We start from the raw sequence: 114,740 nt of genomic DNA on the forward strand, positions 1-114,740 counted from the left end.
ACGACGATCGAGGGTCAGTTCGGTGGCGAGATTGTCCGGCAGTGGCACCCCGAAGGTCTTGTGATTCGCCCGATCGTTCCGAAGCAGAGACTACAATAGGCCGAAAAGCTCACCTTGGCGAGTTGCCGGATCACTCGGGCGTGCACCCTGCAAAGATCGCATAATGCATCGACTGGCACTGACTGGCTCTTTTTAAACTAAGCGATGGCCGTTGGGCCGTTGGCGATCAGTATGGTGGTATGGTGGGCCGGCAGGAATTGAACCTGCACGGCCCGGATGCTGCGGGATATTTACGAACTTAACAAACTTGACGAACTTCTGCATCTTGCCTAAATTGTAGCGCAGGAGGCTGAAGACCATGCCCACTACGAAAACTGTTGCCAACGAGCCCCGAACCGGTTCTTCCAACATTGCGCTCTCGATGAAGCTACCCCGGAAGGCAGATTTCGAGAAGGCGTTGATCAGGCAATACGCCAAGGCGATTAAGCTGAGCCGAAAGGCCGGCCATCAGGTCAGTTTCCGTGTCGTCGTGGATCCGCTGGCTGGAGCGCAGACGATTTCAGTTGTTGAAGAAGAACCGCAGTCTCATCAGGATGCTTTTCCGGTAGAAGAGGTGCCAGAGCCGGATGACGAGCTCCAGGCAGCGTTGACTGCTGCACGGGAGCGCGGCCGGCGTCGGGTGGCGGAGATTCTCGCGGAGAATGATATGCTGAGCGCCGAAACGTTCGCGGACCTGCTCGGCGTTTCGCGTGTCACGGTCAATACAAAGCGCCAGAACGGGCAGGTTCTTGGTCTCGACGGAGCCAAGCGGGGCTTCCGTTTTCCGTCATGGCAACTCGACCGGGACGGTCGGCCCTATGCCGTACTTCCGAAACTGCACGAGATCCTCGGCGGTGCATGGGCGGTTTATCGCTTCCTTGTGACGCCGCATGGCGCTTTGGATAGCCGGAAGGCTCTCGATGCGCTGAAACGCGGTCAGGACGATGAAGTGGTTGCAGCGGCTGAGAGTGTCGCCCGCGGTGATTTTCTCTGAATGACCGCGATAAAGCCGCCTTCGGGTTTCGAGAATTCCCTTCTCGACATCGAAACCATTCCTGCCGGTCGTCGATTTGGACGTATCTATGCGAGCGTCTTTCCCGACGCGTTAGGATATGGAAAGACGCCGAGCCGGTTCAGTGATCCCCGCCGGCGTGACCCGGGAAGGCGGTTTGGCGTCGTCTATTTGGGCGACACACTCAAGGTCTGCTTCCTGGAAGCGGTCGTTTGACTCCCGCGTCGAGTCCCGCGACGACCGAAACCAGCGCAATTGCCGTAATCCCGGTAATGAGGAGAACCTTCATCGTATCTGTCACCGGAACTCCTTAGACTAGAGGAAGTTAAAGCCGGCCAGCGCCTGTTCGGCGCCGAAGCCGAGCGAGGTCGCCAGGCCGAAAAGTGTCGCGAAGACGGCCATGATGTCGATGATGTGGCCGATCCAACCACGTACGCGTTCGCCGAAAATCGGGTAAAAGGCGGAGCGCACCGACATAGGTATGCCCTTGTTGTAGGCGGCCAAAGCCAGCGAGAGGCCGACGACTGCATAGATCGCCCACGGATGCAAGCCCCAGTGATAGATGGTGGCTGCCATGGCGGCTTCGCGCGCAGCCTCGACCGTTTCAGCATTCACCACGCCCACGAGCATCGGGCTGGCGATGCCCAGAGGCGGGTTGCTAAAGTGATACATCGGCTCGAGCACGCCGAAGAACATCGGTCCGATGCCCATGCCAGCGGCGAAAAGCATCGAGAACCAGCCGGCATACCCAAAGTCTGGCATGGCTTCGAGGACGTGGAAGAAGTTGAACGTGATTTTGCCCTCCGTCTCTCGGTAGGGAAGGATCCCTGCATTTATCCGTCTTTCAATCAGCACGAGGTCAATGCCGAGAATTTCGGCCGCTTCCTCCGGCGTGGACACCCGACGAGCGAATGCAGGCGGCGGGCGGTCCGTACCGAGCAGTCGTTTTCCATCCCCGAATTCGACCTCAAGGCGTTCGATCAAAGCACGCTCGTCATCCGTCAGATCGTCTTGCCAGATGAACGCCAGTTCGCCCGATACAGCGCCCATGCCGTCTCCCGATCGATGGGCCGAGCAGCATCCCTGTTCCAGCACAAGCTAGCAAGGCCGGGGAAGCCCGTGGGCACGATTTCCCCTGTCATGTCCCTAGTCCTTGCCGAGTTCTTCCGGTTTCACGCCAAGGGCGTCCGCAAGAGCTTCCTTCCCATCAGCAGGCATCAGGGCGAGGCCAGCCGCAAGCCCTTCCTGCCACGACGGCCCGCGATCCCATGCCTCCTGGTATGCGTCCGCCAGAGCGACGCCCTGCCGAGTTTGCAGCATGGCCTCGAAGAGCGTTGCCGCCTGCAAGAGGTCCTTTGCCCGCTTCGCCCTCCCGAGTGCGTCTGTGAGCCGCCTAGAGGCCACGATAAGCTTGTGGACCGCATACCTCTCGGGAGCCGGGACATTCACGCTCACGCCCTCCCTATGCAGCAGCACGGTCCTGACAGGCTCGTAGATCAGGTAGTCGAGGAACCGGAGGTTTTCCGCCGATGCGCCACCGAGGGCAGGCATGGGCGAGGGCCTGCCCGTGTATTCACCCGAACCCCGGTTGCTCGTCAGGAATTCCACCCGGTAGTTGTTCCGGTTGACGAACGCAGTCACCCGCGCCTTGTCGGCCTGATGTGGGACCGCCCGAAAGGACGGATCCACCCCGTGCAGGATGTCCAAGATTGGCGGCAGGCTGTCATCGACCTCCTGCGAAATCGCGAAATCCATTGCCAGGTCGGCATCACCAGTCTGCATCGCCGTCGTCGGCAGTCGCACGCCAAGGACGCCCGAATAGCAGCCATAGGCGACCGATCCGACGAGGACGCCACGCAGGCGAAAGAAACCCGCGTCAGCGAGCGCCTTTGTCACATCGCCAGCGAACCGATCAGGACCCGACATGCCACCCGATCGTATCAACGTCGAAACCAGTCGCCGCCGCTCCCGCATGTTGTCCTTGATGTCCCGGTGTCGTTGGACACGAGCCGCGATCTCGGAATCGGCAGCGGGCCCGACATAGCTCCGCTTGTCCTTTCCCTCGGGAGTAGGCATGTCGAAATAGAAGTAGTCCTTGCCCTTCACGGGGACCGTGACGAAGCGGCCCTCGAGCGGGAAGTCGGCGTGGAACTGCGCGTCGAGAGACTGTTGAGCCAACTCCGCGAACATTGTGCGGAATACAAGGTCCATTTCCCGCATCTTCAAATGCCTCGTTATAATGTCCCTGCGGAAACATTATAACCTCGCTTTTCATTGTCAAGCCGGGGCTTGGGCGGGGAAAATAAAACTCCGGTTTCCCGGGGTTAAGTGGATGTCGTTAAATTCAATTGATGACGGTTCTGCCTGCTCATCGGCCCCCCGCACAGCCAGGTCGATAACATGATGCACGAGGAAAGCATCTATGAGGTAGTCGGCAAACCCAGCGTCATCGGCAGCATCCCCTCCTTAAAAAAGTGGTTGTCGATGTAATCGACAGGGTCCCACAGCTTGCGGGTCAGGCTTCATTCTCAGGTTCGATCCGATCGACGACCTTTTCGAACGAGCGGTTGGCTATCTCCATGAGTGCGGCTCGTTCGTCTGCGGTTGCGGGCAGCGTTTCGATGACGGCATGGGAGTCCATGTCGAATATCCTTCGAGGACTTGGCGAGAACTTGTCATTAGCATTTTCGGTTCGCCGACCGATACTGGCTCTAGCTACGCGGCCTGTGTTCCATGACGCCAGGCGACCGCTTTATGCGCACATTGCGCGAGCGTAGGATATGGCGGATCATTGGAAACGCAAGCTCCCCGGCGATTTACCCACAGCGTCGCTCAAAACTGCGCTCTGTTATAATGTTTTTGTGAAAAAATTATAACTCCGGCGAGTTCCTGCAAACGTGGGCTTTCTTTACGGTTGTTTCACTTTGAATCCAATACCACCGAAGGCGTCTGGCAGGATGTGCTCATCGATGACGCGATTGATGTCGCGTAGGCTCACGCGTGAGACAAAGGCGGCCTCGCTCGCCTTCAGCATTTCCGCAATTGCGGGCATGTGAGCCTCCATATTAAATCTTCCGATGTGTCGGAATATATAACTCGCGAACGATGATATCAAGGCCTTGTCGAGGCGTTCCGAGCCTCCCTAAAGACGAGTGTCCAGCACCGCGGCGGTGCGTAGCGCCGCCCCCGCGGCCAATCGACGATCACATCCATGAGAATAGGCAGTTTGACATCGCGCCCGAGGGATGGGTAGATCTCCTGCCTGAAGTCGTCACGCGGTGTTGTCGACGGAAGGCTCGTTATCGCGTCGACCGTCCTGACCGATGGTGCAGTGCAGGACTGGTGGATGCCCAGATATGACCCCCGCGAATTGGCAGCCATCTAGACGGTGCTTGGCTGTAGCACCTTTCCGGGGTTGAGGAGCGCCGGTGCGTCGAGCGTGTCTTTGATCCGGTGCATCAGGGTGAGTTTCGCCGGGTTGGATAGAGCCGATAGCGGCACCACCCGCTTAGCGCCGATCCCATGTTCGGCAGAAAAGGACCCGCCCAGCGCTCCGATATCCCGGTAGATCGCCTTCTCGACAGCGCTCGCCTTGTCGGCCGAAATGTCGCTGCCGGTGCTGTTGAGAACGATGTGGAGGTTTCCGTCGGCAAGATGGCCGAAGACATAGGGATCGAAAGCGGCATCGATCGCCTTCAGATCGGCGAGGCACCGTTCGAGATAGGACGCTATCTGCGAGAGGGGAATGGAAACGTCATAAGATGGCGCGCCCGGATGCCGCCGATAGATGAGGTCCGTGTCCTCGCGAAGCCGCCAGAGATCTGCCTCCTGCGCGCCCGAAAACGCGATCACGGCCGAGGTGTCGGGCTGAAGGGCAATCATGTCCACATAGATGCGCGCGAGCTCTGACTGCAAGGCGGCGGCGTCCGCGCCGCCAAGCGTCATCAGGAGGTTGACTGGGTGGTCTGTGGCGTAGTCCGGGGCCGACCAACGATGGTGACTGGAGGTCAAGCGGAAATAGCTGCGCCAGGTGGCTTCGGCGGCGCGCAGATGGCCGTATTCGGCTTCGAGCCCTCGGCGAACCGTCTGGAGCGCTGTATCCACCGAGGCTAGGCCGAATAGGACTGTCGCGGTGGTCAAAGGCTGGGGTTCGAGTTTGACGGCAATCCGCGTTATCACGCCGAGCGTGCCTTCCGCACCGACAAACAGGTGCTTCAGATCATAGCCGGCGGCATTTTTCACGACCCGGGTCAGGTCTGTATAGACCGAACCGTCCGCGAGCACCGCCTCCAGTCCCAGAATCCGATGCCGCATGACACCGGATCGGAAGGCTGAAATCCCCCCGGCATTGGTCGAAGCCATGCCGCCGATGGTGGCCGAGCCGCGAGACGGCAGATCGATCCCCGGTTCAAGGCGATGGTTCGCGGCCGCCACTTGCAGCGCTTGCAGCGTCACGCCGGCTTCCACCACTGCAACACGCTCGACCGGGCACAGGTGCAGGATGCGATTGAGACGGGCGGTGGAGAGCACCAGTTCGCCCGGTTTCGATAGGCCGCCGCCTACGAGCCCGGTTCGCCCGCCATGTGTGACGAGGGGCACACTGTTGGCGCGGCAGCATTTGATAATGGCGGAAACCTCCTCGGTCGTGCCTGGAAGGACGACGGCGCCGGCGCCAAGATTTTCCGGCGCCACGCCGTAATCGATCATGGCGACGGCCTCGCCCACCCTGAAATTTCCGTCACCGACGATGGCCCGGATTTCGGCGGTGAATTCTGGTTTCAGACGGTGCATTGGACAATTCCTGTCGATGACATCGGGAAATAGGGAGAGGCTGATTGCAGGACGCTCAGGGCGTTTCGGCGTAAAGGGTGCCGTTTTTCTTCGCTGTCCAGGTGGCCAGGTAGTCCATCAAAGCGGAGTTGAGGCAGTCGTAAGTGGAACCCGCAGCCGCGTGCGAACGCCGTCCATCTGTGCCGGGTCATAGCCGCTCTCGATGATCGAAGAGGCAAAGGCCGCAAATCCCGGTTTCGCCCAGACGTGGTCTCGAAACGTTCCGGATGCACGAAGGACACGCCCTTGAACGGACGGTCACGTTCGACAGGGGCGTACATATTCCGTGCGGGCATGACGCTGGATGAGGGCAGCCGGATCGACGACCGTGACCTTGCCGCCGTTTTTGACGACCTGGACATTGTCTGTCGGCGAGGCGACGACAGAGAAGACGGCACCTTCGGGCTTCCAGCACTTGATGCAGCCGCACGCGTAGTTATGGGCGATGTCGCCTTTGATGCGGACCTTGACGGGTTGCTCGCGCAGTTGCAGACGAGCACGCCGCCGGAAAAGGCGGCATCCGTCGCTTTGAACCCGCTGTCGATGGATGGATGTATCGCGATGCTTGGCATGGGCTTCTCCTCCTTCATGGCCGGCGCGGTATGCGCAGCCGATAGGTTCGTCTTGCGGCTGAGGCAGGACGGGCAGGAGCGGCATTCCGGCGTATAGAGCGGAATGACATGGCCGCCCTTCTTGACCGAGGTGACGCCCGGGCCGACATCCACGACAAGGCCCGCACCCTTCATGGCCGAGAATGGCCGAAAGAGGCCTTCCGGATCGGCGTCGGAAAGCGTGAATTCGTCTGTGTGGCAGATCCCCGTCGCCTTCACCTCGACCAGCACCTCGCCGGCGGGCGGGCCTTCGACCTGCAAGGTCATGATTTCAAGCGGTTTTCCGGCCTGAACGGCTACGGCGGCGCGTACGTCCATGGTCTTTTCCTTTCAAGATTATCCGTCGTTTCAGAGATTTCGCTACCGCGGCAGGTAGCGCGTAAGACGGACTTCCAGCAGCCGGACGAGGGTAATCAGCACCAGATTGATCAGGAGGTAGAGCACGCCGGCGATGGCGAAGACCTCCAGGATCGCATAGGTCTGGCTCATCAGGCGTTTTGCATGGCCGGTGATTTCCAGGACGGTGATGGTCGACGCAAGGCTCGTTCCCTTGACGACGAGCACGAGTTCGTTGCCATAGGCCGGCAAGGCCTGCCTGATGGCGAGCGGAAAGGTGATCCGACGAAAACACAGGAGCCGCGACATGCCGCAAGCCTGCGCGGCCTCGACCAGGCCGCCCGGGATCGACATGAGGCCGCCGCGCAGGATTTCCGAGGTGTAGGCAGCGGTGTTGAGCGCCAGCGCCATCACGGCGCAATGGACGCCGTCGCCGATGATCCACCAGAGGGCAGGATTGTCGCGCACGACGGAAATCTGGCCGAGGCCGTAGTAGAAGAGGAAGAGCTGGACGAGCAGCGGCGTTCCCCGGAACACGGTGCTGTAGCCCTTGGCGAAACGACTGACGAACCTATTTTTCGAAAGTCGCATGACCGCGAGCGCGAGCCCGAGGTTGAAACCGACGGCAACTGAGGTGAGTGTCAGGAGAGCGGTCAGCCACAATCCCTTGGCAAGGGTCGGAACGGCGAGCCGGATGAGGTCGAGATCCATGGCCTATTTCCTCGTACGTGGACGTAGAAGGCGCTCGATCCGGTCGAAGCCACCCTGGCTTACCAGCGTGATGACGAGATAGACGACAGCCGCAATGAAGTAGAAAATGAAGGGATGGCGGGTGGAGCCGGCTCCGACGAAGGCGGCACGCATCAATTCCTGCAGGCCGACGACGGAGACGAGGGCGGTGTCCTTGATCGTCGTCTGCCAGACATTGCTCATGCCGGGCACCGCGATCCGCAGCATCTGCGGCGCGATGATCCGGCGGAATATACGCCTGCCGGGAATGCCGAGCGCCCGCGCTGCCTCGATATGGCCGCCGGGAATGGCGGCAAGCGCGCCGCGAACGACTTCCGTGGAGTAGGCGCCCGATATGGCTGCAATCGCGATGACGGCAATGATGAAGGCATAGCCGTTGCCGGCCAGCCCCTCATAGCCGAAGGCGGCGGCGATCTGCCCCACGAATTCGACGGAGGAAAAGAAGAGAAGATAGATGATCAGGAGTTCCGGCACGCCGCGCACGATCGACGTGTAGAAATCCACCGCCAGCGTCAGCGGAAAAAGCCGCGCCCATTTGGTCAGGCCGCAGGCAATGCCGATGACAATGCCGACGGCCATGCTCGCGACGCCGACGGCGATGGTGATCGCCGCACCGCGCAGGATCGCGGCGATCCAGCCGCCCTCCCATACCTGCCAAATTCCCAGTTCCATCGGTCCTGCCCAAACTCTTCATGCCTGTCGGATGCGGCGTTCCCGGCAGCATTGCCGGGAACGCCCGTTGGTTATTGCTGGCAGGGCCGAGAAATGTCCGACTTGAACCAGGTCTGGCTTGCCTTGCCGATGGAGCCATCGGCGACGAGTTCACAGAGCGCCCTGTCGATGCGAGCCTTCAGCTCGGTGTTTTCCTGGGCGATTCCAACGCCAATCCCTTCACCCAACGTCGGATCGGACGAACTGGGAACGTTGAGGTCGATCAACTGAAATTCTGTGCCTTCGGGCTTGTTCAGAAAATCGTCGAGCGCCGATCGATCTGCGAAGGCTGCGTCAATACGGCCGCTGGCAATATCGATCTGCATCTGGTCGAGCGTGTCGTAGGTTTTTAGATCGGCGTTTGGCACTTTTTTTTCGAGATAGTGCGCATGGGTCGTGCCAGCTTGCACACCGACCTTCTTTCCGTCCAGCGCTTTGATAAGGTCGTTAAGGTTGGTAATTCCGACGAGGGACGAGGTTCTTGGGACGACGAACATGTTGGCCAGTTCGGCATAGCCGATGGAGAAGTTGATCTCCTTCTTGCGGTCCTCGGTGATCGACATGCCCGAAATGATGATGTCGAAACGCTTGGCCTTCAGCGCCGGAATGAGGCCGTCAAAGGCCTGCACGACGAACTGGCACTTCATCTCCAGCTTGGCGCAGAGCAGGTTGCCGACATCGGCATCGAAGCCCGTGACGTTGCCGACGGCATCGGCCATGCTCCACGGCGGATAGGCGCCTTCCGTTCCAATCGATAATTCGCCCTCCGCGGCCTGCGCCGTCGTGAGGCCGGTGGCAAAGAGCGTTGCGAGCAACAGACTTTTCAGCTTCATGTTTTGGTTCCCCATGTTGAGCTTCGTTGTTGAGCGGGTAGGGCGGGGCTGTCAGAACGTCCGGGCCAGGAACTGGCGCATGCGTTCGGAGCGAGGGTTGGTGAAAACCTCCGCCGGGGCACCCTCTTCCTCCACCTTTCCCTGATGGAGGAAGAGGATCTTGTGCGAGACCTCGCGCGCGAACTGCATTTCGTGCGTCACGAGGATCATCTTGTTTCCTTCTTCGGCCAGGTGCCGGATCACCCGCAGCACCTCGCCGACCAGCTCGGGATCGAGCGCGGAGGTCGGTTCGTCGAGCAGGATGAGCTTGGGGCGCATGGCAAGCGTGCGGGCGATGGCGGCACGCTGCTGCTGGCCGCCCGAAAGCTGGCCGGGATATTGGGCGTGCTTGTCGGAGAGGCCGACTTTCTTCAGCAGCGCATGAGCGTGGTCGATGGCTGCCGCCCGCTCTTCTTTCAATACGTGCAGCGGCGCCTCGACGATGTTTTCGAGCACGGTCATGTGCGGCCAGAGATTGAAGTTCTGGAATACCATGCCGACCCGCGAGCGGATGCGTTCGACCTGCCGCATGTCCGCTGGAACGGCGTTGCCGTCCGCCGCCCTTCTCAATCGGATTTCCTCACCGTCGATGACAATGCGGCCGTCATTCGGCTGTTCCAGCAGGTTGAGGCAGCGCAGGAAGGTGCTCTTGCCGGAGCCGGAAGAGCCGATCATCGACACGACCTCTCCGGGCTGGGCCGTCAGGCTGACACCGTTGAGCACAGTGAGCGGGCCGAAACGCTTGCGGATGTCCTGCACTTCCAGCGCCGGCCGTTGGCTGGCACGCGGGGTTGCCGCTTCCGCGTCCCGCACGACTGAGACGGCGGAAGCAGCGGACAGGGATTTTTCCTCGCCGGCGCCGCCGACCGCCTTCAGGTCGGTAAAGGCGCGGTCGAAATGACGCAGCGCCGTCGCGAGGCAGGTGCCCTGCCAGTCGACATCCTCGGGGATGAAGGCGGCGACCAAGGCCTGCTTGATCTTTGCCCCCAGCGGCGAGTCGACCTTGCCGAACAGGTGAAGCCAGTTGTCCGCCTGCACCGCGTCTGAAACGGTGGCGCCGTCCAACGTACCGCATTCGACGACCAGCGGCAGGACGCGCGCCTTCGGCACGGCGGTTCTCACGGCGGCCGAAACATAGCCGGTCGCCGTCGCGGCGATTCCGGTATCCGTCTTGGCATTCGTGCCGGTCACAACGACGGAGAGCGCCGGGCCAAAAATCTGCCGTCCCCAGTCGAGCCCGTCATGCTCGCTTTCGGCGACCGACAGCAGGGCAGGAAAGCCATAGGGGCCGGCGCCGGTATGCAGGTCGAAGACGACGATCTGTTCGGCCTGCTGCGCGAAGGTCGAGAGGATCTCGTTGAGCGTGCGGTTGGACCAGACGGGGCCGTCGCCGCCATAGAAGAGGCCGTCCGGGAAATCGTACTGGCCGGCCTCGATGATCGGGGCGAGGCCGACATACCCGCCATGCTGCTGCTTGGCGCCCTTGAAGGCTTCTTGCGCCCGCTCTCGCTCCGGACCTTCCCAGGCGCGGCAGACCAGCGCATTGTGAAGGGCGGCATAACGCTCGTTTTTTGGCGTGCCTTTCTGCCAGTCGATAAAATTGCGGTTGAGATCGACATTGTCCTCGTTGACCCGGCGCTGCCAGGCCGTTCCCCAGGGATTGATGAGATGGATCGCAAGGACGGCGGTGTCGTCGGGAAGTTGCCACGGCGAATTTTGCGTCAGCCAGGCGGTTTGGCAGGCCGAGCCGAAGGCGCCTTCCACCCCATGCGTGCCCGAGATCAGGACAAGCAGCTTTTTCGCGTCGTTGCGCCCGAGATAGGCGACGTCGGTTGCCAGGCGCTCGCCACTCGGTCCGTGCAGTGGGTGCAGATATTCGACGAGATCGGCGCCTGCGTGCCGCGCGGCGGCCAGAAAGCGGGCGCGGAGCGCGGAAAAGTCACCGGCGAACAGGCTGGTTGGCGTCGAAGGGGACATGCGACAGTGCTCCCGGTTTGTCGTGTGCAGAATTGCGTTTCCGCTCATTGTTCGTTCCCGTGGGCCGTGGTCCGGTCCCTGTTTTGCTTGGTGAGGGGACGCCAGCCGGCGTCACCCCATGACGAAAGCGCGAAGCGCGTCGAGAAAACGGTCGTTGTCGGACGGCGTGCCGATCGTTACGCGGATGAAGCTTTCAAAGCCCTTTTCCTTCCAAGGCTTGACGACGATGCCCCGCGACAGGAAGTGATCCATCGCCGCCTGGCTGTCCCGGCGCACGTCGAGGAACAGGAAATTCGTCTGCGAGCGCGCTGCCGTCAGGCCCATTGCGGTAATGGCATCGGCCACGCGCATGCGCTCGGCCTTCAGCCGCGTCACAGAGGCCTTCATCCACGCCTCATCCTGAAGGGCGGCGACTGCCGCGACCTGTGCCGCGGCATTGACGTTGAACGGCGTCTTGGCGGCGGTCATGGCGCGCGCGAGCCGTGCATCCGAGGTCACGGCATAGCCGACCCGCAGCCCCGCCAGTCCATAGGACTTTGAGAAGGTGCGCAGCACCACGAAGGACAGGGCCGAGGTGGAGAGTACGGCGAGGCCATCCGGCAGGTCGTCATCGGTAAATTCGAAATATGCCTCGTCCAGCACCAGAAGCGTTTCCGGACGAACCGCCGCGACGATGCGGTCGAGGCTGTCGCGGTCGAGCGCCAGGCCGACCGGATTGGAGGGAGAGGACAGGAAGAAGATAGCCGGCGCCCGTTCGAGCACGGCGAGGATCGCCGGAATATCGAAATCGAGGTTCGCCCGCATCGCGACCTTCTCGATAACGGCGCCATTGGCGAGTGCCTCTATCTCGTGAAGGCCGAAGCCGGGACAGACGGTGGCGACGACGGCGCCGGGCCGCAGGACCGCCCGGCAGACGGCCGCGATCATTTCTTCCGAACCGTTGCCGACGACGATACGGTCCGTAGCCAGCCCGAGTTTCTCGCCGAGTGCAGCGCGCAATGCCGTGCAGGCGGGGTCGGAATACCGCGCCGGATTGAGGCCGGCGAGCGCCGCCGCGACTTTCGGAGAGCAGCCATCCGGGTTCTCGTTGCTGGCGAGCGCCGCGATATCCTCGAAGCCGCTGCGCTGCCTTGCTGCGGCGATATTCATCCCGGCATTGTAAGGCGGCAGACCGGCCACATGCGGATTTAGCGGGAGCTCGGTGTGAAGCGGATTTGTCATGAAGCCTCCTTGGATGAATGCGGGATCAGGCCGCTGCCTGGGTCAGAGATCGAGCACGACAGAGGATTTCGGGCGGGTACAGCACAGCAGCACCCGGTTGGCCGGCAGGTCGTCGAGCGGGGCCTCGAAATAGTCGACCTCGCCGGAGAAGAGGCCTTGCTCGCAGGTTCCGCACACGCCTGCCCGGCAGGAGAAGGCGGGCTCGATCCCCTGCGCTTCCAGGAAGGCGAGGATGGAATCGCTATTGCCGTCCCAGGCAAAGCTGCGCCCCGATTTTTTGAGGACGATCTGAACGCCGCGATCGTTGACCGCCACCGGCGCGGGCGGTGCCTTCAGAGCGGGCGTCTCGTCCTCCGCCGTTAGCAGGCTCGCCGGGCCGAAGAATTCATAGGCGATGCGTTCCCTGCGCACGCCAAGTTCGGTCAGGATGCCGTAAAGCGCCTGCATGAAGGGTGGCGGGCCGCACATGTAGACGTCGTAGTCGTCGAGCGGCAAAAGGCCCTGCAGCGTGGTGCGGGACAGGAAGCCAGTCGAATGGCAGCGCGCGCAGTTCTCGGTGAAGCGATAGCAAAAATGGGCGGTGATCCCGGTACGCAACGAGGCGAGCGTCTCTACCTCGCCGCGCAGGGCATGCACGTCGGCGCTGTCACAGGCATGGATGAACCAGACGGGCCGCTCGCTTTCCCGCGCCAGCACATTCAGCATCGAGACCGTCGGTGTGAGCCCGACGCCGCCGGACAGCAGGACCACGGGCCGTGTGCTGGCCGTATCGAGCTTGAAGCCACCGCGCGGCGTGTCGATCTCGATGACGGCGCCGGGCTCGACCACGTCATGCAGCCAGCAGGAACTAAGGCCCTGTGGCACCTCGTCGGACGGGGCTGCCTCGCGCTTCACCGTGATCCTGTAGATGCCTTCCTCGCGCGGCGAAGATGAGACGGTATAGTTGCGCAAAACATGGCCGCCCTGACCATCCGGAACGCGTAGCGTGAGGAACTGCCCGGCCTCGAAGGACCGCCAGTGGCTGCCATCGAGCGGCGCGAGATGGAAGGAGGTGATGGTGGCGCTTTCGCGCACCTTCGAGACGACCTCGAATGGGCGGAAGCGCGAAGCCGCGGCGTCGTTCATCCGGGGCAGTCCTTATTCTGCGGCGTCGGTGGCAGGAGCTTGCGCCTCGGCGGCGATCATCTGCGCCAGCTTGCGCCGGAAGCGCATCGGGCCAACATCGATCTTCAGGTCGAGGTTAGGCGTCTGTTTGTTGGCCATGCCGTGATGGACGGCCTCCAGCACCACACGGTCCTCCTCGAAGGCCCCACGCACGGATTTGGCGAAGCGCGCCGAGACTTCGGCATCATCGGGCGCGAAATTGCGCATCTGGAACCAATAGTACTTGGTCCGGTTCTTATCGACCGGCGTCATGAAGTTGTAGCTGTCCATGAGGAAGGTGTCTTCCGGTAGCGCGCGGCCTTCCCCGCCTGTATGAGCCGGTGCGAAGATGGCCTTGATGATCGCATTGCTGGGGTAGCGGACCTCATAATGCTGCTTACGGTCGGTATTGCCCTTGAATTGAAGGAAGGGCGCATAGAAGGGCGCCGGCTCGGAGTCTATCATCCAGCGCCAAACGGTCACGCCATCATCCTTCACGGTCGTCTCCAGCGGCGTTTCCTCGCAGGCCGAACTTGCGAAGGACGACTGATGGACCCAGGCGACATGGGACGGATCGAGCAGATTGTCCGTCATGTAGAGATAGTTGCAGTTGAGCGTCATCGACTCGCCGCGATTGATGCCCCAGGCGGGATCGTCAAAATGCTCCACCTCGAAAATATCCTTCGGGTCGGCCTTTGCGGCATCGCCCATCCAGACCCAGAGCAAGCCGTAGCGCTCATGAATCGGGTAGGAGCGCACCTTGGCGACGTGTGGGATACGCTCGGCGCCGGGCACGCGGGTGCAGGTGCCGGAACAGTCGAAGGTCAGGCCGTGATAGCCGCATTCGACATCGTCGCCCTTGATTCGACCCATCGAAAGCGGAAGCTTGCGATGGGGACAGGCATCTTCCAGCGCAGCCGGCTGACCATCCTGCAGGCGGTAAAGGACGATGTTCTCGCCGAGCATTGTGACCGGTTTCAACTCGCGGCCAACTTCATGATCCCAGGCTGCGACGTACCATGCATTCTTGAGAAACATCCTGCTCTCCTTGCGTTTTGCTAAGGCAATGTTCTCAGTTTTTTTGATGCCAACAAGTTGCCAGTACCTGCATTCTATTTTAGAAAATCTAAATTGGACGCCGAAGTGAGAGTGCGTGACGATGTCGAATCCATCCCTGCGGGGCCTGCAGGCTTTCGAAGCTATAGGCCGCTGCGGCACGGTTAGCGCGGCTGCGGAGGACCTCGGTGTGTCTCCTGGTGCGGTCAGCCAGCTCGTGCGCAATCTGGAGCAATGTCTTGGATTGACGCTACTGGAGCGCCGGGGGCGGCGGGTGGAACTGTCGACCTGGGGACGGCTTTATTACCGCGAGGTCGCGAAGGGGTTTCAGCAGCTCTCCCATGCTGCCAACGTTCTGACGCGTGCCAGGAACGAGAGCGCAATCGTGCTCAGCGCGCTGTCATCCGTTGCGAGCCGGTGGCTCAGCCGTAAAATCTTCGATTGGCAAGCCCTCTGTCCGGACTCAAACGTCCGAATTCTCGGCCAGGAGCAAGAACCGCGGCTCGGCATCGAAGAGGTGGATTTCCGTATCACTTACGGTCGACGTTCCCACGTGCATGAGCACGTCGCACATTTGTTCACCGACTGGGTCGTCCCCGCCTGTTCGCCTGCGCTGATCTCCAACCGTGTCCCCCAGCGCCCCCAGGACATCCTGACGTTTCCGCTCCTCAATGTGGAATGGGAGGCCGACTACAAGGCTTCGCCGCAATGGCAGGATTGGGCGAGGCTGATCTCCGCCGACGGCCATCAGACGTTCTCCGGTCTCTCCTTCACGCTATCGAGCAGCGCCATCGATGCGGCCGCAAACGGGAGAGGTTTCGTGCTTGCGCAGCTTTCGATGGTTCAGGAGGAGGTTGCCGCGGGCACGCTGATCGTCCCGTTCGACATCCGCATGCGCTTGCCCGAAAGCTATTATCTGGCTTGGGACAGGACCACCCTTGAAAAGCCGTTCGGGCAGAGATTTCACAAATGGTTGGTGGGTGTCGCGAAGCAACAGGACGCGAATTCTGCTCCAAGCTTGAGCCCCGGAGAGGCTGCGAGATCGAAACGCACGGACACAGTTCAAGCAGGGTTTCAGCAGGGTGGCGCTGGAAGGCAGTTGCCAAGCGGGGCAATCGAACCCTAACAACGTCCTCCTCTCTACCGTGACGATGAGGAGTTGCAGATTTCCTTCACCCCCGGCGACGTTGCATAACTTCAGGTTTGGTAGGGAGGCAATTTTTTCGCCCTGCTCAGCGCGTGGCAGAATGCTACCATCCTCCAGTAACGACGGGAACACGGTCGCAAGCGGGAACTCCGACGACCAATTCATAACCAGGCAGCTCAGGCAATAACCAGCCCCGCAAAGGCGGCGCGCGGAGTGCGGATCTATTGGGGGTCACGATGATATGGATGGTGCCATCCTTTATCTGCGGGAAGATGATCGGCTGCATGGCAGGGCACACCCCGCGATGATGCCAGCCTCGACGGACGTACTCATCCGCCTAAAGTCTCTCAGCAAGCGTTACGGCAGCCATACGGTTCTCGACGGCATCGATCTCGATGTGCGCTCAGGCGAAGTGCTCGCCATCATCGGGCCGAGCGGCTCCGGCAAGAGCACGCTGCTGCGATGCATCAACTATCTCGAACCGCCGGATGGCGGCACCATTACAATCGGATCGATGACGATCGACGCTGCCCGTCCGGTTGCGCGGGCGGAGCTTTCCGGTCTGCGTCGGCGGGTCGGCATGGTGTTTCAGTCCTTCAACCTCTTTCCGCACATGTCGGTTCTGCGCAATGTCAGCCTTGCGCAGGAACGCGTTCTTGGCCGCAGTCGCGCGGAAGCGGACGAGCGCTCCATGCAACTCCTCAAGCGGGTGGGGCTTGCTGACAAGGCGGCACAGTTTCCCGTCCGGTGTTCCGGTGGCCAGCAGCAGCGCATCGCCATAGCGCGCTCTCTCGCCCTCGATCCCGAGATCATGCTTTTCGACGAGCCGACCTCGGCGCTCGATCCCGAACTCGGTCTTGAGGTTCTCGCTGTCATGCGGGAACTGGCCGAAACCGGCATGACGATGATCGTCGTTACCCACGAGATGGGATTTGCAGAAAATGTTTCCGATACGGTCATGATCATGGCCGACGGGCATATAGTCGAGAAGGGACCGTCCAAGGAGGTCATGCGCAATCCGCAGCAGGAGCGGACGAAGCGTTTCCTTCGCGCGGTACATGACCGATGAACGCGGCGGACCTTCTGCCGATCCTGCGAGGCTTGACCTGGACGGTCGCGCTCACGGCTGGTGCATTCCTCATCGGCGCCGTGCTCGGCGTTCCGCTGCTTGCGGCGCGCCGAAGCCGCCTCCGGCCGCTCCGCTTCATTGCCATGACCGCTATTCAGATCGTGCGCGCCATCCCGCCGATCCTCTGGCTCTTCATCATCTTCTTCGGCCTTGGCATGGGCGTGATGCCGATAAGCCCCTTCAACGCCGCTCTAATGGGCCTCGGGCTGATCGCGGCCGCGAACATGGCGGAAATCTATCGCGGCGCCGTCGCTTCCATCCATTTCGGCCAGTGGGAGGCCGCGGCGGCGCTCGATCTCGGCCGCTGGTCTATCTTCCGCGATATCGTTGCGCCACAGGCCTTCCGCGTCGCGCTGCCGTCGGCGGCGAGCTATCTGATCGGCCTGATGAAAGAGACCGCGGTTGCCTCCACAATCGGCGTGGCGGAGCTTGCCTACCAGGGCAACCAGCTCTCCCAGCTGACGTTCCGCGGTCTTGAAGTCTTCGCGCTTGTCGGCCTGTTCTATGTGCTCCTGAGCCTGCCGATCGCCTGGCTCTCGCGCGTGGCCGACGGTTATCTCCGGGCAAAGGTGGCACGTTGATGTTTCCGACCCAAGACGAAATCGCCGCCTGGCTCCCGGACCTCCTTGGCGGCCTTTCAATCAGCCTCCAGGTAACGGCCCTCAGCCTGCTGATCGGTATTCCTTTCGGTCTCCTCCTGGCGCTGGGCGTTCTCGCCAAGAGCCGCTTGCTGAAAGGCATCAGCCTCTTTCTCGTCGAGGTCGGTCGCGGCGCGCCGGCACTGGTGCTTTTGCAGTTCATCTATTTCGGTCTGCCGACGACCGGGTTGACGCTCGGTTCCTTCTCGGCCGCGATCATCGCCCTTGCCTGGAACACCGGCGCCTATACCAGCGAGATCATCCGTGCCAGCCTGCAGTCCGTCGCGCATGGCCAGCGGGAGGCGGCCGAGGCACTTGGCCTCAACCGGTTCGACGAGCTGCGTTATGTACTTCTGCCACAGGGCCTTCGGGTGGCGCTTCCAGCGCTACTTGGTTTCTCCATCCTGATCTTCCAGGGCACTTCGCTCTGCTTCACCATCGCGCTCCCGGAGCTGGTGAGCCGCGCCTACGAGATCGGTTCGACGACCTTCCGGTATTTCCCCGCACTACTCGCCGCGGGTGTGCTCTACGCAGCCATTTCCATTCCCGCCGCGCTTCTCGTCAATTACGTCGAAAAGCGTGCCGGCCTCTACGCGCAACGTTGAAACCAAGCTCAAAGGATACCTGCATGCCTACAATAATCACCACCACGCAGTTCCTCCTTGCCGGTATTGCCGGCCTGGCCCTGTCGGTCGGGGTCGCATACGCCCAGGAGTGCACGCCGAAGCACCAGTTCACCACGGTCGAAGCAGGCACGCTGACCGTGGCGGTCACCACCTATGTTCCCCATTCCTTCGTCGACGACAGCGGCAATATGAAGGGTATCGACGGTGATATCGCCGAAGAATTCGCCAAGCGTGAATGCCTTAAGGTCAAGGCCGTCGCGGTCGATCCAGCGGCGGCCATCCAGTATGTCCTCTCCGGTCAGGCTGATATCACCACCGGCGACTGGTATCGCACGGCCGAACGCGCGAAGGTGATGAGCCTTTCTGCTCCGATTTACACCGACCAGATGGGCATCTATTCGAAGGAAGGCTTCAAGAACGTCTCCGATCTCGAAGGCAAGCAGGTCGGTACGGTTCAGGGCTATCTCTGGGTCGCCGACTTGAAGGCGATGCTCGGCGGCTCGCTAAAGCTCTATCCGAATTCCGTCAACATGCAGCAGGACCTGGCATCCGGCCGTATCGACGTCGCGGTCGATGGGTATTCGACCGGCGTCGTCGCTGCGCAGAAGGGGGCGCTTGGCGACGTGAAGGTCAATGTCGCTGCTCCGGACGAGCGTGTGAAGGCGACCAAGGAAGCCGCGCAGGCAGCTTTCCCCTATTCGCTGAAGGCCAAGGAGTTCGGCGTCGCGCTTGATGCCGCGATTGCCGAAATGCATGCGGACGGCACGATCGTCACCATCCTCAAGTCCTACGGCCTGGATGGCACGGCCGCCGATACGGGCGCGCCGCGCCTCGTTGAGTAACGAACTAAACAGGCGGGAGAGGGAACTCTGCCGCATTTCCCTGACATGGAAATCGGAGACAACAACGATGACTGTCTATACGGTCACACGAAAGACGCAGTCGTGGTATGGTGAGCAGATCGGCATCCTGATCCTCGATGCCGCCTATCCCTGCGTGCCCGGCAATGTCGGCAATGCGACGACCTATGATTATCCGGTGCGCTTCCAGGAGGTGCGAGGCGCCTCGATCGACCGCCTGCTCAACCAGCGCGATCCTGCCCTGAAGGAAGTCTTCATTGAGGCTGCCGTCGAACTGCAGAACAGGGGCGTCAAGGCAATCACGGGCGCTTGCGGCTTCATGGCCTATTTTCAGGAAGAGGTCGCGGCCGCTGTCGAAATTCCGGTTTTTCTTTCGAGCCTGATGCAGATTCCTTTCATGCATGCTTTGTGCGGCGGCAGGGTCGGCGTTATCACCGCCAACGCCACGCGATTGGCTGCGCGCCATTTTGCCGCCTGCAACGTCGCCGACTACATTCCTCTTGCCGTTGCCGGCATGGAGGGGCAGACGGAGTTTCGCGAGGCCATTCTGGAAGAGCGCGGAACGCTGGATTCCGCTGCGATCGAGCGGGAAGTGACGGAGGTGGCCCGGCGTCTCGTGGAGGACAATCCCGATGTCCGCTCTATTCTGCTTGAGTGCAGCGACCTGCCGCCCTATGCCCATGCCGTGCAGGCAGCGACCGGCCGCCCGGTCTTCGACTTCATCACCATGATCAACTACGTGCAGCAAAGCACCGCGCGCCGGCCCTATATGGGCGACATGTAGCGCGGGTGCTTCAGGCAGAATGCAGGACTGACGATGTCGCTCGAACATTACTACCTTCTGGGCCGCTCCGGATTGCGGGTAAGCCGCCTTGCGCTCGGCACGATGACCTTCGGCAATGCAGGTATTCGCGGTATTGGCGGTTCCTGGGGCAGTGACGAGGCGAGTGCCCGCGCGATCTTCAATCGCTATGTCGAAGCTGGTGGTAACTTCATCGACACGGCGAATTCTTATGCGGGGGGCATGAGCGAGAGCCTCGTCGGCAGTTTCGTTGCCGAAGCCGGGCTGCGCGACCAGGTGGTCATTGCGACGAAGTTCTCCAACAACCTTTCGCCCGGAAATCCCAATGCGGGCGGCAACGGGCGCAAGAACATCATGCGAGCGGTCGAGGCCTCGCTGCGGCGGCTGAAGACGGATTACATCGACCTCTACCTCCTCCACACCTGGGACCGTATGACCCCGGTGGAGGAGGTGATGCGCACGCTTGATGATCTCGTGCGCGCGGGCAAGATTCGGTATGCGGGCCTTTCCGATGTGCCCGGCTGGTATGCGGCGCGGGCACAGACCTGGGCGGAAGCCCACGCGCTGGCCACGCCGATCAGCCTGCAGCTTCCCTATTCGCTGGTCGAACGCAGCATCGAACACGAATTCGTTCCGCTTGCCGAAACGCTAGGGCTCGGCATCACCGCCTGGAGCCCGCTTGCCATGGGGCTTCTTTCCGGCAAGTACCGCTCCGGCGCACAGGCGGGACGCCTTGCGCTCGATGCCTCCGGCACCGGCCTCGGCCTGTTCAACGAACGCAATGCCCGCATCGTCGCCGCCCTTGAGGAAACGGCGGCGAAGGTTGGGCGCAGCATGGCGCAGGTGGCGCTGAATTGGGTCGTCAATCGCCCGGGTGTTGCCGCTGCAATCGTCGGTGCAAGCAGGCCCGATCAACTCGATGACAATCTGGCGTCACTCGATTTCGAGCTGGCCGCCGACCAACGCGCCGCGCTCGATGCGGCGAGCGCCACCGAGGCACCCTATCCCTACAGCCTGTTTGCCGACGATTATCAGGCGGGCATCCTGAACACCGGCAGTTCCGTCGGCGAGAAGCCGAAGACATATCGTTCCGACATCTTCCTGCCGAAGGTGGCAGACTATGTCTTCGGTCAGCCAAAGAAACAGAAATAACAAGGACCTGGAAGGACCGAGACAATGCTGAACGACCCACGCTCTCATGGGCTTTGGGAAAAGACGGCGCCGCCCGCTCCGGCAACGCAGCCTTTGGCGGGCGATCGGCGGGCAGACGTTGTGATCGTCGGCGGCGGGTTTACCGGTGTTTCAGCGGCTCTCCACCTGGCCGAGGCGGGCCGCCATGCGGTCGTGCTCGAAGGGGCGGAAATCGGGTTTGGCGGGGCCGGCCGCAATGTTGGGCTGATCAACGCCGGCATGTGGGTGATGCCGGACGACCTTCCCGGTGCACTCGGCGACATCCATGGCGAACGTCTGCTCGATATGCTGGGCAATGCGCCGCGGCTGGTCATGGACCTCATCGAGAAACACGGCATCGCTTGCGAGCTGGAGCGCAAGGGGACATTGCACTGCGCGGTGGGCGCCGCAGGGCTGAAGGAGATCACGGAACGGGCGAGCCAGTGGCAGCGGCGCGGTGCGCCCGTCATGCTTCTCGACGCGGCGCAGACGGCACGTCGTGTCGGAACCCGCGCCTATGCCGGCTCGCTGCTCGACATGCGGGCGGGTACGCTGCAGCCACTCGCCTACGTGCGCGGTCTAGCAAAGGCCGCAATCGCCGCCGGCGCTGTCATTCATACCGGTTCGCGCGTTGCCGCATTCGAACGTTTCGCGGATGGATGGAGGGTGCGCACCGACCGTGGTTCGATTACCGCCTCGTGGGTTATCGTCTCGACGGATGCCTACAGCACTGGCCCATGGAGCGGCGTCCGTCGTGAGCAGGTGCATCTACCCTATTTCAACCTGGCAACGAGGCCCCTGTCGCCGGATTTACTGTCGTCGATCCTGCCGGGGCGTGAAGGTGCCTGGGACACGAAGGAGATTTTGTCGTCCTTCCGCATGGATCAGGCTGGCAGGCTCATTTTTGGCAGTGTCGGTGCGTTGCGCAACACTGGTCGGGCTATCCATGTTGCGTGGGCGAAACGCGCGCTGAAAAGGCTCTTCCCGCAGCTTGGCCCCGTCGAATTCGAATGTGAATGGTTTGGTAAGATCGGGATGACGGACAATGCCCTGCCGCGCTTCCATCGCTTCGCCGAAAAGGTGGTCGGATTTTCCGGTTACAATGGTCGCGGCATCGCCCCGGGCACCGTGTTCGGGCGCACGCTGGCGCAGTTGGTCCTTGGCGATAAGACCGAAGCCGAGCTGCCCTTGCCGCTCAGCGATCCGAAAGAGCCGGTCCTGCGTCCGCTGAAGGAGCTCTATTACGAAGCGGGTGCCCAGGCCGCCCATTTTGCCGGCGAAAGGCTTTAGCCGGCGCCATCATATTCCGTTGGATTGCGGAACGCTCGCATCGGCGTCCTGCTCGATCAGCCAGTCGCGGAAGAGTTCCGTCCCGCGTTTCGGCGGTCGCTGTGCCGGCATGATGATGTGGATCGCGTGCCCCGACCGATAGGCTTCCTGCAGTGGGAAGACCAGCCGTCCCGCTTGTATATGGTCATGGACGAGGTGCTTCCAGCCAAGCGCGATGCCTTGGCCAAGCACCGCCGCCTCGATGGAGCCGAGCGCATCGGTGAAGACGAAATCCTGCTTCAGCCGGGCAACGGGAACCGCGTGGCGTTCCAGCCATTCGCGCCAGCCAAGACGGGTGCGGTGCCTTTCCTCGAAATTGAGCAGCGTATGCTGGAGGAGATCCGCCGGCTCGTGGATTGGCCCGTGGTCCCTCAGATATTCAGGGCTGCACACGGGCAGCACCTCTTCCGTCACAAAACGCCAGGAGTGAATGCCCGGCCACTTGCCGTTGCCGAGACGCGCGGAAAGATCGATATCCTCTTCCACCAGATCCTGATCGTCGCGGCTGCTTTCTTCGATGCGCAGCGACACATCAGGGTGCTTGGCCTTGAAGTCCTTCAGCCGTGGCAGCAGCCAGAGCTGCACGAAGGAGGCTGAGAACGAGACGCGCACCACGTCGTTGGAATGCTTCTGCTGCAGCGAGGAAATGACCATGTGCAGGTGGTCGAAGGCCTCCTGTGTTTCCTTGTAGAGCCGCTGGCCCTCCGCCGTCAGTTCCAGCCGCGTGTGGTCGCGGCGAAAGAGCTTCAGCCCGGTCGCTTCCTCCAGCAGGCGGATCGTCTTGCTGACGGCCGGCTGGCTGACGTTTAGCTCCTGCGCGGCCGCGGTGAAGCTGCGCCTGCGGGCAGCGGCCTCGAAGCAGAAAAGGTAGTTGGCGGACGGGACGAGGGAGCGGAGTCTGTGCATAATCTGAAGTTATGCCCCTCGACAATTTTTAGCAAGATTACAGGCCGAAAGGGCGTTTGTAGGTTGGTGAAAACCAATTCGAGGAAACCTTTCCATGCAAACTCATGCTCGCGCCGTCGTCATCGGCGGTGGTTGCGTCGGCGCCGCCATTCTCTACGGTCTCACCAAGCGCGGCTGGACGGATGTCGCGCTTCTGGAGCGCACGCAGCTTACCGCCGGGTCGACCTGGCACGCTGCCGGCCTCATCCCCTCCTACTCGCGCAGCATCAATATCGGCCGAATGATCGCGAAGACCATCGAGATCTATGAAGGCCTCGAGGCGGAGACCGGTCAGCATGTGGGATGGCACAAATGCGGCCAGCTGCGCATCGCCAACACGCGTGACCGCCTGGACGAATATAAGAGCTATATGAGCGTTGCCGCCGTTCAGGGAATCCGCGCCGAACTCGTGACGCCGCAGGAGGCGTGCGAGCTCTGGCCGCTGCTCGAAAACAACAAGGATATGTTGGCGGCACTCTACCATCCCGATGACGGCCACATCGCGCCCGCCGACGTAACGCAGGCCATGGCAAAGGGTGCGCGCGACCGCGGCGCGAAGATCTACCTCAACACTGAGGTGAAGGGGTTCGAGCGCCTTGCCAGTGGCGAGTGGAAGATCATCACCAACAATGGCGAGATCATCTGCGAGCACATTATCTCGGCGACCGGTAACTACGCCCGCCAGACGGGCGCCATGCTCGGCCTGGAAATCCCTGCGATCCCGATCCTTCACCAGTATTGGATTACCGATGCGGTGCCTGAGATCATCGAGCGCAAGCGCCAGGGCCTGCCGGAAATGCCGATTCTTCGCGACGAAGGTTTCGAGGGCTATCTGCGTGAAGAGGGCGACGGCCTGATGTTCGGTCCCTATGAGAAGACCGAGCACCTGAAGCTTTTTGCCGAAAACGGCGTTCCGGAGTGGTTTGGTGCCGATCTTGTGGAAGAAGATTTCGACGCGGTGGCCTGGAACTGGGAAGCGGCCATTGAAATGGTGCCTGCACTCGGCCGCGTCGGCATCAAGGCGAATGTCCGCGGCCCCTTCCAGATGACGGCGGACGAGCTGCCGCTCGTCGGCACGGCCTGGGGGCTCGAAAATGTCTGGATCGCCGAGGGCGTGCCCGGCGGCATCCTCTGGGGCGGTGCGATCGGCTACTATCTCTCCGAACGCATTGTCGAGGGTGCCAACAGTCTCGACACGTCAGAGCTCGATCCGCGTCGCTTCGGCACCTATGCCAACAAGGAATGGACGCGTCACAAGGTCAAGGAAAGCTGGGGTACTCACGCGGAGTTGCACTATCCCGGCCAAGACATGCCTGCTGCCCGCCCGCAGAAGACTGCGCCCTCCTACGATATCCTGTCGCAGCGCGGCGCTGTTTGGGGCGTGCTGAATGGCTGGGAAGTGCCTAACTGGTTTGCTCCGGACGGTGTGGAAGCCAAGGACCAGTATAGCTGGCGTTGGACGCAGAAGGGCCATTACGTGGCCGAAGAGGTGCGGGCGGTGCGCGAGGCGGTCGGTCTCGTCGAGATGACGCCGATGACGAAATTCGAAGTCTCCGGCCCTGGTGCCGAAGCCTGGCTCGACACGATTCTCGCCAATCGTCTGCCGAAAATCGGCCGCGTCAACCTCAGTCACCACCTAACGAAGAACGGCGGTGTGCAGGCGGAATATGTCGTGGCGCGCCTTGAAGACGGCAGCTTTTACCTGATCTCCACGCCGCGCGCTGAACGCTGGAATTTTGATGACCTGTCGAAGCTTTTGCCGAAGGACGGCAGCGTGCAGCTGCGCAACGTCACAAACGAGCGGGGTTGCTTCACGGTCGTTGGCCCCAAGGCGCGCGACGTGTTGCAGGCTCTTACCGAGATGGACCTTTCCAACGTTGCCTTCCCATGGTTCGGCGTCAAGTCCGGCACGGTCGGTCTTGCGACGGACGTACGCATGCTGCGCGTCAACTATGAGGGTGAGCTTGGCTGGGAACTTTATCATCCGCTCCCGTATCAGCGGCAGCTGCTGCAGGCGATCCTTGCGGCGGGCGAGCCGCACGGCCTGCGCCTCATCGGCTACCATGCGTTGGAATCGCTGCGTCTCGAAAAGTCCTACCGCGCCATGTACCGCGACATGAACCCGGAACTGACGGCATGGGAAAGCAGCCTCGACCGCTTCATCCGGCTCGACAAGGGCGATTTCATCGGCAGGGACGCGCTGATGCGCCAGCAGAAGGAAGGCGTGAAGGAGCGCTCCGTGACGATCGCCATCGACACGGAAGGTGCAAGCTCGCTCATCCATGAGGGCGTCTATCACGAGGGCAAGCTTGTCGGGCGCGTCACGTCCGGCAGCTACGCCTACACGGTCGGCCACGATATCGCCTTCGCACTGCTGCCTGTCGAACTCGGCACGCCCGGAACGGAACTGGAAGTGCCGATCCTCGGCGAACGCCGCAAGGCACGGGTGATCGCGGAATCGCCCTACGATCCCGAAGCCCTGCGCGGCCGCATGTAACGAATTGGTGAGGAAGGAAGCCATGAAGATCTTGGTCCCTGTTAAACGGGTCGTCGACTACAACGTCAAGATCCGGGTCAAAGCGGATGGAACGGGCGTCGAGCTTGCCAATGTGAAGATGTCGATGAACCCCTTCGACGAGATCTCGGTCGAAGAGGCGCTGCGGCTGAAGGAAGCCGGCAAGGCGAGTGAAGTGGTGGTCGTGTCGATCGGCCCGGCCAAGGCGGAAGAGACGCTCAGGACCGCGCTCGCCATGGGCGCCGACCGGGCGATCCTGGTCGAGACCGAGGACCAGGTCGAGCCGCTCGCTGTGGCCAAGATCGTCAGGCAAGTCGCCGAGGCCGAACAGCCGGGACTGATCATCGTCGGCAAGCAGGCGATCGACGACGATTCCAACCAGACCGGCCAGATGCTGTCGGCCTTGCTCGGCTGGGCCCAGGGTACCTTTGCCTCCAAGGTCGAGATCGGCGACGGCAAGATCAACGTCACCCGCGAGGTCGACGGCGGCCTGCAGACGGTCGAACTGAAGTTGCCGGCGGTCGTCACCACCGATCTGCGCCTCAACGAGCCGCGCTATGCCTCGCTGCCGAACATCATGAAGGCGAAGAAGAAGCCGCTCGACAAGAAGAGCCCGGCCGATTTCGGCGTCGACACCAGCCCGCGGCTGAAAGTCTTGAAGACCGAAGAGCCCTCCGGCCGCAAGGCCGGCGTCAAGGTGAAGACGGTCGCCGAGCTCGTCGAGAAGCTCAAGACCGAAGCCGGCGTGCTTTAAGTTCATGCGTCCGGAAAGCGGACACAGGCTTCCGGGCAAACGCATGAACCACTTCAGACTCATGAGCTCCGATCCGGAACGGATCGTTGAGCTCGATCGAAAGGGAGAATTCTACCATGGCCATTCTGCTTCTGGCTGACCACGACAACAGCCACCTTTCCGACCAGACGGCGAAGGCGCTGACGGCGGCAACGAAGATCGCCAGTGGGACCGGAACCGACGTGCATGTGCTGGTTGCCGGTCAGAACGTCAAAGGGATTGCCGAGCAAGCCTCCAAGCTTTCGGGCGTCGCCAGGGTGCTGGTTGCCGAGGACGCCTCGCTCGCCAACAATCTCGCCGAGCCGCTGGCCGCGCTGATCGTTTCGCTCGCCGGCAATTACGACACCGTCGTTGCCGCGGCCACCTCGGTCGGCAAGAACGTCATGCCACGGGTCGCAGCCCTTCTCGACGTCGCCCAGGTTTCGGAGATCATCGAGGTCGTCGCGCCCGATACCTTCAAACGGCCGATCTATGCCGGCAACGCCATCCAGACGGTGCAGACGAGCGAGCCGAAGAAGGTGATCACCGTGCGCACCGCCTCCTTTGCCGCTGCTCAAGACGGCGGCTCGGCCCCGGTCGAGACGGTTGCCGCCGCGGCAAATCCCGGCCTTTCCGCCCATGTTTCCGATGCGCTGTCGTCCTCCGACCGGCCGGAACTGACCTCGGCGAAGATCATCATCTCCGGCGGCCGGGCGCTCGGCTCCTCGGAGAAGTTCAAGGAAGTCATCCTCCCGGTTGCCGACAAGCTCGGCGCCGCCGTCGGCGCCTCACGCGCCGCCGTCGATGCCGGCTATGCGCCGAACGACTGGCAGGTCGGCCAGACCGGCAAGGTGGTCGCCCCCGACCTCTACATCGCCTGCGGCATTTCCGGTGCGATCCAGCACCTCGCCGGCATGAAGGACAGCAAGGTGATCGTCGCCATCAACAAGGACGAGGAAGCGCCGATCTTCCAGGTCGCCGACTACGGCCTCGTCGCCGATCTCTTCGACGTCCTGCCGGAACTACAGAAGACGATGTGACGGAGTCGTTCGCAGTGCGTCGCTCCTGCCTGATGTTTGAACAAAGGATTGCTATGACTTCCTATGTCCTGACCGTCACTTGCGAATCCACCCGCGGCATCGTCGCGGCAGTATCCGGATATCTTGCCGAAAAGGGCTGTAACATCGTCGACTCGTCGCAGTTCGACGACCTCGAAACGGGCCTGTTCTTCATGCGGCTGGCTTTCGTCAGCGAGCAAGGTGCGAAGGCGGAGGAGCTTCGCGAAGCGTTCGAACCGGTGGCAAAGCGTTTCGGCATGACGGCGGAAATCCGCGATACCGCAGAGCGGATGAAGGTGCTGCTCATGGTGTCGCGCTTCGGTCATTGCCTGAACGATCTTCTCTACCGCTGGAAGATCGGCGCCCTGCCGATCGACATCGTCGGGGTCGTCTCCAACCACTTCGACTACCAGAAGGTGGTCGTCAACCACGACATCCCCTTCCACTGCATCAAGGTGACGAAGGAGAACAAGCCCAAGGCCGAAGCCCAGCTGATGGACGTCGTCGAGCAGACCGGCGCCGAGCTGATCGTGCTGGCCCGCTACATGCAGGTGCTTTCCGATGCGCTCTGCAAGAAGATGTCGGGGAAGATCATCAACATCCACCACTCCTTCCTGCCGTCGTTCAAGGGGGCGAACCCCTACAAGCAGGCCTATGAGCGCGGCGTGAAGCTGATCGGCGCGACGGCACATTACGTCACCGCCGATCTCGACGAGGGACCGATCATCGAGCAGGATATCGCCCGCATCACCCATGCCCAGTCGGCCGAGGATTACGTCTCGATCGGCCGCGACGTCGAAAGCCAGGTGCTGGCCCGCGCCGTGCACGCCCATATCCACCACCGCTGCTTCATCAACGGCAACCGCGTCGTCGTCTTCCCGCCGAGCCCGGGTTCCTACGCGTCGGAACGGATGGGCTGATCCTTGGCGCAGTGTATCAATGGCAAGGCTGTTGCCGCTTCGGTCATCGAAACCATGAAATTCGCCACCAAGGCGCTGGAAAGCGAAGCGGGTGTGCGCGCGGGGCTCGCGGTGGTCATCGTTGGAGACGATCCGGCAGGGTAAGCTTCACGATATGAGATAAGCCTCCGGGGCATCCTGCGCCTTCGGCCTCAAGATAGGGGCGACGACGTGGCGCACTTACGCGGGGCGCATCCGCAAGCTGATTGCAGGCTATCCGACCCTGGAAGCGATCGCGACGGTACTATTTAAGGTGCTTGGTGTGATTGTGCATGAATTTGCAGGTTTTGAGCGCAAGCTGCGTGCCATCGCCCGCCAGGATGATAAACGCACAGCGGCTAATCACGACACTTGGCGTTGGTGTCCTGGTGGCGCTGACGTTTGTGGCGGCCGTCGATGCGCCGGAGCGGTTTCGCCACCCCCTGCGTATGGTCTCCGCAACATGGCAGCGCTAATTCTTAAATTCCGGATCCGTCGAGCTCTCGCTCGTCTTCGCCTTCCCAGGGTGAGGGCATCGAGGTGCGATCGAGATTGGCCGAGGGCATCGGCATCCAACACTTCAATTCCGGCTCGGCGTATTCGATGATGCGGCCAGGCGAGGAATCAGAGGCGCGCCAGCCATCTGCACCAAACTGATCGCCATTCGACCAATACACGAGGTCAACTTCTGCCGCCCCCTGCTCGGACGGGCGGATCGTAACCAGAATCCGACTGCCGTCTTTCGGCGCGCTTGCAATGTGGCGCCAGGGGCTTGGTTCGGCCATTATTTTTTCCTCCTGCCTTGCTGCAGGTCGCAAGTGTCGCCTCGCCATCTAGAACGGTCAACTCACACTTTGCACAGCCCATCGTCTATCACTGTTCGGCCAGGCTGGCGCTCCGAATTGAGGCGTACCATCGCTCCTCGGCGGTATTTCGTAGCGTGGATCCGCCAGCACATCAAATGCAATAGCGGCAAACCGGTCGACGTGCGCGAGCGAGGGGAACGCGGTTTAGCAGGGAAGATCTCAGTCGAGGGATCGGTCTCCGTATGTTCGGGTCTTGTGCCTTCAAGATCGGCAAATGTATCGTGTGGAATGCAGCGCAGTAGGCTAGCGCGGCATCCCGCTTCAGCTGCCGCAGGATCGTGTCGCCGCTGACCGGCATGCCCAGCCGTCGCACCCACGCTAGCCAGGAGTTCCGCCGGCGCTATGGCCGAGCAGACTAACAATCTCCGAGATCCTCCTTGTCCGGTGCGCATAAGGGGAAGCAATCGTCGGCGGTCGGTCGGTGAACGTTTGTCGGTCACAATTCTCATGTGTGCACCGCCAGCGCTCAATGCCAAGGGACGGTCGCATCGCAAGGTAAGATCGTCAACGGATTCTCGCCGTCGCAATTCTACCAGCCGAGCCCCTCGGATATCTTCCTTGCGGCGTTCTTCAGTAGGGCAATGTAACGCGAAATGTCGCTGTCCTGTGTCCGAAACGCTGGAGCGGCGATGTTCACGGCAGCGATGACCGAGCCGTCGAAGGCGAGCACTGGGACGGATACCGACACAAGCTGATCACTGACCTCGCCGCGGCTGACGCAATGACCGGCCTCGCGAACGCGTTTCAGCTCCGCCTCCAGCCTGGCGCGAGTCGTGATGGTCCGGGCGGTGAAGCGCTCGAGCTTCTCGGGAATCATCTGCGCCTGGACCTGCGGCGGTAGGTAGGCGAGTAGAACCTTGTAAGAACCGGCATGAAGCGGTCGGCGCCTTCCGATCATGGAATGCACCCGAAGATCCCGGGTCGGCTCGAACTTGGCGATGCAGAGCGACTCGCCGTTGTCGATGATCCTTAGCTGGGTCGTTTCATTTACCTTCTGCCCAAGCTCTTCCAGGATCGGGTTTGCGATTCTGACCAGGTCGACCTGGGTTGACGCGGCCGTGCCGAGCACGATCGCGGTGTTTCCGAGGCGATAGGTCCCGCTACTACTCTTCCTGACCAGTCCTCGTCGTTCCATTGTGCGTAACATTCGCAAGATTCTCGGCTTGGTTTCGCCAATGCTCCTCGCGATGTCGGCCAGCCGGCAGTCCGGATTCTTCGCGACGTCGAGCAGGACGTCGATGCAGACATCAACTGATTGAACAGTCGAGCTTTTTTCTTGTTTTTCATCATCGTCCATGGAGAGTTTCTTTCAGAATGGCCGCCAGATTCTGGGTCGAAAATGAACGTTACGACAAACGTAACACGCTCGTTTTCCGTTTGACAATGGGCATCCGGGAAACCTACGCTTTTTTCCAAGAGAGGCTCAGAACCGCTCGTAAGGCTGGCATCAGACCGGCAGGAAACCTCCAACTGGGATTTAGCAACATGACCGCAAACATATTGACGCGAGCAGCCGTCGCTCTGCTCGGCACGATCGCCATCCCTGCACTCGCCGCCGCGCAGGAGAAGACTCCCCTGACGATCGGCATGTCGACGACGCCCACCACCCTCGATCCGCATGAGGACAGCTCGGCGCCCAACAACGCGACGTCCCGGCATATCTGGGACAGTCTCGTCAACCTGACGGGCACGTCGGCCAACGCTCCGGAACTTGCCACCGAATGGGAGGCCCTCGATGACACGCACTGGGAATTCAAGCTGCGTGAGGGCGTGAAGTTTCATGACGGAAGTGAGTTCGACGCCAACGACGTCGTCACCTCGCTGCTGCGGGCCCGCGACAAGGCGAGCCAGGGTTTTGCGTCCTACACCCGCAACATCGCGAACGTGACCGCGAAGGACCCGCTCACCGTCATCGTCGAGACCAAGGTTCCCGATCCGCTGATCCTCAATTCGGTCAGCCGCATCCGCATCATCAGCGCCGACTGCAAGGACGCGCCGGTTCAGGACTTCGACAGCGGCAAGTGTGCGATCGGGACCGGGGCCTATTCCTTCGTCTCCTATACGCCGGGCGGCGACCTGACGATGAAGCGGAACGAGGATTATTTCGGCGGCGCGTCGCACTGGTCGAACGTCACCCTGCGCTTCCTGCCCGACGATGGCGCCCGGCTGGCGTCGCTCCTGTCGAATGAGATCGACATTATTGAAGCCCTTCCGGCAGACGGCATGGCGCGTGTTGAGGCGAGCGAAAACCTCCAGGTCATCAACGGCCAGTCCTCGCGCCTCGTCTATCTCGGCATGGATGTGAGCCGCGATGCCTCGCCCTTCATCAAGGCGACGAACGGTTCGGACCTCGGCAAGAACCCGCTCAAGGACATCCGCGTCCGCCAAGCCATGCTGATGTCGATCAATCGCCCTGCCATCGTTGACCGCGTCATGCAGAAGAACGGCACCGTCGCCGACCAGTTCGTCGCCGAAGGCTATGCCGGCCATAGCGACAAGGTCGAGAGCATTGCCTATGATCCGGCCGCCGCGAAGGCGCTCCTGGCAGAGGCGGGTTATCCGGACGGCTTCACCCTGACGCTGCACGGCCCCTCCGGCCGCTACGTCAAGGATGCCGAGGTGCTCCAGGCCGTCGGCCAGATGTTCACGCGCATCGGCATCCAGTCAAAGGTCGAGGTGATGCCCTGGGCCATGTATTCGGAGGCCTATGCGGAAGGCCAGTACAGCACTTATCTCGGCTCGTGGGGCGTCAACACCGGCGAGACGAGCAATCCGACGGTGGCGCTGGTCGCCACTCGCGACGAGGCGAAGGGAACCGGGCGCTACAATGGCGGCGGTGTGTCGGACCCGAAGATCGATGAGGTGCTCGCCCGCGCGAGCTCGACGCTTGACGAGGCGAAGCGCGTTCCGCTGCTGCAGGAGCTGTCGAAACAGACCTTCGACAATCTCTGGATCCTTCCCATGCACTACGAAAACGTCGTGCTCGGCGCCCGAAAGACGATCGCCTACACGCCGCGTGGCGATAAGTACACGCTCGCCTATGAAGTGAAGCCTGCAAATTGACGGCGGGCCCGGGGAGCGGTGTGAGGCGGCTCCCCCATTCTTGACTTTCCAGGAGACAATCATGCAGGAACTCGGAACGGGCGATGCCAATGCCCGGGCGAAGGCGATCTATGACTACGGACAGACGGCGATTTTCGCGTCGCAGGTCGACCCGCGCCTTCATATGCTGCTCTACGTCCCGCCGACGGCCGCCGATGGCCGCAAACTCGACCTTCTGGTCGCCGTGCACGGCACGGGCCGCACCTCGGCCATCGACTTCCGCGACGGTTTCGCCGAATTCGGCCTCTACAACGATTGCGCCATCCTGTGTCCGATCTTCCCCGTCGGCGTGCTCGGCGACGGCGCGCGCTCCGGTTACAAGTTCATCGAGGAAGGCGAAATCCGCTATGACCGCGTCGTTCTCGCCATGGTCGAGGAAGTCGCTACCAAATACGGACAGGACTGGTCGACCTTCGCCATGTTCGGCTTTTCCGGCGGCGGACATTTCACCCATCGCTTCGCCATCCTTCATCCGGAAAAGCTCTGGGCCGCGTCGATTGGCGCTCCCGGCTCGGTTACGCTTCTCGATCCGACGCGCGACTGGTGGGTCGGCATTCGTGACCTAGAGGCCCGTTTCGGCCGTCCGTTCCAGCAACAGGAACTTGCGAAAATCCCGGTGCAAATGGTCGTCGGCGACGCCGATCTGGAGACTTGGGAAATCACCCACCAGCCCGGCGGGCGGTATTACATCGAGGGCGCGAACGATGCCGGCGCGACGCGCCCCGAGCGTCTGGCGGCGCTTGCGAAATCGTTCCGCGATGCCGGCGTGAATGTGAGCTTCGAGCGCGTGCCGGGCGTCTCCCACGATCGGATCAAGGTGCTGGGCCACGTCAAGGCCTTCCTCGCAAAGGTATTGAAGGACCGTCGCGCAAGATGAGAAATGCAACCATTGTCGCGCCGCAGCCCGAGGCGGTGGAAGCGGGTGCTCATGTGCTCGAGCGCGGCGGCAACGCCATCGACGCCGCGCTCGCCTGCGCCTTCGTCCAGGGCGTTGTCGATCCGCAAATGGCAGGCATCGGCGGTTTCGGCTCCATGCATGTACACATGCCGAAGAAGGGTGTGCACGAGATCCTCGAATTCTACGCCCGCGCCCCCTTGAAGGCGACGCCGGACATGTGGCTGGGCGCGATCAAGCATCAGAGCCGGGATGGCTTCGGTTTCGTGCTGGAAGGCAATGTCTCTGACATCGGCTACCTTGCGGTCTGTACGCCCGGTTCCCTCAAGGGCTATGAGACGGCGCTCAGGGACTACGGCACGTTCGACTGGGAGGATCTCATCGCGCCGGCGATCCGCTATGCCCGCGACGGCTTCATGATCCGCAGCCACATGCACTGGTACTGGACCAAGGACCAGTCGAACGACGGCTTCGCCAACACGTTTGAAAAGCTGCGCTATTCCGCCACTGGCCGGCGCGTCTATTTCCATGAGGACGGAAATATCCGCAATGTCGGGGAAATGCTCGTCAACACGGATATGGCGCAGACGCTCGAACGCATCGCGCGCAGCGGCGGATCCGACATCTTCTACCATGGCGAGATCGCCGAGCAGATCGCTGAGGATTTCAAGACCAATGGCGGCTTGATCGACCGGCAGGATCTCGCCCGTTATGACCTGTCGCGGGTGAAGCCCGTCTGGGGCGAATATCGCGGACACCGCATCGCCACATCGCCTCCGCCGGGTTCCGGCTTCCCGATGCTCGAACTCCTGCACATCATGGAACAGTTCGACGTCGGCGCGATGCGGCACGGCAGCGCCGAGCACATCCGCGTTCTGTTCGAGGCCATGAAGCGGATGACGATCGACAAGGACGCCCATATGGGCGATCCCGCCCATGTCGAGGTGCCATACGAGAAGCTGTTGTCGCGCGATCATGCAGCCGCCCTGGCCGCATCGATCAAGGCCGGTGAAAGAGCCAATGTCTCGCGCCTCGACCGGTCGCAACGCGATACGACCCATATCTCGGTTATCGACAAGGACGGCAATGCGGTCGCCATGACCCACACGCTGGGCAGCCCGTCCGGCGCGATCACGGACGGCCTCGGCTTCATGTATAACGGCACCATGAGCCGCTTCAATCCGGTTCCGGGGAAGCCCGGTTCAATCGCTCCCGGAAAGCGCCGGCCGAGTTCCGCCGCGCCGACCATCGTCTTCAAGGACGAAGAACCCAGCATCGTGATCGGTGCGCCGGGTGGCAGCTATATCGCTCCGGCCGTCGCACAATGCCTGATGAACATGATCGACTTCGGCATGCCGGTGCTCGAGGCGGTCGTCGCGCCCCGAATCGTCGGCGTGTCGAACACCATCGACATCTGCAACCGCATCCGCCATTCGGTCGAGGACGAACTGCGCGCGGAGGGGTATCAAGTGGCCCGCTCGCCCCAGACCTACGCCTTCGCGGCGGTCCACGCGATCAGGATCGAAAACGGCATTTCCAAGGGAGCCGCCGATCCGCAACGCGACGGGATGGCGATCTCTGTCCCCTAGATCACGACGATTTTAGCTCGGATCGACCTAAAATTATGAGGGTGATCGATTCTATTGGGTTAGAGCGGCGTGCGGGCGGAAAGCCGCTTTTAGCGAAATCGCTTCGGCATTGGACAATGCGGTAAAAACAGGGTCCCGGAGAAGGCAATGGTCACATCGATAATCAGGCGGTTGATCCAGGCGGTGTTCGTCGTCGTCGCGATGACGGTGATCGTGTTCATCGGCGTGAACGTGATCGGCAATCCGGTGGATATCCTGATCAACCCCGATGCCAATCAGGCCGAGCGCGCCCGTGTGATTGCTCATTATGGCCTCGATCAGCCGCTCTGGCGGCAATATGTCCTGTTCCTGCAAGGTCTGCTGCACGGTGATTTCGGCGACAGCTTCGTCTATGGCCGGCCGGCCATGGGGCTCATTCTGGAACGGCTGCCGGCAACGCTCGAACTGGCGATCTCGGCTTTGGCGATCGCGCTCGTCGTCGGCCTGCCGCTCGGTCTTTACGCCGGTCTCTATCCGAACCGGGTCTCGTCGAGGCTGATCATGAGCGGCTCGATCCTCGGGTTTTCACTGCCGACATTCTGGGTCGGCCTGATGCTGATCATGGTCTTCTCGGTCGAACTGGGCTGGCTGCCGACCAACGGGCGCGGCCCGACGCTGGAGCTGTTCGGCGTGCAATGGTCGTTTCTGACCGGCGAGGGGATCAGGCATCTCCTCCTGCCCGCCTTCAACCTCGCTCTGTTCAAGACGTCCCTCATCCTGCGGCTAACGCGCGCCGGGGTGCAGGAGGTCCTGCCCCAGGATTATGTCAAGTTCGCCCGGGCGAAGGGTCTGCGCGAGCGCCGGGTGATCGCCGTACACGTGCTCAAGAACCTGATGATCCCCGTCGTGACGATCATCGGCCTCGAATTCGGCTCGCTCATCGCCTTTTCGGTGGTCACCGAAAGCATCTTCGCCTGGCCGGGCATGGGCAAGCTGATCATCGACTCGATCAACCTGCTCGATCGGCCCGTCATCGTCGCCTACCTGATGATGATGGTCCTCCTCTTCGTCGTCCTGAACTTCATCATCGACGTCTGTTACACCATCCTGGACCCGCGGGTCCGGCTGGATTCAAAGGCTTAGACGCATGGCCGAACACAATATGCAAGAGACGGACAAAGCGCTTCCGGAACCCGGCCGCCTTTCCAAGAACCTAGCCGATTTCTTCGCCTCGCCGGCGGCGGCGATCGGCTTCATCACCCTCCTCGTCATCTGTTGCCTGGCGCTCCTTGCACCCTGGATATCGCCGCAGAACCCCTACGACCTGATGCAGTTGGACATTATGGACGGGCGCCTGGCGCCGGGTTCGGAGTCCATGACCGGCTTCGTCTATCACCTCGGCACCGACAGTCAGGGCCGCGACATCCTGTCCGGCATCCTCTATGGCCTTCGCACGTCGCTGCTGGTCGGCGTGCTCTCTGCCTTCGCGGCCGCCATCATCGGAACGACGGCGGGGCTGTTTGCCGCCTATATGGGACGGCGGACGGAAATCGTGATCATGCGTCTGGTCGACTTGCAGCTGTCGTTCCCGACTATCCTGATGGCTCTGATGATGCTGGCGGTCCTCGGCAAGGGCGTGCTCAATGTCGTCATCGCGCTGATCATCGCCGAATGGGCAACCTATGCCCGCACCGTCCGCGCCACCGCCCTCGTCGAGCGGGAGAAGGAATATATCGAGGCCGCGCGCATGCTCCGCTTGCCGGGCTGGCGCATTCTCTTTCGGCATCTGCTGCCGAACTGTCTCGCCCCCGTGATCGTGATCGCGACCATGCAGGTGGCGCGCGCCATCGGCCTTGAGGCGACGCTGTCCTTCCTCGGTCTCGGCGCCTCCGTCACCGAACCCTCGCTCGGCATGCTGATCTCGACCGGGTACCAGTATCTGCTGACGGGCCTCTACTGGATTAGCTTCTTCCCCGGAATTGCGCTCCTGGTCACCATCGTCGCCATCAATCTGGTCGGCGATCGCCTCCGCGACGTGCTCAACCCGAGGAACGCATCATGACCGCGCTCTTGCAGGTACGCAATCTGGTCACCGAGTTCGGCGGCGGCAAGGGGCGGTCCGGCATCCGGGCTGTCAACGATGTGTCCTTTTCCGTTGAACGCGGCCGCGTGCTCGGCCTCGTGGGCGAGTCCGGCTCCGGAAAATCCGTTACCGGTTTTTCGATCATCCGGCTTCTGGAGCGGCCCGGCCGCATTGCCTCGGGCGAGATCCTCTTCGACGGCGTGGATATCAGCCGGAACTCGGAAGAGGAGATGCGTCGTCTCCGCGGCAAGCGGATCGCGATGGTGTTCCAGGACCCCACGATGACGCTCAACCCCGTTCTGTCGGTCGGCACGCAGATGATCGAGGCCGTGCTCGCCCATGAGAGCGTGTCGAAGGGTATCGCCCGGCAGCGCGCCCGGGACGCCTTGGGCCTTGTCGGCATCCCGAGCGCCGAGGAGCGGCTCGCGGCCTATCCCCACCAGTTTTCCGGAGGCATGCGCCAGCGGGTGGCCATTGCCATCGCCCTCCTGCACAGGCCGGACCTCATCATCGCTGACGAACCGACGACGGCGCTTGACGTGACGATCCAGAGTCAGATCATCGCAGAGTTCCAGAAGCTCACCGAGGGGGCAGGGACTGCGGTGATCTGGATCACCCACGACCTCGCCATCGTTTCGCGGCTGGCCGACGACATTGCCGTCATGTATGCCGGCCGGCTGGTGGAGACCGGCCCCGTCACCGAAGTTCTGAACGATCCCCGCCATCCCTACACCGCGGGCCTGATCGCCTCCGTTCCGTCGCAGAACGAACGCGGGGAGCGCTTGCGCCAGATCAACGGCATGACGCCAGCCCTCAACCGCCTTCCGCAGGGCTGCAGCTTCCGCACGCGCTGCGGGTGGGCGGACGGGGGCTGTCTCGTCATGCCGGAGCTGGCACCTGCGGGCGACCGATCCTTCCGCTGCATCCATCCAGTGACGAAAGTATCAGCATCATGAAGGCTGCCGAGACCCCCTTGATCGAGGCCAGGACCATAACGCAGCGTTTCGGCGCTAGGCCGGACCTTGCCGCGAGGATCGCCCTTAGCCTGAAGCTGGCAAAGCCCGCCCCGGTCGTTCATGCGCTGGATGGCGTCAGCCTGAGCATCCGCAGCGGCGAGGTCGTCGGCCTCGTCGGAGAGAGCGGCTGCGGAAAATCGACTCTCGGCCGTGTCATCGCGGGGGTCGCCGCGCCGACCCACGGTAGTGTCTTCTGGCAAGGCGTGGACCGCAGGACGATGTCCGCTCCAGCGCAGAAGGAGGCCCGCCTCGCCACGCAGATGATCTTCCAGAACCCGATGGCCGCCCTCAATCCGCGCATGACGATCGAGGAGCTCGTCTGGGAAGCGCCGAAGACGCACGGCCTGGCAAGCGCGGCGGAACGCGCCTCCTACGTGGACAACTACCTGACGCTGGCCGGCTTCGACCCGTCCATGAAGACGCGCTATCCGCACCAGTTCTCGGGCGGTCAGCGCCAGCGGGTCAACATCGCGCGGGCGCTGGCCGTGCAGCCGAAGTTCCTCGTCTGCGACGAAAGCGTCGCCGCCCTCGACGTCTCCATACAGGCTCAGGTGATCAACCTGTTTATGGACCTGCGCGACCGGCTGGACCTGACCTACCTATTCGTCAGCCATGATCTCGGCGTGGTGGAGCACATTTCCGACCGCGTCGCGATCATGTATCTTGGCCGGATCGTCGAGGAAGCGCCCGTCGAGGATGTCTTCAGACGTCCAAACCATCCTTATACGAAGGCCCTCCTAACGGAAGTTCCCCGCATTGAAACGGGCAAACGGCGTTTCGAGGCCGTGAAAGGCGAACTTCCCAGCCCGCTCGATCCGCCCAAGGGCTGCCATTTCCATCCCCGTTGTCCGTTCGCCATGGAGCGCTGTCGCGTGGAAGTCCCGGTCCGCAAAGAAGTGGCGCCGAAACACCTGTCGGCCTGTCATCTGAACGGTTGACCGGCGCCGGAAGCGCTCGATCAGAACGCGGTCGCATCCACAAAATTCAACCCGAGAGGCAGGAGATCAGCCGTGCCCGAGAAGCTTTCCCACTCCGGCATCAATGACGTGGCGTCGCTGATTGCGGCGATCGTCGATGAAAACGAGGCGCGTTTCATCGGTATCCGCAGGCGCATCCACGAATATCCCGAAATCGCCTTCGAGGAGGTACGGACGGCTGCCCTCGTCGCGGAGACCCTGGCAAGCCTCGGGATCGAGCATCAGACCGGCATCGGTCGCACCGGAGTCGTCGGGCACATCCGCGGCAAGAGGCCCGGTCCCACCCTGCTGATCCGGGCGGACATGGACGCCCTGCCGATGCAGGAGGAGACGGGGCTTGCCTTTGCGAGCAAGATCCCGAACCGCATGCATGCCTGTGGCCACGATCTCCACACCGCGACGGTCCTCGCCGTCGGCGCCGTGCTGAAGCGCCTGGAGGACCGGCTGGCGGGCAACGTCCGCCTTATCTTTCAGCCGGCGGAGGAGGCCGTCGGCGGCGCCAAGGAAATGATCGCCGACGGAGTGATGGACGGCGTCGACATGGCGCTGAGCCTGCATAACCGGCCCGAAATACCCGTCGGCCAGTTCGGCATCGTTCACGGCTATGCGAATGCCGCGGTCGATTCATTCGACATCACTGTGCATGGCAAGGGCGGTCATGCGGCCCGTCCCTATGCCGCCGTCGATCCGATCGTCGTCGCGGCCCAGCTGATCGGCCAGTTGCAGACCATTGTGTCGCGGGATGTGCGGGCGCTCGACGCCTGTGTGGTGACAGTTGGCTCAATCCATGCCGGCGAGGCCCGCAACATCATCCCCGAGCGGTGCGAACTGAAGGGAACCGTACGCAGCCGGCAGCCGGAGGCGCGCGATGCGGCGGAGGCCGGTCTGCGCCGGCTCTGCGAGGGCGTCGGGTTGAGCTTCAGGGCGGGCTGCGAGCTTGCCTATAGGCGCGGCACACCGCCCATCTTCAACGATGCGGGCATGCTCCAGCGCACCGTGAGCGCGATCAATGCGCAGCTCGGCGATGTGGCCTTCGACTTTGAACCGAGCATGGGAGGTGAGGATTTTGCGCTGATTGCGCAAATGGTCCCGTCGTTCCGGCTGCTCGTCGGCTCCTCCCAGCCGGGCCGGTCGGACAAGGTGCATAATCCGGACTATCAGCCCGATGAGCGATCGATCGCCTTCGGAACGCTGGCTCTGGCGCGAACCGCGGTCGATTTCCTGAGCTGACTAGCCATTCCAGATTGCTGCGAGATGTTCACGTTCAGTGCCCAAGCATAATGTATGAACGGGAATTGCTCGTCGAATCTGGCACTGGGAGAGGCGCCGCCCGGTCGGACGGGAGAACGAGCGTCCACATTTGGTGGGTCAGTCCTCCGATCTCTGAGCTGCTGTGACCCACCCGCGATGAACTCTCGTCAACCGCAAGCTGTTGGCGCAGATGCTTGCAGTCGAGCAACAGTGTGGCGACCGTTTCCCGGGGAACTTCATCGTGCGAGGCGAGCAAGTAATCCTCGGAATTTAAGGCGGAGTGATTTCGGACTGAGATGCCGGCTTGAGTCCGCACGGGGGTCGAAATCACGCTGCTGAAAAGCGGTTTCGTTTCCGACGTCGCCAATTTTCACTCCTTGCTGCGATAACGTCCTGCCGGCAAGAATTTTCCACCTAGCTGTATAGTTTTCACACAGCCTCGGTCGAAGGAAGAGACTAGACCGCGCCGAGAGCGCTGATTAGCTCGTTAACCATCCCGCTGAGTTCGTCCATCGTCCCCGCTGAGTCGCCGCAAAAATAAGTGTGCTATCACTCCTTCGTCGGCTCCCAGAGCTCGACCGGATTGCCTTCGGGATCGTGAATGCGCGCAAAGCGTCCGACTTCTGAGTTCCACTCGGCCCGAGTTTCCACCGCAATCCCGCTTGCTTTCAGTTCTGCGATGAGGCCTTCGAGATCATCGACGCGGAAGTTGATCATCCACTGCTGTTCTGCTCGTCCAAAATAGTCGGTATTCTCAGAGAACGGCCCAAAAATTGTTGTCCCTGCCTCTTGCAGCCATACGGACTTGTGCAGGTCGTCAATCCCAAGATGCTTCTCGTACCACTCGGCGAGCCCAACCGGGTCCGTCGCCCTGAAGAACACACCACCAATTCCAACGACCTTCGGCATGGGATTCTCCTTAATCCTAGTCTAGGACGGGACAATGCTGATGCAGGTACTCACATGCAACTCGAAGATCAAGCTTGACGCGACGTTCGCTTTGTCGGGTACCAATGACTGCAAGGGGTCGAAGGGAGGCGTTCTTCACGAGCCCAGACAACGGCACGTTGCGAGGGGATCACGTTCTGGGCCAGAATGATCGCATAATTTGTCGATCGGAACGGCGCTGCTGTTCGTGCCACGGGGGATTTTGTCGGGTTGAGCGTTGCTCAGTCGTTCTTGATTTGCTCGACTGCAGCCGCGAGCAGTTCATCCATGATTCTGCGGATCTGAGTATCTGAGAGGACCACGCCGGCCACATCGAAATCGGTGCGCACCTTGCGGAACACATCATTGTCTCCTACCTCTTCGAAGTCTGCCTGCACCACCTCCTTGGCATAGGTGTCGGCATCCGTGCCCGTTTTGCCGAGCTTTTCGGCGGCCCACAGGCCGAACAATTTGTTGCGTCGGGCCATGGCCTTGAACTTGGTTTCCTCGTCCATCGCGAACTTTTTTTCGAAGCCTTCCTGGCGATCTCTAATGCTCACGGCTTAACCTCCCGGTTCCGGTACGATTTCCGACGTGCACGATATCCACCGGATCACGGAGCTCGTCGGAACCGAGGATGGCGCGGTTGGACGACACTCGCAAGTCCTGATCGTGTCAGCCGGTGGACGCAAGCTCGCGGCAATCCTTGCGGGGCGACTGCGAAGTGGGCGCGACCCAGAGCACGTCAGGTTTACCGAGTGCTTGAAGACCGACCGATATTGGCGCTGCCCGCAGGGCGGCGGATGGTTCAAATGTTATTGCACATGTCCCACCGCGGCAGAGGGTATGCGTCGGCTTCGTAAAACGTCCACACCTGCTGACCGTTGTAACGGGCGTCTTCGACCTCGAGGACGAAGCCGCGGAGCATGGACGCCGGCATATCCTCGATCGCAAAGCGAAGTGTTTCAAAGACTGAATCAAAGACGTGGGCGGGTTCCATGCGACGATCTCCTGGCAACGGCCTTGGGCATATCGGTAACGGCTGAAGCCGTGGAAGATCCGCTTCGGGCAGATGTCCTCAATCAGGCTGTGATCTGCTGCAGGTTATCTTCTCGGGAAACCTGTAACGGCCGACGAGAGAGCGAAAGCGCTCATGGAAAAGGCCCTCGTCTGCGCCTGGGACGAATAAACGACTATTAGCATTTCTCAGCCGCTGATACCCCGGGCTCGTTAAATGTTTTGGGCCTGGAAGAGTCGTCACACATCATGTCGCGGACATGAGGAAACAGCGCCGTGCACAAGTGCGGCGTCATGAATACGGCCAGAGCGTCAAAGTATCCCCATGACGACGAACAGGCCGTCCCGATCGATCAGGCAGATTGCCGTCACGCCGAAGCCCGGGACGGTGATCAGGTCGGGAAGTGACAGCATCACGAAACCGAAGCTCGCCTCTCCCGCTGAGGCAAGGGCATCGCCGATCGTCAGGCCACCGCGGTCGCGTGGTGTGTCGGCAATTCTTGTAAGCGCAGCCGAGGCGATGCCCCGCGGCTTAGCTGCTGCGCCAAACTCTGGGTCCGTGATCAGGCTTCGCCGTCCTGGTCATTCTTTGTCTGAAAAACTTGGATGAGGGTAGAACAATTCGGGTCGCCCGCGTCGAGAAGCTGAACCGGCGAGGTCCATCCGATGGCGACGCCCAACGCCGTGGCGACAGCCCAACCGGGTTCCTCCCCGGCGCGTTGCAGAAGCCGCCGCCCATGTGAATCGACACACTGCCGAGACTGCTGGATTGCCTCAACTGGAACATTAGCGCGCTCCAAGCGCGTGCTGATCTCCGCCTGAAGCGGGTCAACGATGAAAAGAGCAAACAGCCAAGCTGTGATGTCCGAGATCACGAAAATCCTCGTATAGGGTTCGGCAGGATGTCGGAAAATGGTCCGACATCGCGAAAAGTGCCGAGGATTTCGCCAGAGGGGCCCGGACCAGGGGAGCGTCTAATGTGGGTTGCGTTGCCCGGCATTCAAGTCTCACGGGCGGCCGATTGGCCAATCGATCACCTAGCGTCGTCTATCCTTGACCGCTCTTTCCGCCGCGTTGAGCCGAACATCGCGTGCCGTGCCCGGCGACAAGACGAAGGGGACGATAGTTTGACTTACATCAAGGCGACAGGGATCGAGGATCGACGTGCTATTTTGACGGACAGTGCTCAAGAAAACCGAGCCGGCGTGCCAGCTGCCGATTTGGTGTCTCAACGACGTCACCGCTTTTGGGCTGCCGAGCAGGGATTTCCCGCACTACCGATTTCCTCCTGCCGCGGATCCGCAATTCGGAAGTGATGTCGTGCCTGCTCGCCAGGCAACAAAAAAGGCCGGGCAAACCCGACCTTCCTCACGTCGCTTCAATTCCAGTGCCAGTACATCCGTGGTCAAAAGTCTCAAGCGTCTTGCGGCCCCGAGAACATCCTCAGACGCTCACCAGCAAGGCCGATGTGCAAACGTATAGAGGCAGATTGTGTTCGCAACGAGGTGATCATATCCGCTGACGCGAAGATCTTGTTACCGCATCAGACCCGCCGCTCGAAGCGCGTCGTTTATGACCTTGGCGATCCTGCCGTCCGAAGCAGTGCCGACCGTGGTCGCCCGCGATCTGGCGTAGCGCAATGCCCTTTCTATCGTGGATGCCGCGACCTCGGGTTCTTCCCGCCGGACAAAATTGCCGGCTGTCTCAGCCTCTTCGACGTCTGCCTCCGTAGCCAGACCCCATGAACGTGCGATACGCACGGTCGAGGAAATTCCCGCCTCAAGCATATGCGGACCGGCTCTCCCAATCGCGACATCGCTGCTCGTCGCCAGAGGAACACCGTGGCCCATCCCTTTGACGAAATAGGTCTCCACGACCTGCCTACCATCCGCGTCGAGCCAGAACTCTGCGGCTATGGCCATGTATCAACTCGCTCCGCGTTGGCTCCGTGGCGAGGCCGTGAACGCCGGACCATTGCTTGACGATCTGGTCCGCGTTCCTGGGTCGGACCGTCTGGTCATGCGTCCCGTGCCAGATCGAAATCGAAGGCCAGAGCCCCTTATGGTTCGATGCGCTCTTGAGTACGGACTGAAGCCCGGAGACAGTCGGCGGATTGCGGCCTTGCATACGCTCGAACGCCTCAGCGACCGTGCCTGCCACACCATAAGGCAGCCCGCTGATGATTGCGCCGCCCGCAAATATGTCGGGATAGGTCGACAGCATGACGTTCGCCATTGCGCCGCCTGCTGACAGGCCTGTGACAAAGATGCGCTTGGGATCGATGCCTTGCGACTGGACGAGATGGCCGATCATCTGCCGGATGGACAACGCCTCTCCGGCATCCCGCATGATGTCGCCTGGCTCGAACCAGTTGAAGCAGAGGTTGGCGTTGTTCGATCGCTGCTGCTCGGGATAGAGCACCGCAAATCCGCGTCGGTCTGCGAGTTGAGACCAGCCGGATCCAGTTGCATAACCCTCTGCTGTCTGTGTGCAGCCATGCAGCGCAACCACAAGCGGGGCGTCGGGGGCCATGATCGACGGCAGAAACAGCCACGCCTTCAATGTTCCGGGATTTGAGCCAAACCCGGCGATTTCGACCAAGCGGTGATTTTGTGGGGGCTTGTTGAGCAATGCCGTCTCCTCGGCCGCCAATTGGGCCTGAACTGTTGATGTGGGGACGAATGCTGCGTCGCACAATGGGATTCTCAGGTTAATTCGCGTGCCCATTTTTCTGAGGCCTTACAGGCGGTGCAAATTCCAATGGACAGCAGAGCCGCCGACAAAATCAGGGGCCGGGATGCCATGCACCCCGCGGATTATCTCACGACGGACAAGCCTCCATGGCCACAGGGCATGGAGGCCGCGCAGCGAAGAAGGGCAGGTCGCGCCGCCGTTTCCTCCGAAAGATGACCGGAGCGCCTGACATCATCTGCGAGTTTGGCTCACGATCCTGACCTACCGCGATGGCGGCTGCAACATGCAAGATTACCCCCTGCAGCGTTGCCAAGCACCTTGGAGAGGCGGTGGTTGCCTCGATCTGGCGTGAGCCAAGGCGGGCGTACCTCCGACTAGGAGCTACGCCCACTCGCATGTAAGGCCAGTCGACCGACGCCCATCTCCGGCTTCTTCAGAGCCAGCCGCGCCTCTTGAAATACAGGAACGGCATAACGGCCGAAAGAATCATCAAGCCGATCGCGAACGGATAGCCGATCTGCCATTGGAGTTCCGGCATCACATCAAAGTTCATGCCGTAAATCGGGGCGACGAGAGTCGGCGGGAGAAATACGACCGCCGCCACGGAGAAGATCTTGATGGTCATGTCGGCATTGCCGACGGAGCAGATGGTCCGTACGCATTACTAAGTCAGCAACCGCTCAGACGCTGGCATTCAATTCTGACAGCTCACACACGCTATCGCCGCCCACGCACCCGGTGAACCCCGATTGCGTCAACGACAGTTCCGGCGTGGTGGCCCGGTATTCCCTACGGCAGAACTGCCGCGATCGCCCGGCCCAGACGGTCGACATTCTCGATCCGACAAGTCTCACCCATAAGTCCGATTCGCCAGATGCGCCCCGCGAGCGGCCCGAGTCCTCCGCCGATCCCTATCCCGAACTCGTCGAGCAGGCGTCTGCGCGCGGGCGCGTCCTCCACGCCTTCCGAGAGCCAAACCGTATTCAGCTGCGGCAGCCGGTGCTCCTTGTCGAAAACGAAGCCGACGCCCAGCCGCCGGCCCGGCAGCTCATCTTGGGCGGAGATGCACGATTCGCTTGAAGTGCGAAGGCACATATTCCAGCACTTCGCGCTCACTCGTCTTGGTGGTCACCTATGGCGGCAGTTACACCCGCAGGAGTGCGCTCATTTCGTATGCGTTGTTTAGAATATTCACATATCCTAAATACATGCATCCTAGGATTCTCCCATCAGGAAGTTGCGTGCTGTGATCCATGGCATGGACCTTTCGTCCGTAGATGCACCGATTTGGAGGAGCACATGTTTGCATTTGGTGCCGGCGCTGACGCGAAGGCAATTCTCGACGCAATGAGCAAGTCTCAGGCAATCATCGAGTTCAAGCTCGACGGCACGATTATAACCGCGAACGAGAACTTCTGCCGTGCGCTCGGCTACCAGTTGGGGGAAATCGTCGACAAGCATCATCGAATGTTCGTCGATCCGACCGAGGCTGCGACGGCTGACTACAGAAATTTCTGGGCGAGGCTCGCATGTGGTGAGTACGATCGGCGCCAATATAAACGCATTTCAAAGGACGGCACTGAGATTTGGATTGAAGCATCCTACAATCCAATCTTTAGGGGCGGTAAGCCCTACAAGGTTGTTAAGTTCGCCACCGACATCACGACCCAGAAGCGGAGGGCTGCCGAAGACAGTGGCAAGCTCAACGCAATTTCCCGTGCTCAGGCTGTCATAGAATTCACACCTAAAGGCGACATCCTAACCGCGAACGAAAACTTCCTGACGACCATGGGATATCAGCTCTCTGAAATTCAGGGCAAGCACCATTCCATTTTCTGCGAGCCGAGCTACACCAACACCAAAACGTATAGCCAGTTCTGGGACAAGCTGGCCGGTGGTGAGTTCGTTTCGGATGAGTTCATGCGGCTTGGGAAGGGCGGCAAGAGGGTGTTCATCCAAGCAACCTATAATCCAATCTTCGACATGAACGGCAACATTTTCAAAGTCGTGAAATTTGCGACCGACATCACGGCCCGGGTGGGCAATGTCGACCAACTGGCTGGCGCACTGAACGCCCTGGCCGAGGGGGATCTGACGCAGTCGATCGCAGTGCCGTTCCTGCCAGCTCTCGACAAGTTGCGGGTAGACTTCAACGGGGCTTCCTCTAAGCTCCGCTCGACTTTGCAGACAGTTTCCGAGAACGCCGGCGCAATCGCTTCCGCCTCCCAACAGATCCAGTCTGCCTCGAATGATCTGTCGAAGCGCACCGAGCAACAGGCCGCATCGGTGGAAGAGACGGCGGCCGCTCTCGAAGAAATCACTACAACCGTCAGCGACTCAAGCCACCGTGCTCAGGAGGCCGGAAAACTGGTCCGCAGGACGAAAGAGAATGCAGAGCACTCGGGCGATGTCGTCGGCCAGGCGGTTGAAGCCATGGGCAAGATCGAAAAGTCCGCCAGTGAGATTGCCAACATCATCGGCGTGATTGACGAGATCGCTTTCCAGACCAACCTTTTGGCGCTCAACGCCGGTGTCGAAGCAGCGCGTGCGGGAGAAGCCGGCAAGGGCTTTGCAGTTGTCGCACAGGAAGTTCGGGAACTGGCCCAGCGTTCAGCCAAGGCTGCAAAAGAGATCAAGGAGTTGATCAACGCATCCAATGAGCACGTGAAGAGCGGGGTCGCGTTGGTGGGCAATACTGGAAAGGCTCTGCAGGAGATGGTGACCCAGGTTATGCAGGTTGACGGCAATGTAGAGGCTATCGTCGTAGCTTCCAAGGAGCAGGCAACTGGTCTCAAGGAAATCAATACCGCCGTCAACACGATAGATCAGGGCACACAGCAAAATGCCGCTATGGTCGAGGAGACTTCGGCGGCAGCTTGCAGCCTCGCGCGAGAAGCAGAGAAACTATTCGAACTTTTAGGGCAGTTCAACGTCGGAACAGGGGTCGGTGCCCACCGTACCGCGCCGACAGCAGTCAACGAGCAATCCCGACCCGTGGCGTCCGCGGCTGGTCGCATGACAGCCATGGTGGCGTAGGCCTTTAACGGCAACGCTGCAGTTAAAGCTGGTGAAACGAGTACCGATTTCTCAGCTACCGCATCGTTATGCAAAACGGCTCGTTTGACAACATTTTCAAACGAGCCGACATAGTGGCCTTCGCGGACACCGCTTACGGATGCTGCTCTTCGTTCGCGTAACCGGTCTCTTAGCTCCTCTGACGCATGCACGGCTTCATAACCGCACTTTCGTAATGCACCAACGCCCAGCAGTCGGAGCACTCGGCGAAACGGGTTCGTTGCACACTCCTATCAGACGGCGATTCCCGGCCGAGGAGCACGAATGATTGAGGGTCAATGGCGCCTTTGCAGCCCGGCAGACAATCACGCTGCGACCCCCGCCAAAGGCGCATACCAACCGGAATTGAACGTAACAGCTCAGCGACTGCTGTGACTCGCGCAGCAGCTCGCCGCGGCTGCGCAATAGATTGCCGTAACTTCATCGGCACTCACCGGTCTACTGAAGAGGTATCCCTGAAGTTGGTCGCAACCCGACAGGCGCACGGCCGTCGCCTGCTGTTCCGTCTCGACACCCTCGGCCGTGACAGGGATCTGCAGCGCATTGGCGAGCGCCACCGTTGCCTGAAGGACGGCTCCGGCATTTTGATCGACCTTCAGCGCCGCCACCAGCGAGCGATCCACTTTCATACGGTCGAACCCAAAACGCCGAAGCGATCCGATGCTGGCATATCCAGCACCGAAATCGTCCAATGCAACTTTGATGCCGATCTTCTTCAACCCGTCGATTGCGCGACGGGCCTGTTCTGGATTGGAAATTAGCACACCCTCCGTCACCTCGATCGTCAGCCGGTGGGGGTCAAAACCCGCATCTCTAATTGCGGCTGTGACCTGCTCGACGAATCGCGGGTTCTTAAGCTGCAGCGGAGAAATATTAACTCCGAGATTCAGCGCCGGCCACGCCGCGGCGGCGTTCAGCGCCGTCGTCAATACCTGCATGCCGAGCAAATCAATCATGCCGGCGCGCTCAGCAATCTGGATGAACACGTTGGGACCGATGGCGGTCCCGTCCTCCCTACGCCAGCGCGCTAGCGCCTCCACGCCGGTCACCGCGCCGGAGCGAGCATCGATTAGTGGTTGGAATAGAACCGATATACCACCCTTCAACAGCGTGGTGCGCAACTGGCTTTCTAGGTCCGCCTGTTGGAGGGCGTCATCGTCAAAGCTGTTGTGGAAGTCGATAGTCATGCCGCGGCCGAGGTCTTTCGCACGGTAAAGTGCGATGTCGGCGCGGCGCATGAGTTCGGCGATCTGCACCGAGCCGAGCGCAGATACCGCGACGCCAATGCTACAGCCAATCTCGATCGATCGTCCGTCAATCTCGAATACGCTCGCCAAGGCTTCTTGAAGCCGCCCGCCGAAGCTTGGGGCGAGCTCAGCACCAAGTTCGTTAATTGTCACCACCGCGAATTCGTCGCCGCCCAGGCGAGCAGCAAATGCGTCCTTCGGCAAGGTGTCGCGCAGCCGGTGGGCAACAGCAACAATGAGGGCGTCTCCAACCGCGTGCCCCCAGACGTCGTTGACCGCCTTGAATCCGTCCAGATCGATGAAATGGAGCTTCACCTGCTTCCCGTTCAGTCTTAGGGGGTCGGAAACAGCAGCAAACTTCTCGAGTAGACCTGCGCGGTTCAAGAGGCCCGTCAGAGGATCATGCAGGGCGCGTCGGCGCGAAGCGAGTTCGCTTTTGCGCAGATTGCGAATCGTTATGCCACCCGCGAATCCGATGGAACAGAGAAACAGAACTAAAATCGCGCCTGCGGTTCGTAGGTCTCCGTCGACTTTCTCGTAGCTTTTTGTGCCTGGGGCCATCGAAGGCCAGGTGAAATAGGCGACATCGTCGGACGACACACCTTTCAGGGCAACGGCCAATCGTCCCGCAGCAGGCTTCAACTCAAGACGCAGGTCCGCAATTGCGAAACTGTTGGACACCTCGGCCACGACGGCCGGGGTAATCAGCTTTGCGAACACGAGCACATAGAAATCTCCCGGAACGAGCGACTCATCGCGTTCGAACGGTTGGATCGCGGCCGCGCCGATTAGTTCGGTTCCGGCGGAGGAGCGTGCGAAATGCACAGGAACTTCGTCGGACATTCTCACCCGTCTCGCCGCGTCGAGCAATGTCTGGAAATCGTCAATAAATTCGCCCGGCATAACGCCCATAGGAACGCCTTTACGGTACGCGACAACCGGCAGATTCTCGCTATCGACAACGATAACGGTGTCATAAAGAGGGTAGTCGGCGGAGGTCGACGCCCAATTCTCGATAATCCAGTCGGCGCGCGTGTCGGCGTTCACCTCGGCATAGGCATCGTCCCAGTACGCGTTGTCGCGCAAGGTCGCCGCCATCTGCTTGCGAAGCGCCTGCACCGCTCCCGAAGTTGCTTGCAGGGCTCTTTGGTCATCGATGTCATCGGCGGTCGTCGTGAGGGTAGCGATGGAGCCCGCAACCAATCCGGCGAGTGCGGCTGCGACCAAGATAAACACAGCAGCGACGAGCAGCACCAATAGCTGTGTCTGGCGGCTTTCCGAGAGTGTATTCCTGTGCATGGGATGATACCTGCGGGGGATTATTCTAAAAATTCCTCGGTCCGTCGGCCGGGAAGCAGGAGGCATCATGCCCGCGCTGCGCGCTGCGTCGTGAACGTACATGCTGCTACGCTAATGGAGGCTTAACGTCTTCCTCGAGGGAGGTTCTGCCTCAACCGGAGGCGCCTCTGCGGTGATCAGCGCACCGATTTAAGGAAGGGGTTGATGGCGAGCCTAAGACGGCCATATTTCTCTTGCCGACGGAGCCAAGCTAAACAGGTGTTTCCGGACGTGCCCGATTTGCTGCCTGATGAAGAATCCGAACCGCTCTGAGCGATAGCGGCAGATGGCATCGCGAGGAAAATGTCGGCGACTACCAGCTGTCTGTGTGCCATCTGCGTTGTCCTTTCTTAGCGCGCGAAAGCGTAGCGCCAAATTCGGCCCGCATGGGTTATGTTCCGCTTTCAATCGGCCGGGATCCGATTTTCGCGAACCTACGGCGCAGAGTCGCGCTTTGCAGCGCTCGTCAGGTGGGCCCGGTCCGCATCTTGCGTCACCGTCAACACCAGCGGCAAAGACTGTCGAGCCGATGCCGCCTTAAGAAGTCGCCGAACCCGGAAAGATGTACCATCTCCCAGGTGGTGTGTGGACTCGCAGAGGCTTCGTGTCGTGAGGTTGGTTCGGTTCAACGTCACTGCGACCAATCTTGCCGCCTCTTTGGTTTTTCCTACGGTTCACCGGTTCGCTCAACGGGCAGGTATTTCGGCCAGAAGGAAGGTGATGCTGGGGAGGTTGTTCCCTTTTCGACAGATTTCCGGGGAGTTTGGCTTGAATGTCCTGTTTTGCCCCTCCTTCGCATTGCCAGCGTCTCACTCGGTTTCTATCCTGACGCCTGATCCGCACCCGTTGGTGCGCCAAAGCCGAAGGAAACTGGAGGCCGATGGCATCTCAGCTCGATATGTTTCCCTCGCCGTGTGAGCCAGGCGATGATATTTTCGTGAAGCTGCCACCGCCCCTGAAACTGCGGTATCGGAGGCGCCTCGATGACGAGAGCATGGCCCAGTTGCTGGAGGAGCGCGGCAGCGATCGCGTGCTGCGCAAGCTTGTCGGTCGCGAGATCGTCGCGACTCCGCGGCCGGGGTATCCGCGCGTTGGCGTGATCGTTGACACCGAGACGACCGGCCTCGACCACCGGAAGGACGAGATCATCGAAATCGGCGCAGTCGCGTTTACCTTCGATGACGAGGGCCATATCGGCGACGTCACAGGTCTTTTCGGCGGCCTGCAGAAGCCGACTGTCCCGATCCCGCCTGAAATCACCCGCCTCACAGAAATTACCGATGAGATGGTTGCCGGGCAGATGATTGATGTCGGCTTGCTTGGAGCATTGATCGATCCCGCCGACCTCGTAATCGCCCACAATGCCCGCTTCGGTCGTCCCTTTTGCCAGGCGTTCTCCAGCATTTCGGAGATCTATCAGTGGGAAGAGGCCGACCCACCCCTAAAAAGGCTGACGGCGTTTGATCGATACAAGGCGTGATCCGGATGGCATTGACGAGTATGCCACGGCAAGCAGTTTGCGCAGGCTCGTTACCGCGACGGCGGTGCAGTCTCGAAAGGTGTGAGGAAGGGACAGCGGCAGCAGGATCACCGTCCGGCGTGCTCAAGGTCGGATCACTATGAAATCACCATGGAAATTCATTGCCCAACTGACGTCGCGTCGAGCGTCGGCGAAAGCGCAGGACAGTTCGACTGGCAATGACACCGATCCCAAGGCCCTCGAGAGCGACGTGGTGCATACGTCCGCACTGCTACCCAGTTCGAAGCTAGTTGATCAAGAGTCGAGTGCATCCGATAAGGCGAAAGGTGGTGACAGTGTTGCGCAGGTAATAAGACCGCCGATCGATGATGCACAAGCTCACGCACCGGCGCGTCGTGAAGCTGACAATACGGTTGGCGAAGAGCCTTCGTTGGTACAAAAAAACGCGGTAAGCACAAAGTCTCAAACGAAAGCACGGATAAAACGACGAGAACGTGGGGAGAATGCCAACGCGCAGGTGGCTGCACAGATCCCTGTCACCGCAACGGATCATCTAAGCGTTCAACTCCCGTCTTCACGGGATCTGTTCTTTGATGAAGTGGCAACACTCGATGCAGAAATCAAAATGCTGAGGAACCAGCTCGCTCAAAAGCTTCGTCTGCAGAACGTTCAGCTCAAGAAGATGCTCGAGCGCTTCGATGTTTCGTGAGCGTAGCGACGCTCCGAGTCACGTCATTGAGACGACAGCTCGTAGCCTTACTCCCCGTTGATCGGCACATTGCTGGCATAAGCCTAATATCAACCATCCGTAAAGCAGAACTCTTTTGCTTGAGTTGACTCTGTGGTGCTCTAAGCAGAAAACAGGCAATGACCACAGGAGGAAATTGTTGATGGCTGACGAAAGTAACACGGGACCGATTGCTGCAACTGAAGCGGCGAACGCAGAAGTGAAAGCACCGACGACCAAGAAGCAGAGGTCGGCACGGCGTCCAAAGACGGCTGCCGAACCAGTGCAAGCTTCATCAAAGGCGTTGGCCGCGAAACCCAGGAGGTATAGCGAACAGGAGAAGAGCGAGAAGCTCAAGCTGATTGAGACGCAAGTCCAAGGCAACAGTACCCTCAAAGACGCTATCAAGAGCGCCGGCATATCGGAGCAAACCTACTATCATTGGAAAGGCGCTGCGAAGGCCGTCAAGCAAAACGACACTAAGGGTATTAAGGGCACCAGGCCCGTGCCGGCCGGCGATGAGTTGGCAGACCTTGTCCAACTCGAAGAGGAGAACCAAAGGCTCCGCAAGCTACTGGCGGAGAAGCTGCGGGCGGAAAACGCCGAACTGCGCAAAAGACTTGAGCTGGATTGACTTTAAATTGCAGGCGTTGGTTCTTCAGCGGCCATCCGGTCCTGCGGTACGCCGGAAATAATTTCTCGATAGACCGGGCATAGCCGCGAATAGACCCCTTGGACGGCTAGTGGCACGCACGTAAGCTGCGAAGTTGGCGACGCGAAGGACGCGGCGCCGCTTCGGGTGCCGGGCAGTTGAACTGTGCCGGGAGGAGCTGTATTTGTCCGCCAACAGTAGCGCCGGTCGGCGTTGTTCCTTTTACGGCACTCAGGAATCGAGAGAGTATATGAAAACGCCACAGCGGAGTTTCGTTGTCGAGTTCAAGTCGGGGCGGCGACAGCCAAAGACTCGGACGAATTCCATCTGGGGGGACACTGACCTTAAGGCAGTGGCCCGCGAAGTAGAAGACAAGGTCCCGCATCTTTTCAAGTCAGATGAAGCACCCGGAACTCCTGAAGCAGATGACGCGGCTCCAACCGCTCCCGTGACTGCGAATTTCGCGAACGAATCCGCAGGCGATGACCTTTCTGACCAAGCAGCGCCAGCGTCGGCCGACGGTACGGAAATTGAAATCGCGAAGCAGCATGAGTCCGATTGTCCGGCTACCGAAGCTGTTGCGCAAGTGCAGGACAGTCAGCAGACATCGCAGCCGACAACAACATCAAAACGCACACCCCGAAAGCGCGTCGGCCGGCGCCCTACCCACGCGACTACGCATAGCTCAATGGCCGCACTCGAGGATCCCAAGACTGCCGCGGATCCGATCTCGTTCGACGAAGTGGCCGCCCTTGATGCTGAAAACAAGCGGCTTAAGCGGCTGTTGGCCGAACAACTTCAGAGACAAAACCTGCAGCTCAAGAAGATGCTTGAGCGGTTCGAAGTCACCTGAAGACACCATGACATGGTTGCGAAGGGTTGGGGGCGTAGATGCCGGTAGCTCCGGCTCAAGCTTAGCAAAACCAGGCGTTGGTGAGCGGCGCCACACAGGGTATTTCAACTGGAGCTTCTAGGATGTAGTCCGGAAGGCCGGGTCTGTCATGCCGCTGCCTCCCATCCGTCCCGGATGTGACGGTATCCATCCCGGTAGACCTCTTCGGGGGTCTCGGAGAAATCGCGCCAGACCTTCGTTGCGGCCGCGAGGTCTTTCAATGCGCGGCCGAAGGCCTCGATTGTCAGCCAGCCGTCATAGCCGCTCGCACGGATTTCCTTGAAGGTCTCCGGCCATGGAATGTTGCCACGGCCCGGCACCCCGCGGTCGTTCTCCGAGATGTGGACATGAACAATGCGGTGCGCATTGCGGGTGAAGGCCCCTACGGGGTCGGCTTCTTCGATATTGCTGTGGAAGGTGTCGTACATGGCGCGAATATTCGGATGCCCGATCGCGTCAATATGGGCAGCAAGGTCGTCCATTGTGTTGACGAGATAACACTCGAAGCGGTTCAGCGCCTCAAGTGCAACGGTGACACCGCGCTGAGCGGCATGATCGCCGATCGCGCGCTGCGAGGAAATGGACCGCCTCAGTTCTGCGGCGGTGGGCCCGGTACCGGAGAACTGGCCGAGCGTAGAATGCAGTGGACCGCTTAACGTGTGCGCGCCCAGGGCGGCCGCGCAGTCGATAGCCCATTGCATGTAAGCAATGCCGCGCTTGCGTGTCGCATTGTCAGGCGAAATCAGGTTCATGGAAGGGTCGCTCATGGCAGACACTGCGGTGCGCTCCAGACCTATGCGATCGAGCAATGCGCCGAGGCGGCGGTACTCGTCCGGAGCGCCCTCGAAGATCGGTATCTCTACCCCGTCGAAGCCGGTCGCCCTGATGTCCCGGAGTAGCTTTTCATGTTTCCGGCCGACGCTCGTCGTCCACAGAAACATGCACATACCGATCTTCATGGTTCCATCCTCCCGTTTCTCACTGCCGCGGCAACGCCTCCCACGCCGATCGCAATCTGGTAATACCAAATGCGGCGATCTGGTCAAGTTAGCGACGTCAATGATTTAGGACAGAAGCGCCGCGAACGGGGTAAACGTGTAAAAACGCCCAGAAATGCAAGGCTTCGTAAGCGGCTTGCCGGCAGAGGTATTTTGGGATAGACCTTCTATGAAGCAGAATTGGCCAAACCAGAATGGGTTCGGTCGGAGTGGAGGAGATGCCCCGGCACTCTCGAGTGCCGCGGCAGTAACGATGGTTTGGGAGGACGTTTATGCACCTTTCGACGCACAACTGGATGCGGGCGGAGCCTCTCGCCGTCACGCTGAAACGCATCAAGAAGTACGGCTACGAGAGCATCGAGATTTCAGGCGAGCCGGCCCAGTATGACATCAAGGACACGCGCGCACTGCTCAAAGAACACGGCATTCGCTGCTGGGGCGCGGTGACGCTAACGCTCGGCGAGCGCAACCTCGCAGCCAAGGATGAGGGCCAGCGGGCAAAGTCAGTGGATTACGTGAAGAGTGTTATAACGATGGTGAGTGAGCTCGAAGGCGAGATCGTCACCCTTGTACCTGCGACCGTCGGCAAGGTTGTTCCGGATGGCACCGAGGAGGAAGAATGGCAGTGGGTCGTGGAGGCGACGAAGGAGTGCTTCGCTCACGCGCGGGGAAAGGGCATCCGGCTGGCGATTGAACCGCTCAACCGGTTCGAGACTTATCTCTTCAACCGCGCTGCCCAAGCGCTCGCGCTAGCCGACGCAGTTGATCCCGATTGCGGCGTTTGCCTCGATGCTTTTCACCTCAACATCGAGGAGGAGGACATATACGACGCGATCAGGCTTGCCGGAAACCGGCTTTTCGATTTCCATGTGGCGGACAACAACCGCTTTGCGGCGGGCCTCGGCCATCTCGACTGGCCGAAGATCGTCGCCACTTTGAAAGAGATCGGATATGACGGCGCGCTCACCAATGAGTTCGTGGCTCCGGTAGACCGCACGCCAGCGGCGAAATACCGCGATATGGTCGAGCGCAATCCGGTCGATATCCCGCCGGAGCAGCTCAAATTCATCCAGGACCACGGATCGAGCTTGCTGACCGAGAAGTTCTACGATGACCAGATGCGGATCACCGCAGAGACCATCCTGCCGCTGATCAAGTGAGGGACGGGTCCCGAGTATGCCCTGCGGCCGGCGTGCTGCGGGGTTGGGAGGCGAAATGCGTATCAAGACTGTCCAAGCCTGGTGGGTTCGCATACCTATCGAAGCCAATCGGCAGCATCGCAGCGATTTTGGTCGCCTGACAACCTTCGACGCGGCGATCCTGCGCATAGAAACAGATGACGGGATCGTGGGGTGGGGCGAGGGCAAGAATGCTGCGGGCAGCGCGGGTACTTACGGCACCCTCGTTCACATGCTCAACTATGAAGTGGGTCCGAGGCTCGTCGGTCGCGACGCCGCCGATATCTCTGCCATCTGGGAGATGCTCTACAATGGCGTGCGCCACGAAACGGCGGCGGTGTCAGGTCATGCTATGCCGGAGCTTTCACGCCGGGGCCTCTCGATTGCCGCGATCAGTGCCGTCGACATCGCATTGTGGGACATCCTTGGCAAATCGCTGGGCGTGCCGGTATGGAAGCTGCTCGGCGGGCGTAAAGCGGATCGGCTGCCTGCTTATGCTTCCGGCGGGTGGGAAAGTGCCGAAAAGATCGGCGCCCAACTGGAGTCCTACCTTGCCAGTGGCGGTTTCAAGGCGGTCAAGATGAGGGTCGGAGCGATGGACCGCGCACCGCATGTCTCGGCGGCCCGCGTGCGTGCTGCCCGCAAGGCGCTTGGCCCCTCGGTGGATATCATGGTCGATGCGCATGGCACCTATACGGTTGCCGACGCGAAACGTTTCATCCAGCTCGTCCGGGATTGCGATCTTGCCTGGTTCGAGGAGCCGGTGATCGCAGACGATAAGGCCGGCATGGCGGAAGTGCGCGCCGCTGGAAACGTGCCGATCGCAGCCGGCGAGAGCGAGGCCACTCGCTTCGCTTTCCGCGACCTTGCGGTGCTGCGATCAGCCGATATTTTCCAACCCGATCCGGCGTTCTGCGGTGGCATTACGGAGGCCATGCGCATCGGCGCGATCGCCAGTGCCTTCAACCTCCGTCTTGCCCCGCATTTGTGGGCCGGTGCCCCGTGCTTCTTCTCTGGTCTGCACATCTGCGCGGCCTCCCCGGCAAGCTTCGTCATCGAATACTCGGTCGGCGCGAATCCGATGATCCACGACCTCGTCGAGGAGACTGTCGCCGTGAGAGACGGGATGCTAGAGATTCCCGATAAACCCGGCTTGGGATTTACGATAAAGGAGCGCGTCCTGGAGACTCATGCGCAAAGACTGTAATCATGAAAGAAAACAATCTGCTTTCGGACCTGGCGGCCCATCTATTTTCAACTTCGAGCGGCAGTGGACGAACACCCTCGGAGCGGGAGCTCGCCGAGCACTTCGCCGTCAGCCGGGGACAGCTCCGGGAGGCTCTGGCAATCCTGGAAGCCATGCGCATTGTGGAGCGTCGGCCAAAGTCGGGTATCTATCTGACGACGACGGAGGCGAGTGTCGAAGCCATAGCACTCTTCGCGCGCGCTGGCGTGCCACTCGACCCGATCGTGATCTACGAGACGGTGGAACTCCGCAAGATCCACGAAATCAAGGCTGCGGAGCTCGCCTGCGCGCGGGCGACGGAGGAGAACTACGAACGGCTGCGCGAAATTCTCGCCGCTTCCGAGGCGAAGATCGCTGCAGGCGAGGGCCTCGCGCGCGAAGACAGGGACTTTCATCTGGAGATCGTGCGGGCGACGAAGAACAGCGTGTTCCACCGGATCTGCAGCGTCTATTACACGATGGGCGAACAGCGACTGCCTATCTACTTCGCTGATATCGCCCGCAGCCGCCGCTCGCATGAAGAACATATCCGTATCTACGAGGCGCTGCTCGCACGCGATGGCAATCTCGCCCAAGCTTTGATGAACGCGCATCTTCAGGGCGCGGAAAGCTACTGGAAGGGCCTCATCGGGGGGCCTGCGACAGCCGCGGAGTAGTCCCCGGTCGGCAATGAGGAGGCCGATGAGTTTCATTTTCTCGACCCACCGCCTGCACCCCGACGCCGAAGTTATGCTGAAGGCGGCGGGTGATCTTCGCGTCGCGTCCGCCCCCGATCCCGAGACGTTGCTTCGCGAAGGTGAGGGTGCGGAGATTGTCATCGTGCGCGCGCCGATACCGCCGGCCTTCTTCGAAAATGTACCGGCCCTGCGCGCCGTAGTCCGGCACGGTGCGGGGCTCGACATGATTCCCTATGACGCGGCCACGGCCGCCGGTGTGCTTATCGCCAACGTGCCGGCCGTTAACGCACCGACCGTTGCGGAGCACGTCTTCATGGTGACGCTTGCGCTGCTGCGCCAGTTCCGTCCTATGGACCGCGATCTCAGAAACATGGGTTGGAGTGCTGGGCGAGCCCACTGCGACCGAGCACTTGATCTCGCTGGCCGCATCATGGGCGTCATCGGCATGGGCAATGTGGGAAAGGCGGTCTTCCGGATCGCGAAGTACGGGTTCCAGCTGGAGGTCGTTGCGAACAGCCGCTCGCCGGAAAGCCTGCCGAACGGTGTCCGGTTTCTCTCAGTCGACGATCTGGTTTCGACGGCTGATATCGTCGTTCTCTGTTGCCCGCTCACGCCCGAGACGACCGGGCTTCTAAGCCGCGAGCGAATTGCGCGCATGAAGCCGGGCGCGATCCTCGTCAACGTGTCGCGCGGTCCGGTCGTGGATGATGGTGCGTTGATCGAGGCGCTAGAGCTGGGGCGTATCGGCGGCGCTGCCCTTGACGTGTTCTCTACACAGCCCCTCCCGTCCGAGCATCCCTACTTCCGGCAGGACAATGTGATCGTGACGCCTCATCTCGCCGGTATTACAGAGCAAAGCATGATGCGCATGGGAATAGGAGCTGCGGCCGAAGCGATCCGCGTCATGGAAGGGGGATTGCCCGTTAATCTCCGCAACGCTGAGGTTGTGGAACACTACAGGCGACGGTTCCCTGCATAGGGCTTCGCCCAACCCGGATGGACGCGTCCTGATGGTCATGTGAATGACGCGCAAGCGGGCGGGAAGGCACGACCAGGATGGAATCGGTTTTTGTCGTTAATGACGCCTCAGCCAGCATGGCGCAGGCTTATCCCGCTTCCGCCGTCGAAGAGCACGACTTTTTCCGGATTCCAGGAGAAGCGAACAGACTCCTCGATCTCGAGGTCGGCCTGAGCTGGCACCGTCGCCTGCAAGAAGTGGTTGCCTGTACGAAGCGTGACGATCTTTTCGACGCCATGGTTCTCGACGTCGTGCACGCGGGCCTCGCCGGGTGCGCCGCTTTCGAGGAAGAGATCCTCAGGGCGGATGCCGAAGGTCAGGGGCCGTCCGTCAAGCGCGGCGCCGAGCGCAGCATCAAAAGGCAAGCGGTAGCCTTCGTCAGCGATAGCCTCGCTGGCCGCGAGCTTGCCGGAGATCAGGTTCATCGGCGGCGATCCAACTGCACGTGCAACGAAAGTGTTGACTGGATTGCGATAGATTTCCTGTGGGGTGCCTGTCTGAACGAGCTGGCCGTTGTTGAGTACGCCGATCTTGTCGCCCATCGACATGGCTTCGATCTGATCGTGGGTGACGAAGAGAAAGGTCGCGCCGAGATTCATCTGAAGGTTCTTGAGTTCAGTGCGCAGCGCCTCGCGCAGTTTGGCGTCGAGGGCGGAAAGGGGCTCGTCCATCAGAAAGACGCGCGGCTTGCGCACGATGGCGCGGCCGATGGACACGCGCTGCATCTCGCCACCCGATAGGCGGTCCGTCTTGCGGTCGAGCAGATGCTCAATGCGGAGCGTCCTCGCGACACGGGCGACACGCTCCTTGATTTCGACCGGTTCGACACGCCGTATGCGAGATTTCAGCGGAAATTCGAGATTCTCGCGGACGGTATAGCGGGGATAGAGCGAATACTGCTGCAGCACGAGCGCCACGTCGCGCTCGGCGGCGCCCCAGTCGCCGACATCCTCACCGTCGATGAAGATCTGTCCGCTCGTAGGCTTCTCGAGCCCGGCAATCAGCCTGAGGGTCGTCGTCTTGCCGGCGCCGGTCTCGCCGAGCAGCACGAAAAACTCCCCGTCGGCAATTTCCAAACTGAGATCCCTCAGGGCGGTGTGGGTTCCGAAGGTCTTGGTGATGCCTTTGAGTTCGATATGCGCCATCAGAGCCTGATCCCGAAAGATGTGCCAGTCGAGCTGTCGAAGAAGTGCGCCTGAGCCGGATCTATGCGAGCCCAGACGGCCTCGCCGGGCCGGGGTACGAAACCACTTTTTGTCCGCGCGCGTAGCATCTGATCGCCAACCTGTAGGTCTATGATGTCATGCGAGCCGAGCGGTTCGATGATATGGGCCTCGACGGGCACGAAGCCCTCACGTGCTTCCCTCGACACGAGAACCCCTTCAGGTCGTACGCCGAGGGTGAGATTTCCGTTTGGAGCCCCAGCGACAGCGAGCTGGGCCGTGAGATTCGACGGAAAATCGAAGGACGTTGGAGCACCTCCCACCACGACGCGCGCATGCCCCGCGTCCTCGCAAACCGTCACGTCAGACATGTTCATTACCGGACTCCCGACAAACTGCGCGACGAACATGTTGGCAGGACGAGCGTAGACCTCGTGAGGGCTGCCGACTTGCTGCAGCACACCTTCGTGCATGACGACAATGCGATCGGCGAGGGACATCGCTTCGACCTGGTCATGGGTGACGTAGATCGTTGTCGAGCCCTGTTTGATGTGAAGTCGCTTGATTTCAGCGCGCATCTCTTCGCGGAGCTTCGCGTCAAGCGCCCCGATCGGCTCATCCATAAGCATCGCCTTGGGACGCCGGACGAGTGCCCGACCGATCGCCACGCGCTGCATGTCGCCGCCGGAAAGAGCGGAGGGTTTTTTGGTGAGCAGATGGGTGATCTGGAGCGTTTTTGCAACCGCCTGAACCTCGCGCTCGATGTCCGTAGGGTTGCCGCGCGTGGCGCGGAGCGGGAAGGCGATATTCTCGAAGACCGTCATGTGCGGGTAGAGCGAGAAGGACTGGAACACAAAGGCGATGTCTCGGTGCGACGCCTTTATGTGCTGCACCGGCTGACCGTCTATGAGGATGTCGCCTTCATCGATCGTTTCGAGCCCGGCGATCGCGCGTAGAGTGGTCGTCTTGCCGCAGCCGGACTGGCCAAGCAGAACAATGAACTCGTTGTCGGCGATGGTGAGATTGAGGTCCTTGATGACCTGAACGGCACCAAAGTGCTTCTCAATCCCGCGTAATTCAATCTGCGTCATGGCCTGCTCTCGTCAGCATTCTGTTCCGGCGGTACCTTCGACGTGATCATGAAGGCAATCAGTCCAACTAACGTCATCGTCAGTCCATAGCGATGAAGGAACAGGTTCCACGGCTGGCACAGCGCGATGATCCCGAATATCATCAGGAGCTGCGCGCCTGGCGCGAGATACTTCTGATTTATGGCACGAAACGTCATTTGCGGATCGCTCCGAAGCTCATGCCGCGCAGGAGATGGTTCCTGAGCAGGAAGGTGAAGATTGCGACCGGTAACAGGAACAGGAAGGTACCTGCCGCGATGACTGTCCAATCCGGAAGGCCAGAGCCGACCTGGCTTGGGATGAAGGGCGGTGCCGTTTGCGCGCGCCGGTTCGTCATGATCAGCGCGAAAGCATATTCATTCCACGCTGTGATGAAGCAAAAGACGGCGGTCGCGGCGATCCCTGTGGCGGCCTCTGGCAGCACAATCTTGAAGAAGGCTTCCAAGCGCGTGTAGCCGTCGACGAGCGCCGCTTCCTCGTATTCCTTCGGAATCTCGTCGATGAAGCCCTTCATCAGCCAGACCGAGAAGGACAGATTGAAGGCGGTGTAGAGGATGATAAGACCCCAGTGAGTGTCGTTCAGCCCGACAGCCCGGTACATCAGGAACATGGGGATCGCCACGACCACGGGCGGCAGCATGCGTGTCGATAAAATGAAGAACAACAGGTCCGCTTCGCCCTTCACTTTGAAACGCGAGAAGCCGTAGGCCGTGAAGGTGCCCATGCCGACGGCGAGCACCGTAGAGGTGATCGCCACGATGAGCGAATTCATGAAGCGGTTGGGGTAGCCGGATAACTGCACCTCACCGCGTCCCGAACGCACGACCTTTTCCCCCCCGTCGAAGACCAGCCGTTCCCACCAGGGAGCGGCAGCATAGTCTTCGGGATCCGGTGCTGACCGCAACTGAGAGCGCTTGGTGAAGAGCTTGACGAACGGCGAGATCTCCGGCTCGAATATGACCGTCGGGGGGATGGTCGTCGCGAGGTTGCGCGGCTTGAAGGCCGTAGACGTGATCCAATAGATCGGTGCGAGGAACAGCAGCGTGATTACGAGCACGGCGGCGATCGCTACCCGGTTCAGCGCGCGCTCGGAGCGAGTCTGGACAGCCGCCATCTCAGCGCTCCTTCACCCTGTTGAGATATTTGACGTAAATGTTGGTGATCGCGAGCACCATGATCAGCACTATGTAGGCGAGTGCGCAGGACCGCCCGGTCTGCCATTCCTGAAACGCCATCTTGTAGAGGCGGATTGAGATCACCTCCGTGGTCGGTTGGCTGGTGAGAATGTAGGCGAGATCAAAAGTCTTGAAAGCCTCCATCGTGCGAAAGATGATTGCGATCATGAGTATCGGCGCAACGAGCGGCAGAGTGATACGGAAGAACGTGTAGAACGGTCCCGCTCGGTCAATGGCAGCCGCCTCGTAAAGGTGCCTCGGTACGGCCGAGAGGCCTGCGAGCGAGAGCAACATCACGAAGGGTGACCACATCCAGATGTCGGTGATGGCGACAGCGTAGAGTGCCATTTCGGGATTCGCCAGCCACTCGAAAGAGCCGAGGCCGAGCGCGTAGTTGATGATGCCGAAGGAAGGATCGTAGAGTAGTTTCCAGAAGAGCCCGACCACCGCCATCGACAACATCATCGGCAGCAGAAGCAGTGTCGTGATGAGACCCTTGAAGGGGATTTCACGGTTGAGCAGCATCGCCGTGCCAAAACCGACGGCAACTTGACCGGCAACCGACACGATCACGTATTTCGCCGTAATTGCGAAGTTCGCCCAGATGAAGGGGTCGTTTAACAGTTCCCGGTAGTTCTGCAGGCCGACGAAGGTGGCCGGCGCGTTCGTCGAAGCACGAAAGTCGGTGAACGAATAGCCGAGCGAGTAGATCAACGGGAAGATGTTGAAGACGATCAGGAACAGGATCGTCGGAATAATGAACAGATTGCGAATTTTGATGTCGCTCAAGCCGCGCGAAGCAGCGCGCGACTTCGAATCCAACGATGTCATAACCACGGTGGCCAATGTGCTCCTCCTCCCAGAGCCGACGCCGGGCGCACTTGCGCCATCTGTTGCGTATTGCCTGAGCGCGGCGCCGCGTCCGGCGCGAGCCCTGTCCGGTGCCAAGTTGAAGAGCGGGAGGGAGCCGGGCACCCACCCGCGTGTCGTTCGTTATTGGCGGCCGTACTTTTTGAAGGTCGCGTTCCAGTCCTTGGCGAGAGCGTCGAGCGCCTCTTTCGCTGTACCCTGGCCGGCCGTCACATAGGGATAAATGCGTTGGTTCATCTGGATCAGCAGCTCGGCATATTCGGGCGTTGCCCAGAAGTCCTTCACTCTGAACATGGTCTCGTAGAATGCATTGTTGTAGGGCGTGGCGTTTTGGAACTCTTCGGACTCCAATACCTTGGCGCTTGCCGTGTAACCGCCGAGCTCGGCCCAGCGCTTCTGTGTCTCGTCCTTGACGAACCACTCAAGGAATTTCATCGCCTCTTCCTTGTTCTCCGAATAGGAGACGATGGAGATGCCCTGGCCTCCGAGAGCGGCATACTGGTCGCCCTCCGGGCCGGCCGGGTTGGCAAAGAAGCCGGTGACCTTCGCGTTCGGGTTTGATGCTTCGTTGACCAGCGCCGGGAAGAAGGCGAAGTAGTTCATGCTCATCGCCGCCAGATTTTCGGTGATCGCCTGGTTGTTCTCGACGAAGAAGGACTTGGCCCAGCCAGGAGGGGTGAAGCCGTAAAGCTCGCGGTAGGCTTCCAAAGCCTTGACGTTCTTCTCCGAGTTGATGATCCCGTCGACCTTGTAAGTGCTGTAGTCTCCGAGTTCTCCTCCGAAAGAGAAGATGGCGTTCTCTACGCCCATAACGAGGCCGTCATAGGAGTTGTCGGTGTAGATCGCGATGCCGTAGCGCTTCTGGTCCGGACGATGGAAGAACTCGGCGATGTCGCGCAACTGCTTCCAGTCCTTGGGCGGAGCGAGGTCATAGCCATACTTCGCCTTGAAGGCTTCCATCTCCTTCGGGTCCTCGAACCAGTCCTTGCGGTATGACCACCCGACAGCGTCGCCCTCAGCAGGGATCGACCAGTACTTGCCGGAGTTCGCAGGATACTCCGAGTAGTACTTCACCGTGGCTGGAGCCATCACCTCGTTTAGCTTGTGCTGGTTGAAGAACTCGGTGAGGTCGACGTAGTGGCCGGCTTCCGATGCGGCGCCGATCCACTGTGAGTCGCCGACGACCATGTCATAGGCCGAGCCCTTGGCGTTGAATTCGGTAAAGGCCTTCGTTTGAAAGTCCGCCCATGGAGTCGTTTCGACCGTGACCTTCACGCCGGTCTCGGCCTCGTATTCGTTTACAAGCTCCTGGAGATAATTGGCGGGGTCCCATTCGGCCCAGAAAATCGTCAGTTCTTGTGATTGCGCGGAAGTCCCGCAGGCGAACATAAAGCTGATACCAGCCACCAGACCGGCCACTGTCTTGCGCATAATATTCCTCCCCTTTTGTGTATCCCGCCCCGCCTTTTCCACGGCGGTTCGTCTGTCAAATCCTCCTGATTGGCGCTTCTGCGGCGGGTCCTCCTCCGACCCTTGCGGCCTGGGACAGATATTAAGCCCAAGCGAACGCAGCACCAATCTGGTATTACCAAATCTCACGAGCGTCAAGGGTACTGTTTCCTCGCCATTGCCGCAGGCCACCGCTCGCAATGCCGGGAGTGTTACGGAATTAAACCTGCATGCCTTACCCCCAGTTCAACCAGGAATGAGTTGTCCATAAGTCGTCATGCACGCGCATTATCTAAATTGGTCAAACCAGTTCCTCGAGTCGACGAGAATGCGCGAGATCATGTCGCGGATTGCGCATCGCGGACCGCCGCCTCGACCAAGGCTGCCGCCGCCCATTCTGCAACCGCTTGTGCACGTTCGGACGAGAGGCCCCAAATATCCTTAAGCACGACCAGCACCTCGACACCGAAAACAAGCGAGAGCGCCTGAGCCAACTGCTCGCGGGCCTCAGCCGGCACCTTGCCCTCGAGTGGCACGGTGACTTGTCGAAGGAGCTCGACGCGGTGCCCTCGCGTGAGCTGTGGTTCGTTACCAAGCGTGCCTGCCTGCCGCTGCGCCCACTGATCGAGCGAGAGCTTCAGTGCAGCCTTGAACGTCGCTTCGAACTCGTCGATGCGCGGCATGGCAGTTGCGAGCAGATCCCCAACGCGGGTGAGCGCATCGGGTGCCTCGGATCTCCAGTCGAGGATCGGGCCGAGCGCCTCGTGCACCACCGCATGAACCAGCGCCGCCTGGCTCGGAAAGTATCGGTAGGCAGTGGCGCGCGAAACTTCGGCGGCTTCCGCGACCTCACTCACCGAGGGGGTTATACCGGACTGCATCAACCGTGTGGCGGTATCCAACATGAGTTTGCGTGTGCGGGCTCGGGGACCGCGTTCGGCGTGTGTGGCGGATTCGCTCTGTTGACGTGAGACATCCATATCTTTACGATACGCGCATCTCATAATTTTGCAAGTGTCGGCAAACCGGTCGGCATGAGGCGGCTTTCAAGGCAGAGGAGGGCCAGGGTCGCCGGGGAGGAGAGATGAAGCACATCTACGTCGTCGGCACGGCCGACACGAAGGGGGAGGAACTCGTTTATCTTGCGTCCTGCGTCGAGGCCGCGGGCGGCCAGCCTGTTTTGGTCGATGTCGGAACGCGTCGCCCCAAGGTAATGGTCGACATTTCCGCCGAAACCGTGGCCGCGGCCCATCCGGGCGGTGTCGCCGCGGTGCTTTCCGGCGACGACCGGGGAACGGCGATCGCTGCGATGGGCGAGGCCTTTGCGAGGTTCCTTCCCGCCCGGGACGACGTCGCCGGTGTGGTGGGCATGGGTGGCGGCGGCGGGACGTCGATCATCACCGCCGGCATGCGCAGGCTGCCGCTCGGGCTACCGAAGGTCATGGTCTCCACGCTCGCGTCCGGCGACGTGGCACCTTATGTTGACGTCTCAGACATCATCATGATGCCGTCGGTTACCGACATGGCCGGGCTCAACCGCGTGAGCCGCGTGATCCTAAAAAATGCGGCCGAGGCGATTACCGCCATGGCGAACAGGCCGGCAGACGAAACGGCCGCGAAGCCCGCTCTCGGCCTGACCATGTTCGGCGTGACGACGCCCTGTGTGACTGCCATCGTTGAACAATTGAAGGCCGACCATGACTGTTTGGTTTTCCACGCCACAGGCACCGGTGGACGAGCAATGGAGAAGCTTGCCGACAGCGGGCTTCTATCGGGTGTGCTCGACATCACGACGACGGAGGTGTGCGATCTTCTCTTCGGCGGCGTGTTGCCGGCGACCGAGGATCGTTTCGGCGCAATTGCGCGCACCGAATTGCCCTATGTCGGCTCCGTCGGGGCTTTGGATATGGTCAATTTCTGGGCGCCAGAGACGGTGCCGGAGCGATATTCCGGCCGGCTCTTGTACCGCCACAATCCAAACGTCACGCTCATGCGCACGACTCCGGAGGAATGCGCCGCGATCGGAAGATGGATTGGCGCAAAGCTGAACCTCTGCAGCGGACCTGTCCGGTTCCTGATCCCGGAGCGAGGCGTGTCGGCACTGGATATCGAGGGCGGCGCCTTCTTCGATCCTGCAGCGGATGCGGCGCTCTTCGAGGCATTGGAAGCCACCGTCGATAGAAATGACCGGCGCCGCATCGAACGCCTTCCGCTCCACATCAACGATCCGCAGTTCGCCGAGGCCGCAGTCGGCGCGTACCGAGACATTGCCAACTCTGAAAGAGACACCGATGCCACTAATCCCCCGCAAGACCATTCTTGAAAAGTTCCACGGCATGATCGCCGCCGGCAAGCCAATCATCGGAGGTGGGGCCGGAACGGGGATTTCGGCCAAGGCCGAGGAGGCCGGGGGCATCGACCTCATCATCATCTATAACTCCGGCCGTTACCGAATGGCGGGCCGTGGCTCGGCGGCCGGTCTGCTCGCCTATGGAAATGCCAATGAGATCGTGAAGGAAATGGCCTTGGAGGTGCTGCCGGTCGTGAAGGCGACACCGGTACTCGCCGGCGTCAATGGCACCGACCCATTCGTTTTCATGCCCCAGTTTCTCGCGGAACTGAAGGCCATGGGCTTTTCCGGCGTACAGAATTTCCCCACCATCGGCCTCTTCGATGGACGGATGCGGCGGAGCTTTGAGGAGACGGGGATGGGCTATGGTCTCGAGGTGGACATGATCGCCGAGGCCCACCGGCTCGACCTGCTGACGACACCCTATGTCTTCAACGAGGAAGAAGCGATCGCGATGACGAAGGCGGGTGCAGACATCGTTGTCGCTCATATGGGCGTTACCACGGGAGGTGCGATCGGCGCCACTTCCGCGATCTCGCTCGACGACTGCGCGACCGAAATCGACGCGATAGCGGCGGCCGCGCGCTCGGTACGCAAGGACGTCATTGTGCTCTGCCACGGGGGGCCGATTTCGATGCCGGAGGACGCAGGGTACGTCCTGGATCGTTGCCCAGGCTGCAATGGCTTTTATGGCGCAAGTTCCATGGAACGCCTGCCTGCCGAGGCGGCGATCCGCAAGCAGACGGAAGAGTTCAAGGCGCTTGCCATCAGTACGGTGGTTTGAAGCGAGCAGGATGCGGAGGAGGCCGCGGCATGGCAAAGGACAAATATTTTCTCTACCCGATTGATGTTGACAGTTTCGGCTTCGACTGGGGCCGGCTTGCGCTGACGGTCGCGCCGGAGGTGAACGGGGCTGAGCGCTTCTCGGGCGGTGTGGTGGATTTGCCGAGCGGCGAGGGGCATGCGCGTCACAATCATCCGGGAGCCGAAGAGATCATTTTCGTCATCTCGGGAGAGGGCGAGCAGATGGTGGAGGACGAGAACGGCGATCCGGTGACGCAGAGGGTTGGACCCGGTTGCACTATCTATGTACCGGAAAGCCGGTTCCACTCGACAAGGAACACGGGTCCCGGCCCGATGCAGCTTTTCGTGGTCTATTCACCGGCAGGCCCTGAGCGTGCGCTTCGGGATCTGCCGGATTTCCGTCTAATCCCGCCCGGTACTTAAGGGCGCACGACAACGGCTTTGTGGGAGAAATTCCGTGGACATCAGCCCAAGACAAACGCTAGCGGCGGGGCCCCCCTTCGATGCGGCGAAACTCGACAAGCTCATGGAGGAGGCGGGCATCGACGTTCTGCTCGCCACATCCAAGCACAACGCGCAGTACCTGCTGGGCGGTTACAAGTTCATCTTCTTCGCCGCAATGGATGCGATTGGCCACAGCCGCTATCTGCCGATCGTCGTTTATGAGAAGGGCTCCCCCGATCACTCGGCGTATATTGGCAACCGCATGGAAGGGGGAGAACACCAGAACAACCCTTTCTGGACACCCGCCGTTCATACGGCGACATGGGGTACACTCGACGCAGCAGCGCTTGCGGTCGAGCATCTGAGAAAGATCGGTAAGTCGGGTGCTCGCATCGGCATCGAACCGCCCTTCCTGCCGGCCGATGCGCGGGATCTGTTGGCTTCTCGCCTTGAAGGTGCGCGTTTCGTGGAGGCGACGCATACGCTCGAGCGACTGCGCTCGATCAAGACACCGCAAGAGCTGGAGAAGCTCAAGGTTGCCTCCGAACTGATCACTGATTCAATGCTCGCCACCATCGCGGCTGCACGAGAGGGATCCACCAAGGGCGAGATCATTGAACGGCTCAGGCGAGAAGAGACCAATCGCGGACTGTATTTCGAGTATTGCCTGCTGACCCTGGGTGCTAGTCACAACCGTGCGGCCTCTCCGCAGGCATGGGCGAAGGGTGAGGTGCTTTCGATTGATTCCGGCGGCAACTACCAGGGCTATATCGGTGACCTTTGCCGGATGGGCGTGCTCGGCGAGCCCGATGCGGAGCTCGAGGACTTGCTAGCTGAAGTCGATGCGATCCAGCAGGCAGCCTTTGCCAGGATCAAGGCCGGCGCGAGAGGCAGTGAGATGATTGCTTCGGCGGAAGAGGCTTTGAGAAGCTCGCCTTCGGCCGACTTTACCGACTTCTTCTGCCACGGCATGGGGCTCATCAGCCACGAAGCACCGTTCCTGATGACCAACCACCCCGTCGCTTACGAAGGCGTAGATGCGGATCGGCCCCTGGAGGCAGGCATGGTCATTTCCGTCGAGACGACGATGCTCCATCCGCAGCGCGGTTTCATCAAGCTCGAGGATACGCTCGCCGTCACGAAGGACGGATACGAAATGTTTGGCAACAGAGGGCGCGGTTGGAACCCTGGGGCGGTTTAGCGAGCGGCGAAACTGCTGCGAAAGAAGGGCACACGAAGGTGTGCCGGACTGGTATCAGATGTGGTAGATCTCGGTGCCTAGAACCTCAAGCCATTTCCGCATGAAGGCATGGGCCGTTCAGTCCTTTGCCGACACCATCGTGCCGTCGGCAGCGACCCGGTTGGGGGCAGGTCGATACGGGTGCCGCCAACCATTGTGACGTCCGGCTCGCAGGCGCTGAGAGCGCTGTGCCGCCCACGACATCGACGACGATCAGAATTCGTTCGCCGTGGCAGATCGTGAATAATCGTACGCAGGCGACGCTGGTGACGCGAAGCTCGATCTGTAGTCCAATCGCCATTGCAGCAGCGGTCCGGCGCCGCTGCGGGCTCAAGAGAAGTCGCGCACGCCCGCGCGATTTGGATGACGGAAGCGGCAGAGGCGCGATCTTGGCGCCTCTGCCTTCCGTTCTGCGTGTCTTTATTCAGCCGCTCCGATCTTGGCGGACTTGAGCTGCAGTTCACGACGCGAGCATGCCCAGGTTTCGCAGCCTGGTTTGGCCTCGACTTGCGGCTTACGATTTTGGTGTGACGCTGTCAGGTGGCTCCGCACAAGCCGTCGGGCTTCGTGTACCCGGCGACCTTGATGAGTGCGCGTTTCATAGCTGCTAGGAAGAGGTCTACGTGCTCGGTTTTGCAAACGAGTGGAGGGCGCACCTTGAGCGCATCCTCATTGGCTCCTGTCGTGCTGATAAGCACGCCATCATCCCGCATTGCATTCACCACGTCCAAAGCCATTGCACGCCGGCGCGGGGCCGGCATGCCTTCGGACCCGATGTCTACGCCAAAGAAGAGACCGGCATTGCGGATTGCACGAACGCCCGTATGCTGCTTTGCCATCTCCGTCAGCCCGGCTCGAAGCCGCTGGCTCATGGCAAGCGCATTTTCAGGGATTTGGTCACGTTGCAGGATCGTCAGCACGGCGTCCGCCGTCGCTATTCCAACAGTGTTTCCGGCAAAGGTGTTCGAGTAGCGAGCGGTTGCACCAAAGCGCTCCATTGGGGCTTTGCGACCAACGACCGCGCCAATTGGAAACCCGTTACCCATTGGCTTGCCGAGGGTTACAAGATCCGGAACGATCCCGTGCCGCTCGAAGCCCCACATATGAGCGCCAGTTCGCCCGAAGCCCGGCTGAACTTCGTCGGCGATGACGAGGCCGCCTGCGTCCCGTGCCGCTGCAGCTCCGCCGGCAACGAAGCCGGGAGGATCCACCCATACGCCGTCGCTGGAAAAAATACTGTCGATAAGCAGGGCCGCAACGCCTATGCCACGACGGTTCAGATCCGAAATGGCGGAACGGATCTGTGCCTCGAAAAAGTCCGCAGCCTGGGATTCTGGCACGCCCGCTGGACCGGGAAGCGGTACCATGCGCACGAATGGGCTGAGCTTGACGGCATCGCCCAAGTTTGGCGAAACCGCGGCGACGGCCGCGCTTGTGCCGTGATAGGCATAAGAGGAAACGATCACGCCTTCGCCGCCGCTCACAAGTCGTGCGATACGCAGGGCCAGATCGTTGGATTCACTCCCCGTGCAAGTAAAGACCACCCGGTCTAGCTCCTCGGGGAAGGTATCAACCAACCGCTCGGCATAGTTGACAAGTCTTGGTTCTAGATAACGCGTATTAGCGCTTATTCGGGCCGCTTGCTCGGCCATTGCCGCGTTTACTTCCGGGTGGCAATGGCCGAGGGAAGGAACGTTATTGTAGAAGTCAAGATAGGCTCGCCCGTCGGGATCGTAGAGCCACATGCCTTCGCCGCGAACGAAGTGCACGGGCCGTCGGTACTGCAGTCGATAAGATGCTCCCAGAACTGCATCACGACGGGCAATCAGCTCGGCCTCGCGCGCTGGGAGATCAGACTCGCCGGGTCTGTAGCGATTGGGCATAAGGTCTGTGGACATGTGTTCCTGCCTGTCTAAGAGTTACGGCGATGGCTGTGACGCTGCCGCGAGGACTGCGGCCTCACCTGATGCAGTGGAAAGAGGCGCCAGAATAGTTAGCCCGCGCTCGGCACGAGCCACATTCTTTTTGATGTATTGCGCGTCTGCCGGAAAGAGGTGGGAGCGCCAGTAATTGACCAGTATCAGTGCGCTTTGTCGTGCGCGCATGAGTCCGATCAGCAGTCTTGCTTCCAAGGCGGAAAGTGGGACGACCGAGGCATAGCCCGAAATGAGATGTTCGGCTCCGCCCAAAGGAAGCGCCGGATCTGTCACGAGGTGACTCGCCGCGATAGCCAGGTCCTGTATCCTCGGGCTCCAGCAGCCATCGCCGAAATCGATGAAACCCAAGCCGTGGGGGGTAACAATTGTGTTGAACGGGCTAGGATCGTTGTGCGCGACCTGCCACTCCAGGTTCGAGATCTGCGGCTCGACGAACCTCATGTACTCCGCCATTGCGGTCCGAACGCTTTCGGCAACGCTTCCAGAAGGTAGGTGTTCCTCCAGTTCCATCAATCGCGGCCAGCACCCTACATGCCAGAGAATGGGGCGGTGGGCTGCGGGTATATTGACTTGCGCAAGGGCTAGGTCCATCTGGCCGAGGGCGTTTCCAGTTCGAAAGAGGAGATCAGGAGTCGGCGTCTCCTGGTGCAGAGACACGCCCTCGATTCGGGTCTGCAGGTAACCACTTAGACCCTCTTCCTCAAACATCAATGCGCCCCCACTGGTAGGGATCACTGTGGGTGCAGCAAATCCCACGCTTCCTTGCAGTGCAGCCAAAGCGGCACTTTGGAAACGGAAGCTGTCGACCGCCTCTTGTCGTGCCGACGTCTTCAGGATCAATTGGCGGCCGTCGGACAGGGAGACCTCTACAGTGCGCTCGACCTCGGAGGATAAGACCGCGGTCGATCCTTCCAGTCCGTAGTGCCGCTTGAGCAGTGTCGCCGAAATGTCCGGTTCTGACTCGTCTGGCGGCGAGGACAGAATGGCGGTTGCGGCACGAAAATAGGCTTCTGTCGACGCTGCAGCATGCGGCAGGTGACGGGAGGCCGGAGCCGCAGAGCTGTTGCGCCGGCCTAGTTCCTGATCAGCAGCAAGTCCACTAAGATCGCCCAATTTGAAGATCCTCGTCCGTTCATGGTGCTTTTCGGGCTGCGTAGTTGGAAACCCTGATCTAATCTGACTAGCTCAGAGCAGGCACTCCAGCATAGCTCAGTGGCCCGCGCGCGTTTTCGTCCCTGAACCGCTGTTGCCTTATCTCAAGTCAGAGCCCGAAAACGCCGGGCAGCTGCGAAATATCGCGGATCTCGGTGTATTCATAATAGGGGTTGGCCGGCTCATGGCCGCGGTTGACCCACACCTTGCTTTTGATACCCAGGTCATAGGCGGACATGAGGTCGTGACGGAAAGACGACGAAACGTGCGTGATGTCTTCCGGTCCGCATCCCAACATGTCGAACATATATTCGAACGCCTTGAGGTGGGGTTTGTAAGCTCCCGCTTCTTCTGCGGTGTAGACGGCATGGAACGGCGCGCCTAGCTTTGCCACATTCGACGGGATCTGGGCCACCATGGAGTTTGTGAGAATGACCAGCGGGATTTCCTTGGCTAATTTGGCTAGGCCCTCGGGCACATCCGGATGCGGTCCCCAGGTCGGTACGCGGTTGTAGATGATTTCGGCGTCTTCGGGCCTGAATGCAACCTTGTTGCGGCGGCACGTGCGCTCCAACGCGTTGTGAACAACGTCGGCATAGGGCTTCCAGTCCTGCAATACCTCATCGATGCGGTACGCTTGGAAGTTCCTGATGAATTCGTCCATGCTCGGCCCATCCAGAAGATGACCGAACAGATCACGAGCGGCTTCCGCCATTTGAAAGTTGATTAGCGTACCATGGCAGTCGAATGTTACGTATTTCGGCCTGAAGCGATCCATATCCTTGGCTCCTGTGAACTCTACGGCATGGACGAAGCATAGTTGCAGTTGTTTGGAAGAATGTGCCGGAATGCTTCGTCTTTCAGCAGAAGTCTCTTCGGTTGCAGCAAATCCCGCACAACCTTTTGCTGGCGCCGCGTCTCGCACTTGGTCGTGTCCTGAGTTCAGCTGTTGCTCCACCGAAGGCAGCCGTTCGCGTGCGCTGGTTTTGGCAGCGTTGTGTTGGAAGCCGAATAGAGCATTGCGGTCTGCCTCTCATGGCAGTTGGCGAGACGGGGTTGGCGGGAATACCTAAGTGGCTTCGAAAGCCGCCATTTCGAGCGTCGGCAGGCCGAGGCGGGGGGCGACGCAAGAGCTGACAAGCCGAGGCTGCTCTGAAAAGGCTTCCTGTGTGTATGAGCCGACCAAAGCTATCGAGCCCGTCATCAGGGGACGGGCTGCGGTTCACCCGAGTGCGTGACCAGCTAAGCCATAAACCCAAGGCTCGCCGGCCTTGCGGTTCAAAAGGAGTCGGCCCCGCGACATAGTCGTTACTCGTTCGGCCACTCGAAAGTCACTCGCGCGAAGAAAGTTGACCAATGGTCCTGTTTCCCGCGTGTCGACACGCGCGAACTGCCCTTTCAGGTTCCGTAGATGGACGGCAATAAGCTGAAGCGCGTCATCGTCATTGCTTGCAACCACGGGGCCGATCACATGGCCGCGGCCGAACTCCCGGCATATAGAATAGCCAACGATCTTCCCATCCCGGCAGAGGGATTGGATGGTGGAAATCGGGGCTAGTGCCGAGATCAGCTCCTCTCGCTTCCAACCGAAGGCCTGGGTATCAAGTTCGATGATCTGCGGGAGTGCATCAATCCCCGCCTCGATCAAATCACCGTTCGGGGCGGGCAAGTTGGGTAGGGAGGAAGCAACCGTTCCTTGGTGCATCCATACCGTCGCCTCGTTTGCAAAACCCAGCGAGACATACAGGTTGTGTGCCGCGCGAGTTGAATTGAGATACAGATTTCTGCCGCGGCATTCTTCGAATACCTGCTCCATGAGCCACCGCGCATTACCCTGAGCCTGCGAGCGCGGAGTGGTGATCACCAGGCCGATCATCGCAACGTCTTGGCCATAGGGGAACCACATGGCGCTTCCGAAAACCCGGCCGATGCTGTCGACTACCGCGATGCCCCGGCCGAACTGGCGAAGCCAATCCCAGTCTTTGGGACGGTGTGGCCAACCGACGGCCACGGTTAAGGCGTGGAGCGAGCCGACATCGATCTCATTGATGTCCCGTGCCACCAATTCGAATGACTTAAGTCGAACTGACTTCGGCATTTGACTTTGAGCTCCTTCGCCGGTTCAACAAGTGCAACGACCTTGGCAACTCTGCAGCCGCCAAGGGTCGATCAGCTCATGATTGCACACTAGGCTCGGCATCTTTCACTGATTTGCCCCTGGCGTTCGAAATCTTCTCCCGAAATACGGGTGCCGGGCAGGAGGAACCCTGTGCCCCGATTTGCGTCACGTAGCATCGCACCGATGACAACGCAACTTTGCGAAACTTAGATACAGCGAAGTTCGACTGACTGCCGGTTGGCCGCGCACAGATCAGAGTAGTCCGACAGGGGAAATTGCTCTCGGGCCGGGCTGTCGGGAGAAGCAACTGTTCAAACTCAACATTGAGGTCCGTCTTGGCACGACCTGCTCTCTAACAACGGGCGCTGGTTTCTGATGACTTTGAAATAGTTCATAAATCAGCTCTGCTTGGTCTCCGAAGAGCGTCGAGAAATTCTGAAGGCGCCAACCATTTTGGAATTTCCTGCTGTTGCGGAAGCGTAATTCGGTGACTCCTTCGGCAGGAGAAGTCGATACTAGCCTCATTCGGTCATGGCATGACGTGCGATGGCAAAGGGTCTGCCAGCCGGGATCTCCTTTGCAAGACACGGCGACACCGCGAAGAAAGTAGTGACGATCAAACGGCGTCACGCCTGGAGGAGACGCAGAGCTGCCGCTGGTGCATGTATCGGTAAGAGCTCGGCAGTCTGGGTCAGTGCGTGGATAGCTACAGCATACGCCGTTCCCCGCAGGGGCGTTGCAACTGCCGCATCGTTGCGGTGAATAGGAGGATAACTCGATGATCGCCAGCATCCAGACTTTGGGCGCGGACGAGGTGGCGCTCTCTGTGCGCGGCCTGAGTATCAGCCTCCCGAAAGGGATGGAGCGGGCTTTCGCCGTAGAGAATATCTCATTCAATCTAAAGCGCGGAGAGATCTTGTGCATCATCGGCGAGTCCGGTTCGGGCAAATCGGTGACAGCCAACACGATCATGGGCCTACTACCCAAGGTGATACCGGTGGCGGCAGGCGCGATTCATCTCGAAGGCACGGCCATCGTGGGGGCTTCTCCCGAACAGCTCAGGGATCTGCGCGGTCGCGTCGTTTCCATGATCTTCCAGGACCCGCTTTCGGCCTTGAATCCGCTGATGACAGTCGGCGAGCAGGTCACCGAAGTCATGGCAGCGCACAATGTCGGAACGCCCGCGTCGCGCCGGATCCGTGCTATTGAACTGCTGACAGAGGTGGGATTGCCGGACCCGGAATTGATGTACCACCAGTACCCGTTCCGACTGTCTGGTGGGCAGCGCCAGCGGGTTATGATCGCGATGGCTCTGGCACTCGAGCCTAAGATCCTGATTGCGGACGAGCCAACGACCGCTCTGGATGTAACCACCCAAGCCCAGATCCTGAAACTGATCCGCGACATCCAGCGGCGCAAGGGCATGAGTGTGATGTTCATCACCCACGATTTTGGGGTTGTCGCAGAGATCGCCGACAGCGTGGTGGTAATGGAAAAGGGCCATATCGTAGAGCAAGGAAGTGCGGAACAGGTGCTGAAGGCACCCCGCCATCCCTATACGCAGCGCTTGGTTGCAGCTGTCCCCCACCTCAGCGGCAGGGATCGTGCACACGAGGACGCGGCCCCCGCCAAGCCAATCATGAAGGTCGAAGGTCTGGTCAAGACCTATCGAAGCAGCGGTGTGTTTTTCGGCAAGAAGCGGATCGTTACCGCCGTGAACGATGTATCGTTCGACCTGGCGCCTGGCCGCACATTGGGGATCGTCGGAGAGAGCGGCTCGGGCAAGTCCTCGCTCGGGAGGTTGCTCATCAAGCTGATGGACAGTGACGGTGGACGGATACTGTTTGACGGCCACGATATCGCCAAGCTGTCCGAAGTGGTTTTCCGCCCTTTGCGGCCGCGGATCCAGATGATCTTCCAGGATCCGTTTGCATCCTTGGATCCGCGTTCGACGATCGGGCAGATTCTGACGGTCGGCCCCGTCGCCCACGGGACGCCCTATGCCCAGGCCCGGGAGGAGGCGAGGGCGCTGCTGTCCCATGTGGGACTCGATGCAGGTGCCTTCGGTCGCTATCCGCACGAATTTTCCGGTGGGCAGCGCCAGCGCATCGGTATAGCGCGGGCATTGATGTTCAAGCCGAAGCTTCTCATCGCCGACGAGGCCGTATCTGCCCTCGATGTGTCGATCCAGGCCCAGATCCTGAAACTTCTGGACCAAATTCAGCGAGAAACCGGCGTGGCCATGATCTTCATCACCCACGATCTGCGGGTGGCAAGCCAGATTTCTGACGAGATCGCAGTAATGCAGAAGGGCCGGATCGTCGAGCGCGGCCCGCCCTCGCAGATATTCCTCAATCCGCAATCCGCCTACACGCGCGAGTTGGTCGCAGCCATTCCCGGAGAGCGTCTGAATACCGCCCCGGCTACCGCCGCTCATTCCTGAATGCCAATCCAAACATGTCCACTAGGGAGGAGACATCATGACCAAGGTTGAAACGACTAAACAGACCTATTCGCGACGCGAGACCCTGCGCATGATGGCAGCTGGGGGGCTGGCAGGGCTTGTCGCGCCAAACCTCCTGGTGTCGCCGGCCTTTGGCCAGACCGCCCCTGCAAAACCGACCGGTAGGGTCGTCGTCGGGCTTTCACAGGAACCCACTGTCTTCAATCCGCTGATGGCGCATACCGAAGTCGACGACGCCGTGCATTTCTCGGTGTTTGATGCGCTCTTTCGAATGGACCCCGAGGGCGTTCTCCAGCCCAATCTCGCGGCCGAAGTACCAAGCCAAAAAAATGGCGGTATCTCGCAGGACGGCCTGCAGTGGCGCATTCGTCTGCGCGACGACGTCCGCTGGCATGATGGTGAGCCCTTTACAGCGGAAGATGTGAAGTTCACTCTCGAACTCATCACCAACCCCAAGTTCCGAGCATGGCGTACGAGCGGCCATTCATTAGTGCGTGATATCAAGGTGGTCTCACCCACGGAGATCACCTGGCGGATGGAGTCCGTTTTCGCGCCCTACTTGTCGTTTCTCGCCGAGACCTTCATTGTTCCGAGGCACCTTCTCGAGAAGGAGGCAGATCCGAACGCCGCCGGCTTCAATCAGGCGCCTATTGGCACTGGAGCATTCAAGTGGGCGCAACGCATCGCCGGCGATCATATCGAACTCGTCGCGAACGCTGACTATTTCGGGGAAGGTCCTTATCTCGAGCGGCTCGTTTTCAAATATATTCCGGACATGACGGTGCTCTACACCCAGTTCAAGAGCGGCGACGTCGACCTTGTCGACCAAGCTTACATTACCGCCGATCATTACGCGGAAGCCAGTAACTTGCCGGATCGCGTGGTTACTCTGGAATCGGGGGCGTCAGTCGAGTCGATTTACCTCAACCTTGAAAAGCCGCAATTCAAGGATCCGGCAGTGCGACAGGCGCTCTACGCCGCTATGGACAGAAAAGCGATCATAGACGCGATCTATTATGGCGTAGGTAACCTCACCGAAACCTTCATGCCGCAGCAATCCTACTACTACAATCCGAACCTGCCGGCGCAGGAGTACAACCTGGAGCGGGCGCGTCAAATCCTCGACGAGGCAGGCTGGGTGCCGGGATCGGATGGAGTGCGCGCCAAGGACGGGGTTCGCTTGTCGTTTTCCAATGCAACAACGGCAGGTAACAATCTGCGTGAACAAGTGCAGCAATTTCTGCAGCAGACATTTGCTGAAATCGGGGTCGAGATGACCATATCAAATCTGCCAGGAGCAGTGATGTGGGGCGATTTCTGGCTCAAATCGCAGTTCGACTCCGCAATTTCCGGTGTGACCTATGTCATCGCGGCGGACCCCGACGTGACGAACCGCCTGCACACGCGCGCGATTGTCGCGAAAGGCGGAAAAGGATCAAATACCGGCCAGTACTCCAACCCGGAGGTCGACGCGCTGCTCGAAAAGGGTGTCCGTACGTTTGATCCCGAAGAGCGAAGGGCAATTTACTTCCGCGTGCAGGAAATCGTCCGGCAAGACCTGCCGTTCCTGCCGTTGTTTGCGTACACCAACGTGTTCGGCCGTAAGGGAGGACTCGAGGGCTTCAAGCCGAATGCCAACACCCGCGTCGCATCCTGGCATGCCGCCGGATGGCATTGGAAGAGCTGATCTCCGGAGCCGCCGTCACGAGTAGCGGCGGCGGCCCATTCATTGGCGATGTCATGAGGAGAGTTGAATGCGCGGCTTCCTACTTAACCGGCTTTACCAGAGCCTCATCCTACTGGTGATAGTTTCAATCATCGGATTCACCATCCTGAATCTGATACCGGGAGGCCCGTTGGCGCAGTACGGCCTCGATCCCGGAATGACCCAAGAAGATCTCGACCGCCTCAAGGAACAGCTTGGGCTGAACCGCCCTCTTTGGATGCAGTACCTGGACTGGGCCTGGCGCCTGCTGCAGGGCGATTGGGGGCACTCGTTCCGGGATGGGGCAACGGTGTTGAGCGTCATCGGCCGTCACCTTTTCGCGACCCTGTTGTTGATGGGTTCGTCCACGGTGATAGCGATCGCAATCGGCACCTGGATTGGTATCCGTGGCGCCACGCACCGCTATTCGGCGTTTGACTATCTGGCCACCGTCGGCGCCATGGTGGCACTATCGATTCCGACCTTCTGGTTCGGATTGCTGGGTATCTATGTTTTTTCGCTGCAACTGGGTTGGCTGCCTGCCGGCAACATGTACACGGTCGGCGATGGCTCCCTTCTGAACTATCTGCACCATCTGATCCTCCCGAGTATGGTACTTGCTCTGGTCCATGTGGCGATTTGGAGCCGCTATATGCGGACCGCGACGCTTGATGCCATCAGCCAGGAATTTGTGAAGACCGCCCGTGCCAAGGGGTTGAGTGAACGCAGGATCCTTATGAAGCACGTCGTCGGCAATGCCCTGCTGCCCATGATAACGCTTGCGGGCATGCAGCTTCCCAGCATCCTTACGGGGGCGCTCGTTACCGAGACCGTATTTACCTGGCCGGGAATGGGCCGGTTGTTTCTCGATAGTCTCGGATATAGCGATTATCCGGTGGTGATGGGACTACTGATGTTCTCCGCCATACTTGTCATCCTGGGCAATCTGATCGCGGACATCGCCGTGGCGATCATCGATCCCCGCATTCGGATGAGTTAAGCGCATCACGCCCAACAGGAGACACTCGTTATGACCGCTATTGCTGCAAATCCCGGGTCGGACCGTTGGTGGAACAGCCGCGCTGCACGCCGCTTCATGAGCCATCATCTCGCACTGCTGGGGATGGCGATGATCGTGGCTCTGACGCTCGCATGCGTGCTTGGACCGTACTTTCTCCCCTATGACTCCCTTTATATCGACCTGCGTGCGCGCTTCGCTGGTCCGTTCACTGGTCATCATTACCTCGGAACCGACCCTCTTGGCCGGGATATCGCGGCGCGACTGTTCATGGCCGGCCGTATCTCGCTGCTCGTCGGCTTTTCCGCAATGCTCCTGTCCACTCTGGTCGGGACCATCGTTGGCGTGATCGCGGGATATCGCGGCGGCTGGATCGGGGCGGCGCTGATGCGCACAGTGGACGGGTTCCTCGCCTTCCCTTCGATCTTCCTCGTGCTTGCGCTTGCCGCGGCACTCAAACCAAGCGCGATCATGATCACCGTTGTTATCGCCGCCAGCAGCTGGATGGAAGTGGCGCGCATCGTCGAGGCCGAGGTTCGCTCGCTCCGCGAACGGGAATTCGTTCAGGCCGGACGGATGCTGGGATTGAGCGCTAAGCATATCATGTTTCGAGAGATCCTCCCGAATGCGATTGGTCCGATCATTGTTGCATCGACCCTGACCATCGCCCGGGCCATCCTGATGGAGGCGTATATCAGCTTCCTGGGTTACGGCATCCAGCCGCCGCTTCCGAGCTGGGGCAACATGTTGAATGGGGCACAGCAGTATCTCGGGACCGCGCCTTGGCTGGCGATCATTCCGGGCGCGGCAATCACCATCGCCGTCACCAGTTTCAATTTTATCGGAGATGGTCTGCGTGACGCGCTTGATGTGCGGGGCGACCACAGCTGACAACTTTGTCCTTCCCGGCTCGGGTGAAAACAACGAAAGAGCAGAGCTCATGAAAGAATATAAGATTGCCGAAAAGGATACTCCATATTGGTGGGAGGCGGCGCCTGTAAGACCCTTGCCAAAGCAGTCGCTGGCCAAGAACCTGGATGTCTTGATCGTCGGCGCAGGTTATACCGGGCTGTCCGCGGGCCTGACTCTCGCGCGCGCAGGCAGGTCGGTAGCTGCGTTTGACGCAATGAATCCCGGCGAGGGTGCGTCTTCCCGCAATGGGGGGATCACAAGCGGAAGCATTCGTCCGGATTACGCGACAATCACTCGGCGATTTGGCGAAGAGAAGGCGATCGCGATCGAGACCGAGGGCAAGATCGCACGTGAATTCGTCTACAACCTGATCAAAACTGAAAGGCTAGACTGCGATTTCCGGCTTGTGGGTCAATTCAAAGGCGTCGTCGGATTCGAAGATTATGAGAAGACGGCCCGGAGCGCTGACGTCCTGGCGAAAAAGCTCGGCATTGAAGCATATGGTGTACCCTACCGCGAACAAGGCAAATATATCGGCACCGACTTCTATCGCGGCGGCATGGTGCGAATGGATATCGGTGGACTGCACCCGGCTAAATTCCATGCCGAATTGTTGCGCGTGGCGCTTGCTTCCGGGTTGACCGTCCATTCTGGAACTCGTGTGAGCTCTATCGAACGGGATGGTTCGGCCTTCCTGGTTTCGACCTCCGCAGGCACGGTGCGGGCTCGCCAAGTTCTCGTCTGCACGGACGGGTACACAGACGGCGCAGTGCCCTATCTGCGTCGCCGGCTGGTGCCGGTCCGAAGCCGCATCATCGTAACGGAAGAGCTTGCACCAGATGTCATGGCGCGCTTGATGCCGAAGCAGATGACGATGACGGAAGGCCGTAAGCTTGGATTCTATTACCGGCCCACGCCGGACGGAAAGCGCATTCTGCTCGGCGGCCGCGACAGCTCACGAAGGGGCGATCCGATTGAGCCCAAGCTCTATCTGCGTAACGGCCTCGTCAACCTGTTTCCGGAGCTGGAAAACGTCAAATTGTCCCACACTTGGTTTGGCAACGTTGCCATGCATCGCGACATGCTTCCCAGGATATTCGAGCGGGAAGGGGTCGTTTACGCGACTGGCTTCTGCGGTTCAGGCGTGGTCTGGGCGCCGTGGGTGGGAACGCGCGCTGCTCACAAACTTCTGGGTCACACAGAGCAGGCCCGTTCGGCTTTCGATTTTCGGCCGCCCGCGTCAATTCCTCTCTACAGTGGCAATCCTTGGTTCATGCCTGCCATCATCCAAGGTTACCGGATCCAGGATCGAATAGCATTCTATCGAGCACGCCGTTGACGCCGGCGGTGCTCTTCAGATTGTGAGTCTGCTCCCGTTAGAATGCGCTCCGAATAAACGACTGTTGAGCAGCCAACCACATCATTTTGTTTCGTCCAGGCAGCCCAGGCCGACGCATTCTGCTTTCCGTTCCTCGGTAGGATTATGTCGAACAGGACGACGGCTTCATCAAATCGTCCTCCGACCGCTGCAGCTGCCGTCCGTCCATCTCGGCGTTCGGCCGGGCTGACGGCCCTCGGGATGGAACGAAGAAGCATGGCATTAAAGTAATGACTGATCGAAGGGAGAAACAGCATGCATCAGTTGAACGATAAGGACCTATTTCGGCAAGCCGGTCTCATCGACGGCTCTTGGGTGGGAGCCACCTCTTCAAAGACGATTGATGTTATCGACCCGGCCACTCAGGCGTCCGTAGGTACCGTCCCAGATATGGGGCAGGCTGAGACACGTGCTGCGATCGACGCGGCAGCCAAGGCATTCGCGACATGGAAGAAGAAGACCCACGCCGAGCGCGCCGCCCTGCTTGAGCGCTGGCATGCGCTGATGATCGAGAACCTCGAGGATCTTGCTACGCTCCTCACGCTCGAGCAGGGCAAGCCGCTCGATGAAGCACGCGTCGAGATTCGCTATGGTGCTTCCTTCGTTAAATGGTTTGCCGAGGAAGCCCGTCGCATCGGTGGCCACACTATTCCGTCGCCTACGGCAGATCGCCGGATCGTCGTACTGAAGGAGGCGGTCGGCGTCTGCGCGATCGTCACACCTTGGAACTTCCCCAATGCTATGATCACCCGCAAGGTCGCGCCCGCCCTGGCGGCCGGATGCACCGTTGTCATCAAGCCTTCAGAATTCACGCCGCTTTCGGCACTCGCCCTCGGTGTCCTTGCCGAGCGTGCGGGCATTCCCGCCGGCGTAATCAACATCGTCACCGGCATGCCGACCGAGATCGGCAATGAAATGATGGCGAACGAAACGGTGCGGAAGATCTCCTTCACCGGCTCCACGCGGGTCGGTTCGCTCCTGATGCGCGGCGCCGCCGACAGCGTGAAGCGGTTGAGCCTCGAGCTCGGCGGAAACGCGCCCTTCATCGTCTTCAATGATGCCGATCTTGACCTCGCCGTGGAGGGCGCCATAGCCTCGAAGTTCCGCAATGGCGGCCAGACCTGCGTTTGCGCCAACCGCATTCTGGTGCAGACCGGCGTCTATGACGTCTTTGCCGAGAAGCTCGGCGCCAGGGTCAAAGCCATGAAAGTCGGCCCTGGAACCGAGGCCGGCATCGACATAGGTCCGATGATCAACACTGCGGCCATAGAGAAAATTGATCGTCACATTGAAGATGCGCTTGCAAAGGGTGCACAGATTGCGGCTCGCGGCCGCTCGTTGGTGGACGGTAAGCAATATGCAACGCCGATAGTCCTCACCGGCGCAACGACCGACATGCTGCTGGCCACCGAAGAGACCTTCGGCCCTGTTGCCCCGTTGTTCCGTTTCGAGACGGAAGAGGAGGCGATCGCGATTGCCAACGGGACACCGTTTGGCCTCGCGGCCTATTTCTACACAGAGAGCCTGAAGCGCTCCTGGCGCGTGGGCGAGGCGCTGGAATTCGGCATGATCGGCCTCAACACTGGTGCGATCTCGACCGAAGTGGCTCCCTTCGGCGGCGTTAAGCAATCTGGTCTCGGACGCGAAGGCGCTCAGGCAGGCATTGAGGAATACCTGGAGATGAAGAGCTTCCATATCGGCGGGCTGGCTTAAGTTCGCGGGCCCAACCTAACGTTTTGCCTCCGTGCCAATGATGGGAGAAAGTTCGTGAAAACCCTGCTTCTCAAGAAAGAAGAAGTCAGCAGATTGATCAGCATGAAGGACGTCATCGGTGCCGTCGAGGAGGCATACAAAGCCTTCAACAGTGATCAGGTGGAGCAACCCGATTATATAGGAATGCATCTCCCCTCGCCCGGTAGCGAAATCGATTTCAAGCTCGGCTACTACAAAGGCAATGAACTTATTTCAATGAAGACGTCTTCGGGAGGGTTCGTCGACAATCCGACTGTATTTGGCGTACCTAACGGGATGGGGACCATTCTGCTGTTCGACGCCAGAAATGGCGCGTTGATCTGCGTTATGGACGGCAGCCTGATCACGGGCTTGAGAACCGGCGCTGCGGGGGCTGTTTCCGTACAGGTGCTGGCGAGGAAAGATGCTCGCAGAATCACGTCGATCGGGACTGGAAATCAGGCCAGAATGCAGATCCGAGCGATCCGGGAGGTCATGAGTATCGAAGAGATCCATGCTTGGGACAATAGCGCGGATACGCTCTCCCGCTTCAAAATCGATATCGAAAACGAATTCGGCATTCCGGTCGTCATCGCGCGTTCCAAGAAGGATGCGGTCGAGCAGGCCGACATCCTCGTTACGACGACACGCGGGAAGGGCTCGCTCGTGGAAGCCGATTGGATAAGACCCGGAACGCATATCGTCGCCATCGGTACGGATCAACGTGGCAAACAGGAACTGGATCCAGAGATATTCAGGAGTGCCAAAGTCGTCGTGGACTCGATCGCGCAGTGCAGCGACAAGGGCGAAACATGGCATCCGCTCGACAAGCATATCATCACCAAGGACGGGATCCATGGCGAAATTGGAGAGATATTGCTCGGCAAAAGGCCAGGAAGGGAAAACGATCAAGAAGTGACGATTTTCGACTCCACAGGAATGGCCATCCAAGACAATACGACCGCGTTGAAGATCTATAGCAACGCGATAGAAAGAAGCGTCGGGACCTTCTTCGAATTCTTCGAATCCTGACCTCGGTCACGGCTTATTCTTAAAGAGCTGGAAGGTCCCAGCGGGACGATTACGTTATCTTGCGATCTGACCCGGAAGATTAATCAATCTTCGACCTAGACCATCCTGTGCCTCGAGGGAACGCAACCTACTAAGGCGAGCAGCATCATGTTAAACCATCCCACTATTCAGGACATTCAAGAAGCCCGCCAACGATTGGCGCCCCACATCAGACACACTCCGTTGCTGCGTGCAGAGAAGATCGAGCAAGTTGTTGGCTGCGAGCTTTATCTCAAACCCGAAACGCTTCAGATTACCGGAGCCTTCAAAATTCGCGGCGCTCTAAACAAGACACTTTCCCTGCCAAGGGAGGCGATGGCAAACGGCGTCATAGCCAGTTCCTCTGGCAACCATGCTCAGGGGCTCTCCTATGCGGCCCGGATGCTGGGCGTGAAAGTCATCCTGGTGCTCCCGACAACAACCCCCATGATTAAGATTGCCAATACGGAAGCACTCGGCGCGGAGGTGGTCCTCTTTGACGGCGACACCGCCGCCAGGTGGAAAAAGGTCTACGAGATCGCGGAAGAAAACAACTATGCGACCATCCACGGTTTTGAGGATCCCATTGTTATGGCCGGCCAGGGAACGATCGGGTGTGAAATTTTGGACGATCTGGAGGACGTGGACACGGTCATTGTTCCCTTGGGCGGTGGCGGGCTAATCTCGGGAATTGCGACCGCCATCAAAGAAACCAAACCGTCGGTTCGAGTCATCGGCGCTGAGCCTGCTCTGACGCCGAAATATTATCATAGTCGGATCAACAGGCAGCGCACGTCGTTGCCTCTGAAGAACACGATTGCCGATGGCCTGAGAATTAGCGTTCCAGGTCAGAACCCGTATCCAATAATTGAGAAATACGTCGATGAAATCATTCTCGTCGAAGACGAGCACATCATCGCAGGCATGCGCGCACTTGCTAAGGACGCCAAGCTGATCGCCGAACCCGCGGCTTCGATCGGCATCGGAGCACTGCTCGCGGGCTCCATAAAAATCAGGTCGGATGAAAAGGTTTGTGCGGTTCTGACCGGTGGCAATTGGGACCTGCCGGATCTTGCCGATATATACAAGACCGGCTCGGAATAACCTGTCCATGATCCCAGTTGTATCCGCACGGAGACCGAATTCGCACCGCAATGGTCGCGATTGCAGGCAGCGGAGTCGCTAGCCAAGCAGATCGCCCGCCCCGTTGGCGCGGTGTGCGCCCCGCACGAAACATCCTGCTTCGGAATACGGCGATTCGATAGATTTTGCTAATCCGGACGGAGCGTTCGGCAGGATATGGCCCCAGTTGGCGATATTGTGGAGATCAGAGCGCGGCTGGAAGCTTACGTCAAGGAGACCTGCGATGAACGTCAAGGAAATACTCGACCGGCTGGTCGGTTTTCCCTCCGTCGTCGGCACGCCGAATGACGGAATCGTTGCGTGGATCAGGGATTTTGCCGAAGGCTGCGGTGCCAGGGTGACGGTACTGCGGGGACCGGAAGGCGATCGCGCCAACCTCTTCGCAACGGTCGGCCCCAATAATGTGCCCGGCTACATTCTCTCTGGACATATGGATGTCGTTCCCGCCCTGGAGTCGAACTGGACATCCGATCCGTTCACGCTGAGGTCCGATGGCGATTTGCTCTTCGGCCGGGGGACGAGCGACATGAAGGGCTTTCTCGCTGCAGCATTGGCCGCACTCCCCGCGGTCGTGGAAATGCCGCTCGCACGCCCCCTACACTTTGCATTTTCCTATGATGAGGAAGCCGGCTGTCGGGGTGTGCCCCATCTGATCCGCCAGTTGCCTGACCTTTGCGCTAAGCCGATCGGCGCGATCATCGGCGAGCCCAGTGGCATGCGTGCGATCCGCGCCCATAAGGGAAAGGCCGCTGCAAGAGTTGAGATTCGCGGACGATCCGGTCATTCGTCGCGGCCCGATCAGGGTCTAAATGCGATCCATGCCTTCGCCTGCGTCCTGCTTGCCGCCGTTCGTACGGGAGAGGCACTCCGGAGCAGCCGATTGGACCCAAGCTTTGAGCCACCCTATTCCTCGCTCCAGGTCGGAACTGTGTCTGGCGGGCAAGCAGTGAACATCATTCCGGATTTCCTCACGGCGGAAATCGAGGCCCGGGCGATCACGGGAGCGACACCCGCCGATCTCCTCGAGCCGGTAAAGCTTGCCGCAGTCGCGCTTGCGCAGCGAGGCTTTGAAACAAAGTGGGATCTTCTGAGCTGCTACCCCGCGTTGTCGCTCGCCGCCGATGCGCCACTTGCTAGGCTGATGGAACAACTGACCGGTATCGAAACGCTTGCCGCCGTGAGCTACGGCACCGAAGCCGGGCTTTATCAGGCGGCCGGCATCGACGCGATCATCTGCGGCCCGGGCGATATCGCCCGGGCCCATCGCGCCGACGAATTCATTCGCACCGACGAACTCGTTGCGTGTCAGACAATGATCGAGCGACTCGCTGAAACACTCCGAAGCTGAGGCATACAAATGGCGTTCTGGTTCAATTCCGATCGAGAGAGAGGGCGCATCTTCGCCGAAGCCTTCGCCCGCGACCTTCCCGATCTCCCCTTCATTATGGATTTGACGCAGGTTGATCCTGATGATGTCCGTTACGTCCTGACATGGACCTTACCGCCGGATCTCGACCGCTTCAAAAATCTCGAAATCGTCTTTTCGATCGGTGCCGGCGTCGATCAATTCCGGATCGAGACCCTTCCGACTGAGGTCAAGCTCGTCCGGATGGTCGAAGACGGCATCGTGCGCATGATGCAGGAATATGTGACGCTTGCCGTATTATCGCTTCACCGCAATCTCAAGGCATATCTTGCGCAGCAGTCCGAAAGCAGATGGCAAGCCCTGCCCGCCCGGCAGGCGGCAGACCGCCGGATCGGCGTGCTCGGTCTCGGGATGCTCGGGCAAGCGGTCATCGAGCGGCTGACGCCATTCGGCTTTCCGCTGTCCGGGTGGAGCCGTTCCCCACGCCGGATCGACGGAGTGCGCTGTCATTATGGCGCCGAGTCGCTGCCGTCCTTTCTTGGGGAGACTGACATTCTGGTCTGCCTTCTCCCGCTCACGGGGGAGACCCGCGGCATTCTCGATGCGCAGCTCTTTGCGGCCCTTTCGCCCGGCGCATCGCTCGTTCATGTCGGTCGTGGCGCACAGCTAGATCATGATGCCCTCATAGATGCGCTCGATAGGCATCAATTGTCCGGGGCGGTGATCGACGTCACCGAGCCGGAACCTCTGCCGCCCGAACATCCGTTCTGGCGGCACCCCAAGATCATGCTCACGCCGCACATCGCCAGCGTGACACAGCCGGACACCGCGGCCCGTGCGGTCATCGAGAACGTCAAGCGCCATCGCGCCGGCCTCGACCCGATCGGACTGGTCGATCGCAGCCGCGGGTACTGAACCACAGCAGGACAGCAAGGAGAAATCATGTCCCTTCTCAAGACCATCGACCCGAACAGCACAGAGGCCCCGCGCGAATCCAAACCGCTCCCCGAGCGGCTGATCTCTGGCGATCCCTCGTTCAAGACCTGGGCCCAGGATGTGGCGCGCGATGGGCTCGTCCATACCGGGGTCTGGGAAGCAACGCCGGGTCTCACCCGCTCGATCAAGGGCGAGACCTTCGAGTTCTGCCATATCCTTCAAGGCGTCGTTGAGCTCACACCGGATGAAGGCGAGCCGGTTAGATACAAAGCGGGCGACAGTTTTGTCATGAAGCCGGGCTTCACCGGCACTTGGCGCACCATCGAAACGGTCAGGAAGATCTATGTGACGGTGATGTAACCGCACCGTCGACCACTTTTTATGAGGACCGCACGAGCCTGTTGAGTGGAATAGTAGGCCTCGTGTGGCCTCGCCAATATCATCCAAGGACACGGCCATGGCTCTGAGCTTTGATCCAGACACAATTCAGTTGCCGAAAGGCCATTTCATCGGCGGGCGCTACATCGATGCCGGGGGTGGGTTGCCCATGCGCCGCCCCTCCGATGCCGTCGTCTATGCCGAGTGCCCCGTAGCCGATGACGGCCTTGTCGACGAAGCCGTATCCGCTGCCAAGACGGCGCTCCGCGAAAGCAGCTGGTCCACCCGCCGCCCGCGCGAACGCACCAATGCCATGCATCGCTGGGCGGACCTGATCGAGTCCGAAGGCGAAACCCTTGCCCGGCTGGAAGCCGTCTCCTCCACGCGCCCGATCGGCCAGCTCATTGGGGGCGATGTCGCGGTCACCGCCGAGCAGATACGCTTCTTCGCCGAATTCGCTGACAAGGAAGGCAGCGATCTCGTCCCGACCGATGACTCGTGCCTCGGCATGATCCTGACCGAGCCCTATGGCGTCGTCGGCGCTATCACGCCGTGGAATTTTCCGCTCTCCATGGCGGGCTGGAAACTGGGGCCCGCACTTGCCGCTGGCAATGCCATTGTATTGAAGCCCTCGGAGATGACGCCGTTCTCGACGCTCTACCTCGCCGAACTAGCCGTTCGGGCCGGCATTCCGGCGGGCCTCATCAATATCGTGCTCGGCGACGGGCAGACCACCGGCCAGGCGATGACCGGTCATCCGGATATCGCGAAAATCAGCTTCACCGGATCGACTGCGGCCGGGTCAGCCATCATGGCGAATATCGCGAGGACGGGCGTAAAGCCAATGACGCTCGAGCTCGGCGGCAAAAGCCCGCAGATCGTCTTTGCCGATGCCGACCTGACGCTTGCCGCCAATGCCATCGCCAACAGCATCCTCGTCAATGCCGGCCAGGCCTGCGTCGCGGGTTCGCGCATCATCGTCGAGCAATCCGTAATGGAGCCGCTGATTGAGGCGATCTTGTCACAAATGGCGACAATCCGACCCGGCCCGACCTGGGACGAGACGAGCGACTATTCGCCGATCATTTCCGAGCGCCAGATCACCCGTATCGGTGCCATCGTGCAGGCGGCGCGTCAGGCTGGAGCCGAATGCCTGGCCGGCGGCAAACGCCTCGAAACTGACGGCTATTTCTACGGCCCAACCCTGCTGTCGAACATCGACCAGACCTCCCCGGCCGTCACGGAGGAAATCTTCGGCCCAGTGCTGACTGTGCAGAGCTTCACGGATGAAGAGGAGGCCCTCGCACTCGCCGACCACCCGACATACGGGCTGGCGGCAGGACTTTTCACTTGCGATCTCTCGCGTTCCATCCGCATGACGCGACGGCTGCAGGCCGGCACTGTTTGGGTCAATCGCTACAGCCGCTCCCGAGACCATATCCTGCCGACCGGTGGCTACAAGCGTTCCGGCATCGGCAAGGATCTTGGCCGCGAAGCCTATCACGCCAACCGCAAGAGCAAGAGCGTGCTCATCAACCTCCAGGATCACACATGAAAACCTACTCGATCGCGCTACTGCCGGGCGACGGCATCGGCAAACCAGTCACTGAGGCCGCCTGGGACGTCCTCCAGGCGACCGCCAAGGCATCGGGCATTACGCTTGAGGGGACGACCTTCCCGTGGTCCTGCGACTTCTACAAGCAAACAGGGGCCATGATGCCGGCAAACGGCATAGAAACGCTCAGACGCTTCGATGCCATCCTGCTTGGTGCCGTCGGCTGGCCGGCGGAGGTGCCGGATTCCGTGTCGCTGCACGGGCTGCTGTTGCCGATCCGCAAGGCCTTCACCCAATATGCCAATATCCGCCCGCACCGGCTCTTGCCCGGTGCCTCCGGCCCGCTGAAGAGCGACAACTTCGACATACTCTGCATCCGCGAGAATACCGAAGGCGAATATTCCGGCGCGGGCGGGCGCATTCATCAAGGAACGGCCGACGAGGTGGCTATAGAGACCGCCATCTTCACCCGCAAAGGCGTCGAACGCATCCTGCGCTTCGGTTTCGAGCAAGCGCGCGCGCGACGCGGCAAGCTGGCCTCGGTCACTAAATCCAATGCCCAAAGATATACCATGGTGTTCTGGGACGAGATGACCCGGAGCCTAGCCGCTGAATATCGCGACGTCGAGGTGACGAGCTATCATATCGACGCGATGGCGGCGCGCATAGTCATGGCACCGGACACGCTCGACGTCGTCGTCGCCTCCAACCTGTTCGGCGATATCCTCACCGATCTCGGCGCCGCCATCCAGGGCGGGCTCGGCTTTGCGGCCTCGGCCAATATCAATCCCGATCGCACCGCGCCTTCCATGTTCGAGCCGGTCCATGGCTCAGCGCCCGACATCGCGTATCTTGGTATCGCCAACCCGATCGCCGCCATCTGGTCGGGCGCGATGATGCTCGACCATCTCGGCGAGCGTGCCGCCGCGGCGCGCGTCATGGCGGCGATCGAAGCGACGACGAAGGCCGGGATTGGCACCGTTCCCGGAAGGCATATGACTGAGACGATTGCGAAGGCAGTGCTCGAACGTCTTCTCTGAGGAGCCGCTCGAGTGCTCAAGCGCCCTCAACTTGGCATTGAGCAGTATCCTTGTTTGAAGTGCTTCCATCTATTCCAACGGTGAAAAAGAAGGCGCGGATCGAGAGATCCGCGCCCCAATTGGCGGCAGGGGAGGAGGGCCGCCTTACTGAAATCGGTCGAGGGTCTTGTAGTAGAGCCCGACCAGCGGCAGGAACCAGGGCTTGCCGAAATGGCCGGGCACAGCAGGCCATTCGATGCCCTTGAGCGGGTTCCGGTCAGCCTTGCCCAGCATGGCGTCGGCCATGATCATCCCGAGATGCGTCGAGAGCTGCGCGCCATGGCCCGAATAGCCCATCGCATACCACACGCCGTCGACATAGCCCGCGCGGGGATAGCGGTCCTTGGTCATATCCACCAGGCCGCCCCAGCAATAGTCGATCTCCACATGGGCAAGATGCGGGAAGATCTGGGCGAGGCTGGCGCGCAATATGGCGCCGCTCTTTGCGTCGGAGCGCTGGTCCGACGTCGCGGCAAAGCGGGCGCGCCCGCCGAAGATCAGCCGGTTGTCCGGCGACAGGCGGAAATAGTTGCCGATGTTCATCGAGGTGGTGCAGGTGCGGTTGCCCGGCATGGTGGCTGCCACTTCCGCCGAGGTCAAAGGCCGGGTCGCGATCAGGAAACTGCCGACCGGGATGATTCGGCGCCGGAAATAGTTAAAGGAGGCCCCGGACGTATAGGCGCCGGTCGCGACTAGGACATGGTCGGCGGTCACCTCACCTCGGGCCGTCTCCAGTCGGTGCTTCGGGCCCGATATGGTGTGGCGTGTCACATGGGCGTCTTCGAATATTTTCGCGCCATGCCGTGCTGCCGCCTGGGCCAATCCAACGACATATCGGCCCATATGCATCATCGCGCTCTTCTTCGAGAGCATTGCGCCATGGAAGGGAGAGCCGACCTCGGTCCTGAGATCATCCGGCGTCAGCAGGGCGGTATCCGGATCGACCTCACGATGCACCGCTTGGAAATTGCGGGCGATCGCCTCGAAATGCTGAGGCTTTGAAGCGAGCTTCAGCTTCCCGGCGCGCCGGAAGTCGCAATCGATGGCTTCCTCAGCAACGATTTTCTCGATCGTATCGATGGAGTCGTCGAGAGCTCGATAAAGCGCCACCGCGCGTTCTTTTCCAAGCTCTGCTTTGGCGGCGATGAAGCTGTGGGCAAGCCCGTTGTTGAGATGCCCGCCGTTGCGGCCGGATGCACCCCATCCGATATGGTTCGCCTCCAGCACGGCCACGCGCGCGCCGGACTTCGCGAGCTGCCGTGCTGCGGCCAAGCCGGTGAAGCCGCCGCCGATCACGGCAACATCATAATGGCCTTCGACGGGGCCACTGCAGGCGCCTGCGAATTTCGGGGCGGTGTCGTGCCAGTAGGATTCGAACTTCATCGCCTTGCTCCGCTAGAGGCCGACAACGCCGGAATGGTCTGCCATGCTCTTGATCTCGACATAGCCGTTGATCGGCTCGCGTCTACGATCAAGTTTGTTCTGGAAAAGGAGTGCCGACATGAACATGAGAGGAGAACACTCCAGTAATTTAAGGTAGTGCATTCGGTCGGTATCGTATCATCGAGTGGCCCTTGGTTATGCCGAGGCGCCTTCGATATAGGTAATTCTAGCAAGGGCTATGCAGAGCAACTGGCCGCAGTTGCCACTGTGCGAAGCAGAATCTTTCGTATTTCCTCGATATTTGGCAGAGAGTTGCGCCTGGCAGCCGTTGCGGCACCGAGCCATTCAAAGATTTGCTATCAGCATAAGATGCGGTGAGCGCTCGCCAACACGGTCAAAGATGTCGCCCGTCTCCGGTTGTCGGGACGATCTTCTTTTCAGGCGACGTTATTCTTCCCTGTGAAGAAGCAGGGATCCAGGCAATGCATATGACCCAACTCGACATCGTTCCGTTTGGTACCGAACATCTCGAAGGCGCGTTGGCGCTTTCGCGACAGGCCGGTTGGCCACACAGGCTGGAGGATTGGGAAACGGCACTTGCAATGAGCACAGGCGTCGTCGTGCTGGAGAATGAAAAGGTCGTCGGCACTACACTCACGACACTCTTCGGAGGCTGCGCCACGATAAATATGGTCATCGTTGCTGAAGCCATACGCGGACGTGGCCTCGGCCGCCGACTGATGGAAGCGGGTCTTGATGGTGCTCACGGAGTGCCATGCAGACTGGTTGCGACCCAGGAAGGCCTGCCGCTTTATGAGAAGATGGGCTTTCGCCAAGTTGGAGATATTCTGCAATGTCAGGGCATCTGTGCGGCCGTTGAAGCGCCGATCGATGTCGAATGGATGCAATCCGGCGATCTCCCGCAAATAGCTGCCCTGGACAGGGCAGCCTTCGGCGATGATCGCAGCAAGCTGATTTTCTATATGAAGGATGTCGGGCGGTTTGCGGTGATCCGGCGCGACGGACACGTCGCAGGTTTCTCGGCGACGCGCCCATTCGGCCGCGGTGAGGTCATCGGTCCCGTGGTGGCGGAGAATGCCGATGATGCCAAAAAGCTCATTTTGTTCCAAATAGCGGCTCGAGGCGACAGATTTCTTCGCATCGACACACCCAAGGACTTGGGCTTGTCGCAGTGGTTGGCCGAACGTGGACTTATCCATGTCGGCGGAGCGACGGCAATGCAGCGCGGCGGCCAAGTCAATCCTTCTCCCCGTGTAAAAACCTTTGCCCTGGCCAATCAGGCTTTCGGCTGAATCGGAGACAAAGATGCTCAGCAACTCCCTTATCGAACTCGACCGCGCCCATCTCGTACATCCGGTCGCCTCCTATCGTACCCACGAAAAGCTCGGCGTACGCGTCCTGTCCTCTGCTTCTGGTGCGACCGTGACCGACATGTCCGGGCGCCAGCTCATCGACGGTTTCGCGGGCCTCTGGTGCGTGAATGCCGGTTACGGTCATGACAGCATCGTCGAGGCTGCCGCGCGGCAGATGCGGGAACTGCCCTACGCTACCGCTTATTTTGGCCTCTGCGCCGAGCCGGGGATCCGTCTTGCCGCGGCGCTTGCCGAGCGGGCCCCTGGCGATCTCAATCATGTCTATTTCACCCTCGGCGGATCCGACGCGATCGACAGCACTGTCCGGTTCATCCGCTATTACTATCACGCCAAGGGTACCCCGCGGAAAGACCAGTTCATATCGCTCGAACAGGGCTATCATGGCTCTTCGACGGTCGGCGCCGGGCTGACGGCTCTTCCGGCCTTCCATGCCGGCTTCGGCATCCCATTCGACTGGCAGCACAAGATCCCCTCGCATTACGCTTACCGCAATCCCGTGGGCCCCGATCCGCAAGCGATCATCGCTGCCTCGAAACAGGCGTTGCGGCAGAAAGTGGAGGAGATCGGCGCGGAGCGGGTGGCGGCATTTTATGCTGAACCGATCCAGGGCTCGGGCGGCGTACTGGTGCCGCCCAGGGGCTGGATGAAGGCGATGCGCGACCTCTGCCACGAACTGGATATCCTGTTCATCGCCGACGAAGTGATCACCGGTTTCGGCCGCACCGGCCCGCTCTTCGCCTGCAGCGAAGACGAAGTCGTTCCCGATTTCCTGACAGTCGCCAAGGGCCTGACCTCGGGCTATGTGCCGATGGGCGCGGTCTTCATGACCGAGCGCGTGTATAGCACGATCGCAGACGGCGCTGGCACTTCCCTGGTGGGGCATGGCTATACCTATTCAGCCCACCCAGTGAGTGCCGCGGTGGCGCTCGAGGTTTTGCGCCTCTACGAGGGCGGGCTTCTGGAAAATGGCCGCAAGGCCGGCAAGCGCCTAATGGAGGGGCTGCAGGGCCTTGCCGACCATCCGCTCGTAGGCGACATCAGGGGCCGCGGCATGCTGGCGGCGATCGAGCTCGTCACCGACAAGACGAAGAAGACGCCGCTTCCGGCCACGGCCGATCCTTCCCGTCGGATTTTCGACCGGGCGTGGGACAACGGCCTCATCATCCGCGCCTTCGGCAATGGCGTGCTGGGCTATGCGCCGCCGCTTTGTTGCACAGATGGCGATATCGATGCGATTGTCGCCCGCACCCGGAAGACACTCGACCAGACGCTGGAAGACAGTGACGTCAGGTTGGTCATGGCTTGATGCGGGAGCGAGTTGTTTACTTCCGGCAGCTCGGAAAAGCCTTGCTCGGGAGGCGCCACTCGAACTTTGCTGGCTTTTGCCGGCTCACAGGGGAAATAGGCTGGTCAGCGGCAGGTGCGATTTGACGATCGGCGATTTCAACACGACGTAACTGAAATATCGGTCGATGCCGATATCCATGTCGATGAGACGCTCCATGATCTCCTGATATTCGGCGATGCCGCTGGTGACGAACTTGATCAGATAGTCGTACCCACCTGAAACCAGGTGGCATTCGATGACCGAGTCAATCTTTTCGGCAGTCGACAGGAAGCGTGCGAAATCAACCTGCCGGTGGTTCTTCAGGGTGATTTCGGTGAATACCGTTATAGTCTGACCGAGTTTGGCGGTGTTAATATGGGCGGAATAGCCGTCGATATAGCCCTCCGACTGCAGTTTTTTCACCCGCATCAGACAAGGGCTCGGCGATAGATGAACTAATTCGGCGAGCTCGACATTGGTGATCCGGCCGTTCTTCTGCAATTCATAGAGAATCTTGATGTCGATGCGGTCGAGCTTCACGCGGTCTCCCCGGGGCCGTTTCGGGCCCGCCTTTCAGCAGATTATGCCAGAGAGCATAACACAGCTTCCCACCTTGTCCATTTTCGCTTGGAAACATCCAGCCAGCATAAATGGTTATACTTGCCATCGATTGCAGAACATTATTCCGTTGAACGCTGGATTCAGCGCGCCACTTTGGCGGAGCCCGCAATAGTATGGATTTGCCTCAACGGAGATGACCATGCCTGCCCCGCTCGTTCTCGTAGAAACCACGGACTCCCAGCCCCAAGCCGCAGATGTGGTCGTGATCGGGGGCGGCATCGTCGGCGTCTTTACGGCCTACTATCTCGTTTGCCGCGGTCTCAAGGTAGTTCTCGTTGAAAAGGGGTTTATTGGTGCCGAGCAATCGAGCCGCAATTGGGGGTGGTGCCGGCAACAGAACCGCGATGCCCGCGAACTTCCACTCTCCACCAAGAGCCTTAATCTCTGGGATCGGTTCGCCGCCGAGACCGGAGAGGACACCGGCTTCCGACGCTGCGGGCTTCTCTATCTCTCCAACAACGAGAGGGAGTTGGAGGGCTGGGCTCGCTGGCGGGACTTCGCCCGCACGGCGGGTGTGACCACCTTCATGCTATCTTCCACGGAGGCGACCGAGCGTGGCAAAGCCACGGGGAAGCCGTGGAAAGGCGGTGTCTTTTCTTCGTCTGACGGCACCGCGGATCCGTCCAAGGCAGCGCCTGCGGTGGCGCGCGCGATCATCAGCGCGGGCGGCGTCGTACTCCAGAATTGCGCAGCTCGCGGCATTGAGACGAGTGGCGGCCGACTCTCCGCCGTTATCACCGAGAAAGGGACAATCCGGACAAAGGTCGCCGTCCTTGCCGGTGGTGCTTGGGCCTCGTCATTCTGCAACAACCTGGGTGTGCGCTTCCCTCAGGCTTCGGTCCGGTCGTCGATTCTGTCCGTCGGACCTGTCGAGGGCCTGCCGGATGCTCTCCACACGACGGAGGTCTCCACGACACGGCGTGCCGATGGCGGTTACACCTTGGCGATCAGCGGCCGCGCCAGGGTCGACGTTACGGCACAGCAACTCCGGTTCGCGAGATATTTCGTACCGATGTTTGCCCGCCGCTGGCGGAATCTGGCACCGGGCGGGGTCGAGGGCTGGCGCTCGGGACATGAAACGCTCAGACGCTGGCGGCTCGATGAGCGCACACCGATGGAACACATGCGTATTCTCGATCCGGCTGTCGACGAGGGCACGATTTCCGAAGTTCTCCGCCGGGCCCGGAACTTACTGCCAGGTCTCGCAAAGGCGAAAATCGCCTCAAGATGGGCCGGCTATATCGACAGCACGCCCGACGGTGTGCCGGCCATCGGCGAGGTCCCCAACATTCCCGGCTTCATTCTCGCGGCCGGTTTTAGCGGACATGGCTTCGGAATCGGCCCGGGTGCCGGTCATCTGATCGCAGATGTCATCACCGGACAAACGCCCCTTGTCGACCCTATTCCCTACAAACCGGAGCGTCTTACAGGCTCCGCCTGGGGCAAAGTGGCTGAGTTTTAGCGCTTTCGGGTCGGTCGCGCGCGCAACTCAAGTTCATTCAGGGGGCTTGTCACAAGGTTGGCGGTAGGACGCGTTGAGCCAAAGTACACCCCGCTACCTCGTCCGGTCACGAGCGTGCCGGCGCTGCGAAGTTGCGAGCAGAGTGAGCGCAAGGACCCGCGGCGTCTAAGCCGAGCCAAGCCGCAGCCCGATTCGCCGAATTGGGCTCGATGTCGAAATCAGCGTACAATTAGTTCGCCGCGTCCACCTGGTGATGGATTCGGGGCAACAAACGAGACGATGGCGGAAGCGATTTTGCCGCCGCCCTTCTCGGACGGTTCGATGGCATTGGCGAAATCGCTATCCTCGTCGCAGATAACGCGGAGGTCGATTAGCGCAACCCCTCGCTCGGCGGCTGCACGAGTAATGCAGTCATTAAGGATCGAGAGGGCCGTGACCGCAACACGCCTTTGGTCGGGGTCGGCGTAGCGTACGTCGTAAATCGTGCAGATGGCCGTCGGAAGTTTGGCGGCTAGTACGGTATCTAGGATATCGAAATAGCTTGAGCAGAACTGCTCTCTTACGGCCGCGAGCCTGAGCAGTGCGTCGCCGACCGACCGCGAGGGAGCGTTTAAGACCTCGGAGACGCGGAGTGCATCGTTGCCGCCCACGCTTGCTACCAGGTGGGTGGCATCGGTCGGTAGGCGCTGCAGTTGCAGACGCACATCCTCCATCAGACTGCCGTCAGCGGCAAGTAAAGAGGCAGACCACCCCGCCGGCAGCCGACGCACAAGATGCTGCAGGACGTCTGCCCCGCCGGCGACGTAAGCCCCGTTGTCGAACACCGAATCGCCCAGAAGCACGACCTTTTTCGCCACAGCCGTTTCCCCTGCCAACGTGAATGACATGCGCGCAGTAGCGGCCGGGATAGCAGCCGCCAGCAAGAGGCCTCTACGCGACAACGCCATCATCACCGCACTCGTCTCCTGGTCAAGCGAATAACTGGCGGTAAGAGCGTATGAGGCAAGCTTGCCGAAGCATTCGAAGTCTTCGGTTGGGCTCCATTCAAGGCACAGGATTCAGAGCCGGCTTTCGAAGGGCGGACGCTTCCTCGGTCCGCCACCAGTGGAGAGCGGAAATTGGTGAGCAAAGCGCTTAGAATGACGCCCTCACCCTGGAACTCTAAAAGAGCGGCTCGGCATCGCCAAGCGGGAGTGTTGTTTCACGGGGCCCTCCTTCGTCTTCAATGCTAATCCTGGTGGCTCGATGCCGCGTTTCGCGAGCACTGCTCGATTTTGGCCAAGCGATTTTCGTGGTAAACTATAGGAAATTACTGAGAGCCATGTCTTGAAACGGGAGGAAGCAACATGGCTGTTCAAGTCCCGACGGATTTCCGCCGCGTGATCGTTGCCGCATCGGTTGGAAACATCATCGAATGGTATGACTTCTATATCTTCGGGAGCTTGGCTGCGGTTCTGTCCGTCAAGTTCTTCGAGCAATCACACCCGGTTGCGGCGCTGCTGAGTACGATTGCGCTCTTCACGGCAGGATTCCTGATCCGCCCACTTGGCGCTTTCCTCTTCGGCTGGATGGGCGATAGGGTCGGCCGCAAATACACATTCCTCATCACGCTGACGGGAATGGGGTTAGGCACCGGTGCGATCGGTCTAATCCCCACCTATGAGTCGATCGGTCTGACCGCTGCCTTCCTTCTTTTCAGCTTGCGGATGATCCAGGGCTTGTGCTTGGGCGGCGAGTATGGCGGCGCCATCACCTACGTCGCCGAGCACGTCCCCGACGAACGCCGCGGCTACTATACAGGCTGGCTTCAGACTTCCCCGACTCTCGGGATCGTGGTGTCGCTGGCGGTGATCATCGCGGCGCGAACCTATTTTGGCAGTGAAGCTTTCGACGCATGGGCGTGGCGCGTTCCATTCCTGGTGTCGTTCCTGCTTGTAGGCATCGCGATCTACATTCGGCTCCAGCTCCAGGAGACACCAATCTTCCAGGAGATCAAGGCCAAGGGGCAAATGACCCAAAATCCCTGGAGGGAAGCGTTTCTCAGCTCCAACATTAAATATGTGGGGATCGCCACCATCGTGCTTATTGGACAGGGCGTGGTCTGGTACAGCGGACAGTTCTGGGCGTTGTACTTTCTGCAGCAGGTCTCCAAAGTGGATCCGCTGAACTCCGCCTACATCGTCGGAGCGGCATTGCTTCTTGCAACGCCGAGCCTAATCCTCTTTGGCTGGCTTTCCGACATAATCGGCCGCAAGCCAGTGATCCTGGGAGGAATGCTGCTCGCCGCGCTCACCTATTACCCGCTGTATTTGTGGCTCGGTGCGGTCACGCAGCCTGGGAGCATCAACTATCCGATCGCAATCTTCATCATCTTCATCCTCGTTTGCTATGTCGGCATGGTCTACGGACCGGTTGGGGCGTTTCTGGCGGAATATTTTCCCGGTAGGATTCGGTACACGTCGGTATCAGTGCCGTATCACATCGGAAACGGCTGGGGTGGCGGACTGGTGCCGTTCATAACCTCGGCGGCCTTCGCAGCGACAGGTAGTATCGGGTACGCGCTGATCTACCCAATTGCCGTTCCTGCCGTGTGTTTCGTGCTCGCCATCTTCTTAATGCCAGAGACCCGCAGAATAAGCATTTGGCAGCCAACCGAGCCTCGAACCGAGTTGTAACAGGGTCGCCCATGCTGACACTCGGCCGTCACCCCCATTGAGGCGGCTCGGCGCGGTGCGAGCGAAGGCAGCGATATCCCCATCCGAATGACCAAGCCCTTTCCGCATTGCCCGCTTATCTCGGCTTGGCTTTGTAGGATTCTACAACTGCCAACCGATTCCGATCCGTGCTGATTTCACCGCCGACCAACAACGACGGAGAAATTCATGCAGATTCTCGCGATCTCGAAGCCACGGAATGACGAAGAAGCCCGGCTCCTCCACATGCATCACCAATTGCGCGCCCGGATCTTTTCCGCCCGGTTGGGCTGGGAAGTTGACGTTATTGACGGTCGGGAGTCAGACGCTTTTGACGCGCTGATGCCAACCTACATCCTCGCAATTTCGAACAACGGTGACGTGGCAGGGTGCGCGAGGCTGCTTCCGGCGCTTGGCCCGACCATGGTGACGGACGTCTTTTCCTCGCTACTTCCGAATGGCCAGCTCAACGCGCACTCCGCGATGATCGAAAGCTCCCGCTTCTGCGTCGACACTAGTCTCGGGGAGGGCAAGGGAGCCGGCTCGGTACATGAGGCAACGCTGACGATGTTCGCAGGCATCATTGAATGGTGCATGGCGAATGGCTTCACCGAAATCGTCACGGTGACCGATCTCCGCTTCGAGCGGATCCTCGCTCGTGTTGGCTGGCCGCTGCAGCGGTTGGGGGAGCCGAAGAAGATCGGCGTAACGATGGCCGTGGCGGGCATCCTACCCGCCGACGCCGGCACATTTCAAAAACTCCGCCCATCTAACTACCGATCTGAATGCACCCCCCTCTGCAAGGCAGCGTAAGGAGAAATCGGTGAACCAGCTTCGCTCTCACCCTCGGCTTGTCCGCAAACTTCAGGAGGCGCTCGGCGATCACCTCTGCGTGGCGCTGGACGATGCAACGGTCGTCGAGATCATGCTCAATCCGGACGGAAAGCTCTTCATCGAGCGGCTCGGCCACGGCGTCGCGCCGGCCGGCGAGATGTCGTCGGCCGCAGCGGAAATGGTGATCGGTACCGTTGCCCATGCGCTTCAGTCAGAGGTGGACACGGAACAGCCGATCATCTCCGGAGAGCTGCCGATCGGTGGCCACCGCTTTGAAGGTCTTTTGCCGCCGGTGGTCGCCAAGCCTGCCTTCACTATTCGTCGTCGTGCGTCGCGTCTTATCCCGCTCGAGGAGTATGTGCGCTCCGGCGTGATGACAGAGTACCAGGCATCGACGATCCGCAGCGCGATTTCCTCCAGGCTCAACATCATCATATCCGGGGGAACTGGCTCCGGCAAAACGACGCTCGCGAACGCTGTCATCGACGAGATTGTGAAGAGCGCACCAGAAGACCGGCTCGTCATTCTTGAGGACACCGCAGAGATTCAATGCGGGGCCCAGAACGCCGTCCTTCTCCACACCAGCGATACCGTTGACATGGCTCGGCTGCTGAAGAGCACCATGCGGCTGCGGCCCGACAGAATTGTGGTCGGTGAAGTCCGCGACGGCGCTGCGCTCACACTACTCAAGGCGTGGAACACCGGCCATCCGGGTGGCGTGGCGACGATCCATTCAAATACAGCGATGTCGGCGCTCCGCCGTCTCGAGCAGCTGACCGCCGAAGCCAGCCAGCAGCCGATGCATGAGGTGATCGGAGAAGCGGTCGATCTCATCGTCTCCATAGAACGGACCCCGCGCGGGCGGCGCGTCCGCGACGTCATTCAGGTCGAGCGCTTCGCGGGCGGCGAGTACGAAATCGAATCCGACCAGCTTACAGAAGAGAAGGAGGCGCGCAATGTCGCGTAGAAATGCCGTCATCGCCGTCGCACTCCTTGCGGCGCACATCGTTCTCGCCTGCGTCGCGCCGGCGCTCGCCAGTTCGGGCGGCAGTCTTCCCTGGGAAGGGCCGCTGCAGCAAATCCAGGAGTCGATCACCGGGCCGGTCGCGGGAGCTATTGCACTTGCAGCGGTCGCAATTGCTGGCGGCATGCTCATCTTTGGGGGAGAACTGAACGACTTCGCGCGGCGGCTGGTGTATATCGTGCTGGTGGCGGGCATCCTGCTCGGTGCCACCAACATCATCGGCCTGTTCGGCGCGACGGGCGCCTCGATTGGAGCATCGGACGAGCGAACCACATTCTTCAGCCGAAGCAGAGTAGGGGAGGGGGCTCATGGTTGAGTCCCTGTCCCGCCTAAAACACAACCGCATCCACCGTGCACTTTCGCGTCCGAATCTGCTGATGGGCGCGGACCGGGAACTGGTCCTGCTCACAGGTCTCGCCGCGGTCATCCTGATCTTTGTGGTCTTGACAATATATTCCGCGCTCTTCGGGGTTGCCGTCTGGATCGTCATCGTCGGGCTCTTGAGAATGATGGCAAAGGCGGACCCGCTGATGCGTCAGGTCTACTTCCGGCACATTTCTTACAAGCCCTACTACAAGGCGACCACCTCGCCGTGGCGGCGGTATTGAGGAGGTTTGCATGGTCGCTCTCAAACGGTTCCGGGCAACCGGCCCATCCTTCGCGGATCTCGTCCCCTATGCCGGTCTGGTTGACGATGGCGTCCTGCTATTGAAGGACGGCAGCCTCATGGCTGGCTGGTACTTTGCTGGGCCCGACACCGAAAGTGCCACCGATCTGGAACGCAATGAGCTATCGCGACAGATCAACGCCATTCTGTCGCGTCTTGGAAACGGGTGGATGATCCAGGTCGAAGCGATCCGTATTCCGACGGTTGACTATCCGTCTGAGGACCGGTGCCACTTCCCGGACCCGGTCACCAGGGCGATTGATGCCGAGCGCCGGGCGCATTTTGCGCGAGATAAGCGGCATTTCGAGAGCAAGCACGCTCTTATCCTCACCTATCGGCCCCTGGAGCCCAAAAAGACGGCCCTCAGCAGATACATCTACTCGGACGAGGAGAGCCGCAAGAGGACCTTTGCCGACACGGTGCTGTTCATCTTCAAGAACGCTGTCCGGGAGATTGAGCAGTATTTTGCCAACACCCTTTCGATCCGGCGAATGGAAACGCGCGAGGTCGTCGAGAGGGGCGGGGAGAGGGTCGCTCGCTATGACGAACTGCTGCAATTCGTTCGCTTCTGTATTACGGGCGAAAACCATCCAATCCGGCTGCCGGATGCTCCCATGTATCTCGACTGGATCGCGACAGCCGAGCTCAAGCATGGGCTGACGCCAAAGGTGGAAAGCCGCTACCTGGGTGTGGTGGCGATCGACGGACTGCCGGCAGAGAGCTGGCCGGGGATTCTCCACAGCCTTGATCTGATGCCGCTAAGCTATCGCTGGTCATCGCGTTTCATCTTCCTCGATGCGGAGGAGGCGCGGCAAAAGCTCGAGCGCACCCGCAAGAAATGGCAGCAAAAGGTCCGGCCGTTCTTTGACCAGCTATTCCAGACGCAAAGTCGTTCGATCGATCAGGACGCCATGAGCATGGTGGCCGAGACCGAGGACGCTATCGCGCAAGCCTCCTCGCAGTTGGTCGCCTATGGGTATTACACCCCGGTTGTCGTTCTATTCGACGGTGATCGCGAAGCCTTGCAGGAGGAGGCGGAGGCAGTACGCAGGCTAATACAGGCCGAAGGCTTCGGAGCGAGGATCGAAACACTCAACGCAACCGACGCCTATCTCGGAAGCCTTCCAGGCAATTGGTACGCAAATGTGCGCGAGCCGCTGATCAATACCGGCAATCTCGCCGACCTCATCCCACTGAACTCTGTTTGGTCGGGCAACCCAGTTGCACCGTGCCCTTTTTACCCGCCGGACTCGCCACCGCTCATGCAGGTCGCGAGTGGGTCGACACCGTTTCGGCTGAATCTTCATGTCGACGACGTTGGTCACACTCTCATTTTCGGACCGACCGGATCGGGCAAGTCGACGCTTCTGGCACTAATCGCGGCGCAGTTTCGACGCTACGAACGCGCCCAGATCTTTGCCTTTGACAAGGGAAACTCGCTCCTGCCCCTGACGCTCGCCACTGGCGGCGATCACTATGAGATCGGTGGCGGCTCTGAAGAAAAAGGAAAGGCACTGGCCTTTTGCCCGCTTTCGGACCTCTCCAGCGAAACCGATCGGGCCTGGGCCACGGAATGGATCGAGATGCTGGTGGCCCTGCAAGGCGTAACCATCACCCCCGATCATCGCAATGCAATTTCCCGGCAGATCGGGTTGATGGTCAGCGCGCCCGGAAGATCGCTGTCTGACTTCGCAAGTGGGGTGCAGATGCGTGAAATCAAAGACGCGCTGCATCACTATACCGTTGATGGTCCAATGGGACAGCTTCTCGACGCCGAGGAAGACGGTCTGACGCTCGGTGCCTTCCAGACCTTTGAGATAGAACAACTGATGAACATGGGCGAACGCAATCTCGTGCCCGTACTGACCTATCTGTTCCGGCGGATCGAGAAGCGCCTCGATGGCGCTCCCAGCCTGATCGTGCTGGATGAGGCCTGGCTGATGCTCGGCCATCCAGTGTTCCGCAGCAAGATACGCGAATGGCTGAAAGTGCTGCGTAAGGCCAACTGCGCCGTCGTGCTCGCCACACAGTCGATCTCCGACGCCGAACGCTCCGGGATTATCGACGTGCTGAAGGAATCCTGCCCAACAAAGATCTGCCTTCCGAATGGTGCCGCCAGAGAGCCTGGAACTCGCGAGTTCTACGACCGGATCGGATTCAACGAGCGGCAGATCGAGATCGTCTCGAACGCGATTCCCAAGCGCGAATACTACGTCGTCACTCCTGAAGGCCGACGGCTGTTCGATATGGCGCTCGGGCCGCTGGCGCTTAGCTTCGTCGGCGCATCCGGCAAGGAAGACCTCAAGCGCATCCGCGCCCTCTATTCCGAACACGGCCGCGACTGGCCGATCCACTGGCTTCAAATGAAAGGAGTCCACGATGCCGCATCGTTGCTTAACTTCGAATAGATTGCTCGCTGGTCTGGCGGCGTTCGTGGTGGCTACCGGCGAAGCAAAGCCCGCCGAGGCCGGAACCGCCACCGGCGCTGCGACCGAGTGGACGCAGGTCCTCAACAATGGCGAGCTCGTTTCCCTTGTTGGCCAATCCGGCGAGCAAATCCAGAACCAGCTCACCCAGATCAGCCAGTTGGCACAGCAGATCGAAACGCAGCTCAACATCTACCAAAACTTGCTGCAAAACACCGCGACCCTCCCGTCGCATATGTGGGGACAGGTAGAAAGCGACCTCAATCATCTCCGCAGCATCGTCGACCAGGGCCAGAGCATTTCGTTTTCCATGGGCAACGCCGATGACGTGCTGCAGCAGCGCTTCCAAAGCTATTCGAGCCTTAGGACCAATCTGCCCAACACCGAGAAATTCTCGTCGAGTTACCAGACCTGGTCCGACACTAACCGCGAAACCATCGCCAGCACGCTGAAGGCAGCGAACCTGACGGCCGACCAGTTCGACAGCGAGGAAAGTACGATGTCCTCACTACGGTCGATGTCCGAGACATCAGATGGCCAGATGAAGGCCCTGCAAGTGGGTCACCAAATCGCCGCGCAACAGGTGGCGCAGATGCAGAAGCTGCGCGGTCTCGTCTCCCAGCAGATGACGATGATGGGGACGTGGCTTCAGACCGAACAAACCGACAAGGACCTGGCCCAGGCCCGGCGGGAGAAATTCTTCAACGCCGAGATCAAGAGCATTCCGGAAGGTCAGAAGATGGAGCCCCGCTGGTGAACCGCGCTGTCGTCATTGTCCTCCTTGTGGTTGTTGCCGCTGTTTCATCTGCGGCGACGGTGCTGATCGTCAAATCCAGAGACACCACCAAACCCCCGCTCACTGAGGAACAACGCGCCGTCAGGGAAAAATTCTTCGGCTCGAACAAAGCGCTGCCGCCGATCAAAGATGGCCAGGAGATGCGCCCAAGATGGTGAAATCTAATCTTGAACGGTCATTACTGATCGCGGGCCTCCTTTGCCTCGTCTTTGCAGCTCCCGCCTTTGCCCAACAGGGACAAGTCCTAACCGAACTGGAAAATCAGGTCTCGACCGCCGCCAAAGGGTGGGAGACGACCATCATGGATGCGGCGAAATCTCTCTTCTGGATCCTGGCGACCATCGAGGTGGGGATTGCCGCCGTCTGGCTGGCGCTGCACGCTGCATCGCTCGATAGCTGGTTCGCGGAGCTTGTGCGGCGGATCATGTTCATTGGTTTTTTCGCCTTCGTTCTCACTCAAGGGCCGACCTTTGCCCGAGCGGTAGTCGACAGCCTCTTCCAGATCGGCGCGGGCGGCGGATCGGCGTCGCCTGCTGAAGTGTTCGACGCCGGTATCCGGGTTGCCTCGCAAATGTCGCAGCAAGCGAAATTTGGCGTATTCGAGGACAATGCGCTGGCGATTGCGGCGGTGTTGGCGATGGGTGTCGTCGTCATCTGCTTCTCGCTGGTCGCAGCAATTTTCGTCTCGGTCATGGTCGAGATGTATGTCGGCCTGCTTGCCGGCATGATCATGCTCGGGCTTGGCGGATCCTCCTTCACCAAGGACTTTGCTGTCCGTTATCTCGTCTACGCCTTCGGCGTCGGCATGAAACTGATGGCCTTGGTGATGATCGCAAAGATTGGATCCGAGGTCCTGATGGGTCTTGCGAATACTCCAACCGCCTCCTCGGACCAGTTCGTCACGACCTTGGCGGTCGCCGGCATTTCAGTGGTGGTCTTCATCATCGCGATGTATGTGCCGAGTATCATTCAAGGTGTCGTTCAGGGTGCATCCGTTTCAGGTGGAATGGAGGCGATCAGGCACGGTGGTCAGGCGGCATCCTTTGCCACCGGGGCAGGGTTCCTCGCGGCCGGTGCAGCCGGGGCGGGATTCGCGGCGACTCAAACCGCACGGGCCGCAGGGTCATCCGGTGCAGGTGCCATGCTTCGAGGTTTTGGCGCAGGGATCGGATCCGCAGGAAAAGCGGCGGGCTCGGCTGCCAAGGAGAAGGCCATCGGTTCTCCTGGTGCTTATGCAGGATCGATTCTCGGGCTCGCCAACGCCAAGCTGGACCAGAGTCGTAGCGGGCAGAGCGGGCCAAAGCCACCTCCCGAACGCAAAGATTAACAGCAATCAGAAAGTGATCAGTCGATGGCAGCGAACCGCGCCCCCGAAAACCCGTATCTTGCCGCGCGCCAGGAATGGAGTGAGCGATACGGCTCCTATGTCCAGGCAGCCGCTGCATGGCGCATCGTCGGCATTCTGGGTCTGGCCATGGCAGTGATCGCCTTCGGGTATGCCATGTATCTCAGCACCCAAGTCAAACTGGTTCCCTATATCGTCGAAGTCGACAAACTTGGGACCGCAGCGACCGCCGGGTTCCCTGAACAGATCGAATACGCCGACGTTCGGGTGGTGCGCGCCACGCTCGGAAATTTCGTCACCAGCTTCCGTTCGATCACGCCGGACGCCGTGGTTCAGAAGCAATACATCGACCGAACCTACGCACTCCTTCGGACGTCCGATCCGTCGACGCAGAAGATAAATGACTGGTTCCGAAGCAATTCGCCGTTCGAGAAGGCCAAGTTGTCGACGGTCGCCATCGAGGTCAACAACATCGTCGCGCTTTCGAACCAGACCTATCAGATCGACTGGACCGAATACGAACGGGACCGGAAGGGCAAAGAAACGGGCACACGCCGGTTCCGCGGCATCGCGACGGTCACGCTGACGGCCCCACAGGACGAGGCGACCATCCGCCACAATCCAATCGGTCTCTACGTCCGGGATTTCGATTGGACAGCACAGCTATAAGGGCAGGGGACTTCACATGCAAAGAACAGGATTGATCGCAGCCGCCGGCTGCATAGCCGGACTCGTCATTGCGACGGGTGCTCATGCACAAAGCATGACGTCGAACGAGGTGAAGGGAACTAACATTTCGCGGAAGTGGCGCGGCACACCCGGACTGGTTACCACCGGGCTGGATGGCAAGGTCATCTTTCTCTTCGGCGAAACTCAGCCGTCCGTCGTCTGCTCGCCGCTGCAGGTCTGCGATATTGAGCTGCAGGGCGGCGAGATTGTCCGCGATGTCCTCGTCGGCGACACCGTTCGCTGGAAGGTGGAGCCGGCGACCTCCGGCGCCACCGGCGGTCAGGCTATCCACTTGATCGTCAAGCCGTCGGAACCCGGCCTCGTCACCTCCATGGTGGTCACGACGTCGCGGCGTACCTATCACATCCAACTCAAGTCCCATCCGAGCCAGTACATGGCCCGCGTTGGCTTCGAATATCCCGAGGATGTCTCGACCAAGCTTGCGGACATCAATGCCCGGCTCGAGACCGGCGGAACACTCGGAACGGCGCCCGATAAACTGAACTTCTCCTACTCGGTGAGTGGGCGCGCCTCTTGGAAGCCGAAGCGCGTCTATTCGGATGGTGTAAAAACCTACATCCAGTTTTCCAAATCGATCTCGGGACAGGATGCGCCGGTGCTGTTCGTCGTCAACGGGGGCCAGAACCGCGTCGTCAATTACCGGATGAAGAACGACGTGATGATCGTCGACTACGCAATCGATAAGGCGATCCTCGTCTCCGGAGTTGGCTGGCAGCAACAAAAGATCACCATCCGGCGGGGAGGCTGAGTGATGCGCAAAGCTCTCGTTTTCATCGTCGCTGCCGTTTTTCTTTCCAGTTGCCAAACTGCCGAGGAGGGACTGGACACCAGCTCAAACGCCACTGCGGTGACTGCCCCGGCCGCAAGCGCAATCGCCGGCGATATGGCGAGCCGGTTCGCCGAGCAAATTGGCCCGGCAGGCACCACAACCATCATGATGGGCAAGGGCACGTCGGAGTATGGGATGGCCCTCGAGGCCGCGCTGAAGGGATGGGGCTACACGGTCGTTACCGACGGGAAGATCGGAAAGGACGTGAAACCCGTCGAGCTCGCCTATTCGATCGATGGCGTTGACGGTCAGGTGCTCGCGCGACTCTCCACGCCGTCTATCGCCCTTGGCCGGGCGTATACAGCAACAGCAGTCGGCGCTACGCCGGCAAGCCCGCTTTCCGTCATGCAGCGTAATTGAGGGGAGACAGATATGGTCCAGTCTCTCCATCTTGGTGCGTCGGCTCATGCCGATGATGAGAACAGCATGCGCCGAATCAATCGGCTGCCGATCATCATCGCCATCGTTCTCGTCGCGCTATTCGTTGGCGTGGTCGTGATCGGACTGTCGTGGCGCGGGCTTCCCTTTGCCCGAAACAGCGATATCGACAGTGCTTCGAATACTCCCGCAACCAATTTCGGGGACCAGCTCAAGCGCGGCATTGCCGACGGCATCATCGGTGAGCCGGTTGAGCGGGAAGCGTTTCAGCCAACGCCTGCCGTCGAGCAGAAAGTTGAGAAGGAGGCGCCGGCTGTTGCTCGCCGACCCCTCGAACAGGAAGAGCGACGCCCCCCGCTGGAATCGGAAGAAGAATGGCGGGACCGTTTGAAGCGGGAGCAGGATGAACAGTATATCCGAGAGGCCCAGCGCCAGCGGATGGCTCGCCTGCAGGCGCGTGCAACGGCGCTGGACTCCCCATTGAAGGTCGATATTTCCGAAATTGAAAAAGCCGCAACGATTACCACAGACTCGAGCGGCCAAAATTCGACTGGGGCAGGCACGAGGGTCTCGGATCTCTATGCCGCGGCAACGAACGCCGGCCTTATGGGTCAGAATATCGATCCGAATGGCCAAACCTCGAAGGAAGATTTTTTCAACCAGGACATCAAAGATCTCGGTTATCTGCCGAATCAGACCGTGAAGCAGATCTCGCCCTACGAATTGAAACGCGGCTCGGTCGTTCCCGCTACGTTGATCACCGGCCTCAACTCTGATCTTCCGGGACGGATCACAGCGCAGGTGAGCCAGAACGTCTTTGATAGCGCGACGGGCTACCGGCTCCTCATACCGCAGGGTGCGAAGCTGCTCGGCCGCTATGACTCCAAGGTCTCATTCGGGCAGGAAAGGGTCCTTGTCGTCTGGACGGACCTCATTTTTCCGAACGGCTCAACCCTTCAGATCGGGGGCATGGCAGGCACTGACGCGGAAGGATATGGCGGCTTAAAGGACAAGGTCGATCGGCACCTATGGCGCACGTGGAGTTCGGCAGCACTCGTTGCCTTGATCGGCACCGGGATCGACATGTCAATGCCCGAAAGTTCGACGCTTGCGACTCAGGATACCGCATCCGATGCGGCGCGAAGAAACTTCGCCGAATCGTTTGGTCGGGTGGCGGAGCAGACAATCTCGAAGAACCTGAATGTTCAGCCAACAATCCGCATTCGGCCAGGTTACAGATTCAACGTGTTAGTGGACCAGGACATCATTTTCCCGTCCGCTTACCGTGGAATTTAACCACTTGGGGCAGCGACTATGCTCAGCCGCCATGCCTTAGGTTGAACCAAGGTGTGGCGGTGCAACCACGCAATATGAAATCCTTCTATTTCCCGCCACCTTTCCGGATTGACCGCGCTTGAAAGTTTCGCGGGGCTGGGTAGTAATTTCGCATTGCATCGCGTGACGCGGGTACACCAGGTTTGCGATTCAGACATCGACTGAAGGTCCGAAACGCTATCGTTGCCCCACGACCCCCTGTACGCGGGTCAGCTGATCTGCCTCTTCGACGAACGATGCCGGGGAAGACGAGCCGCCGCGTCAGGAACGTAAGGAGAAAAGCCGTGGACGGACATGTTCGCTCGCTCATCGATATGCTGGAAGCCGCGCAAGACGAGCATATGATGAAAAGTGCGCTGAAAACCTTTGCCCATTCGTGCGGATATGACCGGTTTGCCTATCTGCAAGCAGAAGCTCTCGAACTCAGGACCTTCAATTCCTATCCCGAACCATGGGAGGGCATTTATCTCGGTGGCGATTATTCACGGATTGACCCAGTTGTGAGGGAGGGAAAGCACGGGCGAGGTATGTTTTTCTGGACAGCCGATAAGTGGCCTGCCCGAGGATCTTCTCCGCTTCGGCGGTTTCGCGACGAGGCCATTGAGCACGGCATTCGCTGCGGCATCACCATTCCGGTTGAGGGCAGTTTCGGATCCACGATGATGCTGACCTTCGCGTCCTCGGAAAGAAAGGTCGATATTTCAGGGATGCTGGATCCCAAGAAGGCGGTTCAGTTGGTGATGGCTGTCTATTACCAACTGAAAATCATCGCAGCGAAAACTGCAATCAACCCGAAACGAATGCTGTCGCCGCGCGAAATGGTGTGCCTTGTGTGGGCAACGAAGGGGAGGACCGCGCTTGAAACGGCGATGCTCACTGGTATCAAGGCCAGAACCGTGCAGCATTATCTCGACAAGGCGCGCGAGAAATTTGACGCGAAGTCTGTGCCGCAGCTCGTTGCCATTGCGAAGGATCGCGGCCTGGTCTGAGGTCTAATCGTCGCCTTCAAACGGCACGTCTGGAACGTAGCCGAGTGCATCCAGAATTTCCGAGAGCTTCTCCTGATGGGCTTCGGACTTTTTCTGACGTGCGATATATTCGTCCTGAAGCGTCTGGAGCACGGAACTGGAAGTTGACGGGTCGTCGCTTGCGCGCGACCACTCGTCATAGACGGCCTGATCGGCTGCGAGAAGCCGGCGGTGTTCGAGGATCGCCGAAACAGCCAGGACCTCTAATTCCGATTTTTGCATCAAACCGCAGCGAGATTGTCTTCCAATTTTTTCGTCTGCCCCGGATGAGCTGGCGTTCTTCATCCTTGTCTCCTCTAACTTCATTTTAAGACCGCCAAGAACCGAGGCTTAGTTCGCGTCGCATACGCTTGCGATTAGATACCAGATTACCGGAGGATAGGAGAGAGTCGAAATCTTCGAACGGTTCACCGTCCCACACGAAGAGAAGCTTCGGCCACCGCGGCATCACCTTGATTCGTCAAATGTAATGTCGCTGTAGAGAATACTCCGTGGTGAAATACTCTACAAGCCGTTGCTCTCTCGATCATGGAGATTCGAGAGGTATTTGCACGAAATCTGAAAGCCGCGCGTCGGGCCAAAGGCCTGTCGCAAGAAGAGCTTGCTTATCGCGCAGGTATCGATCGCACCTACATCAGTTCCCTGGAACGCAGCGTTTACAATGCGAGCATCGATGTGGTGGATCGCTTGGCAATGGTTTTAGAAGTAGAAGCGTCTGATTTGCTGAAACGGACAGCAGAGAAGAAATGAACGCCTTGCTAGCCTGATCAGCAGCGAGATCGAAAAGCGAGGTCGGCCTTTACGGCAGCCATCTCCTGCAATATTTATTCTCCATAAGGAGAATGATTATGGCCAGCACATCACACGTCTACACGCCCGCCGAGGCGGCGGCTGTCAGCGAGATCGCTGTGAAATCGGTGCACAATGCGATCGACAAGCGCATCATCGAGACTCATCTCGTTGGTAGCAGGGGTCGAGCACTCACCGATCAGGATCTGCTTCGGTTGAAGCTCTGGTACGGCGTCGGATCGATCTTGTCTGCCGAGCGCCGCAAGCGCTTGTTCGACACCATCGACCAGAATCCCGATGCCGAAACTGTCAGGGCAGACGATTATCTCATTATCGACGTTGCGCGGGCACGAGAACAACTGGCCGCGCGGGCCGAGGCGCTTCGAGAAGCCGAACGAATGATTGAAAGCGTGAAAGGTGTCGTGGGTGGCGAGCTGGTTTTCAAGCGAACCCGTGTTCCTGTACGAACGATTGCCGCGATGAAGACCCAAGGCGCAAGTACAGCGGAAATCGTTGAGGGCTATCCTTCGCTCACCGAGCGTATGGTGGAACTTGCCGAGATCTGGGCTGCGGCCCATCCCGCCAGGGGACGTCCGAGGAAGCTTTTGGAGCAGGGCCTGAAGGTGAAATCCGTGAAGCGCCTGGTCCTTCGGAACGAGAACGTCCCCAAACCATCTGGCTCGACCTCGTGAAGTTTCTTATTGATGAACGCCCTCACACATCATTCGTGGCCGTGGCCCAAGCTCACGGCCAGGATTGTTTCCAATGTGAATTGGCTCGGGTTTAGCGGCGAAACCGACTGGCATCTGATGCCTCGGATCATCGAGGGGTATTTCATCCTCGTGACGAACAAAGGCCGCGACTTCTGGAAGCTTTGCGAATACCGGCCGTGCAATAGATGCGTGGGCATCGGTTTGAAACATCCTGACGCTGCTCAGCAATACATGGTCCATAGAATGGACAAGGGCGCTGCCTGCAATTTTTCTCCGAAAGGCGTCACGCGGTCATGATCGTGCAAGACCAGTCCACGCACGAAACGACCGCCAACCGCTTCCTGCAACTGACGCAATCCCCTGAAATCCTCAGTCTTCACCGTCGCTGATGCCTTGACCTCTATTCCGACGATCCGACCACGGCGATCCTCGATGACGACATCGACCTCGTCCTCGTCCTGATCTTTGGTCCTGTAATGCGAAAACGAAAAGCGCCGGTCAGACCAGGAGGCAAGCTTCAAAAGCTCGGAAACAACGAAGCTTTCAAGCAACGCTCCATACCGTGTTCTGTTTTCACGCAGCGCTTCGGATACGTCCTCCCGCAAGCTCGCCAGCAGTCCCGTATCGAGAAAGTGCAGTTTGGGCGTTTTTATCAGCCGGCTTAACCGGTTGTTCGACCATGGCGCCAGCGTTCTGATCAGAAAAAGCCGCTCGAGAATGGCTACATATTTTTGCGCGGTGACGCTCGACAGTCCCAATGCGGCACCGAAACTGCTGTGGTTCACCAGTTGGCCGGCATGTTCCGCAAGAACATCCAGCAACCGCGGCAGTCGATCGAGTTGATCGATGTTGGCGATGTCGCGAACGTCCCGGTCGAGAATCAGGGCCACGTAGTCTTCCAACCAGGCGATCCGCCGGGCAGGCGTCGCTCTGCGCAAGACCTCCGGATAGCCACCGCGCAGCACGGTTTCCAGAAGATCATCACCA

General features: G+C 60.2%; 100 protein-coding genes and 11 pseudogenes (2 of these 111 cut by a window edge). 68 read left to right on the top strand and 43 right to left on the bottom strand.

All coding sequences use genetic code 11. The features are described 5' to 3' along the window. A protein-coding gene (locus AC5J09_RS00290) for an HWE histidine kinase domain-containing protein (protein ID WP_494296524.1) crosses the window boundary here: on the top strand, positions 1-99 show its final stretch. 477 nt of this gene lie to the left of the window's left edge; 99 of the gene's 576 nt are visible here — the last part of the coding sequence; its start codon lies beyond the left edge, outside the window; it ends in the stop codon at positions 97-99. Between the two features lie 259 nt (positions 100-358). Beyond that, the gene (locus tag AC5J09_RS00295; protein ID WP_494296525.1) at positions 359-1,033 is read left to right on the top strand and encodes an XRE family transcriptional regulator; all 675 of its coding nucleotides are present in this window, start codon (positions 359-361) and stop codon (positions 1,031-1,033) included. Between the two features lie 226 nt (positions 1,034-1,259). Here AC5J09_RS00295 and AC5J09_RS00300 read toward each other — a convergent pair. From AC5J09_RS00300 to AC5J09_RS00365, 14 genes and pseudogenes are all read right to left on the bottom strand, one after another. After that, positions 1,260-1,819 (bottom strand): annotated as a pseudogene (locus AC5J09_RS00300) (BCCT family transporter); the annotation flags it as partial. Positions 1,820-2,197: 378 nt separating this feature from the next. Next, the gene (locus AC5J09_RS00305) at positions 2,198-3,271 is read right to left on the bottom strand and encodes a nucleotidyltransferase family protein (RefSeq protein ID WP_494296526.1); all 1,074 of its coding nucleotides are present in this window, start codon (positions 3,269-3,271) and stop codon (positions 2,198-2,200) included. 295 nt (positions 3,272-3,566) lie between these two features. Further along, positions 3,567-3,692: a hypothetical protein gene (locus AC5J09_RS00310; protein WP_494296527.1), complete on the bottom strand. Its 126-nt coding sequence runs from the start codon at positions 3,690-3,692 to the stop codon at positions 3,567-3,569. Between the two features lie 300 nt (positions 3,693-3,992). Continuing rightward, a pseudogene (locus tag AC5J09_RS00315) lies at positions 3,993-4,115 on the bottom strand (DUF433 domain-containing protein); the annotation flags it as partial. Between the two features lie 317 nt (positions 4,116-4,432). Further along, positions 4,433-5,842, bottom strand: a complete 1,410-nt coding sequence (locus AC5J09_RS00320) for an FAD-binding oxidoreductase (protein ID WP_494296528.1) — start codon at positions 5,840-5,842, stop codon at positions 4,433-4,435. 55 nt (positions 5,843-5,897) lie between these two features. Then, positions 5,898-6,453: pseudogene (locus AC5J09_RS00325) on the bottom strand (S-(hydroxymethyl)glutathione synthase). Between the two features lie 42 nt (positions 6,454-6,495). After that, positions 6,496-6,810: pseudogene (locus tag AC5J09_RS00330) on the bottom strand (alcohol dehydrogenase catalytic domain-containing protein); the annotation flags it as partial. Positions 6,811-6,852: 42 nt separating this feature from the next. Then, positions 6,853-7,539 (bottom strand): ABC transporter permease, encoded by a 687-nt coding sequence (locus AC5J09_RS00335; RefSeq protein ID WP_494296529.1) that lies wholly within the window; start codon positions 7,537-7,539, stop codon positions 6,853-6,855. A 3-nt stretch (positions 7,540-7,542) separates the two neighbouring features. Further along, a complete protein-coding gene (locus AC5J09_RS00340) occupies positions 7,543-8,250 on the bottom strand; it encodes an ABC transporter permease (RefSeq protein ID WP_494296530.1) in 708 nt (235 codons plus the stop codon). A 71-nt stretch (positions 8,251-8,321) separates the two neighbouring features. Further along, complete coding sequence (locus AC5J09_RS00345) at positions 8,322-9,122, bottom strand: transporter substrate-binding domain-containing protein (protein WP_494296531.1); 801 nt, start codon at positions 9,120-9,122, stop codon at positions 8,322-8,324. A 51-nt stretch (positions 9,123-9,173) separates the two neighbouring features. Further along, positions 9,174-11,138 carry a DUF2817 domain-containing protein gene (locus AC5J09_RS00350; RefSeq protein WP_494296532.1) on the bottom strand — a complete coding sequence of 655 codons (1,965 nt, stop codon included), beginning with the start codon at positions 11,136-11,138 and terminating at the stop codon, positions 9,174-9,176. A gap of 111 nt (positions 11,139-11,249) precedes the next feature. After that, positions 11,250-12,359, bottom strand: a complete 1,110-nt coding sequence (hisC, locus tag AC5J09_RS00355; RefSeq protein WP_494296533.1) for a histidinol-phosphate transaminase — start codon at positions 12,357-12,359, stop codon at positions 11,250-11,252. A gap of 42 nt (positions 12,360-12,401) precedes the next feature. Beyond that, positions 12,402-13,484 (bottom strand): 2Fe-2S iron-sulfur cluster-binding protein, encoded by a 1,083-nt coding sequence (locus AC5J09_RS00360; RefSeq protein ID WP_494296534.1) that lies wholly within the window; start codon positions 13,482-13,484, stop codon positions 12,402-12,404. 12 nt (positions 13,485-13,496) lie between these two features. After that, the gene (locus AC5J09_RS00365; RefSeq protein WP_494296535.1) at positions 13,497-14,540 is read right to left on the bottom strand and encodes an aromatic ring-hydroxylating dioxygenase subunit alpha; all 1,044 of its coding nucleotides are present in this window, start codon (positions 14,538-14,540) and stop codon (positions 13,497-13,499) included. A gap of 121 nt (positions 14,541-14,661) precedes the next feature. Here AC5J09_RS00365 and AC5J09_RS00370 point away from each other — a divergent pair, with 121 nt between their 5' ends. The 8 genes from AC5J09_RS00370 (at position 14,662) to AC5J09_RS00405 (ending at position 22,220) form a co-directional block, all read left to right on the top strand. Then, entirely contained in the window at positions 14,662-15,684 is a 1,023-nt protein-coding gene (locus AC5J09_RS00370; RefSeq protein WP_494296536.1) for a LysR substrate-binding domain-containing protein, read from the top strand. A gap of 328 nt (positions 15,685-16,012) precedes the next feature. Beyond that, positions 16,013-16,774, top strand: coding sequence for an amino acid ABC transporter ATP-binding protein (locus AC5J09_RS00375; RefSeq protein WP_494297036.1), 762 nt, complete (start codon positions 16,013-16,015; stop codon positions 16,772-16,774). Next, positions 16,771-17,415, top strand: coding sequence for an amino acid ABC transporter permease (locus AC5J09_RS00380; protein ID WP_494296537.1), 645 nt, complete (start codon positions 16,771-16,773; stop codon positions 17,413-17,415). Before AC5J09_RS00375 ends, AC5J09_RS00380 begins: the two co-directional genes overlap by 4 nt. Then, the gene (locus tag AC5J09_RS00385; protein WP_494296538.1) at positions 17,415-18,077 is read left to right on the top strand and encodes an amino acid ABC transporter permease; all 663 of its coding nucleotides are present in this window, start codon (positions 17,415-17,417) and stop codon (positions 18,075-18,077) included. The genes AC5J09_RS00380 and AC5J09_RS00385 overlap by 1 nt, the downstream gene beginning before the upstream one ends. Before the next feature lie 23 nt (positions 18,078-18,100). Then, a complete protein-coding gene (locus AC5J09_RS00390; protein WP_494296539.1) occupies positions 18,101-18,940 on the top strand; it encodes a substrate-binding periplasmic protein in 840 nt (279 codons plus the stop codon). Positions 18,941-19,007: 67 nt separating this feature from the next. After that, on the top strand, positions 19,008-19,742 hold the full coding sequence (locus AC5J09_RS00395; RefSeq protein ID WP_494296540.1) for an aspartate/glutamate racemase family protein: 735 nt from the start codon (positions 19,008-19,010) through the stop codon (positions 19,740-19,742). A gap of 33 nt (positions 19,743-19,775) precedes the next feature. After that, positions 19,776-20,912: an aldo/keto reductase gene (locus tag AC5J09_RS00400; RefSeq protein WP_494296541.1), complete on the top strand. Its 1,137-nt coding sequence runs from the start codon at positions 19,776-19,778 to the stop codon at positions 20,910-20,912. A 24-nt stretch (positions 20,913-20,936) separates the two neighbouring features. Further along, positions 20,937-22,220 (top strand): NAD(P)/FAD-dependent oxidoreductase, encoded by a 1,284-nt coding sequence (locus AC5J09_RS00405; RefSeq protein WP_494296542.1) that lies wholly within the window; start codon positions 20,937-20,939, stop codon positions 22,218-22,220. A gap of 9 nt (positions 22,221-22,229) precedes the next feature. Here the strand turns inward: AC5J09_RS00405 and AC5J09_RS00410 are convergent, their stop codons facing one another. Continuing rightward, positions 22,230-23,165 carry a LysR substrate-binding domain-containing protein gene (locus AC5J09_RS00410; RefSeq protein WP_494296543.1) on the bottom strand — a complete coding sequence of 312 codons (936 nt, stop codon included), beginning with the start codon at positions 23,163-23,165 and terminating at the stop codon, positions 22,230-22,232. Positions 23,166-23,259: 94 nt separating this feature from the next. Between AC5J09_RS00410 and AC5J09_RS00415 the strand changes: the two genes are divergently transcribed. The 5 genes and pseudogenes from AC5J09_RS00415 to AC5J09_RS00435 form a co-directional block, all read left to right on the top strand. After that, positions 23,260-25,701, top strand: coding sequence for a GcvT family protein (locus AC5J09_RS00415; RefSeq protein WP_494296544.1), 2,442 nt, complete (start codon positions 23,260-23,262; stop codon positions 25,699-25,701). Positions 25,702-25,723: 22 nt separating this feature from the next. Next, positions 25,724-26,473 (top strand): electron transfer flavoprotein subunit beta/FixA family protein, encoded by a 750-nt coding sequence (locus AC5J09_RS00420; RefSeq protein WP_494296545.1) that lies wholly within the window; start codon positions 25,724-25,726, stop codon positions 26,471-26,473. A gap of 116 nt (positions 26,474-26,589) precedes the next feature. After that, positions 26,590-27,531, top strand: a complete 942-nt coding sequence (locus tag AC5J09_RS00425; protein WP_494296546.1) for an electron transfer flavoprotein subunit alpha/FixB family protein — start codon at positions 26,590-26,592, stop codon at positions 27,529-27,531. A 53-nt stretch (positions 27,532-27,584) separates the two neighbouring features. Next, positions 27,585-28,469: a formyltetrahydrofolate deformylase gene (gene purU / locus AC5J09_RS00430; protein WP_494296547.1), complete on the top strand. Its 885-nt coding sequence runs from the start codon at positions 27,585-27,587 to the stop codon at positions 28,467-28,469. A gap of 3 nt (positions 28,470-28,472) precedes the next feature. Beyond that, positions 28,473-28,607, top strand: a pseudogene (locus AC5J09_RS00435) (bifunctional methylenetetrahydrofolate dehydrogenase/methenyltetrahydrofolate cyclohydrolase); the annotation flags it as partial. A 359-nt stretch (positions 28,608-28,966) separates the two neighbouring features. On the opposite strand, the gene AC5J09_RS00440 reads toward AC5J09_RS00435, so the two are convergent. The 3 genes and pseudogenes from AC5J09_RS00440 to AC5J09_RS00450 form a co-directional block, all read right to left on the bottom strand. After that, positions 28,967-29,272: a hypothetical protein gene (locus AC5J09_RS00440; RefSeq protein ID WP_494296548.1), complete on the bottom strand. Its 306-nt coding sequence runs from the start codon at positions 29,270-29,272 to the stop codon at positions 28,967-28,969. Between the two features lie 322 nt (positions 29,273-29,594). Further along, a pseudogene (locus AC5J09_RS00445) lies at positions 29,595-29,824 on the bottom strand (ISL3 family transposase); the annotation flags it as partial. A 58-nt stretch (positions 29,825-29,882) separates the two neighbouring features. Then, positions 29,883-30,650, bottom strand: a complete 768-nt coding sequence (locus tag AC5J09_RS00450) for an IclR family transcriptional regulator (protein WP_494296549.1) — start codon at positions 30,648-30,650, stop codon at positions 29,883-29,885. A gap of 188 nt (positions 30,651-30,838) precedes the next feature. Here AC5J09_RS00450 and AC5J09_RS00455 point away from each other — a divergent pair, with 188 nt between their 5' ends. The 8 genes from AC5J09_RS00455 (at position 30,839) to AC5J09_RS00490 (ending at position 40,224) form a co-directional block, all read left to right on the top strand. Then, positions 30,839-32,416, top strand: a complete 1,578-nt coding sequence (locus AC5J09_RS00455; protein ID WP_494296550.1) for an ABC transporter substrate-binding protein — start codon at positions 30,839-30,841, stop codon at positions 32,414-32,416. Between the two features lie 61 nt (positions 32,417-32,477). Continuing rightward, complete coding sequence (locus AC5J09_RS00460; protein WP_494296551.1) at positions 32,478-33,332, top strand: alpha/beta hydrolase family protein; 855 nt, start codon at positions 32,478-32,480, stop codon at positions 33,330-33,332. Continuing rightward, complete coding sequence (gene ggt / locus AC5J09_RS00465; RefSeq protein ID WP_494296552.1) at positions 33,329-34,939, top strand: gamma-glutamyltransferase; 1,611 nt, start codon at positions 33,329-33,331, stop codon at positions 34,937-34,939. The genes AC5J09_RS00460 and ggt overlap by 4 nt, the downstream gene beginning before the upstream one ends. A 147-nt stretch (positions 34,940-35,086) precedes the next feature. After that, positions 35,087-36,061 (top strand): ABC transporter permease, encoded by a 975-nt coding sequence (locus tag AC5J09_RS00470; protein WP_494296553.1) that lies wholly within the window; start codon positions 35,087-35,089, stop codon positions 36,059-36,061. Between the two features lie 4 nt (positions 36,062-36,065). After that, positions 36,066-36,980, top strand: a complete 915-nt coding sequence (locus tag AC5J09_RS00475) for an ABC transporter permease (RefSeq protein WP_494296554.1) — start codon at positions 36,066-36,068, stop codon at positions 36,978-36,980. After that, positions 36,977-37,957 carry an ABC transporter ATP-binding protein gene (locus AC5J09_RS00480; RefSeq protein ID WP_494296555.1) on the top strand — a complete coding sequence of 327 codons (981 nt, stop codon included), beginning with the start codon at positions 36,977-36,979 and terminating at the stop codon, positions 37,955-37,957. The genes AC5J09_RS00475 and AC5J09_RS00480 overlap by 4 nt, the downstream gene beginning before the upstream one ends. Then, complete coding sequence (locus AC5J09_RS00485) at positions 37,954-38,955, top strand: ABC transporter ATP-binding protein (RefSeq protein WP_494296556.1); 1,002 nt, start codon at positions 37,954-37,956, stop codon at positions 38,953-38,955. Before AC5J09_RS00480 ends, AC5J09_RS00485 begins: the two co-directional genes overlap by 4 nt. A gap of 72 nt (positions 38,956-39,027) precedes the next feature. Continuing rightward, positions 39,028-40,224 carry a M20 metallopeptidase family protein gene (locus AC5J09_RS00490; RefSeq protein ID WP_494296557.1) on the top strand — a complete coding sequence of 399 codons (1,197 nt, stop codon included), beginning with the start codon at positions 39,028-39,030 and terminating at the stop codon, positions 40,222-40,224. A gap of 570 nt (positions 40,225-40,794) precedes the next feature. Here AC5J09_RS00490 and AC5J09_RS00495 read toward each other — a convergent pair. From AC5J09_RS00495 to AC5J09_RS00525, 7 genes and pseudogenes are all read right to left on the bottom strand, one after another. Beyond that, positions 40,795-41,154, bottom strand: coding sequence for a VOC family protein (locus tag AC5J09_RS00495; protein WP_494296558.1), 360 nt, complete (start codon positions 41,152-41,154; stop codon positions 40,795-40,797). 260 nt (positions 41,155-41,414) lie between these two features. After that, on the bottom strand, positions 41,415-41,732 hold the full coding sequence (locus AC5J09_RS00500) for a DUF1476 domain-containing protein (RefSeq protein WP_494296559.1): 318 nt from the start codon (positions 41,730-41,732) through the stop codon (positions 41,415-41,417). A gap of 248 nt (positions 41,733-41,980) precedes the next feature. Then, a complete protein-coding gene (locus AC5J09_RS00505; RefSeq protein WP_494296560.1) occupies positions 41,981-42,172 on the bottom strand; it encodes a hypothetical protein in 192 nt (63 codons plus the stop codon). Positions 42,173-42,752: 580 nt separating this feature from the next. Next, positions 42,753-43,064 (bottom strand): hypothetical protein, encoded by a 312-nt coding sequence (locus AC5J09_RS00510; protein WP_494296561.1) that lies wholly within the window; start codon positions 43,062-43,064, stop codon positions 42,753-42,755. A gap of 660 nt (positions 43,065-43,724) precedes the next feature. Continuing rightward, positions 43,725-44,916, bottom strand: a pseudogene (locus AC5J09_RS00515) (extracellular catalytic domain type 1 short-chain-length polyhydroxyalkanoate depolymerase). A 400-nt stretch (positions 44,917-45,316) separates the two neighbouring features. Further along, a pseudogene (locus AC5J09_RS00520) lies at positions 45,317-45,502 on the bottom strand (CorA family divalent cation transporter); the annotation flags it as partial. A 170-nt stretch (positions 45,503-45,672) separates the two neighbouring features. Further along, positions 45,673-45,945: pseudogene (locus tag AC5J09_RS00525) on the bottom strand (alanine--glyoxylate aminotransferase family protein); the annotation flags it as partial. Positions 45,946-46,182: 237 nt separating this feature from the next. Here AC5J09_RS00525 and AC5J09_RS00530 point away from each other — a divergent pair. Then, complete coding sequence (locus tag AC5J09_RS00530) at positions 46,183-47,919, top strand: methyl-accepting chemotaxis protein (RefSeq protein ID WP_494296562.1); 1,737 nt, start codon at positions 46,183-46,185, stop codon at positions 47,917-47,919. A gap of 398 nt (positions 47,920-48,317) precedes the next feature. On the opposite strand, the gene AC5J09_RS00535 is transcribed toward AC5J09_RS00530, so the two are convergent. Beyond that, positions 48,318-50,504: a putative bifunctional diguanylate cyclase/phosphodiesterase gene (locus AC5J09_RS00535; RefSeq protein WP_494296563.1), complete on the bottom strand. Its 2,187-nt coding sequence runs from the start codon at positions 50,502-50,504 to the stop codon at positions 48,318-48,320. 937 nt (positions 50,505-51,441) lie between these two features. Between AC5J09_RS00535 and AC5J09_RS00540 the strand changes: the two are divergent. The 4 genes and pseudogenes from AC5J09_RS00540 to AC5J09_RS00555 all read left to right on the top strand — a co-directional run. Beyond that, positions 51,442-51,966: pseudogene (locus AC5J09_RS00540) on the top strand (exonuclease domain-containing protein); the annotation flags it as partial. Between the two features lie 196 nt (positions 51,967-52,162). Then, positions 52,163-52,732 (top strand): hypothetical protein, encoded by a 570-nt coding sequence (locus tag AC5J09_RS00545; protein ID WP_494296564.1) that lies wholly within the window; start codon positions 52,163-52,165, stop codon positions 52,730-52,732. 181 nt (positions 52,733-52,913) lie between these two features. Next, the gene (locus AC5J09_RS00550; RefSeq protein ID WP_338280483.1) at positions 52,914-53,384 is read left to right on the top strand and encodes a transposase; all 471 of its coding nucleotides are present in this window, start codon (positions 52,914-52,916) and stop codon (positions 53,382-53,384) included. A gap of 268 nt (positions 53,385-53,652) precedes the next feature. Then, a complete protein-coding gene (locus AC5J09_RS00555; RefSeq protein ID WP_494296565.1) occupies positions 53,653-54,255 on the top strand; it encodes a hypothetical protein in 603 nt (200 codons plus the stop codon). Positions 54,256-54,401: 146 nt separating this feature from the next. On the opposite strand, the gene AC5J09_RS00560 is transcribed toward AC5J09_RS00555, so the two are convergent. Then, positions 54,402-55,253, bottom strand: a complete 852-nt coding sequence (locus AC5J09_RS00560; protein WP_338280486.1) for a sugar phosphate isomerase/epimerase family protein — start codon at positions 55,251-55,253, stop codon at positions 54,402-54,404. A gap of 311 nt (positions 55,254-55,564) precedes the next feature. Here AC5J09_RS00560 and AC5J09_RS00565 point away from each other — a divergent pair, with 311 nt between their 5' ends. The 4 genes from AC5J09_RS00565 to AC5J09_RS00580 are packed head-to-tail and all read left to right on the top strand — an operon-like array spanning position 55,565 to position 59,372. Beyond that, positions 55,565-56,452 (top strand): sugar phosphate isomerase/epimerase family protein, encoded by an 888-nt coding sequence (locus AC5J09_RS00565; protein ID WP_324765070.1) that lies wholly within the window; start codon positions 55,565-55,567, stop codon positions 56,450-56,452. Between the two features lie 55 nt (positions 56,453-56,507). Beyond that, complete coding sequence (locus AC5J09_RS00570; RefSeq protein ID WP_324765071.1) at positions 56,508-57,677, top strand: mandelate racemase/muconate lactonizing enzyme family protein; 1,170 nt, start codon at positions 56,508-56,510, stop codon at positions 57,675-57,677. Between the two features lie 2 nt (positions 57,678-57,679). Beyond that, positions 57,680-58,372 carry a FadR/GntR family transcriptional regulator gene (locus AC5J09_RS00575; protein WP_100673692.1) on the top strand — a complete coding sequence of 231 codons (693 nt, stop codon included), beginning with the start codon at positions 57,680-57,682 and terminating at the stop codon, positions 58,370-58,372. A gap of 25 nt (positions 58,373-58,397) precedes the next feature. After that, the gene (locus AC5J09_RS00580; RefSeq protein ID WP_494296566.1) at positions 58,398-59,372 is read left to right on the top strand and encodes an NAD(P)-dependent oxidoreductase; all 975 of its coding nucleotides are present in this window, start codon (positions 58,398-58,400) and stop codon (positions 59,370-59,372) included. Between the two features lie 107 nt (positions 59,373-59,479). Here AC5J09_RS00580 and AC5J09_RS00585 read toward each other — a convergent pair whose 3' ends face one another. The 7 genes from AC5J09_RS00585 to AC5J09_RS00615 all read right to left on the bottom strand — a co-directional run bounded on the left by AC5J09_RS00585 (position 59,480) and on the right by AC5J09_RS00615 (position 66,178). Further along, the gene (locus AC5J09_RS00585) at positions 59,480-60,556 is read right to left on the bottom strand and encodes an ABC transporter ATP-binding protein (protein ID WP_324765074.1); all 1,077 of its coding nucleotides are present in this window, start codon (positions 60,554-60,556) and stop codon (positions 59,480-59,482) included. Then, the gene (locus AC5J09_RS00590; RefSeq protein ID WP_275598439.1) at positions 60,556-61,665 is read right to left on the bottom strand and encodes an ABC transporter ATP-binding protein; all 1,110 of its coding nucleotides are present in this window, start codon (positions 61,663-61,665) and stop codon (positions 60,556-60,558) included. Before AC5J09_RS00590 ends, AC5J09_RS00585 begins: the two co-directional genes overlap by 1 nt. Further along, positions 61,662-61,862 carry a hypothetical protein gene (locus tag AC5J09_RS00595; protein ID WP_275598438.1) on the bottom strand — a complete coding sequence of 67 codons (201 nt, stop codon included), beginning with the start codon at positions 61,860-61,862 and terminating at the stop codon, positions 61,662-61,664. Before AC5J09_RS00595 ends, AC5J09_RS00590 begins: the two co-directional genes overlap by 4 nt. Next, positions 61,859-62,818 (bottom strand): carbohydrate ABC transporter permease, encoded by a 960-nt coding sequence (locus AC5J09_RS00600; protein WP_324765075.1) that lies wholly within the window; start codon positions 62,816-62,818, stop codon positions 61,859-61,861. The genes AC5J09_RS00595 and AC5J09_RS00600 overlap by 4 nt, the downstream gene beginning before the upstream one ends. A 1-nt stretch (position 62,819) precedes the next feature. Beyond that, positions 62,820-63,725, bottom strand: coding sequence for a carbohydrate ABC transporter permease (locus tag AC5J09_RS00605; RefSeq protein WP_018098158.1), 906 nt, complete (start codon positions 63,723-63,725; stop codon positions 62,820-62,822). 147 nt (positions 63,726-63,872) lie between these two features. Continuing rightward, entirely contained in the window at positions 63,873-65,180 is a 1,308-nt protein-coding gene (locus AC5J09_RS00610) for an ABC transporter substrate-binding protein (protein WP_494296567.1), read from the bottom strand. A 356-nt stretch (positions 65,181-65,536) separates the two neighbouring features. Then, entirely contained in the window at positions 65,537-66,178 is a 642-nt protein-coding gene (locus AC5J09_RS00615; protein WP_275598437.1) for a TetR/AcrR family transcriptional regulator, read from the bottom strand. A gap of 104 nt (positions 66,179-66,282) precedes the next feature. On the opposite strand from AC5J09_RS00615, the gene AC5J09_RS00620 reads away from it, so the two are divergent. Genes AC5J09_RS00620 through AC5J09_RS00635 form a run of 4 tightly spaced genes read left to right on the top strand, consistent with a single transcriptional unit; the run spans position 66,283 to position 69,997 of the window. After that, on the top strand, positions 66,283-67,521 hold the full coding sequence (locus AC5J09_RS00620) for a Tm-1-like ATP-binding domain-containing protein (RefSeq protein WP_494296568.1): 1,239 nt from the start codon (positions 66,283-66,285) through the stop codon (positions 67,519-67,521). Next, positions 67,490-68,332 carry a phosphoenolpyruvate hydrolase family protein gene (locus AC5J09_RS00625; protein WP_494296569.1) on the top strand — a complete coding sequence of 281 codons (843 nt, stop codon included), beginning with the start codon at positions 67,490-67,492 and terminating at the stop codon, positions 68,330-68,332. Before AC5J09_RS00620 ends, AC5J09_RS00625 begins: the two co-directional genes overlap by 32 nt. Positions 68,333-68,361: 29 nt before the next feature. Further along, positions 68,362-68,775, top strand: coding sequence for a cupin domain-containing protein (locus AC5J09_RS00630; protein WP_029963114.1), 414 nt, complete (start codon positions 68,362-68,364; stop codon positions 68,773-68,775). A gap of 34 nt (positions 68,776-68,809) precedes the next feature. Further along, positions 68,810-69,997, top strand: a complete 1,188-nt coding sequence (locus AC5J09_RS00635; protein WP_494296570.1) for a M24 family metallopeptidase — start codon at positions 68,810-68,812, stop codon at positions 69,995-69,997. Between the two features lie 575 nt (positions 69,998-70,572). On the opposite strand, the gene AC5J09_RS00640 is transcribed toward AC5J09_RS00635, so the two are convergent. The 4 genes from AC5J09_RS00640 to AC5J09_RS00655 all read right to left on the bottom strand — a co-directional run bounded on the left by AC5J09_RS00640 (position 70,573) and on the right by AC5J09_RS00655 (position 75,223). Further along, a complete protein-coding gene (locus AC5J09_RS00640) occupies positions 70,573-71,934 on the bottom strand; it encodes an aspartate aminotransferase family protein (protein WP_494296571.1) in 1,362 nt (453 codons plus the stop codon). A gap of 21 nt (positions 71,935-71,955) precedes the next feature. Continuing rightward, entirely contained in the window at positions 71,956-73,086 is a 1,131-nt protein-coding gene (locus tag AC5J09_RS00645) for a phosphotransferase enzyme family protein (RefSeq protein WP_379939738.1), read from the bottom strand. A gap of 148 nt (positions 73,087-73,234) precedes the next feature. Then, positions 73,235-73,903, bottom strand: a complete 669-nt coding sequence (locus AC5J09_RS00650) for a haloacid dehalogenase type II (RefSeq protein ID WP_324765410.1) — start codon at positions 73,901-73,903, stop codon at positions 73,235-73,237. Positions 73,904-74,347: 444 nt separating this feature from the next. Continuing rightward, the gene (locus tag AC5J09_RS00655; RefSeq protein ID WP_324765081.1) at positions 74,348-75,223 is read right to left on the bottom strand and encodes a GNAT family N-acetyltransferase; all 876 of its coding nucleotides are present in this window, start codon (positions 75,221-75,223) and stop codon (positions 74,348-74,350) included. Between the two features lie 799 nt (positions 75,224-76,022). Here AC5J09_RS00655 and AC5J09_RS00660 point away from each other — a divergent pair. The 13 genes from AC5J09_RS00660 to AC5J09_RS00720 all read left to right on the top strand — a co-directional run bounded on the left by AC5J09_RS00660 (position 76,023) and on the right by AC5J09_RS00720 (position 91,920). Then, positions 76,023-77,687, top strand: coding sequence for an ABC transporter ATP-binding protein (locus AC5J09_RS00660; RefSeq protein ID WP_494296572.1), 1,665 nt, complete (start codon positions 76,023-76,025; stop codon positions 77,685-77,687). A 37-nt stretch (positions 77,688-77,724) separates the two neighbouring features. Beyond that, on the top strand, positions 77,725-79,395 hold the full coding sequence (locus AC5J09_RS00665; RefSeq protein ID WP_324765083.1) for a peptide ABC transporter substrate-binding protein: 1,671 nt from the start codon (positions 77,725-77,727) through the stop codon (positions 79,393-79,395). A 67-nt stretch (positions 79,396-79,462) separates the two neighbouring features. Further along, positions 79,463-80,413, top strand: a complete 951-nt coding sequence (locus tag AC5J09_RS00670) for an ABC transporter permease (RefSeq protein WP_324765084.1) — start codon at positions 79,463-79,465, stop codon at positions 80,411-80,413. Positions 80,414-80,443: 30 nt separating this feature from the next. Continuing rightward, complete coding sequence (locus AC5J09_RS00675) at positions 80,444-81,322, top strand: ABC transporter permease (protein ID WP_494296573.1); 879 nt, start codon at positions 80,444-80,446, stop codon at positions 81,320-81,322. A 49-nt stretch (positions 81,323-81,371) separates the two neighbouring features. Continuing rightward, entirely contained in the window at positions 81,372-82,682 is a 1,311-nt protein-coding gene (locus tag AC5J09_RS00680) for an NAD(P)/FAD-dependent oxidoreductase (RefSeq protein WP_494297037.1), read from the top strand. A gap of 294 nt (positions 82,683-82,976) precedes the next feature. Then, complete coding sequence (locus AC5J09_RS00685; RefSeq protein WP_324765086.1) at positions 82,977-84,434, top strand: NAD-dependent succinate-semialdehyde dehydrogenase; 1,458 nt, start codon at positions 82,977-82,979, stop codon at positions 84,432-84,434. Between the two features lie 54 nt (positions 84,435-84,488). After that, positions 84,489-85,484 carry an ornithine cyclodeaminase family protein gene (locus tag AC5J09_RS00690; RefSeq protein WP_494296574.1) on the top strand — a complete coding sequence of 332 codons (996 nt, stop codon included), beginning with the start codon at positions 84,489-84,491 and terminating at the stop codon, positions 85,482-85,484. A 147-nt stretch (positions 85,485-85,631) separates the two neighbouring features. Next, the gene (locus tag AC5J09_RS00695; protein ID WP_494296575.1) at positions 85,632-86,606 is read left to right on the top strand and encodes a threonine/serine dehydratase family protein; all 975 of its coding nucleotides are present in this window, start codon (positions 85,632-85,634) and stop codon (positions 86,604-86,606) included. 262 nt (positions 86,607-86,868) lie between these two features. Beyond that, a complete protein-coding gene (gene argE, locus AC5J09_RS00700) occupies positions 86,869-87,993 on the top strand; it encodes an acetylornithine deacetylase (RefSeq protein ID WP_494296576.1) in 1,125 nt (374 codons plus the stop codon). A 9-nt stretch (positions 87,994-88,002) separates the two neighbouring features. After that, a complete protein-coding gene (locus AC5J09_RS00705; protein ID WP_379939730.1) occupies positions 88,003-88,926 on the top strand; it encodes a 2-hydroxyacid dehydrogenase in 924 nt (307 codons plus the stop codon). A 27-nt stretch (positions 88,927-88,953) separates the two neighbouring features. Further along, positions 88,954-89,307, top strand: a complete 354-nt coding sequence (locus AC5J09_RS00710; RefSeq protein WP_102764728.1) for a cupin domain-containing protein — start codon at positions 88,954-88,956, stop codon at positions 89,305-89,307. Positions 89,308-89,404: 97 nt separating this feature from the next. After that, entirely contained in the window at positions 89,405-90,880 is a 1,476-nt protein-coding gene (locus tag AC5J09_RS00715) for an aldehyde dehydrogenase family protein (RefSeq protein WP_494296577.1), read from the top strand. Next, positions 90,877-91,920, top strand: a complete 1,044-nt coding sequence (locus tag AC5J09_RS00720; RefSeq protein WP_324765092.1) for a tartrate dehydrogenase — start codon at positions 90,877-90,879, stop codon at positions 91,918-91,920. Before AC5J09_RS00715 ends, AC5J09_RS00720 begins: the two co-directional genes overlap by 4 nt. A gap of 144 nt (positions 91,921-92,064) precedes the next feature. Here AC5J09_RS00720 and AC5J09_RS00725 read toward each other — a convergent pair whose 3' ends face one another. Further along, the gene (locus AC5J09_RS00725; protein ID WP_494296578.1) at positions 92,065-93,342 is read right to left on the bottom strand and encodes an NAD(P)/FAD-dependent oxidoreductase; all 1,278 of its coding nucleotides are present in this window, start codon (positions 93,340-93,342) and stop codon (positions 92,065-92,067) included. A 482-nt stretch (positions 93,343-93,824) separates the two neighbouring features. Here AC5J09_RS00725 and AC5J09_RS00730 point away from each other — a divergent pair, with 482 nt between their 5' ends. Further along, positions 93,825-94,655 (top strand): GNAT family N-acetyltransferase, encoded by an 831-nt coding sequence (locus AC5J09_RS00730; protein WP_494296579.1) that lies wholly within the window; start codon positions 93,825-93,827, stop codon positions 94,653-94,655. A gap of 13 nt (positions 94,656-94,668) precedes the next feature. Further along, a complete protein-coding gene (locus AC5J09_RS00735; RefSeq protein WP_494296580.1) occupies positions 94,669-96,042 on the top strand; it encodes an aspartate aminotransferase family protein in 1,374 nt (457 codons plus the stop codon). An 84-nt stretch (positions 96,043-96,126) separates the two neighbouring features. Here AC5J09_RS00735 and AC5J09_RS00740 read toward each other — a convergent pair whose 3' ends face one another. Continuing rightward, a complete protein-coding gene (locus AC5J09_RS00740) occupies positions 96,127-96,603 on the bottom strand; it encodes an Lrp/AsnC family transcriptional regulator (protein WP_102762975.1) in 477 nt (158 codons plus the stop codon). A 220-nt stretch (positions 96,604-96,823) separates the two neighbouring features. On the opposite strand from AC5J09_RS00740, the gene AC5J09_RS00745 reads away from it, so the two are divergent. Continuing rightward, positions 96,824-98,146, top strand: coding sequence for an NAD(P)/FAD-dependent oxidoreductase (locus AC5J09_RS00745; protein WP_494296581.1), 1,323 nt, complete (start codon positions 96,824-96,826; stop codon positions 98,144-98,146). Between the two features lie 218 nt (positions 98,147-98,364). On the opposite strand, the gene AC5J09_RS00750 is transcribed toward AC5J09_RS00745, so the two are convergent. Continuing rightward, positions 98,365-99,003 carry an SGNH/GDSL hydrolase family protein gene (locus tag AC5J09_RS00750; protein ID WP_324765098.1) on the bottom strand — a complete coding sequence of 213 codons (639 nt, stop codon included), beginning with the start codon at positions 99,001-99,003 and terminating at the stop codon, positions 98,365-98,367. Between the two features lie 489 nt (positions 99,004-99,492). Between AC5J09_RS00750 and AC5J09_RS00755 the strand changes: the two genes are divergently transcribed. The 14 genes from AC5J09_RS00755 to AC5J09_RS00820 all read left to right on the top strand — a co-directional run bounded on the left by AC5J09_RS00755 (position 99,493) and on the right by AC5J09_RS00820 (position 112,212). After that, on the top strand, positions 99,493-100,821 hold the full coding sequence (locus AC5J09_RS00755) for an MFS transporter (protein ID WP_379939715.1): 1,329 nt from the start codon (positions 99,493-99,495) through the stop codon (positions 100,819-100,821). Between the two features lie 207 nt (positions 100,822-101,028). Continuing rightward, the gene (gene traI / locus AC5J09_RS00760; protein WP_494296582.1) at positions 101,029-101,652 is read left to right on the top strand and encodes an acyl-homoserine-lactone synthase; all 624 of its coding nucleotides are present in this window, start codon (positions 101,029-101,031) and stop codon (positions 101,650-101,652) included. A gap of 10 nt (positions 101,653-101,662) precedes the next feature. Continuing rightward, positions 101,663-102,640: a P-type conjugative transfer ATPase TrbB gene (gene trbB, locus AC5J09_RS00765; RefSeq protein ID WP_494296583.1), complete on the top strand. Its 978-nt coding sequence runs from the start codon at positions 101,663-101,665 to the stop codon at positions 102,638-102,640. Continuing rightward, the gene (locus AC5J09_RS00770; protein ID WP_324765102.1) at positions 102,630-103,013 is read left to right on the top strand and encodes a TrbC/VirB2 family protein; all 384 of its coding nucleotides are present in this window, start codon (positions 102,630-102,632) and stop codon (positions 103,011-103,013) included. The genes trbB and AC5J09_RS00770 overlap by 11 nt, the downstream gene beginning before the upstream one ends. Then, a complete protein-coding gene (locus AC5J09_RS00775) occupies positions 103,006-103,305 on the top strand; it encodes a conjugal transfer protein TrbD (RefSeq protein ID WP_324765103.1) in 300 nt (99 codons plus the stop codon). Before AC5J09_RS00770 ends, AC5J09_RS00775 begins: the two co-directional genes overlap by 8 nt. 10 nt (positions 103,306-103,315) lie before the next feature. Continuing rightward, on the top strand, positions 103,316-105,772 hold the full coding sequence (locus AC5J09_RS00780) for a conjugal transfer protein TrbE (RefSeq protein WP_494296584.1): 2,457 nt from the start codon (positions 103,316-103,318) through the stop codon (positions 105,770-105,772). Further along, positions 105,744-106,547 carry a P-type conjugative transfer protein TrbJ gene (gene trbJ / locus AC5J09_RS00785; protein WP_338280560.1) on the top strand — a complete coding sequence of 268 codons (804 nt, stop codon included), beginning with the start codon at positions 105,744-105,746 and terminating at the stop codon, positions 106,545-106,547. The genes AC5J09_RS00780 and trbJ overlap by 29 nt, the downstream gene beginning before the upstream one ends. Beyond that, entirely contained in the window at positions 106,544-106,744 is a 201-nt protein-coding gene (gene trbK, locus AC5J09_RS00790; protein WP_338280562.1) for an entry exclusion protein TrbK, read from the top strand. Before trbJ ends, trbK begins: the two co-directional genes overlap by 4 nt. Next, the gene (trbL, locus tag AC5J09_RS00795; protein WP_494296585.1) at positions 106,738-107,913 is read left to right on the top strand and encodes a P-type conjugative transfer protein TrbL; all 1,176 of its coding nucleotides are present in this window, start codon (positions 106,738-106,740) and stop codon (positions 107,911-107,913) included. Before trbK ends, trbL begins: the two co-directional genes overlap by 7 nt. A 24-nt stretch (positions 107,914-107,937) precedes the next feature. Further along, positions 107,938-108,600, top strand: a complete 663-nt coding sequence (locus AC5J09_RS00800; RefSeq protein WP_440854695.1) for a conjugal transfer protein TrbF — start codon at positions 107,938-107,940, stop codon at positions 108,598-108,600. Positions 108,601-108,616: 16 nt separating this feature from the next. Then, entirely contained in the window at positions 108,617-109,429 is an 813-nt protein-coding gene (trbG, locus tag AC5J09_RS00805) for a P-type conjugative transfer protein TrbG (RefSeq protein WP_494296586.1), read from the top strand. 3 nt (positions 109,430-109,432) lie between these two features. Continuing rightward, complete coding sequence (gene trbH / locus AC5J09_RS00810) at positions 109,433-109,870, top strand: conjugal transfer protein TrbH (RefSeq protein ID WP_338280570.1); 438 nt, start codon at positions 109,433-109,435, stop codon at positions 109,868-109,870. 12 nt (positions 109,871-109,882) lie between these two features. Further along, positions 109,883-111,184 (top strand): IncP-type conjugal transfer protein TrbI, encoded by a 1,302-nt coding sequence (gene trbI / locus AC5J09_RS00815; protein ID WP_494296587.1) that lies wholly within the window; start codon positions 109,883-109,885, stop codon positions 111,182-111,184. Between the two features lie 323 nt (positions 111,185-111,507). Beyond that, positions 111,508-112,212, top strand: a complete 705-nt coding sequence (locus AC5J09_RS00820) for an autoinducer binding domain-containing protein (RefSeq protein ID WP_324765112.1) — start codon at positions 111,508-111,510, stop codon at positions 112,210-112,212. Positions 112,213-112,215: 3 nt separating this feature from the next. Here the strand turns inward: AC5J09_RS00820 and AC5J09_RS00825 are convergent, their stop codons facing one another. After that, positions 112,216-112,536, bottom strand: a complete 321-nt coding sequence (locus tag AC5J09_RS00825) for a transcriptional repressor TraM (protein ID WP_324765113.1) — start codon at positions 112,534-112,536, stop codon at positions 112,216-112,218. Between the two features lie 243 nt (positions 112,537-112,779). On the opposite strand from AC5J09_RS00825, the gene AC5J09_RS00830 reads away from it, so the two are divergent. Both AC5J09_RS00830 and AC5J09_RS00835 read left to right on the top strand, forming a co-directional pair. Then, a complete protein-coding gene (locus AC5J09_RS00830; protein WP_324765114.1) occupies positions 112,780-113,001 on the top strand; it encodes a helix-turn-helix domain-containing protein in 222 nt (73 codons plus the stop codon). A gap of 98 nt (positions 113,002-113,099) precedes the next feature. Then, on the top strand, positions 113,100-113,732 hold the full coding sequence (locus AC5J09_RS00835) for a DUF433 domain-containing protein (protein WP_494296588.1): 633 nt from the start codon (positions 113,100-113,102) through the stop codon (positions 113,730-113,732). Between the two features lie 242 nt (positions 113,733-113,974). Here the strand turns inward: AC5J09_RS00835 and AC5J09_RS00840 are convergent. Beyond that, positions 113,975-114,740: pseudogene (locus AC5J09_RS00840) on the bottom strand (ATP-binding protein) (it continues 447 nt past the right edge of the window).

It is taken from the genome of Sinorhizobium sp. (assembly GCF_059070375.1).

What these genes read in the sequence shown, in the direction of transcription:
- AC5J09_RS00295 (WP_494296525.1), top strand. Translation starts at nt 359, where the DNA reads ATGCCCACTACGAAAACTGTTGCCAACGAGCCCCGAACCGGTTCTTCC.
- AC5J09_RS00305 (WP_494296526.1), bottom strand. Translation starts at nt 3,271, where the DNA reads ATGCGGGAAATGGACCTTGTATTCCGCACAATGTTCGCGGAGTTGGCT.
- AC5J09_RS00310 (WP_494296527.1), bottom strand. Translation starts at nt 3,692, where the DNA reads ATGGACTCCCATGCCGTCATCGAAACGCTGCCCGCAACCGCAGACGAA.
- AC5J09_RS00320 (WP_494296528.1), bottom strand. Translation starts at nt 5,842, where the DNA reads ATGCACCGTCTGAAACCAGAATTCACCGCCGAAATCCGGGCCATCGTC.
- AC5J09_RS00335 (WP_494296529.1), bottom strand. Translation starts at nt 7,539, where the DNA reads ATGGATCTCGACCTCATCCGGCTCGCCGTTCCGACCCTTGCCAAGGGA.
- AC5J09_RS00340 (WP_494296530.1), bottom strand. Translation starts at nt 8,250, where the DNA reads ATGGAACTGGGAATTTGGCAGGTATGGGAGGGCGGCTGGATCGCCGCG.
- AC5J09_RS00345 (WP_494296531.1), bottom strand. Translation starts at nt 9,122, where the DNA reads ATGAAGCTGAAAAGTCTGTTGCTCGCAACGCTCTTTGCCACCGGCCTC.
- AC5J09_RS00350 (WP_494296532.1), bottom strand. Translation starts at nt 11,138, where the DNA reads ATGTCCCCTTCGACGCCAACCAGCCTGTTCGCCGGTGACTTTTCCGCG.
- hisC (WP_494296533.1), bottom strand. Translation starts at nt 12,359, where the DNA reads ATGACAAATCCGCTTCACACCGAGCTCCCGCTAAATCCGCATGTGGCC.
- AC5J09_RS00360 (WP_494296534.1), bottom strand. Translation starts at nt 13,484, where the DNA reads ATGAACGACGCCGCGGCTTCGCGCTTCCGCCCATTCGAGGTCGTCTCG.
- AC5J09_RS00365 (WP_494296535.1), bottom strand. Translation starts at nt 14,540, where the DNA reads ATGTTTCTCAAGAATGCATGGTACGTCGCAGCCTGGGATCATGAAGTT.
- AC5J09_RS00370 (WP_494296536.1), top strand. Translation starts at nt 14,662, where the DNA reads ATGTCGAATCCATCCCTGCGGGGCCTGCAGGCTTTCGAAGCTATAGGC.
- AC5J09_RS00375 (WP_494297036.1), top strand. Translation starts at nt 16,013, where the DNA reads ATGCCAGCCTCGACGGACGTACTCATCCGCCTAAAGTCTCTCAGCAAG.
- AC5J09_RS00380 (WP_494296537.1), top strand. Translation starts at nt 16,771, where the DNA reads ATGAACGCGGCGGACCTTCTGCCGATCCTGCGAGGCTTGACCTGGACG.
- AC5J09_RS00385 (WP_494296538.1), top strand. Translation starts at nt 17,415, where the DNA reads ATGTTTCCGACCCAAGACGAAATCGCCGCCTGGCTCCCGGACCTCCTT.
- AC5J09_RS00390 (WP_494296539.1), top strand. Translation starts at nt 18,101, where the DNA reads ATGCCTACAATAATCACCACCACGCAGTTCCTCCTTGCCGGTATTGCC.
- AC5J09_RS00395 (WP_494296540.1), top strand. Translation starts at nt 19,008, where the DNA reads ATGACTGTCTATACGGTCACACGAAAGACGCAGTCGTGGTATGGTGAG.
- AC5J09_RS00400 (WP_494296541.1), top strand. Translation starts at nt 19,776, where the DNA reads ATGTCGCTCGAACATTACTACCTTCTGGGCCGCTCCGGATTGCGGGTA.
- AC5J09_RS00405 (WP_494296542.1), top strand. Translation starts at nt 20,937, where the DNA reads ATGCTGAACGACCCACGCTCTCATGGGCTTTGGGAAAAGACGGCGCCG.
- AC5J09_RS00410 (WP_494296543.1), bottom strand. Translation starts at nt 23,165, where the DNA reads ATGCACAGACTCCGCTCCCTCGTCCCGTCCGCCAACTACCTTTTCTGC.
- AC5J09_RS00415 (WP_494296544.1), top strand. Translation starts at nt 23,260, where the DNA reads ATGCAAACTCATGCTCGCGCCGTCGTCATCGGCGGTGGTTGCGTCGGC.
- AC5J09_RS00420 (WP_494296545.1), top strand. Translation starts at nt 25,724, where the DNA reads ATGAAGATCTTGGTCCCTGTTAAACGGGTCGTCGACTACAACGTCAAG.
- AC5J09_RS00425 (WP_494296546.1), top strand. Translation starts at nt 26,590, where the DNA reads ATGGCCATTCTGCTTCTGGCTGACCACGACAACAGCCACCTTTCCGAC.
- purU (WP_494296547.1), top strand. Translation starts at nt 27,585, where the DNA reads ATGACTTCCTATGTCCTGACCGTCACTTGCGAATCCACCCGCGGCATC.
- AC5J09_RS00440 (WP_494296548.1), bottom strand. Translation starts at nt 29,272, where the DNA reads ATGGCCGAACCAAGCCCCTGGCGCCACATTGCAAGCGCGCCGAAAGAC.
- AC5J09_RS00450 (WP_494296549.1), bottom strand. Translation starts at nt 30,650, where the DNA reads ATGGACGATGATGAAAAACAAGAAAAAAGCTCGACTGTTCAATCAGTT.
- AC5J09_RS00455 (WP_494296550.1), top strand. Translation starts at nt 30,839, where the DNA reads ATGACCGCAAACATATTGACGCGAGCAGCCGTCGCTCTGCTCGGCACG.
- AC5J09_RS00460 (WP_494296551.1), top strand. Translation starts at nt 32,478, where the DNA reads ATGCAGGAACTCGGAACGGGCGATGCCAATGCCCGGGCGAAGGCGATC.
- ggt (WP_494296552.1), top strand. Translation starts at nt 33,329, where the DNA reads ATGAGAAATGCAACCATTGTCGCGCCGCAGCCCGAGGCGGTGGAAGCG.
- AC5J09_RS00470 (WP_494296553.1), top strand. Translation starts at nt 35,087, where the DNA reads ATGGTCACATCGATAATCAGGCGGTTGATCCAGGCGGTGTTCGTCGTC.
- AC5J09_RS00475 (WP_494296554.1), top strand. Translation starts at nt 36,066, where the DNA reads ATGGCCGAACACAATATGCAAGAGACGGACAAAGCGCTTCCGGAACCC.
- AC5J09_RS00480 (WP_494296555.1), top strand. Translation starts at nt 36,977, where the DNA reads ATGACCGCGCTCTTGCAGGTACGCAATCTGGTCACCGAGTTCGGCGGC.
- AC5J09_RS00485 (WP_494296556.1), top strand. Translation starts at nt 37,954, where the DNA reads ATGAAGGCTGCCGAGACCCCCTTGATCGAGGCCAGGACCATAACGCAG.
- AC5J09_RS00495 (WP_494296558.1), bottom strand. Translation starts at nt 41,154, where the DNA reads ATGCCGAAGGTCGTTGGAATTGGTGGTGTGTTCTTCAGGGCGACGGAC.
- AC5J09_RS00505 (WP_494296560.1), bottom strand. Translation starts at nt 42,172, where the DNA reads ATGGAACCCGCCCACGTCTTTGATTCAGTCTTTGAAACACTTCGCTTT.
- AC5J09_RS00530 (WP_494296562.1), top strand. Translation starts at nt 46,183, where the DNA reads ATGTTTGCATTTGGTGCCGGCGCTGACGCGAAGGCAATTCTCGACGCA.
- AC5J09_RS00535 (WP_494296563.1), bottom strand. Translation starts at nt 50,504, where the DNA reads ATGCACAGGAATACACTCTCGGAAAGCCGCCAGACACAGCTATTGGTG.
- AC5J09_RS00545 (WP_494296564.1), top strand. Translation starts at nt 52,163, where the DNA reads ATGAAATCACCATGGAAATTCATTGCCCAACTGACGTCGCGTCGAGCG.
- AC5J09_RS00550 (WP_338280483.1), top strand. Translation starts at nt 52,914, where the DNA reads ATGGCTGACGAAAGTAACACGGGACCGATTGCTGCAACTGAAGCGGCG.
- AC5J09_RS00555 (WP_494296565.1), top strand. Translation starts at nt 53,653, where the DNA reads ATGAAAACGCCACAGCGGAGTTTCGTTGTCGAGTTCAAGTCGGGGCGG.
- AC5J09_RS00560 (WP_338280486.1), bottom strand. Translation starts at nt 55,253, where the DNA reads ATGAAGATCGGTATGTGCATGTTTCTGTGGACGACGAGCGTCGGCCGG.
- AC5J09_RS00565 (WP_324765070.1), top strand. Translation starts at nt 55,565, where the DNA reads ATGCACCTTTCGACGCACAACTGGATGCGGGCGGAGCCTCTCGCCGTC.
- AC5J09_RS00570 (WP_324765071.1), top strand. Translation starts at nt 56,508, where the DNA reads ATGCGTATCAAGACTGTCCAAGCCTGGTGGGTTCGCATACCTATCGAA.
- AC5J09_RS00575 (WP_100673692.1), top strand. Translation starts at nt 57,680, where the DNA reads ATGAAAGAAAACAATCTGCTTTCGGACCTGGCGGCCCATCTATTTTCA.
- AC5J09_RS00580 (WP_494296566.1), top strand. Translation starts at nt 58,398, where the DNA reads ATGAGTTTCATTTTCTCGACCCACCGCCTGCACCCCGACGCCGAAGTT.
- AC5J09_RS00585 (WP_324765074.1), bottom strand. Translation starts at nt 60,556, where the DNA reads ATGGCGCATATCGAACTCAAAGGCATCACCAAGACCTTCGGAACCCAC.
- AC5J09_RS00590 (WP_275598439.1), bottom strand. Translation starts at nt 61,665, where the DNA reads ATGACGCAGATTGAATTACGCGGGATTGAGAAGCACTTTGGTGCCGTT.
- AC5J09_RS00595 (WP_275598438.1), bottom strand. Translation starts at nt 61,862, where the DNA reads ATGACGTTTCGTGCCATAAATCAGAAGTATCTCGCGCCAGGCGCGCAG.
- AC5J09_RS00600 (WP_324765075.1), bottom strand. Translation starts at nt 62,818, where the DNA reads ATGGCGGCTGTCCAGACTCGCTCCGAGCGCGCGCTGAACCGGGTAGCG.
- AC5J09_RS00610 (WP_494296567.1), bottom strand. Translation starts at nt 65,180, where the DNA reads ATGCGCAAGACAGTGGCCGGTCTGGTGGCTGGTATCAGCTTTATGTTC.
- AC5J09_RS00615 (WP_275598437.1), bottom strand. Translation starts at nt 66,178, where the DNA reads ATGGATGTCTCACGTCAACAGAGCGAATCCGCCACACACGCCGAACGC.
- AC5J09_RS00620 (WP_494296568.1), top strand. Translation starts at nt 66,283, where the DNA reads ATGAAGCACATCTACGTCGTCGGCACGGCCGACACGAAGGGGGAGGAA.
- AC5J09_RS00625 (WP_494296569.1), top strand. Translation starts at nt 67,490, where the DNA reads ATGCCACTAATCCCCCGCAAGACCATTCTTGAAAAGTTCCACGGCATG.
- AC5J09_RS00630 (WP_029963114.1), top strand. Translation starts at nt 68,362, where the DNA reads ATGGCAAAGGACAAATATTTTCTCTACCCGATTGATGTTGACAGTTTC.
- AC5J09_RS00640 (WP_494296571.1), bottom strand. Translation starts at nt 71,934, where the DNA reads ATGTCCACAGACCTTATGCCCAATCGCTACAGACCCGGCGAGTCTGAT.
- AC5J09_RS00650 (WP_324765410.1), bottom strand. Translation starts at nt 73,903, where the DNA reads ATGGATCGCTTCAGGCCGAAATACGTAACATTCGACTGCCATGGTACG.
- AC5J09_RS00655 (WP_324765081.1), bottom strand. Translation starts at nt 75,223, where the DNA reads ATGCCGAAGTCAGTTCGACTTAAGTCATTCGAATTGGTGGCACGGGAC.
- AC5J09_RS00660 (WP_494296572.1), top strand. Translation starts at nt 76,023, where the DNA reads ATGATCGCCAGCATCCAGACTTTGGGCGCGGACGAGGTGGCGCTCTCT.
- AC5J09_RS00665 (WP_324765083.1), top strand. Translation starts at nt 77,725, where the DNA reads ATGACCAAGGTTGAAACGACTAAACAGACCTATTCGCGACGCGAGACC.
- AC5J09_RS00670 (WP_324765084.1), top strand. Translation starts at nt 79,463, where the DNA reads ATGCGCGGCTTCCTACTTAACCGGCTTTACCAGAGCCTCATCCTACTG.
- AC5J09_RS00675 (WP_494296573.1), top strand. Translation starts at nt 80,444, where the DNA reads ATGACCGCTATTGCTGCAAATCCCGGGTCGGACCGTTGGTGGAACAGC.
- AC5J09_RS00680 (WP_494297037.1), top strand. Translation starts at nt 81,372, where the DNA reads ATGAAAGAATATAAGATTGCCGAAAAGGATACTCCATATTGGTGGGAG.
- AC5J09_RS00685 (WP_324765086.1), top strand. Translation starts at nt 82,977, where the DNA reads ATGCATCAGTTGAACGATAAGGACCTATTTCGGCAAGCCGGTCTCATC.
- AC5J09_RS00695 (WP_494296575.1), top strand. Translation starts at nt 85,632, where the DNA reads ATGTTAAACCATCCCACTATTCAGGACATTCAAGAAGCCCGCCAACGA.
- argE (WP_494296576.1), top strand. Translation starts at nt 86,869, where the DNA reads ATGAACGTCAAGGAAATACTCGACCGGCTGGTCGGTTTTCCCTCCGTC.
- AC5J09_RS00705 (WP_379939730.1), top strand. Translation starts at nt 88,003, where the DNA reads ATGGCGTTCTGGTTCAATTCCGATCGAGAGAGAGGGCGCATCTTCGCC.
- AC5J09_RS00710 (WP_102764728.1), top strand. Translation starts at nt 88,954, where the DNA reads ATGTCCCTTCTCAAGACCATCGACCCGAACAGCACAGAGGCCCCGCGC.
- AC5J09_RS00715 (WP_494296577.1), top strand. Translation starts at nt 89,405, where the DNA reads ATGGCTCTGAGCTTTGATCCAGACACAATTCAGTTGCCGAAAGGCCAT.
- AC5J09_RS00720 (WP_324765092.1), top strand. Translation starts at nt 90,877, where the DNA reads ATGAAAACCTACTCGATCGCGCTACTGCCGGGCGACGGCATCGGCAAA.
- AC5J09_RS00725 (WP_494296578.1), bottom strand. Translation starts at nt 93,342, where the DNA reads ATGAAGTTCGAATCCTACTGGCACGACACCGCCCCGAAATTCGCAGGC.
- AC5J09_RS00730 (WP_494296579.1), top strand. Translation starts at nt 93,825, where the DNA reads ATGCATATGACCCAACTCGACATCGTTCCGTTTGGTACCGAACATCTC.
- AC5J09_RS00735 (WP_494296580.1), top strand. Translation starts at nt 94,669, where the DNA reads ATGCTCAGCAACTCCCTTATCGAACTCGACCGCGCCCATCTCGTACAT.
- AC5J09_RS00745 (WP_494296581.1), top strand. Translation starts at nt 96,824, where the DNA reads ATGCCTGCCCCGCTCGTTCTCGTAGAAACCACGGACTCCCAGCCCCAA.
- AC5J09_RS00755 (WP_379939715.1), top strand. Translation starts at nt 99,493, where the DNA reads ATGGCTGTTCAAGTCCCGACGGATTTCCGCCGCGTGATCGTTGCCGCA.
- traI (WP_494296582.1), top strand. Translation starts at nt 101,029, where the DNA reads ATGCAGATTCTCGCGATCTCGAAGCCACGGAATGACGAAGAAGCCCGG.
- AC5J09_RS00770 (WP_324765102.1), top strand. Translation starts at nt 102,630, where the DNA reads ATGTCGCGTAGAAATGCCGTCATCGCCGTCGCACTCCTTGCGGCGCAC.
- AC5J09_RS00775 (WP_324765103.1), top strand. Translation starts at nt 103,006, where the DNA reads ATGGTTGAGTCCCTGTCCCGCCTAAAACACAACCGCATCCACCGTGCA.
- AC5J09_RS00780 (WP_494296584.1), top strand. Translation starts at nt 103,316, where the DNA reads ATGGTCGCTCTCAAACGGTTCCGGGCAACCGGCCCATCCTTCGCGGAT.
- trbJ (WP_338280560.1), top strand. Translation starts at nt 105,744, where the DNA reads ATGCCGCATCGTTGCTTAACTTCGAATAGATTGCTCGCTGGTCTGGCG.
- trbL (WP_494296585.1), top strand. Translation starts at nt 106,738, where the DNA reads ATGGTGAAATCTAATCTTGAACGGTCATTACTGATCGCGGGCCTCCTT.
- AC5J09_RS00800 (WP_440854695.1), top strand. Translation starts at nt 107,938, where the DNA reads ATGGCAGCGAACCGCGCCCCCGAAAACCCGTATCTTGCCGCGCGCCAG.
- trbG (WP_494296586.1), top strand. Translation starts at nt 108,617, where the DNA reads ATGCAAAGAACAGGATTGATCGCAGCCGCCGGCTGCATAGCCGGACTC.
- trbH (WP_338280570.1), top strand. Translation starts at nt 109,433, where the DNA reads ATGCGCAAAGCTCTCGTTTTCATCGTCGCTGCCGTTTTTCTTTCCAGT.
- trbI (WP_494296587.1), top strand. Translation starts at nt 109,883, where the DNA reads ATGGTCCAGTCTCTCCATCTTGGTGCGTCGGCTCATGCCGATGATGAG.
- AC5J09_RS00825 (WP_324765113.1), bottom strand. Translation starts at nt 112,536, where the DNA reads ATGAAGAACGCCAGCTCATCCGGGGCAGACGAAAAAATTGGAAGACAA.
- AC5J09_RS00830 (WP_324765114.1), top strand. Translation starts at nt 112,780, where the DNA reads ATGGAGATTCGAGAGGTATTTGCACGAAATCTGAAAGCCGCGCGTCGG.
- AC5J09_RS00835 (WP_494296588.1), top strand. Translation starts at nt 113,100, where the DNA reads ATGGCCAGCACATCACACGTCTACACGCCCGCCGAGGCGGCGGCTGTC.